Annotated in this window: 86 protein-coding genes (1 of these 86 running past the window's edge); 41 read left to right on the forward strand and 45 right to left on the reverse strand. The window is 37.8% G+C overall.

The features are described 5' to 3' along the window. Positions 1-224: 224 nt before the first annotated feature. Positions 225-4,154: a S8 family serine peptidase gene (locus QM491_RS19745; RefSeq protein WP_283329257.1), complete on the forward strand. Its 3,930-nt coding sequence runs from the start codon at positions 225-227 to the stop codon at positions 4,152-4,154. A gap of 313 nt (positions 4,155-4,467) precedes the next feature. On the opposite strand, the gene QM491_RS19750 is transcribed toward QM491_RS19745, so the two are convergent. Further along, complete coding sequence (locus QM491_RS19750) at positions 4,468-6,222, reverse strand: family 43 glycosylhydrolase (RefSeq protein WP_283329258.1); 1,755 nt, start codon at positions 6,220-6,222, stop codon at positions 4,468-4,470. A 281-nt stretch (positions 6,223-6,503) separates the two neighbouring features. Then, on the reverse strand, positions 6,504-7,661 hold the full coding sequence (locus QM491_RS19755) for an iron-containing alcohol dehydrogenase (RefSeq protein ID WP_283329259.1): 1,158 nt from the start codon (positions 7,659-7,661) through the stop codon (positions 6,504-6,506). A gap of 468 nt (positions 7,662-8,129) precedes the next feature. Between QM491_RS19755 and QM491_RS19760 the strand changes: the two genes are divergently transcribed. Continuing rightward, complete coding sequence (locus QM491_RS19760; protein ID WP_283329260.1) at positions 8,130-10,637, forward strand: glycoside hydrolase family 95 protein; 2,508 nt, start codon at positions 8,130-8,132, stop codon at positions 10,635-10,637. Positions 10,638-10,803: 166 nt separating this feature from the next. On the opposite strand, the gene QM491_RS19765 is transcribed toward QM491_RS19760, so the two are convergent. Beyond that, positions 10,804-12,237, reverse strand: coding sequence for a TolC family protein (locus QM491_RS19765; RefSeq protein WP_283329261.1), 1,434 nt, complete (start codon positions 12,235-12,237; stop codon positions 10,804-10,806). 156 nt (positions 12,238-12,393) lie between these two features. Then, positions 12,394-12,861: a hypothetical protein gene (locus tag QM491_RS19770; RefSeq protein ID WP_283329262.1), complete on the reverse strand. Its 468-nt coding sequence runs from the start codon at positions 12,859-12,861 to the stop codon at positions 12,394-12,396. A 337-nt stretch (positions 12,862-13,198) separates the two neighbouring features. Here QM491_RS19770 and QM491_RS19775 point away from each other — a divergent pair, with 337 nt between their 5' ends. Next, positions 13,199-13,570 carry a hypothetical protein gene (locus tag QM491_RS19775; protein ID WP_283329263.1) on the forward strand — a complete coding sequence of 124 codons (372 nt, stop codon included), beginning with the start codon at positions 13,199-13,201 and terminating at the stop codon, positions 13,568-13,570. 444 nt (positions 13,571-14,014) lie between these two features. Here QM491_RS19775 and ileS read toward each other — a convergent pair whose 3' ends face one another. Continuing rightward, positions 14,015-17,458, reverse strand: coding sequence for an isoleucine--tRNA ligase (gene ileS / locus QM491_RS19780; RefSeq protein ID WP_283329264.1), 3,444 nt, complete (start codon positions 17,456-17,458; stop codon positions 14,015-14,017). A gap of 905 nt (positions 17,459-18,363) precedes the next feature. On the opposite strand from ileS, the gene QM491_RS19785 reads away from it, so the two are divergent. The 4 genes from QM491_RS19785 (at position 18,364) to QM491_RS19800 (ending at position 20,930) form a co-directional block, all read left to right on the forward strand. Further along, positions 18,364-18,507 (forward strand): DUF2256 domain-containing protein, encoded by a 144-nt coding sequence (locus QM491_RS19785; protein WP_374761269.1) that lies wholly within the window; start codon positions 18,364-18,366, stop codon positions 18,505-18,507. Beyond that, positions 18,504-19,091 (forward strand): 5-formyltetrahydrofolate cyclo-ligase, encoded by a 588-nt coding sequence (locus QM491_RS19790; RefSeq protein ID WP_283329266.1) that lies wholly within the window; start codon positions 18,504-18,506, stop codon positions 19,089-19,091. The genes QM491_RS19785 and QM491_RS19790 overlap by 4 nt, the downstream gene beginning before the upstream one ends. A gap of 212 nt (positions 19,092-19,303) precedes the next feature. Then, positions 19,304-19,825: a hypothetical protein gene (locus QM491_RS19795; protein WP_283329267.1), complete on the forward strand. Its 522-nt coding sequence runs from the start codon at positions 19,304-19,306 to the stop codon at positions 19,823-19,825. Between the two features lie 112 nt (positions 19,826-19,937). Next, positions 19,938-20,930, forward strand: a complete 993-nt coding sequence (locus QM491_RS19800; RefSeq protein WP_283329268.1) for an aspartate-semialdehyde dehydrogenase — start codon at positions 19,938-19,940, stop codon at positions 20,928-20,930. Between the two features lie 204 nt (positions 20,931-21,134). Here QM491_RS19800 and QM491_RS19805 read toward each other — a convergent pair whose 3' ends face one another. The 5 genes from QM491_RS19805 to QM491_RS19825 form a co-directional block, all read right to left on the reverse strand. Continuing rightward, positions 21,135-21,818: a hypothetical protein gene (locus QM491_RS19805; RefSeq protein ID WP_283329269.1), complete on the reverse strand. Its 684-nt coding sequence runs from the start codon at positions 21,816-21,818 to the stop codon at positions 21,135-21,137. Between the two features lie 499 nt (positions 21,819-22,317). Continuing rightward, on the reverse strand, positions 22,318-23,379 hold the full coding sequence (locus tag QM491_RS19810; protein ID WP_283329270.1) for an NAD-dependent epimerase/dehydratase family protein: 1,062 nt from the start codon (positions 23,377-23,379) through the stop codon (positions 22,318-22,320). A 77-nt stretch (positions 23,380-23,456) separates the two neighbouring features. Beyond that, on the reverse strand, positions 23,457-25,400 hold the full coding sequence (locus QM491_RS19815; RefSeq protein WP_283329271.1) for a KUP/HAK/KT family potassium transporter: 1,944 nt from the start codon (positions 25,398-25,400) through the stop codon (positions 23,457-23,459). Between the two features lie 279 nt (positions 25,401-25,679). Then, positions 25,680-27,068 carry a monooxygenase gene (locus tag QM491_RS19820; protein WP_283329272.1) on the reverse strand — a complete coding sequence of 463 codons (1,389 nt, stop codon included), beginning with the start codon at positions 27,066-27,068 and terminating at the stop codon, positions 25,680-25,682. Between the two features lie 112 nt (positions 27,069-27,180). Then, entirely contained in the window at positions 27,181-27,876 is a 696-nt protein-coding gene (locus QM491_RS19825) for an AlbA family DNA-binding domain-containing protein (protein WP_283329273.1), read from the reverse strand. Positions 27,877-28,083: 207 nt separating this feature from the next. On the opposite strand from QM491_RS19825, the gene QM491_RS19830 reads away from it, so the two are divergent. The 4 genes from QM491_RS19830 (at position 28,084) to QM491_RS19845 (ending at position 31,731) form a co-directional block, all read left to right on the forward strand. Next, positions 28,084-28,794 carry a phosphoadenylyl-sulfate reductase gene (locus QM491_RS19830; RefSeq protein ID WP_283329274.1) on the forward strand — a complete coding sequence of 237 codons (711 nt, stop codon included), beginning with the start codon at positions 28,084-28,086 and terminating at the stop codon, positions 28,792-28,794. A 211-nt stretch (positions 28,795-29,005) separates the two neighbouring features. After that, positions 29,006-29,956: a sulfate adenylyltransferase subunit CysD gene (gene cysD / locus QM491_RS19835; protein ID WP_283329275.1), complete on the forward strand. Its 951-nt coding sequence runs from the start codon at positions 29,006-29,008 to the stop codon at positions 29,954-29,956. 87 nt (positions 29,957-30,043) lie between these two features. Beyond that, entirely contained in the window at positions 30,044-30,403 is a 360-nt protein-coding gene (locus QM491_RS19840; protein ID WP_283329276.1) for a four helix bundle protein, read from the forward strand. Between the two features lie 77 nt (positions 30,404-30,480). Then, positions 30,481-31,731, forward strand: a complete 1,251-nt coding sequence (locus QM491_RS19845) for a sulfate adenylyltransferase subunit 1 (RefSeq protein ID WP_283329277.1) — start codon at positions 30,481-30,483, stop codon at positions 31,729-31,731. Positions 31,732-31,883: 152 nt separating this feature from the next. Here QM491_RS19845 and QM491_RS19850 read toward each other — a convergent pair whose 3' ends face one another. The 3 genes from QM491_RS19850 to QM491_RS19860 all read right to left on the reverse strand — a co-directional run bounded on the left by QM491_RS19850 (position 31,884) and on the right by QM491_RS19860 (position 33,239). After that, positions 31,884-32,276 carry a VOC family protein gene (locus tag QM491_RS19850; protein WP_283329278.1) on the reverse strand — a complete coding sequence of 131 codons (393 nt, stop codon included), beginning with the start codon at positions 32,274-32,276 and terminating at the stop codon, positions 31,884-31,886. A gap of 34 nt (positions 32,277-32,310) precedes the next feature. Beyond that, positions 32,311-32,766 carry a GyrI-like domain-containing protein gene (locus tag QM491_RS19855; RefSeq protein ID WP_283329279.1) on the reverse strand — a complete coding sequence of 152 codons (456 nt, stop codon included), beginning with the start codon at positions 32,764-32,766 and terminating at the stop codon, positions 32,311-32,313. Positions 32,767-32,903: 137 nt separating this feature from the next. After that, positions 32,904-33,239, reverse strand: a complete 336-nt coding sequence (locus QM491_RS19860; RefSeq protein ID WP_283329280.1) for a winged helix-turn-helix transcriptional regulator — start codon at positions 33,237-33,239, stop codon at positions 32,904-32,906. A gap of 347 nt (positions 33,240-33,586) precedes the next feature. Here QM491_RS19860 and QM491_RS19865 point away from each other — a divergent pair, with 347 nt between their 5' ends. Then, positions 33,587-34,582, forward strand: coding sequence for a YhdH/YhfP family quinone oxidoreductase (locus QM491_RS19865; protein ID WP_283329281.1), 996 nt, complete (start codon positions 33,587-33,589; stop codon positions 34,580-34,582). 80 nt (positions 34,583-34,662) lie between these two features. On the opposite strand, the gene QM491_RS19870 is transcribed toward QM491_RS19865, so the two are convergent. From QM491_RS19870 to QM491_RS19880, 3 genes are all read right to left on the reverse strand, one after another. Further along, positions 34,663-36,483 (reverse strand): FAD-dependent oxidoreductase, encoded by a 1,821-nt coding sequence (locus QM491_RS19870; RefSeq protein ID WP_283329282.1) that lies wholly within the window; start codon positions 36,481-36,483, stop codon positions 34,663-34,665. A 162-nt stretch (positions 36,484-36,645) separates the two neighbouring features. After that, a complete protein-coding gene (gene lpdA, locus QM491_RS19875; RefSeq protein WP_283329283.1) occupies positions 36,646-38,040 on the reverse strand; it encodes a dihydrolipoyl dehydrogenase in 1,395 nt (464 codons plus the stop codon). 323 nt (positions 38,041-38,363) lie between these two features. Next, positions 38,364-39,356: a DUF4382 domain-containing protein gene (locus QM491_RS19880; RefSeq protein WP_283329284.1), complete on the reverse strand. Its 993-nt coding sequence runs from the start codon at positions 39,354-39,356 to the stop codon at positions 38,364-38,366. A 373-nt stretch (positions 39,357-39,729) separates the two neighbouring features. Between QM491_RS19880 and prfB the strand changes: the two genes are divergently transcribed. Together prfB and QM491_RS19890 are read left to right on the forward strand one after the other, a co-directional pair. Next, positions 39,730-40,804 (forward strand): peptide chain release factor 2 gene (prfB, locus tag QM491_RS19885; protein ID WP_283329285.1). Its coding sequence is split into 2 segments (ribosomal slippage): positions 39,730-39,789 and positions 39,791-40,804, totalling 1,074 coding nucleotides; the frame shifts between segments, so codons are not numbered across the junction. Between the two features lie 561 nt (positions 40,805-41,365). After that, a complete protein-coding gene (locus QM491_RS19890) occupies positions 41,366-44,449 on the forward strand; it encodes a serine hydrolase domain-containing protein (protein ID WP_283329286.1) in 3,084 nt (1,027 codons plus the stop codon). A 42-nt stretch (positions 44,450-44,491) separates the two neighbouring features. Here QM491_RS19890 and QM491_RS19895 read toward each other — a convergent pair whose 3' ends face one another. The 5 genes from QM491_RS19895 to QM491_RS19915 form a co-directional block, all read right to left on the reverse strand. Continuing rightward, positions 44,492-45,259 (reverse strand): phosphoglycerol geranylgeranyltransferase, encoded by a 768-nt coding sequence (locus tag QM491_RS19895; RefSeq protein ID WP_283329287.1) that lies wholly within the window; start codon positions 45,257-45,259, stop codon positions 44,492-44,494. Next, positions 45,219-45,647, reverse strand: a complete 429-nt coding sequence (locus QM491_RS19900; RefSeq protein WP_283329288.1) for a hypothetical protein — start codon at positions 45,645-45,647, stop codon at positions 45,219-45,221. Before QM491_RS19900 ends, QM491_RS19895 begins: the two co-directional genes overlap by 41 nt. A 238-nt stretch (positions 45,648-45,885) precedes the next feature. After that, positions 45,886-46,224: a phage holin family protein gene (locus tag QM491_RS19905; RefSeq protein ID WP_166553161.1), complete on the reverse strand. Its 339-nt coding sequence runs from the start codon at positions 46,222-46,224 to the stop codon at positions 45,886-45,888. Between the two features lie 71 nt (positions 46,225-46,295). Then, positions 46,296-48,881, reverse strand: a complete 2,586-nt coding sequence (locus tag QM491_RS19910) for a M14 family metallopeptidase (protein WP_283329289.1) — start codon at positions 48,879-48,881, stop codon at positions 46,296-46,298. Positions 48,882-49,054: 173 nt separating this feature from the next. Further along, positions 49,055-49,453: a TraR/DksA family transcriptional regulator gene (locus QM491_RS19915; RefSeq protein WP_240915740.1), complete on the reverse strand. Its 399-nt coding sequence runs from the start codon at positions 49,451-49,453 to the stop codon at positions 49,055-49,057. 443 nt (positions 49,454-49,896) lie between these two features. On the opposite strand from QM491_RS19915, the gene QM491_RS19920 reads away from it, so the two are divergent. Next, entirely contained in the window at positions 49,897-51,171 is a 1,275-nt protein-coding gene (locus QM491_RS19920) for a Glu/Leu/Phe/Val family dehydrogenase (RefSeq protein ID WP_283329290.1), read from the forward strand. A gap of 247 nt (positions 51,172-51,418) precedes the next feature. Here QM491_RS19920 and QM491_RS19925 read toward each other — a convergent pair whose 3' ends face one another. Beyond that, a complete protein-coding gene (locus QM491_RS19925; RefSeq protein ID WP_283329291.1) occupies positions 51,419-52,750 on the reverse strand; it encodes a DUF58 domain-containing protein in 1,332 nt (443 codons plus the stop codon). Between the two features lie 346 nt (positions 52,751-53,096). Here QM491_RS19925 and QM491_RS19930 point away from each other — a divergent pair, with 346 nt between their 5' ends. Continuing rightward, positions 53,097-54,056: an AAA family ATPase gene (locus QM491_RS19930; RefSeq protein WP_095166371.1), complete on the forward strand. Its 960-nt coding sequence runs from the start codon at positions 53,097-53,099 to the stop codon at positions 54,054-54,056. Positions 54,057-54,331: 275 nt separating this feature from the next. On the opposite strand, the gene QM491_RS19935 is transcribed toward QM491_RS19930, so the two are convergent. From QM491_RS19935 to gldB, 6 genes are all read right to left on the reverse strand, one after another. Beyond that, the gene (locus QM491_RS19935; protein ID WP_283329292.1) at positions 54,332-55,726 is read right to left on the reverse strand and encodes a DUF6056 family protein; all 1,395 of its coding nucleotides are present in this window, start codon (positions 55,724-55,726) and stop codon (positions 54,332-54,334) included. A 190-nt stretch (positions 55,727-55,916) separates the two neighbouring features. Then, positions 55,917-56,804, reverse strand: coding sequence for a DMT family transporter (locus tag QM491_RS19940; protein WP_283329293.1), 888 nt, complete (start codon positions 56,802-56,804; stop codon positions 55,917-55,919). Between the two features lie 253 nt (positions 56,805-57,057). After that, complete coding sequence (locus tag QM491_RS19945) at positions 57,058-58,137, reverse strand: LptF/LptG family permease (RefSeq protein ID WP_283329294.1); 1,080 nt, start codon at positions 58,135-58,137, stop codon at positions 57,058-57,060. Positions 58,138-58,271: 134 nt separating this feature from the next. Further along, complete coding sequence (locus tag QM491_RS19950) at positions 58,272-58,706, reverse strand: Fur family transcriptional regulator (RefSeq protein WP_283329295.1); 435 nt, start codon at positions 58,704-58,706, stop codon at positions 58,272-58,274. Positions 58,707-58,710: 4 nt separating this feature from the next. Beyond that, positions 58,711-60,600, reverse strand: a complete 1,890-nt coding sequence (locus QM491_RS19955; RefSeq protein WP_283329296.1) for an ABC transporter ATP-binding protein — start codon at positions 60,598-60,600, stop codon at positions 58,711-58,713. A 150-nt stretch (positions 60,601-60,750) separates the two neighbouring features. Further along, on the reverse strand, positions 60,751-61,776 hold the full coding sequence (gene gldB / locus QM491_RS19960; protein ID WP_283329297.1) for a gliding motility lipoprotein GldB: 1,026 nt from the start codon (positions 61,774-61,776) through the stop codon (positions 60,751-60,753). 278 nt (positions 61,777-62,054) lie between these two features. Here gldB and QM491_RS19965 point away from each other — a divergent pair, with 278 nt between their 5' ends. Then, entirely contained in the window at positions 62,055-62,831 is a 777-nt protein-coding gene (locus QM491_RS19965) for an outer membrane beta-barrel protein (protein WP_283329298.1), read from the forward strand. Positions 62,832-63,072: 241 nt separating this feature from the next. Here the strand turns inward: QM491_RS19965 and QM491_RS19970 are convergent, their stop codons facing one another. From QM491_RS19970 to QM491_RS19985, 4 genes are all read right to left on the reverse strand, one after another. Next, positions 63,073-64,614 carry a GH3 auxin-responsive promoter family protein gene (locus tag QM491_RS19970; protein ID WP_283329299.1) on the reverse strand — a complete coding sequence of 514 codons (1,542 nt, stop codon included), beginning with the start codon at positions 64,612-64,614 and terminating at the stop codon, positions 63,073-63,075. 418 nt (positions 64,615-65,032) lie between these two features. Further along, positions 65,033-66,856: a glycosyltransferase gene (locus QM491_RS19975; protein ID WP_166577226.1), complete on the reverse strand. Its 1,824-nt coding sequence runs from the start codon at positions 66,854-66,856 to the stop codon at positions 65,033-65,035. A 545-nt stretch (positions 66,857-67,401) separates the two neighbouring features. Then, the gene (locus QM491_RS19980) at positions 67,402-68,361 is read right to left on the reverse strand and encodes a glycosylasparaginase (protein ID WP_166553538.1); all 960 of its coding nucleotides are present in this window, start codon (positions 68,359-68,361) and stop codon (positions 67,402-67,404) included. Between the two features lie 93 nt (positions 68,362-68,454). After that, a complete protein-coding gene (locus QM491_RS19985) occupies positions 68,455-69,192 on the reverse strand; it encodes a copper homeostasis protein CutC (RefSeq protein ID WP_283329300.1) in 738 nt (245 codons plus the stop codon). A gap of 799 nt (positions 69,193-69,991) precedes the next feature. Between QM491_RS19985 and QM491_RS19990 the strand changes: the two genes are divergently transcribed. The 3 genes from QM491_RS19990 (at position 69,992) to QM491_RS20000 (ending at position 73,374) form a co-directional block, all read left to right on the forward strand. Further along, positions 69,992-70,213, forward strand: coding sequence for a DUF2795 domain-containing protein (locus QM491_RS19990; protein ID WP_026997867.1), 222 nt, complete (start codon positions 69,992-69,994; stop codon positions 70,211-70,213). Positions 70,214-70,309: 96 nt separating this feature from the next. Beyond that, positions 70,310-71,770, forward strand: a complete 1,461-nt coding sequence (locus QM491_RS19995) for a leucyl aminopeptidase family protein (protein ID WP_283329301.1) — start codon at positions 70,310-70,312, stop codon at positions 71,768-71,770. Positions 71,771-72,159: 389 nt separating this feature from the next. Continuing rightward, positions 72,160-73,374: an ATP-grasp domain-containing protein gene (locus QM491_RS20000; protein WP_283329302.1), complete on the forward strand. Its 1,215-nt coding sequence runs from the start codon at positions 72,160-72,162 to the stop codon at positions 73,372-73,374. Positions 73,375-73,456: 82 nt separating this feature from the next. On the opposite strand, the gene QM491_RS20005 is transcribed toward QM491_RS20000, so the two are convergent. The 3 genes from QM491_RS20005 to QM491_RS20015 form a co-directional block, all read right to left on the reverse strand. Next, positions 73,457-74,203, reverse strand: a complete 747-nt coding sequence (locus tag QM491_RS20005; protein WP_283329303.1) for a DUF5672 family protein — start codon at positions 74,201-74,203, stop codon at positions 73,457-73,459. A 103-nt stretch (positions 74,204-74,306) separates the two neighbouring features. After that, the gene (locus QM491_RS20010) at positions 74,307-75,287 is read right to left on the reverse strand and encodes a glycosyltransferase family 2 protein (protein WP_283329304.1); all 981 of its coding nucleotides are present in this window, start codon (positions 75,285-75,287) and stop codon (positions 74,307-74,309) included. Between the two features lie 210 nt (positions 75,288-75,497). Further along, positions 75,498-76,052 carry a hypothetical protein gene (locus tag QM491_RS20015; protein WP_283329305.1) on the reverse strand — a complete coding sequence of 185 codons (555 nt, stop codon included), beginning with the start codon at positions 76,050-76,052 and terminating at the stop codon, positions 75,498-75,500. Positions 76,053-76,253: 201 nt separating this feature from the next. Between QM491_RS20015 and QM491_RS20020 the strand changes: the two genes are divergently transcribed. After that, positions 76,254-76,643: a MerC domain-containing protein gene (locus QM491_RS20020; RefSeq protein ID WP_283329306.1), complete on the forward strand. Its 390-nt coding sequence runs from the start codon at positions 76,254-76,256 to the stop codon at positions 76,641-76,643. Beyond that, on the forward strand, positions 76,619-77,824 hold the full coding sequence (locus tag QM491_RS20025) for a GTP-binding protein (protein WP_283329307.1): 1,206 nt from the start codon (positions 76,619-76,621) through the stop codon (positions 77,822-77,824). The genes QM491_RS20020 and QM491_RS20025 overlap by 25 nt, the downstream gene beginning before the upstream one ends. A 205-nt stretch (positions 77,825-78,029) precedes the next feature. Here the strand turns inward: QM491_RS20025 and QM491_RS20030 are convergent, their stop codons facing one another. Then, positions 78,030-79,106: an alpha/beta hydrolase gene (locus tag QM491_RS20030; protein WP_166553528.1), complete on the reverse strand. Its 1,077-nt coding sequence runs from the start codon at positions 79,104-79,106 to the stop codon at positions 78,030-78,032. Positions 79,107-79,685: 579 nt separating this feature from the next. Here QM491_RS20030 and QM491_RS20035 point away from each other — a divergent pair. From QM491_RS20035 to QM491_RS20060, 6 genes are all read left to right on the forward strand, one after another. After that, complete coding sequence (locus tag QM491_RS20035) at positions 79,686-79,982, forward strand: type II toxin-antitoxin system HigB family toxin (protein ID WP_166553549.1); 297 nt, start codon at positions 79,686-79,688, stop codon at positions 79,980-79,982. Positions 79,983-79,985: 3 nt separating this feature from the next. Next, a complete protein-coding gene (locus QM491_RS20040; RefSeq protein WP_166553527.1) occupies positions 79,986-80,390 on the forward strand; it encodes a helix-turn-helix domain-containing protein in 405 nt (134 codons plus the stop codon). Positions 80,391-80,673: 283 nt separating this feature from the next. Continuing rightward, complete coding sequence (locus QM491_RS20045) at positions 80,674-81,315, forward strand: ABC transporter ATP-binding protein (RefSeq protein ID WP_283329332.1); 642 nt, start codon at positions 80,674-80,676, stop codon at positions 81,313-81,315. A gap of 43 nt (positions 81,316-81,358) precedes the next feature. Next, positions 81,359-82,612 (forward strand): ABC transporter permease, encoded by a 1,254-nt coding sequence (locus QM491_RS20050; protein ID WP_283329308.1) that lies wholly within the window; start codon positions 81,359-81,361, stop codon positions 82,610-82,612. Positions 82,613-82,779: 167 nt separating this feature from the next. Continuing rightward, entirely contained in the window at positions 82,780-83,172 is a 393-nt protein-coding gene (locus QM491_RS20055; protein WP_283329333.1) for a DUF3299 domain-containing protein, read from the forward strand. Between the two features lie 344 nt (positions 83,173-83,516). Next, entirely contained in the window at positions 83,517-85,085 is a 1,569-nt protein-coding gene (locus QM491_RS20060) for a glycerol-3-phosphate dehydrogenase/oxidase (RefSeq protein WP_283329309.1), read from the forward strand. Positions 85,086-85,238: 153 nt separating this feature from the next. On the opposite strand, the gene QM491_RS20065 is transcribed toward QM491_RS20060, so the two are convergent. Beyond that, on the reverse strand, positions 85,239-87,566 hold the full coding sequence (locus tag QM491_RS20065; protein ID WP_283329310.1) for a TonB-dependent receptor: 2,328 nt from the start codon (positions 87,564-87,566) through the stop codon (positions 85,239-85,241). Between the two features lie 375 nt (positions 87,567-87,941). On the opposite strand from QM491_RS20065, the gene QM491_RS20070 reads away from it, so the two are divergent. The 3 genes from QM491_RS20070 (at position 87,942) to QM491_RS20080 (ending at position 91,337) form a co-directional block, all read left to right on the forward strand. Then, positions 87,942-88,454, forward strand: a complete 513-nt coding sequence (locus QM491_RS20070; RefSeq protein WP_283329311.1) for an RNA polymerase sigma factor — start codon at positions 87,942-87,944, stop codon at positions 88,452-88,454. A gap of 476 nt (positions 88,455-88,930) precedes the next feature. After that, on the forward strand, positions 88,931-90,400 hold the full coding sequence (gene crtID, locus QM491_RS20075; RefSeq protein WP_283329312.1) for a bifunctional phytoene desaturase/3,4-desaturase: 1,470 nt from the start codon (positions 88,931-88,933) through the stop codon (positions 90,398-90,400). 100 nt (positions 90,401-90,500) lie between these two features. After that, the gene (locus QM491_RS20080; RefSeq protein ID WP_283329313.1) at positions 90,501-91,337 is read left to right on the forward strand and encodes a phytoene/squalene synthase family protein; all 837 of its coding nucleotides are present in this window, start codon (positions 90,501-90,503) and stop codon (positions 91,335-91,337) included. Between the two features lie 266 nt (positions 91,338-91,603). On the opposite strand, the gene QM491_RS20085 is transcribed toward QM491_RS20080, so the two are convergent. Next, complete coding sequence (locus QM491_RS20085) at positions 91,604-92,914, reverse strand: Nramp family divalent metal transporter (RefSeq protein WP_283329314.1); 1,311 nt, start codon at positions 92,912-92,914, stop codon at positions 91,604-91,606. Positions 92,915-93,381: 467 nt separating this feature from the next. On the opposite strand from QM491_RS20085, the gene QM491_RS20090 reads away from it, so the two are divergent. Then, on the forward strand, positions 93,382-94,050 hold the full coding sequence (locus QM491_RS20090; RefSeq protein WP_283329315.1) for a metal-dependent transcriptional regulator: 669 nt from the start codon (positions 93,382-93,384) through the stop codon (positions 94,048-94,050). Between the two features lie 148 nt (positions 94,051-94,198). Here the strand turns inward: QM491_RS20090 and eutC are convergent, their stop codons facing one another. The 4 genes from eutC to QM491_RS20110 form a co-directional block, all read right to left on the reverse strand. Beyond that, positions 94,199-94,954 (reverse strand): ethanolamine ammonia-lyase subunit EutC, encoded by a 756-nt coding sequence (gene eutC, locus QM491_RS20095; RefSeq protein ID WP_283329316.1) that lies wholly within the window; start codon positions 94,952-94,954, stop codon positions 94,199-94,201. A 222-nt stretch (positions 94,955-95,176) separates the two neighbouring features. Beyond that, positions 95,177-96,076, reverse strand: coding sequence for a YitT family protein (locus tag QM491_RS20100; protein WP_283329317.1), 900 nt, complete (start codon positions 96,074-96,076; stop codon positions 95,177-95,179). After that, a complete protein-coding gene (locus QM491_RS20105; protein ID WP_283329318.1) occupies positions 96,039-96,305 on the reverse strand; it encodes a hypothetical protein in 267 nt (88 codons plus the stop codon). Before QM491_RS20105 ends, QM491_RS20100 begins: the two co-directional genes overlap by 38 nt. A 347-nt stretch (positions 96,306-96,652) precedes the next feature. Next, positions 96,653-98,020 (reverse strand): ethanolamine ammonia-lyase subunit EutB, encoded by a 1,368-nt coding sequence (locus QM491_RS20110; protein WP_283329319.1) that lies wholly within the window; start codon positions 98,018-98,020, stop codon positions 96,653-96,655. Positions 98,021-98,275: 255 nt separating this feature from the next. On the opposite strand from QM491_RS20110, the gene QM491_RS20115 reads away from it, so the two are divergent. Beyond that, positions 98,276-98,977, forward strand: a complete 702-nt coding sequence (locus QM491_RS20115) for a molybdopterin-dependent oxidoreductase (RefSeq protein WP_283329320.1) — start codon at positions 98,276-98,278, stop codon at positions 98,975-98,977. 216 nt (positions 98,978-99,193) lie between these two features. Here the strand turns inward: QM491_RS20115 and QM491_RS20120 are convergent, their stop codons facing one another. Together QM491_RS20120 and QM491_RS20125 are read right to left on the reverse strand one after the other, a co-directional pair. Then, positions 99,194-100,108 (reverse strand): PfkB family carbohydrate kinase, encoded by a 915-nt coding sequence (locus tag QM491_RS20120; RefSeq protein ID WP_283329321.1) that lies wholly within the window; start codon positions 100,106-100,108, stop codon positions 99,194-99,196. Between the two features lie 90 nt (positions 100,109-100,198). After that, positions 100,199-101,374: a hypothetical protein gene (locus QM491_RS20125; protein WP_283329322.1), complete on the reverse strand. Its 1,176-nt coding sequence runs from the start codon at positions 101,372-101,374 to the stop codon at positions 100,199-100,201. A 207-nt stretch (positions 101,375-101,581) separates the two neighbouring features. Here QM491_RS20125 and QM491_RS20130 point away from each other — a divergent pair, with 207 nt between their 5' ends. From QM491_RS20130 to typA, 7 genes are all read left to right on the forward strand, one after another. Next, positions 101,582-101,962, forward strand: coding sequence for a HEPN domain-containing protein (locus tag QM491_RS20130; protein WP_283329323.1), 381 nt, complete (start codon positions 101,582-101,584; stop codon positions 101,960-101,962). 165 nt (positions 101,963-102,127) lie between these two features. Beyond that, positions 102,128-103,618 (forward strand): cysteine--tRNA ligase, encoded by a 1,491-nt coding sequence (gene cysS, locus QM491_RS20135; protein WP_283329324.1) that lies wholly within the window; start codon positions 102,128-102,130, stop codon positions 103,616-103,618. Between the two features lie 186 nt (positions 103,619-103,804). Then, the gene (locus tag QM491_RS20140; protein ID WP_283329325.1) at positions 103,805-104,584 is read left to right on the forward strand and encodes a rhomboid family intramembrane serine protease; all 780 of its coding nucleotides are present in this window, start codon (positions 103,805-103,807) and stop codon (positions 104,582-104,584) included. 179 nt (positions 104,585-104,763) lie between these two features. After that, positions 104,764-105,675 (forward strand): rhomboid family intramembrane serine protease, encoded by a 912-nt coding sequence (locus QM491_RS20145; RefSeq protein WP_283329326.1) that lies wholly within the window; start codon positions 104,764-104,766, stop codon positions 105,673-105,675. 256 nt (positions 105,676-105,931) lie between these two features. Beyond that, positions 105,932-107,893, forward strand: coding sequence for a 1-deoxy-D-xylulose-5-phosphate synthase (dxs, locus tag QM491_RS20150; protein ID WP_283329327.1), 1,962 nt, complete (start codon positions 105,932-105,934; stop codon positions 107,891-107,893). Positions 107,894-108,054: 161 nt separating this feature from the next. Further along, a complete protein-coding gene (locus QM491_RS20155) occupies positions 108,055-109,878 on the forward strand; it encodes a sensor histidine kinase (RefSeq protein ID WP_283329328.1) in 1,824 nt (607 codons plus the stop codon). Positions 109,879-110,271: 393 nt separating this feature from the next. Then, positions 110,272-112,086, forward strand: a complete 1,815-nt coding sequence (gene typA / locus QM491_RS20160; protein WP_283329329.1) for a translational GTPase TypA — start codon at positions 110,272-110,274, stop codon at positions 112,084-112,086. Positions 112,087-112,612: 526 nt separating this feature from the next. On the opposite strand, the gene QM491_RS20165 is transcribed toward typA, so the two are convergent. Next, entirely contained in the window at positions 112,613-114,355 is a 1,743-nt protein-coding gene (locus QM491_RS20165) for a hypothetical protein (protein WP_283329330.1), read from the reverse strand. A 372-nt stretch (positions 114,356-114,727) separates the two neighbouring features. Here QM491_RS20165 and panB point away from each other — a divergent pair, with 372 nt between their 5' ends. Next, a protein-coding gene (gene panB, locus QM491_RS20170; protein WP_283329331.1) for a 3-methyl-2-oxobutanoate hydroxymethyltransferase crosses the window boundary here: on the forward strand, positions 114,728-115,343 show its 5' portion. The gene runs 200 nt beyond the window's last position; only the first 616 of its 816 coding nucleotides appear in the window; the start codon lies at positions 114,728-114,730; the stop codon falls past the right edge of the window.

A 115,343-nucleotide genomic window follows, 5' to 3' on the forward strand; every position in this document is an offset into this window, starting at 1 on the left:
CAAAAAGAAATACCATTAATAAAATGGAAGAAAAAAACCTCGAAAGTAAGTCCTTCCGAGGCTAATATTAATCAAATTTTATAATCTAATCCTTGTCAACTTTTTTCAGGACTAGACAAGTTGAAAAGTTAACGCAACGCTTCTTTCAAAAAAACTGTCATGAGTGTATCGCATTATTCTCTAAAATATGTAGTTTTCCCTTTCATTTGTAACCAACCGATTGTATGAAAAAAGTACTTCTATTGTATTTACTCTTTCTCTCACATCTCACCTTTAGTCAAGAGAAGAGTCTGTACTCTACTTCACAACAAAATAAACAACAAGCGATTTCTCTCGAAATCAGCACCCAAGAAGATAATAATTATCAGAAAGCGTTGGCATCGGCTAAAGCCAAAAATTGGCCAATTAGTGGTGTTTATAAGGATGGAAGAGTCTATTCACTAAAAGGATTAGATGCTACAGGTCAACCTCTTTACTTAATCACACATAGTAATGCCAAAGCCGCTGCTGCTACAAGAACTACTTCTATGTACACAGGTGGTAGCCTTGGATTGAGCCTTAATGGTAATAGTAGCTACATGAGTGGGAAGTTAGGTATCTGGGATGGTGGACGTGTATATTCGAGTCACGTAGAACTTACAGGTCGTGTTACCCAACAAGATAATGCTACGACTTTTGACCAACATGCTACCCACACTTCAGGAACTATGATTGCGACGGGGATATCTGCCCAAGCAAAAGGTATGTCTTTTGGTGCGAACCTACGTGCATGGGATTATAACAGTGATAACACTGAAATCAGTAATGCAGCAAGTAGCCTTCTTATTTCAAATCACTCGTATGGATATTTAGCAGGATGGAATTACGATTCTGACGTAAGCAAATGGCGTTGGATGGGTAACGTCAACATCAATGCTTTTGAAGATTATAAGTTTGGTTTCTATGATAGCAATACACAAACTTTAGATAAAATTGCCTATAACGCCCCTTATTATCTTATCGTAAAGTCGGCAGGAAATAATCGTGGCGAAACAGGACCTGATGCTGGTACTGTTTATTATCTAGGAAATACGACAGATACAAGTTCGGTGATAAGAAGTAAAAACGATAGTTATGATATTTTGCCTACAACAAGTACCGCCAAAAATATTTTGACAGTAGGAGCAGTAAATGCCCTTGATGCAGCACCAACAAAACCATCCGATATTAAAATTTCTGACTTTAGTAGTTGGGGACCAACGGATGATGGTCGTATCAAACCTGATATTGTAGGAGTTGGTGTAAATCTATTTTCTACATCTACTGGATCAACTACGAGCTATGCCACATTGAGTGGTACATCAATGTCGAGTCCACAGGTGGCAGGCAGTTTGTTTCTTTTACAAGAATTATATGCTAAGCAGAATGATGGACAATTCATGCGCTCTGCAACCTTGAGGGGACTTGCCATTCATACAGCAGAGGACGCAGGTAATGTTGGTCCTGACTATATTTATGGTTGGGGTTTGCTCAACATGGAAAAAGCAGGGAAAGTAATTTTGAATACTTCTAAATCAAATTTATTACAGGAAAAAAGTCTAGCACAAGGTACAACTTCAACACAAATGGTTGTTGCTTCTGGTCAAGAACCGTTGCGAGTGAGTATTGTGTGGACAGACCCAGAGGGCACTATCACTTCAACATCGGCTTCTAATCTAAATAATCGTACACCAAAACTGGTAAACGATTTGGACATAAGAGTTTCGGACGGTACTTCTAATTATCTACCTTTTACACTAAACCCAGAAAAGCCATCAGAGTTGGCTACAACTGGCGATAATATCAGAGACAACATTGAACAAATCCTGATTAGTAATCCACTTCCTGGGGCTACTTATACCATTACCGTAAGTCATAAAGGAACGTTGACTAATAGCAAACAAGATTTTTCATTGATTGTAAGTGGCGTCGGAACCGTAACCTATTGTAACAATACTGTAAGTTCAGGTAGCGATGTTATTGAGTCTGCAAGTTTAGCTGGTGGAAATAATGTTTCTACCAACCAAGCTGTAACGTTAAATGTTTCTGTAAAAAATACGAGCAATCATATCTTAAAGGCATTTATTGACTGGAATAGCAACGGCAGCTTTGATGATGATGGCGAATTAGTCGGCACTAGTACCGTAAATGGGACGGGCGCTTATGCCCTTAATTTTACAGCACCTCAAACTATCAATTATGGCACAACTTTACGTATGCGTGTGATTTGCTCGCAAGCGGCTAGTGCAAGTGCTGTTACAGCTTGTGGTTCTGTATCTAATGCTGAGGTAATCGATATCCCTTTGACTGTTACAAGAGCATTGAACGATATTGCAGTAACCAATTTGGTGACTCCAGAAACGGGACTATTTTGTAGTAATACTGCTTTAACTCAGATTAAAGTAAGCCTTACAAATAATGGATTAAACAGTCTTTCTAATATTCCTGTGAGTGTAACTGTAAGTAATACCTCTGGCGTTAGTGGAACTTTTACAGGGACATATACTGGTACATTGGCTTCTTTAGGAATGGGCGAAGTGACTTTGACAGGAACGATGAATGTTGTAGCTGGACAGAGCTATAATTTTGTAACACAAGCAACATTAGCAAGTGACCAAGACTCAAGAAACAATCAAGCAACATTTACTCGCATAGTAAGTACAACAGTGGCACCAACGGCCGAAGCGATTGTATGTGACGGTGCTAGTACAGCAATTATCAAATCGGCAAGTTCTGCATCAGTACAATGGTTTGACCAGTCTGCTGGAGGAACACTTATATATACTGGAGGAACGGGTTCATTTACTCTGCCAACAGGAACAAGCAAGTTGTATGTTTCAACAGGTGAAATTTCTGGAAATATTGGTGCTAAAACAAAATATGAATATGGCGATGGCTCTTACTATGAATTTTTTGGTCCAGCTATTATCATGACTACACAAGCGCCAATTTTACTCAAAACAGCCAGAATTTACGTAGGAACACCTGGTAATATTACTTTTAGTGTAGTAAATGCCGCAGATGGGGCACCTGTTTCTTCTGTGACTATTCCTGTACAGGCAACCAGAACAACTGCCAATACAACTAGAAGTAATTCTCAGTTGATTGATGACAAAACAGACCAAGGGGTCGTAGTTAACCTGAACCTCAAATTACCTGCTGCTGGTACTTATTACATTACGCAAGAATGTACAGATGGAGCCTCGATTTATAGAAGTAATAAAAACCTTACTTCTACAGCTACCGACTTAGTGGGGTATCCGTTTTCATTAAATAATACAGTGAGTATTACAGGTGCGTATTACAATGGCAGTACTATCAAAACGGGCTATTATTACCTATATGATATCAATGTGGGAGCGCTCGAATGTCCAAGTGTTCGTGCAGCTGTTTCGATTCAAAGTGTAACAGCCCCTACTGTAAGCGTAACTCCAGCAAGTACTATCAACTTTTGCCCAGATGGTGCAGGTACATTAACAGCAACATTGGGTAATGGTTATACCTATCAATGGTATCGCAATGGCGCTACTTTAAATGGTGCAACCAGCAACACGTTAAATGTAAGTATTGTTGGAAGTTACTCGGTTAAAGTGTCAAATGGCGGAGCTTGTACTATTACAACACCAAGCGTTACAGCTACTACATTTACCCCAATTACACCAACCGTAAATTGGACTAATGGAGTGCTTTCTGTTTTGACAGGCACAAACCCTACATGGACTTTGAATGGACTTGAGTATACTACAGCCAAAGGTTTAGTAAGTTTTACTCCTATTCAATCTGGTTTTTATAATGCTAAAGTTACTGATGCCAACGGCTGTAGTGCTTATTCGGCGGGAATATCGGTGACTATTACTGCAATTGAAGAGGATTTGTTATCAGATGGGCAATCAAAAGTTTATCCTAACCCAACTTCTGGTATAGTAACGGTAAAAGTTCCTGACAATAACTACAAAGCTGTCACAGCTGAAGTGGTTTCTTTGGTTGGCAATACCATGACTCAAAAATCGATGGAGCGTATCGGAAATGATTTCTGGACAAGTCTAGATTTAAGCCAATATACCTCAGGTCAATATTTTATTAGAGTCTATACAGATGCAGGCACAAGAGTCTTGAAAGTAGCTTTACAAAAGTAAGTTCAATGATTCGAGTTTTTGAATCAACAAAACATGAGCCATTCTTAATTTAGTGATTTACAATTGAGTGAATGAGTGATTATTCTAAAATTTGTATTCTAGTTGTAGAGACGTAATGCTTTGTGTCTAAAGCGGTGTCATGTTGAAATATAGTATGAAAAAAGGCGTTCGAAAAATTCATTTCGAACGCCTTTTTTCATAAACAGTACAATCGTTCACTTTGTGAATCCCAATAAGTACAAATAAAAGGTCTCTATTTTAAATTATTCCAAAATTCGGGATGACTCATGTTTGATTTTATGAAAATCAAGAATCATTCTCCAACTACACCGCTAAGCACAGATACACCATTTTCATTAAATGCTTCTATGGCATAGTAATATTTTTGCCCCAAATTCAATGCTCTAATTTGCAAAGTCGTAGGCTGGTCGGCATATACCTGATAGGTTTGGAACAACTTATCTTTTTCTATTCCCCAACGAATATTATAACCTACGGCATTGGGTACTTTTTCCCATGAAATATCTACATTACGTTCGTCTTTTTGACGTTTAGATGCCAATTTTTGTGGCGTAGCAGGAACTTGTCCTAAGCCATTTCCAAACACACGGATTTCTCCAATCGCAAGGTTTTGCGCTTTTACATATACATGTTCATATTTGATAAAACGCCCTTTGTATGGTTTTTCAAGTTCGATATAGGCGCAAGGTCTATCTCGTTTGGGTTCTTTAGTAAGGTCACGCAATAGTTCCCATTTTTTCCCATCTTTTGAACCCCAAATTTTGAATAAAGTATAAACACTCGAATCGGAATCAAAAACATTATTTTTGTAATCTATATAATTTACTTGTAACGCTTTTACTTCTGATTCGTGCCCCAAATCGATGCTTGCCCATTCGCCCGCTTTGTTTTGTTTAGCAACCCAAAAGCTTTGACGTCCCTCATCTGTAAGGTTTTTAGCCAGATGAATCGTATCTTGTTCTGACGAAACGGTTACCGTTTTTTTGTAAGACAATAGCATCCAACCTGTAAACAAAGCGTCACGATTATCCCATTTTCCAGAAGGCAAATAATGAGGCCAATCTCCAAAGCGAGTATTCGAAAACATTTGTCCTTCCTTGTCAAAGCCCGCAGGAAACATCGAGATACGTCGCTCCATTGGCCAGTTTACCGCCAACCACGGAGTGCCTGTGTTCCAATAATTTCCATACACATCTTGAAAGGTATTGCCATGCCCAGCACCAGTCATATAGCCACCTGGGCGATACGAAATCGGATTGTAGGGTGCATAGGTAAAAGGTCCAAGTGGATGGTCGCCTACATAAGTACCATTTCCATACACATTATATTCAGTGCCAGGCCCTGCATATTGAAGATAGTATTTGCCATTGTGTTTGGTCATCCAAGCTCCTTCTATAAAGGGTTTTATCATATCCGAATGGTCAGGGCCAAAGCGTTCCCAACCATGTTGATATTGGTCTAAAAATATCAATGGTTTATAGTCTGTTTTATCTTTATAAGTCAGATTTCTATTCTTATCTAACTCTGCTCCGAAAATAGGATATACATTCGACGAGCCCCAATACATATACCACTTGTCGGTATCGGGGTCATGAAAAAGTGCTGGATCCCAAGGCCCAATATCTTTGGGTAGTTGTGGTAACCAACGATTGAGAAATTTGAGCTTTCCCTTTTCGGGTTCGGTCGAATAAAAAATAGGACGTTGCTGAAAAGTTGATTGAAACAAGTATAAAGTATCACGAACCGATACTGCCGCAGGTGCACACATATCCTCCATCGGCCATTTGTCAGGAACAACATAATTCCAGTTAACTAAATCTTTGGAATGCCACCAACCTCCCGAAATTGTAACAAAAAGATAGTACTCCCCTTTATGAGTAATAATCACAGGGTCGGCTCCTGAACGATAGGAAATCCCTTCGTTCATTTGCTCAAAATTATAACGATAGCCAATGTCGATAGGATTACAATAGGTAGATTGCTTGCTTTGAGCCCATAAGGCTATTGACAGGCATGAAAATAGGAAGCTTAGAAGGAGTTTTTTCATACATTTAACTTGAGTTTATAAAAATTCAAAGCAAATGTAGTACTTTTTAGGCAAAACTATTTTAGGATAATACTTAGGTCAGGATAAGTGCCTCCAGATCTTTCTAGGAGCACAATAGCTTATTACACAGAATTTTGTCGCTGTATTACTCATACATTCATTATTACGATTTTGACAATAAACTGTAGGCATTAGTTAACAGTAAAAATGTTTATTGCGTAATAGTATAAGCTACATTACACTATTACGCAATAAAAAAATCTGTTTAAGCCCAGTACTCACTAATAGCTCATTTCCACAATCTCTTTCACAATGGTAGGAGTAATATCACGGCGTTCGCCTAGCCCTTTCCAGCCTCTTTCGGTAAAACGCTTTTCGATAAACTCGCCAGTATGAGCGTAGTCGCTAGTGTATTCTGACAAACGTGTTTTTACGCCTAGCTCATGCAACCAAGCCACTGTACGTTCGATAGCAGCATGGGCTTTTTCTTCGGTAGTACCTTCGGTAATATTCCACACTCGCTCGCCGTATTGCGCCAACTTTTCTTTTTTGTTGTCAAAACGGTTACGATATAAGTTCGGGAAAATAATAGCCAGTGTCATGGCATGGTCGATATTGTACAAAGCTGTAAGTTCATGACCAATCATGTGCGTAGCCCAGTCGGTTGGCACACCTTTTTGAATCAGACCATTAAGAGCCATTGTACAACTCCACATAAAGTTGGCAGCCGCTTCATAATTGCTAGGATCAGCCAAAATCTTTGGCGCAACTTCAATCAAGGTCTGTAGAATACTTTCAGCAAAACGGTCTTGAAGCCAAGCATTGGCAGGATAAGTCATATATTGCTCCAATACATGTGTGTAAGCATCAACAATACCATTGCGCAATTGGCGTTCAGGAATACTTTTGATTACTTCAGGGTCGAGAACAGAGAATTTTGGGAATAAGCCAGGTCCACCCATACTTAATTTCTCTTGCGTTACTATTCTTGTAACCACAGCTCCTGAGTTCATTTCAGAACCTGTAGCAGGCAACGTCAACACAGTACCAAATGGCATTGCTTTTGTTGTACGGATAGATTTTGCTAAAATATCCCAAGGTTCACCTTCAAAGTCTACAGCTGCAACGATAAACTTAGTTCCATCAATCACCGAACCACCACCTACTGCTAATACATAATCAAGTTTTTGAGCACGAATGATTTCTACCGCTTTCATCAGCGTTTCGTAGGTTGGGTTTGGTTCGATACCACTAAATTCTACGACTTCATGACCTTTCAATGCTTCGATAACTTGTTCGTAAACACCGTTGGTTTTGATACTACCACCACCGTAAGTCATCAAAACACGAGCGTTTGCAGGAATTTCTTTGGCTATAGTAGCTATTTGACCTTTTCCAAAAAGAATTTTGGTAGGATTCTGCAATTCAAAGTTTAACATGTTTGGTTTTGTTTAAAAAATGAAAATATAATCCTTCAGGCTGTAAATAGTTGAAAAGTGTTGACGGCCTAAAGCTTTTTAAGAAAAACACCTTGTACTGTACAAAAGTTTCTGTGGCAGGACAACCTTTGAGTAGTTTTAGGAGGCTTCCCCTTTTGTTATCAATGTTTTAAAGACGATTATTGAAGTAATAAGTGATCATGCAGGATAAGATTTAAGTTATGTGTTGAGGCACAAGGCAGCAGGCACAAGGCAAAGAGTGTTAAAATGTTTTTAATAACCACAGACACGCTTTTTTCCAAAGTCTACCGCCGAAAGCCGTTACCTGAAAGCCTAAAGCACACAACTTAAATCAAATTTGGTGCTTCTACTCAATGTAAAATATTATTTTACATTCACAATTCACAACTCATAATTCAGCACTAATACTTCCTAATGATAATCAAACTATCTAAACTAAATCCTTTCATGAAACAACTTTTTTTATGGGCTTGTGCTTCGCTGATAGGTGTGCAGTCTTTTGCGCAGACCGATAAACTTTGGTACGATTCACCAGCCAAAACGTGGGTCGAGGCGCTTCCTATTGGCAATGGTCATTTGGGTGCTATGGTTTTTGGTCGTACTGGCAAAGAACTCATTCAGCTTAACCATACCGATTTTTGGTCGGGTGCTCCCAAAGATTGGAACAATCACAATGCAGCTCAGTACTTCCCTGAAGTAAAGGCATTGATGAAACAAAAGAAATACGCCGAAGCAGAGGAGCTTTCTAAAAAACTCCAAGGCGCATTTACACAGTCGTATCAGCCTCTTGCTGACCTTACGATGACATTTTCGGATACTACCCAAATTGGAGAGTATTACCGTGATTTGGATTTGAATACTTCTACCACTCATGTTCGCTATAGCACACCTAAGGCTACTTATGAGCGTGAACTACTAGTTAGTTTCCCTGATAAAGCAATGGCTATGCGTTTGACAGCTAAAGGTGGTCGTAGTTTAGGTTTTACGATTGGAGCTTCATCTTTAATGAAAAATAAGGTTTGGGTTGATGGCAATATCTTAAAGATTAGACTTAAAGCACCTAAACATGTAGAACCTAATTATCGTGGAGGTTTTAAGCCAGAAGAAGCCGTTCAATACGACGATTGGAATGGCGAAGGAATGGAAGCGGAGGTTTGGGTACAAATCAAATCTGCAACAGGCAAAGTAAGCGTAAAGGACAATCAGCTAGTTTTAGAAAATGCCTCCGAAGCGGAAGTATATGTAGTAGCTGCAACAAGCTATAACGGACGTTTCAAATCGCCAGGCTTGGATGGCTTAGAGCCTTCAAAACAAGCGGGTCAATGGATGCGCTTGGCATTGGGGCGTTCTTATGAAAGTATCCGTAAGATGCACTACCAAGATTATCACGCCTTGTATGGTCGTGTAGACTTGGCGCTAGAAAGTAAAGGCACAGCCAATATTCCTACCGATAAACGTATTGTTAATTATGCCAAAGATGCTGATCCACAAATGGTAGCTTTGTTGTTTAATTATGGTCGCTATTTGTTGATTTCGTCGTCGCGCCATGGTGGTCAGGCTGCCAATCTTCAGGGTATTTGGAATAATATGGTACGTCCACCATGGAGTTCTAACTATACGACCAATATCAACGTGCAAATGAATTACTGGCCTGCCGAAATGTGTAATCTTTCGCCATTGACAGAGCCTTTGATGAATTTAATTAAAGATTTATCTGTAAATGGTAAAAAAACGGCAGAACTACACTACAATCTCAAAGGCTGGGTAGCGCACCACAATACTGATATTTGGGGCTTGACTTCTCCTGTTGGTGATTTTGGTACAGGCGATCCTGTTTGGGCCAACTGGCAAATGGGGGCAGCTTGGTTGTGTAGTCATGTGTATGAACATTATTTGTACACAGGCAACAAGCAGTTTTTACAGGAGTTTTATCCAGTGATGAAAGGCGCAACAGAATTTGTGATTGGTTTCTTGGATAAAAACGATGCGGGTTATTATGAGTTAGCTTTTGGGGTATCTCCCGAAAATCAATATAAGTATCAAGGAAAAAACTTAGCTATTTCAGCAGGAACAGCTATGGACTTAGCCTTGACTCGTGAGTTATTGAACAACTGTTATCAAGCAGCCAAGGCATTGAATCAAGATCCTGCTTTTGTAAAGCAATTGGAAGAATTATTGCCTAAACTTCAGCCTTTCAGAATCAACGCTAAAGGGAACTTAATGGAATGGTCAGAGGATTTTGAAGAAACAGATGTACATCATCGCCACTCTTCGCATTTGTATGCTTTGCATCCAAGTAATCAAGTAAACCCTTGGACTTCTCCTGAATTGTATAAAGCCGTGAAAAATTCTTTATTACGTCGTGGCGATGAAGGTACAGGTTGGGCAATGGGCTGGAAAGTAAACTTCTGGGCAAGATTATTAGACGGCGACCATGCGATGATTATTCTCAAAAACCTTTTGAGTCCTATTGGTTTTGAAGGATATGACTATCATAAAGGAGGTGTATATCGTAACTTGTTTGATGCTCACCCGCCATTCCAGATTGATGGAAACTTTGGCGCTACCTCTGGTATTGCCGAAATGTTGTTACAATCACACTCTGGTGCAGTACACCTATTACCTGCTTTGCCGAGTACTTGGCAAAAAGGACAAGTAAAAGGATTGGTAGCTCGTGGAGGATTTGAGGTGGATATGACTTGGGAAAATGGCAAACTCAAAAATGCTACTATCTTATCAAAATTGGGAGGTACTTGCCGTATTCGTTCTGAAGTACCTTTGAAAATCAAAGGGGCAAAACTGGCAAAAGGAACTGTCGCAAACCCACTTTTGAAGTGTATTGATGGCGCCAAACCTATTTCAGTAGTTGGGCAACCTTTGGCAACAGAAACAACCAAAAAGTACTACGAATATGATGTAGTAATTAAAAAGGGAGAAAAAATTATCTGTCAATAGCAGACTAAAATATAGTATCAAAAAAGCGGTCCGAAAATATTTCTCGACCGCTTTTTTGATGTTACTATGGTAGATATGAATAACTTAAGGCGAAATCATTGCGTCTCTACTGCTATAGATTTTTAAAATAATCACTCATTCACTCAACCACAAATCACTCAATAACTCACAAATCCTCCATATTACCAGTACTATAATATTGGTAAATTTTCTTTTTCAAAAGCCAATCGTATTTGGCTATTTCTGCATTTTGTTGAATCGTGAAAAAACTATTTTTGACTGATTCAAAATCTTTTATTTTCACTTCGCCTCGTTGTACCTTTTGTAAGGTGGTATTAAAATACACTTGCCAAACTTGCAGCGTTTTTTGTGCTGCTTGATATTGCAAAATAGCCGCTTCCAAATTATTTGTCGAAAATAGTGCTTCTTTATAAATCTCAGCTCGTGCCGAAAGCATCGAAATATGCGCATTTTCGATATTGATGGCTGCTTGTTGTTGTTGGTATTTTCGAAGCCCGCCTGTTACAATAGGCAGATTAATTTGAAAACCCACATACGCACTCGCTAACTGTTTCCATTGTGAAAACAAAGAAGTGGTTTTGTAACTGTATGCGTAGTTGGGTGAAAGCGCCAATCGTAATTGCCCTTGTGAATACACAGGAATGGTATCGGTACGAACCAAATAAGCTTGGTCAACTTCACGAAAAAGACTTGAAAAAGGCAAAGATACTCCTGTCGCCAGCGAGATAGTAGGATAGGCGCTGGCTTTTACAGCATCAAATTGCAAGGCCACCAATTTCTGATTGAGTTGTGTGATTTTGGTTGACGGATGCCAGTACGCCATTTTGTAAAACAAATCATATTCTCCCTTTTTTTGCCCGATAGGTCTATCTATAGTGAATGTTTTGTCTTTTATTTCTGCAATTTCAATACCCAAAGGATCGGGCAATGCCAAAAGTGTACCAAGGTTAATTTGAGCTGTTTTCAACTCGTTCTTATATTTTGTCAAAGTGAATTCATCGTTGGCTACTTGCGCTTGCCATTCCAAAACACTGTAAGCCGTATCTGGATTAGTAGTATTGGCTTTTTGAAAAATAGCTAATTGCTCGCCCGAAATACTGAGCTGACGTTCGGCACTTTTGACGTAAACTTGTTGTAACAATATCTGAAAATAGGCTTGTGTGATTTGTATGGCTATGGCAACAGTATTCTTTTGTTCTTGAAGGCTCGCTATTTCTTGTTCAACGATACTTTGTTGATGGGCGTTTTTTTTACGACCACCTGCCCACAATACTTGGTTCATATTTACTCCCATAATATTGTTGATAAAGCCATTGGTCGCATATTGGTAAGTGGTGGGGTCAAGCGAACGCCCCATAGCCAACGTCGGACTTACCGAAAACTGAACGGTAGGGTAGAGATCGGTTTTGGTATAAATAGTTTTTTCTAATGCTAACTCTTGGTTCAGGCGAGTTTGCTTGATTTGAAGATTATTGTTTTGAGCATGTTGGATACATTGATGAAGATTCCAAACTTTTTGCGCTCGGACAGGCATCAGACTTATCGCTAAACAAGTCATGATGAAGAAAAAAGTTTTCATAGGTCAACCAAAATACTGGCGGTTGTTGATGGTTTAATAAAAAAGCCACCGACTCAGCACGTATGCCTGTCAGTGGCTTCAGCTATCCAATTGATTTTTATGGGTTAAGGAGTTATAATGGCGGGTAAAATATTTACAAACAACTCCTTGAAAAAATTATTTATTAATAATCACACCAACTGATGGTGTAATGCCAACGTTTGCCAAACCTCCTGTTACTGTTGTAGGAGCTGTTGCCGAAATATATTTTGCTCCGCTGGTGTTGTTCAATAAATTAGTTACAACAGTAGTATTGTTAGCTACGTTTGTTCCTAATACTTGGGTATTACTAACGTTAAGATTTGCCACAGTAGGATTGTTAGACAATGTGTTTACTACTGCGTAGGTGTTCAAACGTGCTACGTTACTCGTTGCAGTATTAACTAAACCGCTTGTACCTGAGATAACAGTAAGACCTCCGTTTGATGGATTTGTAAGGTTTACAACATTAGATGTTACTACAGGAGCATTAAGATTGCCAACAACTGGATTCAATACGCCATTAAGAGTTCCTGTAAGGGCTTGTGCATGAGATGCTACAACAGAACCAAATATTAGTGCGGATAAAATAAAGAGCTTTTTCATAATAAAAATGAGTTTTTGTAAATGTGGAATATATGGATTAAGGACAGCTCAACGTAAAATAGAGACAATACAAAGGAACCCATGCCAAGTAGGACATGCTGTTATTTTTTTAATTGTCTCATAAATGTTAAATGTTGATATATGTACGAGAGGGATTAATAAACGGATTTCGTGAATTGGACTTTTTTTTAGAAAAGAAAAAATATCTATTTTTATATTACCTTGATTCTGTGGATTATATCAAAAAAACATACCGATGTTTTGAGTAATCCTGTTAAATTAGGCCCTGAAAATACACTTACTAATTTACTACATATAATCACCTAAAATATTCGCCATGAAAAACCTATTATTACAGATGATAATAGCCAGCGCTATTTTTTTTCAATCGTGCCACTCTGAAGAAATAATTCCCCCTGTAGATCATAGCAATGGGGTAAATACTGCCAAACAGTTAGACAGACTTACCAAAGATTTGTCCATTGCCGATTCCATTATTATTTATAACAACAAAAACTCCCATATCTTGAAATTGGGAATATCCAAACCTGTGTTTTACGAATATTATATGCTAATCAATGGACAAGAAATAGATCTGACTTATGCTCTTGTTGCATCTTTTAGTCCTAAATATGTGGGAAACTTTCGTTACATGGAAGTAATCATTTATATCAAAGAACCTATTCCATATACTCCAATTAGAAGGTAAATAGAAGTGCCAATCATTTTTTATCATTATGAATTAAAGTATTATTTTAAACCAAATCATAACTGTTATGAATACTACACTGAAAAATACCCTGCTTTTCTTTTCGTTATTAGGCACAATCGTCTCGATAGGTGTGTTGCTACTTTTCGCAAAGGACTTTACGCAAATGCAACTTATTGGCTTGTGTATCACAACTCTTGTTTTTATGCTTAATTCTGTAAGCTTTTTAACAAGAAAGAGGCGAGATTGATAATTAAACAGTTTAGAAACTGTCAAAAAAAATAAGTCCAAGACTTAGCCTTGAACTAGCAATAGTCATCAAAAAAGAAAGCGCCGTAGATGTAACAAGCTTGTGCTGTTCTATCTACGGCGATTTTTTTTTGAAAAAGTAATTAAGTGTTTAAAAAATCACTCAACCACTTAATCACTAACTCACTCAATAAACTAGGCTACGACGATTCGCCATTGTAGCACCAATTCTTCCATTTCAACTTCAACAGATTCGCTCAAAGTATCTACTACTTCTAATGAAACCGCTTGAACTTCTTGTGAGATATATTCTTTGAATGCCAAAACACCTGCCGAAACTTCAGCTTGCGTATTCAATAATTCAATTTTAATCTTGTCTGTTACTTCAAATCCAGAATCCTTACGGTAGTTTTGAACACGGTTGACAAACTCACGAGCAATACCTTCTTGACGAAGTTCGTCAGTGATTGTAATATCTAGTGCTACTGTCAACTCGTTGTCTTTGGCTACAAGCCATCCTGAAATATCACTCGTTACGATTTCAACATCTTCAAGGTGAAGATACCCGATAAGAGTTGAAGGTGTCAGATCAGATGATTCGTGATAAATCTCTATTTCTTCTCCTTTTTCAAGTGCTTTAATCACACTATTAACTCGTCCCTCGCTCTCCAATGAATTTATAAACTCAACATAAAACTTAGCATTTTTGCCGTATTTAGGACCTATTTTTTTAAAATTAGGTTTCACACTTTTCTTCAAGAAATGGTCTATATCGTTAGACTTTTCATCTATAAAACGGATTTCCTTAATGTTTACCTCTGAACGGATAATTTCAATTACAGATAATATATTGTTGTTCCACGTATCTACGTTCGTAGGAATTAAGACTTGTTCTAATGGCTGACGAACTTTGATTTTATTAGTTTTACGCAATGAGTGAATCAACGAACAAATACGCTGTGCCAAGTCCATCGAAGTTTCAAGATCTTCATCAATCCATTCTGTCTGAACTGTAGGGAAATCTGTTAAGTGTACAGATTCTTGCGCATTTGATTGGTTAATCGTCACGTTTTTGAACAACCAATCTCCATAGAAAGGAGCGATTGGTGACATCAATTGAGCAACAGTTTTTAAGCAATATGCTAAGGTTTCATACGCTGATTTTTTATCATCAGTCATATCACCTTTCCAGAAACGTCTTCTTCCCAAACGTACGTACCAGTTAGATAAGTGATCACTCACAAACTCTTGGATAGCACGACCTGCTTTGGTTGGCTCGTATGTATTGAAGGACTCATCTACTTCTTTTACTAAAGTTTGAAGTTTTGATAAAATCCAACGGTCAAGTTCTGTAGCAATGCTCTTATCTAATGTGCCTGTTGGCTCATAACCGTCCAAATTAGCATACAAAGCAAAGAAGTTGTACGTGTTAGTCAATGTACCGAAGAACTTGTTACGTACTTCTGTTACACCTGCCAAGTCAAACTTCAAGTTGTCCCAAGGTTGTGCGTTAGTAATCATATACCAACGAGTTGGGTCAGCACCGTATTTCTTCAACGTTTCGAATGGGTCAACAGCATTACCCAAACGTTTAGACATTTTGTTACCGTTTTTATCCAATACCAAACCTGTCGAAACCACGTTTTTGAAGGCTACCGAATCCGAAATCATGGCTGAGATAGCATGAAGGGTAAAGAACCAACCACGAGTTTGGTCAACACCTTCAGAGATAAAATCAGCAGGGTATGATTTTTCGAAAATATCTTTATTCTCAAATGGATAATGCCATTGTGCAAAAGGCATAGCCCCTGAGTCAAACCAAACGTCGATAAGGTCTGTTTCGCGCGTCATTACTTTACCAGAAGCAGATACCAAATATACCTCATCCACAAACGGACGGTGTAAATCCAACGTATCTTGTTCTGAAGCAGTCAAGAATGCTTGGTTTTTCTCTTTTTGTTCTGCACTCAAAGCATCGTCTTTCAACGCATGTTTTACGGCATTGATTAACTCCTGAGTAGAACCGATACAAACTTCTTCGGCATCTTCCGAACGCCAGATAGGAAGTGGAGTACCCCAATAACGAGAACGTGACAAGTTCCAGTCTACCAAGTTTTCAAGCCAGTTACCAAAACGACCAGTTCCTGTAGATTCAGGTTTCCAGTTAATGGTATTATTCAAAGCAATCAACTTATCTTTTACCGCAGTAGTACGGATAAACCAAGAATCAAGTGGATAATACAAGACTGGTTTGTCAGTACGCCAGCAGTGAGGATAAGGGTGATCAAATTTCTGAACGTTGAACGCTTTGTTTTCAGTTTTCAACTTAATCGCAATGCGCTCATCTACAGAAAGGTATTTGTCCCGACCTTGTTTTTCACGCTCAATTTCTTTCTCTTCATCCGAAAGGTAAGCTTCTTTTACAGGCTCGTTAGCAAAGTCTGTAATTTCAGCTACAAAACGACCTTGGCGATTAACGATAGGGACTTCTTTACCACTTTCGTCTTTTACCATAATGGCAGGCACGCCGTTTTGCTGTGCCACTCTAAAGTCGTCTGCACCAAAAGTTGGCGCTGTGTGAACTACACCTGTACCGTCTTCTGTCGTAACAAAGTCACCCAAGATTACACGGAATGCAGGAGCATCTGGCTGAATGTATGGTAACAATTGCTCGTATTCGATACCTTCCAAATGCGCTCCTTTTAACTCCATTACTACCGTCCAAGGAATCACTTTATCGCCGTCTTTGTAAGCTTCAAAGTCAGCGTCTTTTCCTTTTTCGTTGAAATATTTACCTACCAAGTCACGCGCTAATACTACGTTTACAGGCAAGTAAGTATATGGATTATAAGTTTTTACTAAAACGTAGTCAATGTTTTTTCCAACAGTCAACGCCGAGTTGGCAGGAAGCGTCCAAGGCGTAGTTGTCCATGCCAAGATATAGATATTGTTGCTATCGGCAGCGTCGAACAAGTATCCTGATTTTCCTGTAAGTTTTACCTTAAACTGAGCTGTCAGTGAAGTATCTTTTACTTCACGGTAACAACCAGGCTGGTTCAATTCGTGCGAAGACAAACCTGTACCCGCTGCTGGAGAATATGGCTGAATGGTATAACCTTTGTACAACAAACCTTTGTCATACAACTGCTTCAACAAATGCCAAATAGACTCAATGTAATCGTTTTTGTAAGTGATATACGGGTCATCAAGGTCTACCCAGTAGCCCATTTTCTCGGTAAGGTCGTTCCAGAGGTCAGTAAATTTCATTACTGTCTCACGGCATTTTTTGTTGTATTCTTCTACCGAGATTTTTTTACCAATATCATCTTTTGTAATACCTAATTCTTTTTCTACCTGAAGTTCTACAGGAAGACCGTGCGTGTCCCAGCCACCTTTGCGTTTTACCTGCTTGCCTTTGAGGGTTTGGTAGCGACAAAAAATATCCTTAATTGCACGAGCCATCACATGGTGAATACCAGGTGTACCGTTGGCCGATGGAGGGCCTTCATAGAAAGTAAAAGTAGGTTGCCCTTCACGGATTTCGACGGATTTTTCGAAAACCTTTTCGTCCTTCCAAAATTTAAGGATTTCGTCTGCAACCTGAGCGTAATCTAGGTTTTTATATTCTTCGAATTTCATTATAAACTGTTTGCTAAAAAGCACGTTTTGTTACTTGCCAAACTGGAGCGTTGATGAAGTTGTGAAACCCCTTGTATTACTGAAACATAACAACTTGCCCCAAAATTCCTGCAAAAGTACAAAAACCTTTTTAAAAGGGGAGTCGATACCCTGAAAATAAGTAAAGGAGCAGTAAAGGATTACTTGTTGCAATAAACCCATGACCAATTAAGACTGTAACCTATTGTGGATTTGGGATGGGGGGGGCTGATTTCGGACATTTTAAAACTCTACACTCAAAACTCACAACTAATAAAAAGGTGTATCTGATTATATCCTTCTACCTGTGTCAGGTATCACAGCGGACTATTTGCGTATCCGTGGTCAGTGTCTCACTGACCACATGACTATGCCCAATTAAAAAAGGTGTACCTGATTCCAGATACACCTTTTTGCACAACATTAAAAGATTATTGCCCTTCTAACTCTCCTACTTATGAAGTTTCTTTTTACTTATATTGTTTATTTCAAGCCCTTAAATTGAAATAAACTTGGCGGATGCGTATGTCGAATCCTTAACTTTGGTGTGTTGCGACCTTATATTTTTGATTTTAAAGAGCTGCACCAATTTAAAATCTTTTAAAATCACAACGAATTTTTTTAGTGGCTAGGCATCGTTTTCTCTCTAACTTTATTGCCTTATTGTTGATACAAATTTATACCTAAAAATAGGGCTTATGATTTGTATTCGATGAACTGTCATAAATGGAAAGTTTTTGACAATAAATGAAAGGAATTTGGTAATAATAGTTTTTTCAAAAACTTGCAAAAGTCATTTTTCAAAACTTGTTTTTTAACATTTATCTAATTTGAATAGTTTTTAAGTAATAAGAAATTAGATTTATTAAATAAATAAAGCGATGAGAATGCGTAAAAAAGCAGATTTGCCTTCAAAAGTTTGCGAAACTTGCAAGCGCCCTTTTGTATGGCGAAAGAAATGGGAAAAAGTTTGGGACGATGTCAAATATTGCTCCGACAAATGCCGTAAAACAAAATCACATAACCAATGACCAAAAAGGAATTACGAAAACAATATAAAGAAAAACGCAATAGCCTTTCTGAATCTGAATATCAACAGCGCTGTGAATGGATTGTGGAAAAAGTATTGAAAAACTTCGATTTTTCGGCAATACATTATTTGCATCTCTTTTTGCCGATTCGTATTCAGAAAGAAATAGATACCTTTCCGCTGATTGAACAACTTCAGTTAAAATACCCACAATTACAATTGGTAGTGCCGAGGGTCGTTCCTAATTCTTTTGAGATGGAACACTACCTTTATGATGCCAACACTATTGCCTTGAGCGAGTGGGGCATTCCTGAACCCGTACCTAATTCAGCACGATTGATATCTCCACAAGTGATAGATGTTGTTTTATTACCTTTATTGGTTTTTGATGAGAAGGGAAATAGAATAGGCTATGGCAAAGGATTTTATGATAGGTTTCTTGCAGAATGCCGACCGGAAGTACAGAAAATAGGTCTATGTCTTGAAGAAGCAGTACCGTTGATTGAAGAAGTGGGCGAATGGGATATTCCTTTAGATTTTTGTGTAAGTCCACAAAGGTGTTATGAATTTGGAGTAAAAAACTGAAAAAGAACCCTTTGGAAACAGTATAGCATAGATTTTTATTAAAATATTAGGAATATATTATTCAAACTAAAGAAATTTCTTTTCTCTTCGGAGATTATGGAGTAATTTTGCGGACTTTTTGACGAGTCGCAACGTAGTGAAAATCAGAAAATTACTCGCAATTTGTCAAAAACTTGTAGAAAAAGCCCTATTTGACACTTAAAAAGTATGGAATGATGCGTTTATCAAAGTTTGCAAAAATAGGTTGGTGTGTGATATTTTGCCTGAGTGCTTCTCGAGTAGTTTGGGGACAAACAGAACTACCCAAACCAAAGTATATCGCAGTAGAGCGTAATTTTTGGGGAATGAAATATATCTACGAAAGGCAAACTCTCGAAAACCCTTTGGCGCTACAAATTCCATTATTACAATTGCAAGATCCTGAAGTAAGTAGTAGGTTCTTGAAATTTAAGAGTCAACGAAAAGCCATGCAATGGGTCAATATTGCATCCGCTGGAGTTTCGCTCTATACGATTTTTAATCGTGACAAAGTATCAAGTAATTTTTATTGGACTTCGCTAGGTAGTGCCTTGGTGATTACCACATATTTGAATTTTCGTTCGACGATCCATTTGTCAAAATCTATTGCTCGATACAATCAATTGCAGTTGCAAAGAAGTCAGATTGGACTAAATATAAATCAAACATCTGACCAAACACCAGTGATTGGTCTAGGTTGGAAACAGACTTTTTAAGTAAAGAGTTAGAAGTTTCTAATTTATTTTTCGGCTGTTAAGTGCTTACTTTTTGATTAATAAAAGCATACAGCATTTTTTTCACTATAACCAAAAACAAGTACGTAAAACAATGAAAGTAGCAGTAGTCGGAGCCACAGGTTTGGTCGGTGGCGAAATTATGAAAGTTTTAACGGAGCGTAACTTTCCTGTAACAGAACTTATTCCAGTAGCCTCAGAACGTTCAGTAGGTAAACAGATTGAGTTTAAAGGTAAGCAGTACACCGTAGTAGGCTTCGAAGATGCTATCAAGATGAAGCCTGATGTAGCGATTTTCTCGGCAGGTGGTGGTACATCTACGAAGATTGCTCCTCTTTTCGCTGAAGCAGGTATTACAGTTGTAGATAATTCGTCGGCATGGCGTATGGACCCAACTAAAAAGTTGGTAGTGCCAGAAATCAATGCTTACACATTGACGAAAGAAGATAAAATTATTGCAAACCCTAACTGCTCAACTATCCAAATGGTAGTTGTGTTGAATCCATTACACTTGAAATACAAAATCAAACGTGTGGTTGTTTCAACTTACCAATCAGTAACTGGTACTGGTAAAGCAGCGGTTGATCAATTGTTCGCAGAACGTGAAGGTCGTACAGATGTACCTGCGGTATATCCTCACAAAATCGACTTGAACGTATTGCCACACATCGATGTTTTCTTGGACAACGGATACACCAAAGAAGAAATGAAAATGGTGAACGAAACGAAGAAAATTATGATGGATGATGCTATTGCAGTGACAGCAACGACTGTTCGTATTCCTACGATTGGCGGTCACTCAGAAGCAGTAAACATTGAGTTCGAAAACGAATTCGATTTGCAAGAAGTATTTGACATTTTGTCAAACACTGAAGGTGTAATCGTTCAAGACGATCCTAAAAACTTTGTTTACCCTATGCCAATCAACGCACATGGTAAAGACGAAGTATTTGTAGGTCGTATTCGTCGTGACGAAACTCAACCAAAAACGTTGAATATGTGGATTGTGGCTGATAACCTTCGTAAAGGTGCTGCTACAAACGCTGTTCAAATAGCAGAGTATTTGTCTAAAAACAATCTTTTGTAATCAGAAGGCTTGAAAGTAATAGGTATGCTAAATGTCTATTACTTACAGCTTAAAGCCTACAACAAAATATTTTTTATTAGGTTTGAGCATCAAGAGTCAAAAAAAAGGAAGAGGAGCGGTGTATTTGGAGTGGTGTCCAGTTCATCTTTTGGCTTATCTTCGATGATGAATTAAAAAGCCGAGACGAGAGTCTCGGCTTTTTTGTTATCGTTGGTCTGTAGATTCGAAATAAGGAGCTGGTTTTGGTACTGTCAACACAGGAGGACGCCAATAGACTTTTTTCCCAAACTTAAAACTAAAGCCTGCATACACACCATAAAAAGAAGTAAAACCTCCTTGTGAAGAGTTATATTGAATACCTGTGTAACTAAATTTTAGGTAAAGACCCAAGCGGTCGGCTGTTTCTTGCAACTGAAGTCCTACGCTTGGTGAAAAGCCCCAATTGATACTATTTTCAAAGGTTTTACGGGCTGTTAGATATTCATAGTCTTTCTCTATTTGCGTGTCATACTGGCTCATATAGGTACCAGTACTTAGTCCTACAAAAGGCTTTATAAGATTTTTTTTCCATAAAAAATATTCTGCCGAAACACTGATTGGTGCAACTCGCTTCAGAATTCGACCATAAACAATAGGCAGAGCGTCGCTTTGTTTTTGAATCATCAGATTGGTTCGCATATCATATACGCCCCAATTCATTCCTACTCTTAGATTTTCGGTCAAATATTTTTTGGCGCTAATATCTATGCCCGAGCCTGCGTATTGAGCTTTATTGCCCCAACCACCCTCGCCAATATAGCTAAAGCCTGAGCTAATTTGGATTTGTCCCAGACTGTCAACATATAAAGCACATAAAAAAAGAATGGTAGTAAGTAGAGTTTTTTTCATAGTACATAAAGGGCTTAAATAAGTGAGTAAAATCACAAATTGTCATAATTTGATAAAGGCAAAATAAGGAGGTTATGGCTGAGAATATAAGATTGATTTGGGCGGAGTAAATTAGAAGAAATTTATATAAAAATAGAAAAAAAAAGCATTTGTACAAGTTTGATAATCAAATAATTATCAAAAGGAAAATAAAACATGAATCATGTCGAATTGAGGGAGTTAGTGTTTGAGCGAATGAGTGATTATTTTTAATTATAGAAACACAATACTATGCGCCTAAAAATGAGTTGTCCAGTACTTTGGCATTGGGGTTAATCTCCTACTGTCTACCAAAAAAGGCGTTCGAAAAACTCATTTCGAACGCCTTTTTTGGTACTATTATTTCTGAATGACACTTCTTTAGACATAAAGCATTGCGTCTAAAGAAGTGAAAATATATTTTAAGTAATCACTAAATTGGGGTAAGCATCCTAATGCTTGTGCATCCGATTGCCGAAAGCTATTTCAATACATAAGCCAATTGACTTTCATACTCAGTTAACCACGCTGTAATTTCTGTGACGATTTGTTTCATTGAAATGCTTGGTGTCCATCCTGTTAAGGCAGTAACCTTAGAGTTGTCGGTTACGTACAAACGAATATCGGCAGCTCTGTTTTCAGTTACTTTATTGATAGGAATTGTCTTACCAGTTACTTCCTGACAAATCTGCGTTAGTTCTTGTAAAGAAGCACTTACTTCGACACCACCACCCACGTTTAAGATTTCGCCATTTACTTTATCCATATTATGCAATTGGAAATCAATCAAACGATATAGGTCAAGTACGTGAAGCATATCACGAGTTTGCTTTCCTGAACCGCCGTAACCGATATAGGCTAATTGTTGCTCGAAATAGTGTTTTGCTACCCAAAGTACCATTACCCCTTGGTCTACTTTGCCCATTTGCCATGGACCAGTCAATACACCACAACGGTTGATAACAGTTTTTAAACCATAAAACTCATTGTATTCGTGAATCATTAATTCAGAAGCCAACTTCGTAGCGCCATACAACGAACGAGCGCCATCCAATGGAAAATCTTCAGCAATACCTTTCGATGATACACCTCTTACAGGTTGTTCATCAGCTAAAGCAAAACGAGTGTCTGATTCTTCAAAATTGAGTTTTTCAATCGTTTTGATTGGATAAATTCTACTGGTTGAAAGGAAGATAAAGTTAGCATTACTTTTCTTAGCAAAGTTCAAACAGTTGATAGTACCTACCAAATTGGTGTTGATTAAGTAATCAGGCGTACCATCTAAGCCTGCCAAAACAGAAGGTTCGGCCGAAGCTTCGATAAGGGCATCTACCATAGGAAGTGCATCAAAGTCTTCTTTGTTACGAATGTCGCCGTGGACAAATGTAACGCCAGCTTGAGCCAAACGAGGTAAGTTTAATTCTGAACCTTTACGACGTAGGTTGTCAAGGCAAATAACTTCGTATGAGGGATAGTTTGTTTTTAGAGCAATTGCCAGAGCAGAACCAACAAAACCAGCCCCTCCTGTAATCAAAATTTTCATATATGATTGTTTATTAAAAGTAAAATCGTGTCCTATACAAAAAATTGATAGAACACGATTTGAGTATAGATAAATGATTAGTCAATGCGTTTCAAACGGATGTTTTCGGCTGGACGAATGACTAATGGGACTTTTTCAACTTTTACGGCACTGGTATCCAAACCAAACCATTTATCTTCAGATGGAGTAAAATCTTTAATAAAGAAATATGCTTTCATAATTAAAGACTCAAACATAGATAATTGGTTGTCGTAAGACAAGAATTTCTCCAAAACCACAAAACGGAAATCTCCGATTACATTCTGACGGTTGAGTGATTCGTAACGAGAAGTAATATCTACTTCTCCATTTTTTACTAATTCTTCAACTACTTTTCTGAAGTATAAATTGATTTTTTGTTCTACTCTAAAACCAAGACGGAAAGTTACTTTAATTACGTCGTCTGGTTCGATGATATCCACTTTGTATTCCATCGTGTAAGGGTCATCAAGAGTATCTACGTGAACGAACCAATAAATATCAGCACGTTTTGGGCGTTTTTGAAAAATCGAATAAATGATTTTCGATTCGATTTCGCTTGTACGGGCAGCATTCGACATAAATACCAAGTGAGTAGCATATTTGGGAATACTCATATCTTGACTCAAGTCTTTTAATGGCTCTATATAATCTACTAACTTAACATATTCAGTTAAACGCATTTTGATGATAAATGCACGATACCAGATAATCATTAATGAAATAATGGCAGCAGCAATAATCAATGATACATAACCCCCATGTACAAATTTACGAAGGTTGGCTACAAGGAAAGACCCTTCGATAGACACATAGACTACAATAAAACCTACAATCCACCACATATCAAATTTCTTGACATGTAAATAATAAGCCATCAGAGCTGTGGTCATCAACATTGTGAGGGTAATTGCCAAACCGTAGGCCGCTTCCATATTGGCAGATTCTCTAAACCACAATACCACACCCATACAACCCAACCATAAGAAAATATTTACACTTGGTACATATAATTGACCTTTTTGGTCGGAAGGGTAATTCAAACGAACTTTTGGCCAGAAATTCAAACGAATTGCTTCTGATACCAACGTAAATGAACCAGAAATCAAGGCTTGGCTAGCAATAATAGCCGCAGCTGTAGCAATCACAATACCCCAAAGTAAGAACCATTCTGGCATTAATTCAAAAATAGGTTTGCGTCCATTCAAAAGACTTCCATTTTGATGAATTAACCAAGCACCTTGACCAAAATACTGAAGAATTAAACAGATCTTTACAAATATCCAACTCACTCGAATGTTGCCTCTACCACAGTGACCTAAATCAGAATACAAGGCTTCGGCACCAGTTGTACAAAGAAACACAGCACCCAATGCCCAGAAGCCACTTTCTCCATTGTAAGGATTAGTGAGTAATTGAATCGCATAATGTGGAGAAAACGCCCTTAAAATGCTCCAGTCTTTAGCAATCCATACAATACCCAGAAAGCCAAGCATACTAAACCAAATCAACATAATAGGACCAAATGCACGACCAACCATTTTAGTACCCAGTACTTGGAACATGAACAAAACTGTAATAATTGCGAGTACAATTGGTACGGTTTCAATGTCTGGTTTGATCATTCGAAGACCTTCAACAGCGGAGGCGACTGATACGGGAGGGGTAATAATTCCGTCGGCTAGTAGGGTAGCACCACCAATGATTGCAGGCACTGTGAGCCATTTTGCATGACGACGAACTAAGGCAAATAGTGCAAAAATACCACCCTCACCTCGGTTATCTGCTCGCAAAATTAGAATAACATATTTGAGTGTTGTCTGTAAGGTCAATGTCCAAAAAATACAAGATAAACCGCCCAAAACGGTTGTTTCATTGATAGGAGCGGAGCCTATTATAGACTGCATTACGTAGAGTGGGGATGTACCAATATCACCGTAGATAATTCCCATTGCCACTAGCAGACCCGCTGCTGTGGCTTTGTCGGTATGTTTGTGTTCCATAGATGGAATCGCTTGTGTTTTATAATAATGATTAGAATTACTTGTCTGAGTATCTGTAAATTATGACTTATTGTTGGTAAGCATGTTTCTCTAATCTATAAAAAACACAAAAAGTTAGGGGTTTTGTAATAGATATTTGTCTGATAATATTTCAAAGTGCTAAAAGTGAGCAAATATAATATCTCTTCTGATTTATTCATCAAGAAAAAGTTCCCCAATTAATGAAAGATATATTTTATCTATGAACGGATTAAGTCGCTGATGATTTGGAATTTGGCTTTATGGATTAACATAGTAGTATCCAAAGATGATATTCATTTCATCCTCAGAGGTTAAACCAAAGCCTAAGTTTTTGTTAGTTGTATTGTTATAGGTTACTACAGAGGTTAATCCTTCGCCCTTTTTCAGTTGAATAGGAACGCTGAAATTAATCACTTTAGGATGTTCCCAGTCGGTGCTTTCATAAACGGTCTCGCCATCGCGTGTGCCTCCTTTGATTTTGATAACAAATTTTTCGCCATACTTATGATTATGTGAGGTGAGCGAAACGATCGTGACATTGCTATCAAATTTAAAATCTTTGGTAATAGTGGTGCGCTGATTGGCAGGAAGACTAAAGTTGGTATTATTGAAATCAATCATTTGCACTACTTTCTGTACTTTTGAAGCAGGAATAGTGTAGAGATTGACATAGTTTTCACCCAAAAAGGGCTGGTTCGTTTTGTTGAAATAATGTGGATTCACATCAATCGTAGCACCCGCAGGAAGTTTTAAGGCTATGCCCTCAGGAAACACATAATCTTGATTAGGGTCGGTGCCTCCTCCCAAGAAAATATGATTAGACATTTGTAGAACCGTAAGGGCATTCAATGAATTATCAGAATTACGCAAATCTCGCACAATATCAATAGTAGGCATCATTAAAGCATTATCTTTATTTCTAAAGTCATAGAGCACTAAGTGATGACTATTGGAGCGTGACTTGAGCTTGATACGGTTGACATATATATCGCTGGTGTTTCCCAAACTTTTGCGGATGAAAATTTCCCTCTCAAAATTAGCTGCCACATTAAAAGCATCCACGTGTAGCTGAATTCCAGTAACTCCTTCTTCTTGAGGGCTTTTGAGTGCTTCGAAAGGCGTATTGCTAGTAGCATAGCTTGGAGTAGTATCGTCCAATAATTTTTTGTCTACGATGTCGCCTGTGCGTGGAGCTCCAGCTTCTATCCATCTTCTAATAAATTCGATTTGTCCCACATATAAAGGATTGCTTCCAAGAGGCATTGGAAGTCCATACTGCTTGCCACTGTGGTGACTAGCATCCCATTCGAGTTTATGAAAAATAAGACTTTCTAGTGATTTGAATGGCTTAACCCTTTGGAGATTTTCTGCTTTTGCTAAATCATTTTTAGGAGCAATACCTACTAAATTTTGGTAAGCCACAGACTTTTCCAATACCAAGCCATGTTGTGTGTAAGTATTGTCGTTAGTAGAGGCATGACAGCCAGAAGTGGCACAAGAAGGAGTCAAGATCTTTTGCTGAATTAAGTCAAAAGAGGAGGCTGTAGCAGTATCGGTGCTATCAATAGATTTTTGGGAGCAACCTAACGTAAGAGTAAAGGCGCCCCAAAATGCTCCAAATAATAAAATGGAGTAAGTATGTTTCATAATGCAGGTTCGAGAAATAAAAGAAAGATGAATTATAGTATTATTTAGCAATTAGCTAGAATCTTTACATCTAGTGTAAGATGTAAAAAATACGCTTTCAAGAATTATTTTGTTAATAAATCACATAGGTGTCTACTACTTCACTAGGTTGTATTTTTAGCACGTGTCCTAATACCAACAAAACCAAGGTTCTGGATGCTAACCAAAGTGGGATTTTAGCTATTTCAGCAAATTTCTCCAAAGTAATACTTTGATGTTGCACTAGGTATTCCATCAGTACTTTTTCTTTCTCTCCAAAAATAAACCTAATACCTTCTTCATTTTCACGACGTAAAATCTGCTTGACTTCCTTACTAGCTTGTACCGAACGGTCTTGTACTCTGACGTAAGCTTTGGGAGGCTCTGTTGGAGATAATTTGACAAAGTGAGGCTTCTTCGTACTTTGAGGTATGATAAAAATCAAAACCTCTCGTTCGTCGGTGATAGCCATTCGTTCGAGCTGAAAAGTAATAGGAGGATCACAAAACTTTTCAATGGCTCGAACTAAAATAAACTCCTCATCGTCAGCGAATTTTAAACCTGGAATACTTTTGTCATCGCCAACACCCAGCAATAACGTTCCGCCATCAGTATTGGCAAAGGCTACAATTTCACGAATAATTTTTTCGGGATGCTTAGCTTTTAGCTTGAATTCAAGTTGGCTACCTTCTCCTTTCCGCACAAGATTTTTCAAATCCTTTAAGTCCATATCCGATATACGGCTGCGACTGTTTGTTTTTTCAAAATACGAAGCAAGTCCCTGATTCATAGCTTTTTATATTTATGCTCAACACTCTTGGTTGCTACTATTGTTTTTAAAGATAACAGTTTTAGGGTGAGAAAATTTCATGTAAATAAAAAATATTTCACCCAAAAAGACTACTTTATCACTAGACTTTATATATATTTGTAGTAGAATTGAAATGAGGCTAAGCCTCGCTAAATCAGCAAGGTACGATACTTGCTTTATGTGAAAATGGCAGATTTATTCGCGTTAAAACAAACATTAGAATCACTCTCTCTCGGCGAAGCGCTTCAGTATGTAGCCGAAAATTATCAAAATGTAGTGTTTTCTACTTCATTTGGGCAGGAAGATCAGGTAATTACCGACGCAATCTACAAGAACAATCCTACCAATGCTGCTCTCAATATTCGTGTCTTTACGCTTGATACTGGTCGTTTGTTTCAGGAAACGTACGATTTGATGGATGCTACAAGAGCTAAGTACAATCAATCATTTGAAACGTATTTTCCCAATACAGCGAAGGTAGAAGCTTTGGCAAAGGAAAAGGGCTTCAATAGTTTTTATTTCTCTGTTGAGAATCGTAAAGAATGTTGTTTTATTCGTAAAATCGAACCACTAAAACGCGCACTAACAGGTGCTGAGGTATGGATTACAGGTTTGCGTGCCGAACAATCAGATAACCGTTCGGATATGCCAATTGTAGAGTGGGATGAAGCTAATCAAATCGTTAAATTCAATCCATTAATCCATTGGACTTACGAAGAGGTATTGGCCTATATCAAAGCTAATCGTGTTCCTGATAGTCCATTGCACCGCAAAGGCTTTATTTCGATTGGTTGTGCGCCATGTACACGTGCTATCACCGAAGGAGAGCATCCTCGTGCTGGTCGCTGGTGGTGGGAAGCATCTCAAAAAGAATGTGGATTGCATACAGCAAAATAAAATTGAATTAATAGGCTATGGGCTGTAAGCTTTAGGCATTAAGCCAAAACGCTTGATTGAATTGAGAGATACTTTTGCTGAAAGCCGAATGTGTAATTTTTATTTTGCCCACTAACTTAGTGAATTTGTCAATTTGACCATGAATGAGTCAAATCGCTCATTCTCAAATCACTCAATATATAGAAGAATATTGATTAAATAATAATAGAATATGAGTAATGTATCGATAGAAAAAGATGTTGAAGTAGCTTCCGAAGCGCAACCAAAATGGGGCGTATTTCCTCGTGAGTTGGAAGACGAAGCAATTTATATTATTCGCGAAGTAGCGGCGCAGTTTGAGCGTCCTGCTTTGTTATTTTCAGGGGGTAAAGACTCTATTACCCTTGTGCGCTTGGCACAAAAGGCGTTTTATCCAGGGAAAATTCCTTTCCCATTAGTACATATCGATACTGGACATAACTTCCCTGAAACAGTTGAGTTTAGAGACTGGCTAGCCAACGAAGTAGGTGCCGACCTAATCGTTCGTTATGTGCAAGATTCTATCAACCAAGGCAAAGTAAAAGAAGAGACAGGTAAGTATGCTTCAAGAAATGCTTTGCAAACAGTAACCTTGCTAGACACAATCGAAGAATTTAAGTTTGATGCTTGTATCGGTGGCGCTCGTCGTGACGAAGAAAAAGCTCGTGCTAAAGAGCGTATTTTCTCAGTACGTGACGACTTCGGTCAGTGGGATGCTAAGCGTCAACGTCCTGAGTTGTTCGATATGTTGAATGGACGTATTTCTATTGGTGAAAACGTACGTGTTTTCCCTATTTCAAACTGGACAGAATTAGATGTTTGGAATTATATTAAGGAAGAGAAAATGGCGATTCCTTCAATCTATTACTCGCACAAACGTCAGGTAATTGAAAGAGATGGAATGCTTTGGGCTGATTCTGAATACTTAAACAAAGATGCAGAGGAAATTCCATTCGAAGCTACAGTACGTTTCCGTACAGTAGGCGACATGACTTGTACAGCAGCAGTATCTTCAGAAGCAGTAGAGCTAGATGATATTATTGGCGAAATCCTTTCAGCAGAAATTTCAGAACGTGGTGCCCGCATCGACGACAAGCGCTCTGAAGCTGCCATGGAAAAACGCAAGCAACAAGGATATTTCTAAGTGATGAGTTGTGAGTGATGAATGTTGAGTTAACTTTTTGTAAATTACTAAGAAATAAAAATCACCTATTTCTTTATTTTCTACAAAATGAAACACGAAAACCTTAAAGTTCGTACTAAAGCATTTGCACTCCGAATAATCAATCTTGTTGATAAACTACCCAATAATTTATCCTGCCAAGTTATTGGAAAACAATTACTTCGTTGTGGTACTTCTGTAGGAGCTAATTATCGAGCTTCTTGCAGAGCAAGATCTCAATCTGATTTTATCTCAAAAATTGGAATTGTGATAGAAGAAGCAGATGAAGCATTGTTCTGGATGGAATTATTAGTTGAGTCAGGAATTATAAAAGAGGTATTACTGCAAAGTTTGATGAATGAAGCAAATGAGCTAGTAGCCATTTTTATTGCATCTGGTAAAACGGCAAAAGAAAATAATAAGAAATAAATTGAGAGTGAGAAAAGTATCAATATTGATGAAAATTTTAACTCCTCACTCCGCACTCAAAACTCCACACTCAGTAGATGGACATTTTAAGAATAGCAACAGCAGGTTCGGTTGATGACGGAAAAAGTACATTGATTGGACGTTTATTATACGAAACAAAATCTATTACAAAAGACAAAATCGAAGCACTTGAAGCGGCTTCGAAAAGAAAAGGTCTTGATTTTCTTGATTTGTCATTGTTGACTGATGGCCTTATTGCCGAGCGTGAACAAGGTATCACAATCGACGTGGCACATATTTATTTCTCAACACCAAAACGTAAGTATATCATTGCCGATACGCCTGGGCACTTCGAATATACACGTAACATGGTAACTGGTGCTTCAAATACAAAAGTGTCAATGATTTTGATCGATGCTCGTAATGGTGTGTTGGAACAAACTTACCGTCACTTCTTTATCGCTTCTACTTTACGAATCCCAAAAGTTATCGTTTGTGTCAACAAAATGGACTTGGTAGGTTATAGCGAAGAGCGTTTCAACGAAATCAAAGCTAGCGTTGAAGATTTAGCTTCAAAAGTATCTTTCGAAGGTCAAGAGATTACTTTCATTCCTATGTCTTCTTTATATGGACAAAACCTTTCTACCAAATCTGACGAAATGTCTTGGTACAATGGCTTACCATTATTAGAAGAATTAGAGCAATTCCATCCAGAAACAGCAGTTGGTGCTTCGCACTCGGCTCGTTTCCCTGTGCAATTTGTGGTTCGTCCAAAAACAGAAGAATTCCACGACTATAGAGGATACGCAGGTAAAATTGCTAGTGGTGAGTTTACCGTAGGAGATACTGTAACAGTATTACCAACTGGACAAAGTACAAAAATTGCGACGATTGAGAAATTTGGTCAAAAGCTCGAAACGGCTGGTCCAAAAGAATCTGTAGTAATTACCCTCGAAACAGATGTAGATGTATCGCGCGGTAATATGTTGGTAAAATCAGATGACCAACCAGCGCAGTTGAAAGAAATCAATGCAAAAGTATGTTGGTTAGACTCCCAAGCACTTACTTCGGGTCGTAACTACATTTTACAGCATGGCATCAACGATTCAAAAGCTAAAGTTGTAAGCTTGAATAAAAAGTACGATGTCGTAAATCACGATGTTATTGCTGATTTCTCAGAATTGAAATTAAACGAAATTGCAGAGGTAACAATCAAAACTGCCAAACCAATTTTTGCTGATAAATACGAAGATAACCCATCTAACGGAGCTTTTATTTTAGTAGATGAGTTTTCACACTCAACCGTAGGTGTTGGTTTTGTGTTGTAGGTTTGACATAAAAGAATGAAAAAAGGTTGTCGAGGCTATAGAGCTTTGACAACCTTTTTTTGTAAATAATTTTAAGAATTAAAGGATTTGAATAATGTATGCCTAAGAATGAGAATCACTAAATCTCCAATCACTAACTCACTCAATATTCCTCATCCCATCGGCGTACAAAGCTCTATCAAAAAGCCATCAATATCACGCACATAAGCTACTGTTTGCCCCCAAGGCTTTTGTTTGGGAGGTGCTACCAAGATGGCGCCTGCTTCTATGGATTGTTGTACCAAAGCTTCAACATCATCAGTAGTAAAGCCAATTTCAATAGCGAAAGGTTTAGACGAAAGACTACTTTCCTGAAAACCCTCAGGCAAATTACTTGTGGCTAAAGATTTATGAGCGAAAGATAAAGTCGTTTCACCTGTAATCAACTCTGCATACGTGCTGTCAGGGCTGATAAACTTGGTAGTGAATTGAAAAGCCTTTTCATAAAATGCCATAGACTTTTCAACATCTGAGACATACAGAATGGTATAAGCAAATTTAATCATAGCAAATAGGATTTGAGTTTTGACGAAATAAATCTTATTCTATTCCTAATAAAATCTCTGTAACGTTTTCTGCTGAAGTAAGATCAACCCAATGGATATATACTTCACGAACCTGATTGGTGGGTTTTGCGCCACTGCCATATAATTCCTTAAATAAAACTTCATATACAGGCTCGATATTACTGAAATCGCCATGATGCACATGAGCCATAGCCTTGAAGCTTTCGTGTGTTGTTAAGGTATATTTTTCAGGTAACTCAACCTCTGCTTCATTGACAGGCAATGCGATTTCGAGTGTAAAAGGTTTGGTCGGGTCGCCAGAAGCATTCCAATAAATAAACTCTAAGGGCCCTTGTGCTTCTAAACCTAATTGAGATGCTGTTACGTACAGAGGTTCTACTTCTCGCATAGCTATAGTATTGACATGCGGTAAGGTAGTTTCAGTACTGTAGATAAAATACTTCTGAGCAGGGATTTGTTTTGTTGTCATTTTGATTGTGAAGTTTAAAGTATAAGAAGTTTTTGCAATGGGCTAAATATCAATGTTCAACTTTTCGCTTTGCATTGAAGACATGACAAAATAACTACTGCTCAGTGACAAGGGTATGTCAGTAGGATCAAAAAAAATTACATATTTTGTAAAGTTTTTTCCTGATGAATACGTCCCCACTTTCGAATTTCCTTTACAATCGGGTAAAGCGTTTCTCCATATTCGGTCAAAGCGTATTCCACACGTGGCGGAACTTCGGCAAAAACGGTTCTACTCAAAATACCATCTGCTTCGAGTTCATCTAATTGCTTAGCGAGCATACGTTCGCTAATGGTTGGAAGCGCACGTTTCATTTCGCCAAATCGATTGACCCCTTTTTTGATAAGTACCAATAAAGTGGTTTTGCATTTTCCCTTCAAGACTTTCATAAACACATCTGAAGGACAGTTATATTCAACAAGATTTTTTTCCATTATTTCAAAAAATAAAACATTGATAGTCAGCAAAACTGCATTTTTTGTAAGTATCTGTACCCTTTGTAATTGCTTGACTTTCAGGGATATTTTGTAGAAGTTTATGACAGAAAGCAAAATAAATGAATTTTATCTGAAAGCAATCTAATGAGAGTGGTAAAGTTCAGTTGAGATATTGGGTAAGAATAGAAATTTTGAAATAACTCTTTGATTAGAAGTAATAGATAGATATATCATTAGTAATAATGAATTATTACGCTTTATGCAGTAAGCCGTAGGCAAGCACAGTTTTGAGCTTAATGCATAAAGCTTAAAGCGGGCAAAATGCCCATTAACATAACAAAACTATGAACCAATTTAAAGCCCTTGTGGTCTCCGAAACTGCTGAAAAGCAATATGTAAGAACCATCACGCAACGTAATATCGAAGACTTACCCGCAGGTGAGGTATTAATCAAAGTCCATTATTCTACTTTGAATTATAAAGACGCCCTATCCTCGATTGGAAATAAAGGCGTAACCCGTAATTATCCGCATACGCCAGGGATTGATGCTTCGGGTGTCGTGGTTGAAAGTACCGATGCTAATTTTTCGGTTGGACAAGAAGTATTAGTCACCAGTTACGATTTAGGAATGAATACATCGGGTGCTTTGGCCGAATACATTCGTGTACCTGCCAAATGGGTAATTGCGCTGCCAGCAGGATTGAGCCTTGCTGAAGCGATGATATTGGGTACAGCGGGTTTTACGGCAGGTTTATGTATTGATGCTTTGTTGAAATATGGGGTTAGTCCAGAAAAAGGCAAAGTGATTGTCACAGGTTCAACGGGTGGAGTAGGTATTTTGTCGGTAGCTATTTTAGCAAAATTAGGCTTCGAGGTAGTGGCTGTCACAGGAAAACCCGAAGCAGCGGAGTTACTCCAGCGTTTAGGGGCAACCGAGATTGTCAGCCGTGAAAGTTTGAATGATACCTCTGGTCGTCCGATGTTAAAGTCCATTTATGCAGGAGCAGTAGATACCGTAGGAGGGAATATCTTGGCAACTATTTTGAAGTCACTTCACTATGGCGGAGCCGTTGCAGCTTGCGGTCTGGTGGCATCTCCTGATTTACCTACTTCGGTATTTCCATTTATTTTACGAGGTAATGCCCTACTAGGTATAGATTCGGCCGAATGTCCTATGTCTAAACGCCTAGAAATTTGGCAGCATTTAGCCAGTGACTGGAAGTTAGACAACCTAAATTTAATTAGTCATGAGATTGGTTTAGAGGAAGTTCCAGCAAAATTAGACTTGATGTTACAGGGAAAAGCATTGGGGAAAAGCTTGGTTAAAATTATTGGCTAAAATAGGATAATCCCGATAAAACCTTTTTCCGAAATCCATAGATTTATCTTTCTAGAATAGGTAAAAAATAGAAGGTAACTCTATGGATTTTTTTTGTTTTTTTCTTGTGCTAAAAACCCTTGATGGTCGATTTTTTGATAAAAAGGATTTAATACTTTATCCAAAAGATAGGCAAGTTCTCCTCTTTGGATAGTTCCTGTCGGTGGAAGATTTACTTGATATTTTGGTGATATGTGGATAAATATGCTCGCCAATTGTGGATAACTCAGTGGATAACTCAACTCCGACTCTATAAATGTGGGTAACTTGAGCTTAGGATAGTATGGTTTTAATCCTAGTAAGAAATCTTTCAACAAAATGGTGGAGTCTGGGTAGAACCATGTTTCATTCGACCATTTGTTGTTTTTACCTTCTCCCTTCAAGATACCTGTTGCTCCAATTTTTTGAATAGCTCTAAAATAAGGATGCTCAGGAGAGACATCGATATAAGGCATCAGGTACGCTTTCTGGTTGACTAAGGTATTTTGTACTTTTCGAATAGATACCTTTTCTGGAGAAACCTTATTTTGAACCGCAAGACTAGCCAGCACGCCAGCTGCTTGTCCTATTTCCATGACAACAGGCTGAAGGCGTGAAGCTCCGTTGACAAGGTTGGATACGGAGATAGATTTTTCAGCAACGATAAGATTACTGACATTCTCAGGGATAAGGCTCCCCAATGGAATATTGAAAGAAGGTACTGGAACAAAGTACAAATCGGGTGCTTTGGGGTTTTTGCCATGGTGCTGATCTATAGGATAATCTCCCACGGCGATACCTGTACGGTAAAGTGGTTCGGCTTGGGTAAATGGTTTTTCAAGATGATTCATATTGATGCGTGCCAGTCCTTTGATACGTCGACTTTCGCGGTGGTAGGGAATCATAGGAAGAGAATCTTTTGTTTCAAAAATATCAGCTAATCCGAGGGTGTTCCAGCCTAATTCGGTTTGCATGAAGTACACAAAATTTCGGGTATGCTCTTTGGCTTTAATAATGGCTTGTTTGCGTTGTTCGGCATTCATATCAACCATATTAGCATAATAATCATTGCCATGAATTGGCCAATTAATCATGTACAGGTCGTTTTGTAGCTTCCCATACGTTTTCATTTTTTCACAATCCCAAAGTCTAGGCATTTGTTTGTCAGGGCATAATTTTTCACAAGCACAAATAAAATCCACTCTACGATAATCAGCAGAAGGACTCACAGGCTTTTGGACCTGATGGTAGTCTTTTAGTACAGCCACGTATGTCAAGTCTTGAATAATGTCATTGGCTTGCTGAGGGGCTACTCTTTCGTGATAGGTACTTTGGGCATCCATTCCTAAGTCATATTTTACCCCTAAGAGAGCTGCAACATCGCCTAACTCGGTAGCGTCGATAAGGATTTTGGCTTGAATAGTTTCGGAGGTATTTCCTGCCAAAGAGACAAGCCAGTTATTATTCTGAGCAATAATCTGGGTATATCGAGTGCCCAATAAGACATGAAGGTTTGATTCTTTACTACACATCTCGGAAAGAATCTGTTGTCCTACTTGAGGCTCAAACATCACTTGGCTTACCCAACCTGTTTGTAGGGCTGTGGCTGTACCATAATGTTTGACAAGTGCATTTTTGAATTCTGCCCAAAGCCCACTTGGTAAATGATGATTACCATCTATGGCACTGACCCCCGCAGAAGTAAGCATTCCTCCAAGCCAAGCTTCCTCTTCAATAATGGTAACCTTTACACCCAACCGAGCAGCTTGAATACCTGCCATCACGCCACTAGCACCTCCACCAATCACAAGAACATCTGTTTTTAGCTGTGCGAAACTCCAAAGAGGAATAAAGTATATAAAGAGGAGAGCAAATTTTTTCATAAATGATAAAATCTTGAGAAGACTCATAAAATGATAAAAGTAGAAGGGCAATTCAGTTCTTTCAAATCATCTTCTGCCTTTTAATTTTATTCTAAGTTATGTAAAAAACAAAGGCCGTGTAGAGGGTTCTACACGGCCTTTATAGAAGAATATCAACGCTGATTATAAGTCAACAGCACAGCCATAAGCCGCTTCAGTTGCACCTTTGATAGCCTCAGAGATGGTTGGGTGAGGGTGAACAGCTGTCATGATTTCATGAGCAGTAGTTTCAAGGCGACGAGCCACAACTACTTCAGCAATCATTTCAGTTACGTTGTAACCAATCATGTGTGCACCTAAGAATTCACCGTATTTTGCATCGAAAATTACTTTCACAAAACCGTCTCTAGCACCAGCAGCAGTAGCTTTACCAGATGCTACAAATGGGAATTTACCCACTTTGATTTCGTATCCAGCTTCTTTTGCTTTTTTCTCAGTAAGACCTACAGAAGCAATTTCTGGAGAGCAGTAAGTACAGCCTGGAATATTGCTATAGTCTAATGGATGAACTGGGTGGTTAGCGATTTTCTCCACACAGATAATACCTTCAGCAGAAGCTACGTGAGCCAATGCAGGACCTGGCGTAACATCACCAATAGCATAGTAGCCTGGGATGTTAGTTTCGTACCATTGGTTAACCAAGATTTTGCCTTTGTCAGTAATGATACCAACATCTTCCAAACCTACGTTTTCAAGGTTAGAAATAACACCAGCAGCCGAAAGAACGATGTCACAGTCGATAGAGATGTTACCAGAAGGAGTTTTTACCGATACTTTACAACCTTCACCGGCGGTATCTACAGATTCAACAGATGAGTTTGTATGAATATCGATACCTAATTTTTTGTATTGTTTAGCCAATTCTTTAGATACGTCCTCATCTTCAACAGGAACGATGTTTGGCATAAATTCTACAATCGTCACCTTTGTACCCATAGCTGCGTACACGTAAGCAAACTCAACACCGATTGCTCCAGAACCGATCACAACTAATGATTTTGGTTGAGTTTCAAGAGACATCGCTTTACGGTAGTCGATTACTTTTACGCCATCGATAGGGATATTTGGCAAAGCTCTAGCACGTGCGCCAGTAGCAATCATGATATTTTTGGCATCATATACCGTAACAGCACCATCAGCAGCGGTTACTTCTACTTTTTTGCCAGGTTTTACTTTACCGTTACCCATGATTACGTCAATTTTGTTCTTCTTCATCAAGAATTGAACACCTTTGCTCATGGAATCGGCAACGCCACGTGAACGCTTGATAACAGCACCGAAATCTGCGCTAGCTTCAGAAACAGTGATACCGTAATCAGAAGCATGTTTGATGTATTCAAAAACTTGCGCTGATTTCAATAAAGCTTTAGTAGGAATACAGCCCCAGTTCAAGCAGATACCTCCCAACGATTCGCGTTCTACTACGGCACATTTCAAACCCAACTGAGACGCACGAATTGCAGCTACATATCCACCTGGTCCTGAACCAATCACTATTAAATCATAAGTTGTTGCCATTTTGTTCTATTTTAAAGGGAAAAGTACAATTTGGCTACAAATATAGTTATAAGCTGTCAACTGCTAAGTGATTAATTACAAGTTTTTGGCTAAACTTATACAGTTTATACTTCATCTATCAATTTTGATAACTTCAAGGTATTGAGGAAGAAGTATAAATATTCAAAAGCAGTAAACCCTCTTAGTAAAAAACGAAATCCTCCTCCGAAAATTCGAAGGAGGATTGTCAAAACAAATTAAGTTAAGATATAAATTCAAGGTATAAGCACTCGTCAACCAGTGTTTTTCGGATAAAAAATGAGCTGTTTATAATCTATTGCTTTTTATAAGCCTAAAAAACCTTTGATAGATAGTGATAAACGTACCTCTGTGCTACTTTTTACCGAAAGTTTTGTCAAATCAAGATTTCCTGAAAGGTTCAAGAATGAGTTTAGCGCTACAGACGAATTAGCATCGCCCGAGCTTTTGAAGGAAGCAAAATGGATTTCGTAATCTCCTTCTTCCAAGAATGATACCTTAAAATTACCTGCGGCATCTACCTTGGCACTCGATACGGCATTCTTAAACTCTACTGAACTTTCTCCCTGACCCTTTGTTTCAACGTTTTGGTTGAACTCCCCTTTTTTATACACAAAGGCTACTACATTACCCATTGTGGCTGCATTATAACCACTCACTTGTCCAGAAATAGTACCCGTAGCCGTTTTGTTTACCACTCGAATCGAGGATTGTAACTCGCCGTAGGTTACAAAAGAGTATTGTTTTTGTGCATTTTCATTGAATGTTTTAATCGCTTTGCGTAAATCAAAATCTACCATCAAATCGGTTGTGCCATCCTGACTAATGGTAAAAGGTTTTGTATTTAGGTCAAGATAGTTACGGGCATTTCCCGAAATAACTAGTTTACTTTTTGTACCATCAGCCTTAAGAATGTAAGACCCTGGTGCATTTCCCATTGCATCTTTTTCATAATCAAAGAAAAAAGTCAATTTTGAATAAGTACCTGCTTGCAACTGCCCTTCGCCAAGCGTTAGGAAATTTCCGTTGTTAAGTTCTGCAATATTGACCGTTTTAGGACCTTTGAAAGCATCGAAAACTCTACCATCAACACGTACTTCAGTGATTGTAACAAAAGCACCTTTAACTTCGGCATTGTCGATAGGAGCATCCGTCACGCCAATGCGTACTTGACCTTTGGGTGCGTTAGGGTCTTGCTGAACAGGCTCGATGCTATCTTCGTTTTTGCTACAAGACCATTGAATCATACCAGCGCCTATTACAGCTAGGGCCAATGTAAGGAATTTGTTAGTTTTCATAAATAAGGAAAAATTTAAGGGAATAAAGTAAAGGACGTAAAGCCATCGTTTGAAGACTTTTGTACTTAACTAACGATAAGAATTGTGACTCAGATTTAATTATCACCCAATGATGTGGTCAAAAAAAGGCAACGTTTTTCTAAAACACTCATTTTAAACTTTTTCAGAAAAACTACTTTATATGCTGCTTCACATGATTGGGTGACGAAATAGAGATATGAGAATTGGTTTTCGGAATAAAATTTACCAGCCCTATTTCGATAAATTAGTACAAATTCGAAATCAAATATCCTCAATCCGAATACCGAAGTCGCTGTTATTTCTTCCCTAAAAATGCACTATCTTTGCACCTCAATTAAAACAATCAAACAACATGACAAGAGACAGGTTCAATGACCTGAAAGCCAGAGTAGAGGCTTTGAGGAGGTATCTTTGACTACGATAACAAGAAGTACCAAATTTCAGAATTAGAAACCATCACGCTAGATCCTGAATTTTGGAATGACCCCAAAAAAGCAGAAAGCATCATGCGCCAAATGCGTGAACTGAAGTTCTGGACAGCAGGTTTTGATAAAGCTAATGGACATTTAGGCGATTTAGAAACTATGTTTGAGTTTTATGACCTTGGCGAAGCTTCTGAGGCAGAGGTAGATGCCGAAGGCGAAAAACTGGAAAAACAGCTAGGCGAACTCGAATTCCGCAAAATGATGTCTGACGAAGGCGATAATATGTCTGCCGTATTAGAAATCAACGCAGGAGCAGGAGGGACAGAGTCGCAAGACTGGGCAGCTATGCTGATGCGTATGTATATCATGTGGGGCGAAAAAAACAACTTCAAAGTAAGAGAAGTAGACCATAACGATGGCGATGTAGCGGGTGTTAAATCCGTGACACTCGAAATTGATGGCGAATTTGCCTATGGAAATCTTAAGTCCGAAAATGGGGTACACCGCTTAGTTCGTATTTCTCCATTTGACTCCAATGCTCGTCGTCATACTTCTTTTGCGTCGGTATATGTATATCCATTGGCCGATGATACGATTGAAATTGATGTTAATCCAGCCGATATCGAATGGGATACTTTCCGTTCGGGAGGAGCAGGTGGTCAGAACGTAAACAAAGTAGAAACAGCAGTACGTTTGACGCACAAACCTTCGGGTATTATTATTGCTTGTCAGCAAGAGCGTTCACAGCTACAAAACAAGGAGGTTGCCCTACGATTATTGAAGTCTAAACTCTATCAAATCGAAATCGAAAAGCGTAATGCTGCTCGTGCCGAGGTAGAAGCAGGAAAGAAAAAGATTGAGTGGGGTTCACAAATCCGTAGTTATGTCCTCGACGACCGTCGTGTAAAAGACCATAGAACCAATTACCAGACTTCTAATACAGATGCTGTATTAAACGGTGAAATCAACGAATTCATCAAAGCTTATTTGATGGAACAATAGTTTCAGTTGAATTGAGTGAATGAGAGCTTGAGTGATTATTAAAAATACATTGTCATTGGTAGAGACGTAATGCTTTGCGTCTTAAGCCGAGTTAGACATAGCATATTATTACCCCAAAAGCGGTCAGAAATTGTTTTTCTGACCGCTTTTTTTAATGAAATTGATGTCGCGGCAACTCTTGTAGTTGCTATTTTGAAGGCAGCAACTGCAATGGTTGCCACTACATCCAAAAATACTAATCATAAGAACTCTTTTGGGCAAAATGAAATCCTTCATAACAACCCTAATTTATGACTCACAATGCCACATGAATACATAAATAAGTAAAATCACTCAAACCCTCCATCACAATTCACTCAATTGATAATAAGTTTGGTTTCAGGTTTTTAATGCCAAAGTATTTATGGTAAATTTGTTATTTAAAAGAAAATTTGTTTTGTGGAACTAGGCTTGGAGAGAGGTTTTTGTGGAAAATGATTGTCAAAACGGACAATAAAAGATAACCTAACCATCGAATTCGTTTAGTTTAGCAATAGACTGAATAGGAAATTAGAGAAGAAGATGTTGAAAAGATTATTAGCGTTAAGTTGTATTATAACCCTATTGTTAGGTGCCCTAGTTGTGGCAACGGATGTTTCGTCGGCTTCACCGCTTGAACAGCAAAGAGCCCGAAAGCGTCGCCATGTGAGCCGCAAAAGTAGTCGATCACGCAAAAGTCGTGCACGTGTTCGTCGTGTGGCAATAGCGCACCCGATTGCTAATATGGTTTTTACACCACCCAATGCTCCACTTTTCAACACCAGCAGTATTTTACTAGAAAATCAATGGGTTGATAGTGTATTTACAACTTTGACAGATGACCAAAAAATAGGTCAGTTTTTCATGTTGGCTGTACATCCCAATAATGGAGAAGGACATTTCAAAAAAGTCGAAACTCTTGTCAATAATTATGGAGTAGGAGGAGTAATTTTCTTCAAAAGCGAACCTCACCTTCAAGCACAAATCAATAACCGTCTTCAATCACAAGCTCGTGTTCCTTTATTAGTATCCATCGATGGCGAATGGGGTTTGGCTATGCGTATGAATTATACGATGGCTTTTCCGAAACAAATTACCCTTGGTGCGATTCAAGACAACGACTTGATTTATCGTATGGGGCAAGAAATTGCTCGTCAATGTAAGCGTTTGGGTGTGCATCTCAATTTTGCTCCTGTAGTAGATATCAACAGCAACCCTAATAATCCGATTATTGGACACCGTTCTTTCGGTGAGCTACGCGAGAATGTAGCTGCCAAAAGTAGTGCTTATATGCGTGGTATGCAGGCCGAGCAGTTACTTGCTTGTGCCAAACATTTTCCGGGGCATGGCGATACACATGGAGACTCCCATCGTACCTTACCTCAATTGGCTTATAGTGCACAACGCCTCAAGGATATGGAGTTGTATCCTTTCCAACGATTAATTAATGATTCTATCAAGTCTGTTATTGTTGGACACCTCCAAGTACCAGTATATGATTGGAAACCTGCCACGCTTTCTCCAACTATTGTGACAAATTTGTTGAAACAAGAAATGGGTTTTAAAGGATTAGTTATTACTGATGCCTTAAATATGCGTGGAGTTCAAACATCTCCTCATATACCCGGTGGCGTAGATTTGCAAGCGTTTTTGGCAGGAAATGATATTTTGTTATACTCTGAAAATATTCCAGAAGGTATCAAAAAAATCAAAGAAGCCATTACCAATGGCACCATTCCACAAGCGGAGGTAGATTATAGAGTAAAGAAAATTTTACATGCTAAATATTGGGTAGGGTTAAACAAATTCAAATATGTTGAGACTACTAACCTATATCAAGACCTTCATACGCAAGAGGCAGCAGCCATTCGTCAAGAGTTATTCAATGGTGCTGTGACTTTGGTGAAAAATGACCAGACTTTACTTCCAATGAGTGGGGGAGACAAAAAATTGGTTTCAGTCGGTCTTGATATCAGTCCTGATAATAGTTTTGAAAGGGCTTTGGATCAATACGGTAACTTCCAACATTTTACTAGCGGAGGCAAAAATTCTGAGGCATTTTATAATGAAGTCCTTCGCTCAGTAGACTCAACTAGCACGGTGGTTGTTGGGATTCATGATTTGAAAAACACGCCATATACACGCTACGGAGTAAGTACTTCAATGCAGGAGTTTATCAAAAAACTAGAAAAGAAAACCAATGTCATTCTATGTGTTTTTGGAAACCCTTACAGTTTAAAATATTTTAACGAGTCCAAAACCGTAATTTGTGGCTACGAGGATGTGTCTGAAGCGCACAAAGCAGTTGCTAATGTGATTTTTGGTCGACTTTCAGCCAAAGGAAAACTTCCAGTATCTGTAGAAGGATTGTACAAAGCAGGAGATGGTATTATTACCAATCAAACAGGATTGGTACAAGATGGTAATCCTGAAGGTTTGGGTTTTAATACCACAACACTTAACCAAATAGATACGATTGTTCAGAGTGCCATTGAGCAAAAAGCTTTTCCCGGCTGTCAAGTGGTGGTAGCTCGTAAAGGACAAATTGTATATCAGAAAAACTTCGGACGGCTAAGTTATGAGTCGTCCAGCAATCCAGTCAACGACCAAACCATTTATGATTTGGCATCAGTGACCAAAGTATCAGCCACCTTACAAGCCATTATGGCTTTATACGATCAAAAGAAAATAGACCTTGAACAAAAGGTCTCTTTTTATTTAGAGGAGTTACGTGGCACCAACAAAGAACATATTACCATCAAAGATGTGCTTTGGCATCAGGCAGGGTTAGTAGCTTATATCCCTTTTTGGAATCGTACACGCACACCTTTAGGTTGGAAAAATGAATATTACAGCAATATCGAATCGTCAGAATACCCATTGCAAGTAGCCGAAGGAATGTATGCCAAAACTGCCATTCGTGATTCTGTTTGGCATTGGGTAATTCAATCGTCGTTGACTGGTAAAAAAGACAAAGAAGGACATTACGGATTTGTCTACAGTGATTTGGGTTTGATTATGATGCAACATTTAGTAGAAAAAGTATCAGGTCAACCTTTGGATATTTTTGTAAAAAACACGTTTTATCAGCCATTAGGGCTAGCTACTACGGGCTATAATCCTTTACAACGTTTTCCAAAAGTTCAGATGGCACCGACTGAAAACGATAAGGTTTTTAGAGAGAGATTACTACAAGGAACGGTACAAGACCAAACCGCTGCCATGTTGGGAGGGGTATCTGGACATGCAGGTTTGTTTAGTTCAGCCAAAGATTTGGCTATTTTGATGCAAATGAATTTACTCAAAGGCTCGTATGCTGGCAAAAAGTACTTGGAAGAAAGTACTGTCGAATATTTTACCCAAACCAAATCTCCAAGAAGTCATCGCTCATTGGGCTGGGATAGATTGCCATCAGGAGGCTCTAGTAGCTATATATCTTCTTTGGTATCACCCACCTCGTATGGACACTCAGGCTATACAGGCACGCTTGTGTGGGTAGACCCAACCAAGGAAATCGTATTTGTATTTCTATCTAACAGAGTAAATACTTCAGCTGAAAACACCAAAATCAATACATTAGGTATTCGTAGAAAAGTAATGGATGTGGTTTATAAAGCGTTGAAATAGGGTAGAAATATCAGGAATCAAAAATTCCCTAGCTTTCCAAAATCATACAGAAGCTTGATTATATTTTTCAAAAACCTTTGCTACTTCTTCCAAAAACTCTGGTTTGTCCTCAAAGGCATTGCCAATCGTGATAATATCGGCTCCTGCTTCTAGGGCTTGAGCTACCTTTTCAGGCGTATTTAGTCCTCCTCCTACAATCAACGGAATATCAATCATCCCTCTCACTGCCTGAATCAACTTGGCAGGAACAGGTATTTCGGCTCCACTGCCTGCATCCAAATAAATTAATTTCATCCCTAAATATTGTCCAGCCAAGGCAGTACAAGCGGCAATATCTGGTTTGTTGTTTGGAATTGGCGTGGTATTAGACATATACGAAACCGTTGTCGGGCGACCACTCTCAATAAGCAAATAACCTGTCGATAATACCTCTAGCTGGCTTTGTTTGAGCAAAGGAGCAGCAACCACATGTTGACCAATCAAAAACTCAGGATTTCGTCCAGAAAGCAATGACAAAAACAAAATGGCATCGGCTGATGGCTCGATATGCAAGCTATTTCCTGGAAAAAGAATGACAGGCTTAGAAGTCTGCGATTTAATTTGACTAATCACAGACTGGATAGAAGGTGTGGTAATAAGACTACCACCCACCAAAAAGAAATCTATTGGATAGGTATTACAAAGAGCCAACAACTTCGATAAAGATTCTGCATCCACTTTATCAGGGTCGATAAGCACCGCTAGCGCCTTTTTTCGTTGCTCTTTAAAGCTATTCAGTTGTTGGAGTAAGGTTGTTGTTGTCGTCTGCATCAGCATTAATAGATTCTTTCATCAGCGAAATCGCTTCTAAGATTTTGTCTTTAGCAATGGCAATCAAAAAAGACATGATATATCCTTTGATTGAGCTAATAATCCATGACTCTTCTTTGGGTTCTTTAACGGCTACGGGAAGATTGGTATTTTCATCGTAGACGATTTCTTTCACCTTCGTTTTTTTATCGGTAGGCGAAAGCCATCTGAACAGTAAATAAGTGCCCAACAAAACGCCACCAATGACCAAAGTGGCTGTACCAACTTTAGTAGCTTCGGTTTTGAGAGTGATTACTTGCGTGTCGATTTTATTTTTATATTCCTGTGCTTCTTGCTGCAATTGCTCCTTGCGAGCAGCTGTGTTTGGTGAACTCAATGCTGGTAACATAAGGGATAGGGCTTTTATCTCGAAAGATTTGAATGAAAAACGATTGATAAACCTTTTGATTCAAACGAAAAACACATTTCTAAACATTCAAAAATTAGGGTATAAATGTTTAGAAAAATACCAATCAATGCATCAAGCACTTCTACAACCCTTAGGCGTGGAAAGCTCTTTGCGTTCAAAACTAGGAAAAAAAGTATTCTTTTCTGTGAAAATTCTTCAAAAATGAGTTTCCGAGCTACTATTCAACCGTATTGGTTGAGGGAGCTTTGAGCGGTTCGTTTTCCTGTAAAGGTTGTTTGAGAAGAAAAAATACAAGCCCTGTAATGATACCAAGTAGGCTTGTGACAATCACAAATCCTAAAAAGTCACTATGCGTAAGATGATTTAGGTAGAGGGCAAAAGTAATGAAGACAAAGACAAGGAAAATGGCAGAAACTATGCCCAAAACAAGCAGTAACACCAGCTTTTTGATGGCTGCTTCAATGCGTTCTTGAACTTCAATCTGAGTTAGTTCAATTTGAGTTTGTACGTATTTGTACAAATTATCGACCAAGCCGTTGGGTTCTAAAAGTTTCATATTTTTGAATCAGCCCGAACCTTAGTTCGGAGGTTTATGGATGAACTCCGAACTAAGGTTCGGGCTATATATTAATCTTCGTCGCCCCCTCTGATACCAGAAAGGATATTGCTTCCGAAGAAAATAGCATTCAAAAATAACTTATTAGTTCCATACCAAAAAGCTCTGAAGTTAGGATTGTCAGTCATCACGATAACTTTTCCTGCTCCGTAAGCTGTAGCAACTACCGCTGGAGTGTTCTTCATGGTCTTTTTGTTTGGCTCTGTAATGTACCCACTAACTAATGGGTCGTTAGCGTAAATTAATGGAGCATTGTACGGATCTTTGATTTTTTCTAAGAAAATCGTATTGTCCTTAAATACACTCAAAGTAGGCTCTTTGTATCCATAACCAATTGGGTGAGTTGGATCTAATTTTACTTGAAAAATAGCTCCAGCAATTAATTGAGCGCCTTTGTATCGTTCTGCCAAAGCATAAGGTTTTGGACTTGAAGTGGTATCTGCTGGCGTATTTTTGATTTTTACTGGCGAAAGTCCCTTCGACACCGCCCATGGTACAGCATCTGTCACTGCTATCAACGTGCCACCTGCACGTACCCAGTTTTTGATTTTCTCTTCGTTCAAGGCGCTATACTCACCACTCGATAGAATCAAGGTATTGTACTTGTCAAGACTCATGCGGTTTACTTGTGCAATATCAGACATCGTCAATGGCAAGTTTACACGAGTATCCAACAAATGCCAAATTTCTCCCGCATCGTTAGGATTGATACCTGCTCCTGTAATCATCAACGGACGAGGTGTGCGCATTGGGGCAAAATAGCTACTTCCTAAGTCAATACCAGTTGGCGTCAAGCCTGTTGGAGCTGCATAGAAATCAATACCATCTCTTTCTGCCAATTTTTCTAGTAATATTCTTAATCCGTCGAGATTGCTTAGTTGGTTACCGCCTGCGGTGATTTCTACGGTACCATAGTCAAAAGACTTAGTGCCGCCTTCAATCACACCTGTAAATGGCTCTGTGGCAACTTTAAGCTTATAGCCTTTCTTCTGTAATTCATACGCAGCACGTGGTGCAAAATATCCATCCCATTCAAACAAGTAAGCGTAATTGCTTGTACCAACCACGCGACCTTTAGGGAAATCATTTTTAGATAATTTTTCGCCTAAAGCTACAGGCGTTTTAGCTTCGCCATAAGGTACGTTGAAACACAATGGCATTCCCCATGCTGAAATATCATAGAAAAGTGAATCTTCGAATTTGGTACGTTTTTCAAAAATACCCTGAGCCAAACGATACTGTGGTTGTGAAAGTGGCACTACATACGAATTTTCTTTTTTGAATGATTTACCTTCTACTGTTTCATCTTTTGACAAACGATACACCTCAATGTCGTGCTGACGTAGAATACGAATCATTTCATGAGTCTTCACATGATCTGTTGTATTACCAAAAACGTAGGCTTGCGTAGCGCTAGGATTTTTCTCCTGATAAAACGAGCGTTGGTAATCTAACAATTCTTGACGCATTGCTTTTGCGGCACGTAAGGTAGAAAGTGTTGTCGTAAATTGGTTACGAATCGTAAAGGCAAAACTCATCGGACCATTTGGTGTATCTTGTAAGTGTCCACGTGAACTTGCTTGCTCAAACAAGATACCAATACAACCTTGTGCATCTGGGAAGGTCGAACCTTTTCCGTAATAAAAATCATCGTAACCTTCTTTGGTAAAATACAAAGAACCGATTTTGTCCAAAGCAGAAGCATGGAATTTTCCGATTTTTTCGGTTAGTTCAATGTTTTTCTTTGGTGTAATAGGGTGGGTACGTGCTGGAATGCCTGGTTGGAAAAAGAATGACGATCCGCTTCCCATTTCATGGTGGTCAGTCAAAATATTAGGTTTCCATTCGTGGTATTTCACAATACGACCTTTACTTTCAGGGTGCTGAGTGTACAACCAGTCACGGTTAAGGTCAAACCAATAGTGGTTGTAGCGACCACCTGGCCAAGTTTCATTTAACTCACGACTGTTGGGGTCAGCTACTAAGTTCATACTCTTATTGGCATTTACCCAGCTCGAAAAACGCTCGCCACCATCAGGGTTGATGCGTGGGTCAACCAAAATTACCGATTCATTCAAGACCGAATCAATTTCGGCTCCTTGAGCTGCTGCCAAATAATACATTGCCAAAGGAGAGGCATTAGTACCACTGGCTTCGTTGCCATGTACCGAATAGCCCATCCAAACAACGATTGGCATATCTGCCGTTTTGAGACTAGATGACTTATCTGGTTCAACAAGTTTGTGGTGTTCAGCTTTGATTTGGTCGATATTGGCCAAATTTTTTGGAGAAGAAATGGTCAGGAGGAGCAATGGACGGTTTTCGTAAGTTCTGCCGTATTCAACAAGTTTGACACGGTTTGACACTTCAGCAACCTTTTTCATGTATCCAACAAGTTGTTCGTGTTGGATATGCCATTCGCCTACTTGGAAGCCAAAATATTGCTGTGGCGTAGGAATGACTGGGTCATATTTGACATTTTGTGGTAAATAATAGCTGTCTGCCACTTGAGCAAATGACAGATGACTAAGCATTAAAAGCAAAAAAGCGGTTGCCCGCTTTAATATGCTAATGCTAAACGAGTAGCGGTAATTCATAGTGTGAAAAGTTGGTTGATAAAGAAAGACGATAAAAATTTGAGCACCATCTTGTGTGTTGGCGCTTATATAAAGTTTTCAAAAATAAATGCACACGAATTACCAAAAGATTTCCTAATCTGACTTAGATAACCTTCAAGTAAAAACACTAGAAACCCTACTTACAAACGTTACTAACGTTGCTTCATGAGTTTTGCTTCAATCGTTTGTTGCGTATGAGGCACTGCTCTCAGACGTTCTTTTGGAATCAATTTGCCTGTATCAATACATACACCATAAGTGCCATTTTTGATACGGATCAAGGCATTTTCCAACTGAGTCGCAAACTTTTGCAAGCGAGCAGCCAACTGGCTCATACTTTCTTTTTCAGAAGTATCAGCACCATCTTCCATCAACTTTGAGCTTCCCGAAGTCACATCAGTACCTGGGTCGTTACGCTTGTGTAGAGCTTCACGGATGTAATTTAATTCACTACGAGTGTCATCTAATTTTTTAGTGATTAGCTCTTCAAACTCCTTCAATTCCTCTTCAGAGTAGCGTGTTTTTTCTTCTGCCGAACCTGTATTCATCATAATTGTACCAATGATTTTAGTGAGTCAAAATCCCTTCTCATAGGGAACATCCTTAAAATTGCGCAAATATACGTGGTAAATTTGAAGTAATTGAAATATTTCAAGAAATAATAAAAATTTTCCCAAAAATAACAATTTGGTAATTTACCAATTTTGCCAATGGTTATTTGGTAAATGCTTGTATTACCCATAAAGTTAAAAAGCAAAAATGAAAAATTGTGCAAAATTGTGTTTTTGGCTAAAAAATCGGGTATTTCTACTTACAGACCAGACACTTGACATTCTCATTTAAGGGTTGCAATATTGTGAATATTTCATTAACAAATTGATTTTTTAGAAGTTTATTTTGTATTTTATAAAGAACGACTGGGCGATAAATTTATGAGAAAAATCACTCAGTTTTTTATGGATTAAAATAGATTTCAACAAACTGTGATAATGCTATGACATACATAGAACCAGCTCCTATCAAAGATAAGGAGAACCCTTTGGAATCCATGATGCAACGATTTGACAAGGCTGTTGAGTTGTTGGGTATCTCTGAAGAAATGTACTATATCTTGAAAGTGCCTGCACGCCAAGTAACGGTTGGATTACCAATTACGATGGACAATGGACGAATCAAAGTGTTTGAGGGTCACAGAGTTATACACTCAAATATTCTTGGTCCAGCCAAAGGAGGTATTCGTTTTGACCCAGCTGTAAACATCGATGAAGTTCGTGCTTTGGCAGCTTGGATGACTTGGAAATGTGCCGTTGTGGATATTCCTTACGGCGGTGCAAAAGGTGGTATTGCTTGTAACCCTCGCGAAATGTCTGCGGGCGAAATGGAGCGTTTGATGCGTGCCTATACGGTGGCTATGTTAGATGTATTTGGTCCAGACCGAGATATTCCTGCACCAGATATGGGTACTGGTCCTCGTGAAATGGCTTGGTTGATGGACGAATACTCAAAAGCAAAGGGTATGACTGTAAATGCTGTCGTAACTGGTAAACCACTTGTATTGGGTGGCTCATTGGGTCGTACAGAGGCAACAGGTAGAGGTGTGATGGTTTCGGCTATGGCTGGTATGGACAAACTAAAAATTAATCCATACAAGGCTACTGCGGCTATTCAAGGTTTTGGCAATGTTGGTTCGCATGCGGCTATTTTGTTACATGAAAGAGGTGTAAAAGTCGTGGCTATCTCTGATATTTCGGGTGCCTATTACAACGAAAATGGTATCGATATCGAAGGCGCTATTAAATATAGAGACTTGAATCGTGGTACTTTAGAAAACTTCCCAGGTGCAGAAAAAATCACTAACGAACAGCTTTTGACATTGGATGTGGATGTATTAGTACCTGCTGCTAAAGAAGACGTTATTACACATGACAATGCTAGCTTTATTCAAGCAAAAATGATTGTAGAAGGCGCTAATGGTCCAACTTCGGCATCAGCTGATGATATTATCAATGAAAAAGGCATCTTGGTTGTACCAGATATTTTGGCGAATGCTGGTGGTGTAACTGTATCATATTTTGAATGGGTACAAAACCGCATGGGCTACAAATGGAATCTTGACCGTATCAATCGTCGTTCAGACCGTATCATGAAAGATTCTTTTGATAAGGTATTCTTGACTTCTCAACAATTTAATGTTCCAATGCGTATTGCTGCCTATATCGTAGCTATCAAAAAAGTAGCTGATACCTACAAATTTAGAGGTGGATATTAATCGTATTGAGTGATTTTTAAAAAAGGTATAGTAGAGACGCAATGCTTCGCGTCTTAAGCCGTATCAAAAAAGCGGTCGAAAAAATAATTTTTGACCGCTTTTGGGTGAAATATATTTATTCATTTTCCTTTTCTTATTACAAAACAAAAATTTAAAAGCGCTAAGCAATCAATAATTTTACGATTGCTTAGCGCTTTTTATATAAATCGATAGGTGGAAAGCTAAAAGCCGATAGCTAATCGCTTCTTTAAATTGCTCCTTTAGCTTTCAACATCAAGTATTTATTGATAGTATTTATCGATAATTGTTGAGGACTTGTTAATAGTGCTTGAATCCCATATTGCTCTAATTCTTTCACAATCAGCTTTTTTTCATAATAAAACTTTTCTGCAATAGTTTTTTGGTAAATCTCTGCTGTTGTCGAAGCGGGTTGTTCAAGGATATTCTGTAGTCCCGTATTTTCAAAGAATACTACTAAAACTAAGTGTTCTTTAGCAAGCTTTCGAAAATGAGGCAACTGACGTCGCATAGAATTAACTGTTTCGAAATTAGTATATATCACCAATAGGCTTCGTTGCTTAATTTGTTTTTTGACATGGATATATAGTGCTTCATAATCACTTTCTTGAAAAAGTGTTTGCTGATGATATAACATATCCAAAATTCGATGGAGTTGCCCAGATTTGCGGTCAGCTAAAAGCGTCTGATTAATTTTGTTTGCAAAAGTAATAATGCCCGCTTTATCGTGTTTGTGCAAAGCAATATTGGATAGCACCAAGCTCGAATTAATCGCATAATCCAATAGCGTGAGTCCATCAAAAGGACTTTGCATAATTCGACCTTTGTCGATAAGACAATAAATCGATTGCGCTCGCTCGTCCTGATAACTATTAACCATTAGTTCGTTGCGTCGGGCTGTAGCTTGCCAGTTGATCGTTCGAATATCGTCGCCTTGTACGTAGCTTCTGATTTGTTCAAATTCCTGTGTATGTCCAATTCGTCTGATTTTTTTGATACCAACATCCGTTAATCGGTTCGAAATCGCCATTAATTCGTATTCTCGCATTTGCAAAAATGAAGGATATACGGCTACCATTTTATCTTTTTCAAACTGAAATCTCCGTTGTAACAAACCCAAAGGCGAACTCACAAATACATTTAATGCGCCAAATAGATATTCTCCTCGCTCGGTAGGTCGGAGGGTATATTGTAAATTTTGGGTCGTATTACTTGCTAGTTGGGTATCTATTTGAAAATCTCTTTTTTGAAATTGAAAAGGAATCTCATCGACTAAATTTACTTTTATATCAAATCCATAGCGATTTTCTAAGGCAATTTCGATGGTATTCTGATCGCCATTAGACAAACGTTCTGGAATAAACCTTTTGGCAATAATTGCCTTTTGATTACCAAACAGCATGATTAAATCTACCAAAAGCACTCCTCCAAACGCCAAGCTCAATAAGACAGCAATATTGAAAAGCCAAGGCAATACAAATGCCAAGCAGAAAAGACTAATTAGAGCGGTAAATCCCCAATAAACAGGCTTGTTGATATAAATGGATAAGATTTGTTTCACGAGAAAGTGGAATTGTACGAGTAAGACAATAGCATAGAACCAGACTCTTTGCATCTAGTAAATTTGTGTGGTTTTTTCCATAAAATCAAACTCTTTATAGCTACTTTAAAAGTAAAGATTTTTTTAATGTATTATAAAAGATAATAGTTTAACCTACTCAATAGTTTTGGTCTTGGGAAAGTATCATCTCATCACTGAAACCCATGGATAGGATTGGCAGTTTGAGCTTTTTTTCGTAAACTTGTCAAGAAAGCCTAAGGGAATAGTGTTGTTTGAAAAGGCGGGCAAAAATAACTTCTCGCTTGTGCTTAGGCAAATTAGTGCAAAACATACTTCTTATTGACTGATGAATTCTCGCGCAAAAATAAAACAGGTATTTGATGAAATGGGTAAAATCGTGGTAGGGCACGAGCGCCTTACCAACCGATTGTTGATTGGACTCTTTACTGGTGGGCACGTTCTTTTGGAAGGTGTGCCAGGCTTGGCCAAAACTCTTACAATCAATACACTAGCTAAAATCCTCGATTTGAATTTTCACCGTATTCAATTTACACCAGACTTATTGCCTGCCGATTTGATTGGAACGATGATTTATAACCGTAAGCTCGATGATTTTGAGGTACGCAAAGGACCTATTTTTGCCAATATCATTTTGGCCGATGAAATCAACCGTGCTCCTGCCAAAGTGCAGTCGGCATTGTTGGAGGCGATGCAAGAAAAACAGGTAACGATTGGCGACGAAAGTTATATTTTGGATAAGCCTTTTTTGGTATTAGCTACGCAAAACCCTGTAGAGCAAGAAGGTACTTTTCCTTTGCCAGAAGCTCAGGTTGACCGTTTTATGCTAAAAGTATTTATGGGATATTTGAGCAAAGAACAAGAACTAGAGGTAATGCAAAAAATGTCAAATATGGACTTTAATTATAAGCCTAAGGTTATTTTGACAAAAGAAGACATATCTAATATCCGTCAAGAAATTAATAAAATTACGATTTCAGAAACACTCGAAAGATATATCATCGAATTGATTTTTGCGACACGTAAACCTGGAGATTACGGCTTGAGAGATGAGGCTCGTTATGTACAGTTTGGTGCATCACCACGTGCAACGATTAACCTGAACCTTGCCGCAAAAGTATTAGCTTATCTTGATGAAAGAGACTACGTATTGCCAGAAGATATTAAAGAAATAGCGCCCGATGTATTGAATCACCGCATTATGCTAAATTACGAAGCCGAAGCTGATGGCATAACTACAATGCAGGTAATCGATACGATTTTGAGAAGAGTGGCTATTGGTAGATAAGTTGAAAATAGAAACTATTTTGACTTTTGTGATTAAAAATCTGAGCTTTAGCAGTAGAGACGCAATGATTGCGTCTTAATCAGCGTCATATCTAGCACGGTAAAATCAAAAAAGGCGGTCGAAAACTAATTTCGATCGCCTTTTTTGATAATGTATTTCAACATGGTACCTCTTTAGACGCAAAGCATTGCGTCTTTACTAGTAAAATGTAGATTAACAATAATCACTCATCCACTCAATCAAAAAATCACTCAATTAAGGATGTGATAGTAGACTTATTTCTTCATCACAATCACCTTCTTTTTAAAATAAGTCGCATAGCACTTGTTCCAAAGATGGTCTTGATTGTCTTTAATCTCATCGAAGTACAAGGTTTTGGGAGCGTGTTTCAAAGGTGTTACATAAATGGTATCTGCTTTTGACTCCTGAATTAGCTTATATCTAGCCGTCATTTCTTCATCATATCCTTTGGCATTTCCTGAGCGGATATCCGCATACATAATTCGTAGATTGGTACTTTTTGACCAAGCAAATAACGACCATGCTGTTAAGCCCAGTACAAAAACAACGTTGTGCAAAGGTAAAGTAATCAGTTTTGGAAACTGATTTAGGATACTTAATATCAAGTAAAACCAGCCTGCTAAGAAAAACACATAAATGGCATTTTTGACACGATCGGGCACGCCATCAGGGTTACCGTAGTGAATCGCAAAAAACATTAACGTAAGCAAAACCCCAAGGCTTGCAATGGTATATATCAAATTGGTTTTGAATAATGCTATCTTGGTATTGGGTACAAATTTTTGATACCATGCCGCAAACAAAAGAGTCATAGGCAGGAGTGGGCTATAAACTACCCAGTGGAAACTATCTTTAATGGTCGACTTAAGCGCCTTTGTTATAGCCAAGACAATATTACCGCTCAATGCGCCACCTTGCATACGCACTTGGTTACCTGGGGCTTTGATTACCAAGAAATACGCACACAATACTGCTACAATGCCAAGCATGGTAAAAAACTTATCAAAACGCTTTTCGAAAAGAAGAAAATATAGCCAAACCAGTCCTAAAAAAGCAATAATCATCAACATTACCACTTCGTTTGAACCTACAATAAAAAAAACTAATGTGGCGCAAAGCAAAGCAATGGCATTTTGAAGAGATTGATATTGTGGAGAATAATATCGTATGAGCACAGCCACCAAATACATCCAATAGCACACTGATATTGGAAAAATAAAGACTGAGGTGTACCAGAAAAAATTATCAATAATACTAGCAGATTCAGCAATATAAAGGCTCAAAAATGCTCCTGTAAGCACCAATTTATTACTACGACTTGTTGGAATAAACTCTCCAACCATTAGGTAAAATGAATGAAATAACAGAGCCAATATTAAAACAGGCATAATCTTGACGAAGCCAAAATAACCAAATGCCAGCGGTGAGGCATGGAATAGCATGTTAGAAATATATCGCCCCGACCAGCCTTCGTAGTATAAACGCTGACCCTCCCAAAATCCATAATCACGGGTCATGTAGGCAAAGCAATAGTCGTCTGCTACAGATGGATGATTGAAATAACCCAAAATAACAATGGGTACTACACTAAGTAAGAAAATTACCCAGATAATCGAATGCGAAAATGCCTTAGTTTGTATAAGTTTCAAAACCAAATGTAAACTTGAGTGAATGAATAAGAAAGAAGTCTACCTAGACTTGGATATCTATGCTCGACAACGGGAGTTTTGGAATACTTAAACTATTATTGCTGTCAAAGATATCTTCAACAAAATTACCTGATTTCTTAGATTTAATTGTTAGCCAATTAATAAATACTCATGTTGGTCAAGAAAAGAATCATTTGCCAAATCTTTTATTTAGAATAGGATAAATCAAAATGGCGACTAGAATTACACCCGTTCCTGCATAAAAGCCTAAGTTCATTTGTTCTTTTTCTCCAAAAATCAGATACGCAAAGATAATCCCATATACAGGCTCAAGATTGAGGGCAAGATTGAATATAAAAGCGGAGAATTTGATTAATAATTCAACTGTGACAGTGAAAGCATAAACCGTACACACCAAAGATAATATAGCTAACCAAAGCCAATCCCAACCATGTGGAATTACTTGGTCGATGGTTAAGTAGCCACTTTTGAGTGTATAGAGCAATGGAATCAGTGAAGTAATTGCTGCACCTGTCATTTCGTAAAAAGTAATGACCTGAGAGGGATATGATTTGCCAAGCTTGGAGTTAATTACCGAAAATAAGGCACTTAGCATTGCCGCCAAAATCCCTAGAATCAAACCCCAAATGTGCTTTACCTCCGATAAAAAAATCATACAAAGCCCACCAATGACCAATAGACCTAGCAAAACTTCATGTGGACGAACTTTGCGTTTGTAAGTAATAGGCTCAATAATACTTGTCCACAAAGTAGCAGTGGAAAAGCCAGCCAAGCACAGGGCTACATTGGATATTTTGGCAGCAAAGAAAAACAAAAACCAATGCAATGAAATCAGAAAACCTGTTGACAATAATTTGATTGCTCCCGAACGATTTATTTTTAAATCTACCCGACGAAACTTTAACACAAAATATATTCCAATAGCAGCAATGGCAGTTCTGAAAAATACGGTGCTCAAAGAATGTACAGATATAAGCGTCCCTAATATCGCTGTAAAGCCAAGTAATAATACAATGAAGTGTAATTGGATATAGTCTTTTGTAGTTTTGTTTTGCATAAATTCTGTTGTTTAATCAACCAATAAATACTTGTTTTAAGGTAATAGCAATACAAGTAGAGCATAAATAAAAATGAGTTAACTATTTAGTAGCAAACATTAGTCCATAGACACACTGTTTACTAACTGAAAAGTTAACTCATTTAGAGGATTTATAAATTGTGAATTATAAATGATGAGTATAAGGTGCTGACAGCTATAGTTTTAATTCACAACTCACAACTCACAACTCACAACTCATAACTCATTTTTATTATCGTGGAATCGTATAGTACAGTAACACCCCAATACCGCTAAAAATAATATTAGGTAGCCATACTGCTAGGAGAGGAGGCATCGTACCTGACTCGGCCATACCTTTACTCATCATAAAAAACATGATATAAATAAAGGCTAGCATAAAGCCCAGTGCAATCTGAAATCCAACGCCCCCACGCGATTTTCGTGCCGATACAATCAAACCAATCATCGTTAGGATGATAATGGCAAAAGGGTTGGCAAATCGCACGTATTTCTCTACCACAAAAACCTCAACACCATCGGCACCACGAGATTTTAACTTGGCAATATGCGCATTTAACTCTGGCAGCGTAAAGGTTTCATGAAGTTGATAATTACTATCAAAATCTTTTGGTGAAAGATTAATCGTGGAGTCGATTTTGGTACCATAGGTCAACTTTTCTTTACCTTCTCCCTCAAAGGCACGGATACGATAATCATGGATTGTCCATTTATGACGAGTGGTATCCCAAGTAATTCTTTCTGCCATCAACTTACTCATAAGCTGATTATTCTGAATTTTTTCTAGGGTAAATCTATAGCCTGTATTCGAGTTATTGTCGTACGTTTCCATATAGGCATACGTGTCTGGTGCAACTTTGATATGGACATCTCTGCCACTGAAATAGTAGGTATCAATAACATATTTCCGTTCAAACTTGATACGAGTTTTGTTCGCAATCGGAATAATCCAAGCTACCATGAAAAACGTAATCACTGCAACTAATGCCGAACCCATCAAATATGGTCGCATTAATCTCAGAAAACTTACCCCAGTACTCAAAATGGCAATAAGCTCGGTACGAGCGGCTAAGTTTGCTGTAAAAAATACCGTCGAAATAAACACCATTAGGGGACTAATATAATTGGCCCAATATGGTACAAAGTTGAGGTAATAGCTAAAAAGAATTTCCGAAGTAGGCGCTTGTTTTTTGATAAAGTTGTCAACCTTTTCGGTGTAGTCAATCACCAAAATGATAGCAACAATAATCAAAACAGCAAAAACGTATGTCTTGAGGAATTTTTTTAATATATATAAATCTAAAATCTTCATGCCTAAGCAAAGGTTGGTATATAGTCGAAGAACGAGCTATGGATTTTTTTACAAAGCTAAATAAAAAACCTCTCATTTTCAGAGAGGTTTGAGATATGCCTAGTGTTGGGTTGTGTTAAATATATTTAAAAACCCTAAAATACCTGATTACAAGTTTTACAAACGCCTTGTACTAGCAAGTTGGTTTCGACACGTTGATAACCTTCGGGCAAGGTAACTTGCGGAATAGTTACGTGGTCGAGACAAGTGGTAAGACCGCAATTAGTACATTTAAAATGCACATGGTCATGATGATGCTTGTGGTCGTCGGCATGACAATTGTCCTTACAAAGGGCATATTTGATACCACCCTCATCATCTAATACTTTGTGGATAAGTCCTTTGTCTAGAAATGTTTTGAGTGTACGATAAACGGTTACACGGTCAAACTTCTCAGACATTTGGGTTTCCACATCAGCATGAGCCAATGCGTAGGCTTTTGTTAAGAATATATCTAGAATCTCTTCACGACATTCTGTTTGGCGAAGGCTGTAGGCCTTCAAGGTACTTTTAATTGCGCTCGCATTCATAAGTTTACTCGCTTAAAATACTAGACTCATACTGTAGTTTCACAAGGTTGGCATAAATACCTTCTTCTTGTGCAAGCAATACTTCATGACTCCCTGACTCGGCTATTTCTCCATCTCTCAAGACATAAATCGTATCAACATTTCTGATAGTTGCCAAACGGTGAGCAATGATAATCGTTGTACGATTTTGCATTAGTTTATCAAGTGCATCTTGTACCAATTTTTCTGATTCAGAATCCAACGCACTAGTTGCTTCGTCAAGTACCAAAATCGCTGGGTCTTTCAAGATGGCTCGTGCAATAGCAACACGTTGACGTTGTCCACCCGATAATTTTACACCTCTTTCGCCAACAATGGTATCAAATTTTTCAGGGAAAGACTCGATAAAATCTAAAGCATTGGCCTTGCGTGCAGCTTCTATGATTTCAGCTTCAGTAGCGTTTGGTTTACCATAAGCAATGTTTTCGCGAATGGTACCTCCAAATAACATCACTTCTTGTGGTACAACGGCAATGTTTTGACGTAATGCTGTTAGATTATATGATTGTAAATCTTGACCATCTACCAAAATCTTACCACTATTCAATCGATAATAGCGAAGCAATAAACCCACAATTGTCGATTTCCCACCACCAGAATAGCCAACTAAAGCTATTTTTTTACCAGCTTCTACCTTCAGTGAAATATTTTTCAATACTTGCACATCTGGGCGAGATGGGTATGCAAAAGCAACATTATCATACACAATTTCACCTTTGACATGCACAGGTATTACTGGCTCGTTAGTAGATACTTCTCCTTCTTCGTCCAAGATTTCAAGGATACGCTCTGAAGCGCCAATCGTTCTTTGAATTTGAGCATAAATATCTCCTAAACCACCTACAGAACCACCAATAAAGCCAGTATAGATAATAAATGTCAATAATTTATCGAATGTCAATTCATGATTTTGTACCAAATGACCACCGTACCAAACAACCCCTACAATAGCTCCAAACAAAACAAAAATGATAAATGAAATAAAGCTACCTCTAAAAGTGGCAGTACGAAGTGCCCAATTCAACACTTTTTCGAGTGAAGTTGTATAACGATTTACTTCAAAAGCTTCGTTAGTAAACGCTTTTACAACATTCACAGATTGAAGGGTTTCTTCTACAATTACATTGGTTTGTGCTAATTCGTCTTGTACCTTTTTAGAATTTTTACGGATAAATTTTCCAAAAAAGAAAGCTGCTACTACCAAAATCGGGAAAGTAGATAGCATGAATAACGTAAGTTTTCCTGAGAAATAAATAATCAAACAGATCCCTCCAATTAAGGTAAAGATTTGGCGGAAAAACTCAGCTAATGTAACCGAAAGAATATCCTGTAATTGAGTTACATCCGAAGTAATACGGCTCATTAGTTCGCCTACACGGTTTTTTTCGAAGAACGTTACAGGCAAAGAAATCATTTTGCCATAAAGCTCTTTACGAATATCTCGAATCGAGCGCTCTGTTACTCTCGAAAAAGTGTAAACTCTAAAGAACGAAAACAAAGCTTGTGCTGCCAAAATTGCTAAAAACAACAGCGTCATTTGGTCGAGCGTTAGCTTTGGCAAGTTCATGACCGAGCTACTTTGCATTTGCTGCATCATAGGATTGTTGGACATGGCCTGCATTTGTTGGGCATTGTTGGGAGAAAGGATAGAGGCTACCATTTGTCCCATCAACAAAGGCACACTCATCGAGGTGATTTGTGATAAAATCAAAAAGATAAACCCGATCGCAAATGTTCCTTTGTAAGGTGCTGTAAATCTAAAAATCGATAACGCTTTTCTTAGTCCTTCTTTGGTAATTTTCTTTTTATCCTGTGGAGAAGCATCGTCTCCAAATCTATCGCTTCGCTTTGCCATGTTTGAATAACACTGTTCTCGATTCGCTGACAACAGTTGATATTAAATGAATTATTAGTTGGTTTGACCATCGATGTGATAGTCTTAAATTTCTTTAATCAATCTCGAAATCATAACATAAAATAGCGCTAAATGGTTGGCTACTTTGTATTATTCTTCGTCAGGTACTCCTTTGTATTTAGATGCCTCAAAAATACGCTGTGCATCAGGCTCTTTCATCAAATCTTGAATGGTTAGTTTTTCGTCATCATAATAATATTTTGAAACGATTCTGAATCCTATCCATCTACCAATTCCTCCTGGGCAAGCAGGGCCAATTTCAGGTGTTGAAGGGCGTTCGCCAATGTACTTTCCTTTGACAGGGCCTTGGGTCGAATACAAAAGTTTGTTATCGATAAAATATGCCCAAACTACTTCTTGATTAGCATAGGTGGCGTTTAGCTGCTCGTTTGAATAGCCCAAAAATACACTATCAGCTTTAGAAGGCATCATTACTTTTCCAAAAACATAACTTTTTCCGTACCAAATCATTTCGGCCAATAGTGTTCTATCTTGTGAATTAGTGGCATTATATCGGCTCGAAAGTTGCAATATAGCTTGTGGTACAATGACAGTCGGAGACATCTTTTTGATCTGATAATCATAAACATCAGGAAGATATTTGCCTTTTTCACCCATAAAGTAATCTAATCCAACAATAATAGTTGAATCACTTACGCGTAGTTCTGGATTAAGGATTGTTCCTTGTCCGAAAAAGCCTGTAAAAATAGTATAAATTTTAGGTTCTTTAAAGTCTGGATAATAGTACTTGATATGCTGGAAAGCATCTTTGAAGTCATTCTCAAGATTTTGATTACCAAAAAATACTTTTTCTTGGGATTGTTGATAGAAATCTTGTAGGGCTGGACTGCTAATCTGCGGAAACAGTTTGTTGGCCAAAGCAGGAAACGATGCAGGCGTTGTATTGAAATACTGGCTCGCAAAGTCCGTGTATTTTTTTAGAAAAATAAGAACGTCTTCTTCTGTTTTACAAGCAAAAAGCTCTTTGTCTAAATACTGAATCTTGACATCAACTTTAACATTACTTACATCGGGTTCGCCGTCTGTATTATTATTACAAGCCCAAAGGCATACTGAAACTAAAAAGAGAAGTCCTATTTTTGCAAAGAGATTCATGTGTATGGTGGTTGTTGAAAGCAATCAGGGTTCAAATAGTTGATTGGATTTATCTAAATTTCAATTCTTGTTCTCAAATACCTTGATATTTTAAGTTATTCTTTGGGCTTTTTATAAAGCAAAATGAGGTACTGAAATTCTCAAACCAACACCATCGACAAAATAAATTGACCAATTGTCTGTTTTATAGTTTGAAAATCAAAAGTATAACGATACAACACATCCTTGAAAACTTGTTTAATCAATCAAAAATATATCAGGTAAGTACCTGCAAAATTATGAAGAAAAACGTATTAATAGCCCTTTTTATTCTAGCTAGTATTACAAATGTCCTAGCTCAGAATCAATTATGGTCATCTAGCTTGTCGTCAGCCTCTCGTGAGTATTGGGGTGGGCGATTCAATAATATGTCAATTGGCTTTAAATTTTCGCCAGCAATTACTTTTGTTTCTTTCGAAGGTGTCAAAAACTTTAAAGGAATGTCGGATGGTGCTGCCAAAATAAATATGACAGTAGGACCTGTGGCTGATTTTTATTTTTCGCAAAAATATGCTTTTAGTACGGGGTTGTGGTACACAGTAAAAGGCATTTCGTATGATATTTATAATAGCTTTTATGAAACTGATGTCTTTGTACAAAAACCCTTGACTAAAGACGAGATTAGAGCAAACGCGGCAGAATTCAATCTTCAATATCTGCAAATACCTGTTTCACTTAAGATTTTTAGTGATCAAGTTACTCCAGGAATGCCTTTCTACATTCAGTTTGGAGGAACTTTGGATATAAATATTGCCGAAAAGCCTGTCAATTACGCCAAAAATGCTCTAGTGCAATATCGTGATAGAGTATCGCCTAATTCTGGAATTTTTGGCTTTGGTGAAGCCAACTTGTTATTGGGAGCTGGTTTTGAGAAAAAATTAGGTACTGGAACAGATGCTTTTTTCTTTGGATTACAATATCAAAGAGGACTTTCTGAAATCAACAGAGGGAGTTCATTTGCGGATATGATTACCAAAACCAACCAATTAGTGATTGATTTTGGATTGAAATTTTAGGAAAATTGTACTCATTAGGTTAAATAAATATGAGTCATCCCGAATTTTAGAATTAGGCTTATTCTCCAACTATACATCAAAAAAGGCAGTCAAAAATTATTTTTCGACTGCCTTTTTTGATATTAATAAGCTAGATCACTCATTGCTAGACGCAAAGTATTGCGTCTCTACTGTTAGAATATAGATTTTTTTAATAATCACTCATTCAACATTCACTCAATTTGTGATGACTCATATCTAGTTAATTAACATTAGCTGTATTATTCTGATTAACTACTGCTAAAACACTATCTAAATATTCTCGTGAGTTGCATAATCGTGGTACTTTGTGTTGCCCGCCTAGTTTACCTTTACTACGCATCCATGAATAGAAGGTTTCTTTTTGGACTACATTGATTTTAGGAGGAGTCAGTACCATATCTTTATAGCGCTTCGCATCATAATCCGAATTGATAGAGCGCAACGTTTGGTCTAAAACCTGATTGAATACCTCTTGGTTATTAGGTTCTTGGTCAAACTCAATAATCCATTCGTGGCAACCACTTTTGCCACCGTCCATATACACTGGCCCAGCGGTATAATCATTGATAATCGCTCCTGTAGCTTCACATGCTTTGGTGATAGCTATATCTGAATTTTCGACAATGATTTCTTCTCCAAAGGCATTGATAAATTGCTTGGTACGTCCCGAAATCTTGAAGCGATAAGGATATTTAGTTGTAAATCGAATCGTATCGCCGATTTTATAGCGCCATAACCCTGCATTCGTAGAAATGATAATGGCGTAATTTTTTCCTATTTCTACTTCCTCCAACGAAACAGCTTTGGGGTATTCTTTTTCGATTTCTTCCATTGGAATAAATTCATAAAAAATACCATAATCAAGCATCAACATCATTTCGTCTTTGCGTGAAATATCATCTTGTACGCCAAAGAATCCTTCAGAAGCATTATAAATCTCTAAATAATTAACACTTTCAGAAGGGAAAACTTTATTTCGGAACATATCCCGATAAGGATGAAAAGCGACTGCTCCATGAATGAAAAATTCAAAGTTGGGCCACACTTCTAGAATATTGTCTTTACCTGTAATTTCTAAAATTTTGTCAATTAATACCAATGTCCATGTAGGAACTCCCAATATACTTGTGACATTTTCTTGAGAGGTGACTTCCGCCATTTTTTGGATTTTCTCCTCCCAAACATCCATCAAAGCTACATCCAAAGAAGGTGTACGAATAATCTGAGCCCAAATAGGCAAGTTTTTCATCACTACCGCCGATACGTCGCCCATGACACTACGTGAATTCAATTGATTGGACGATAAACTTCCACCAATGGACAAACCTTTGCCACTAAAAACTTCGGTATCTGGTTTGTTTTCTACCAAAAGCGTCATCATATCTTTGCCACCCATAAAATGGCAATCATCGAGACATTCTTTCGATACAGGAATAAACTTACTACGGGCATTGGTAGTACCAGAAGATTTGGCAAAATGCTGGATATTCGAAGGCCAAAGAACATTCTGTTCTCCTTTCATGATTCGTTCAATAAAAGGAAACAAATCTTCATAAGAAGAAATAGGAACACGTTGCTGAAAGTCCCGAATAGAAGAAATACTACGGAAATCGTATTTTTTACCCCACTCTGTATTCTTAGCAGTTTGGATTAATTGCCAAAACATCGTCTCTTGCGTATCCATCGGCCTATCCATAAAAGCCTGAATACGAGGAAGACGCTTTTTCATGAGCCAAACTAGCGTTTCATTTAGAAAATCCATTCGCTAACTAATCTTATAAGTGTTCTAAACAAACTTAACAGAATAAATTGATTGTGTCAATATCAGGAAACTAACTCGTAGGTATTTCTGCACAAATGCAGATTTATTTTTTATTCAGAAAACAATTCAAAGGAAGTGTGCAAAATGTCGTTTGAAGACTGAATGAGGTGGTAAATGTCAGAGTTAGAGGTTGATAAGGATAAATGCACCAAAGACAAGCAAGATAAGTATTAGTGCAAAAATAAGATTTAAGTGATGCGCTTTAGGCACTAGGCAACAGGTTTTTATAATTGTATAAACACACCTTTGTTTTTTAGCTTATAGCGAAATAAGGCTGTGGTTATTTAAAAACTATTTGCCTGATGCCTTTTGCCTAGTAACTTAAATCTTATTCTTTTATTTTGACATAAAAATCGTTTTATTTTCTTCTTTTCAACGCCAAGTCATGAGACGTGTCATAGTACGTTCTTAGATTCGACCAGTCAAAGGTATCCGAAATGCTTTCGACACGGTTACGCTGGGTGATTCGTTCACGTAAACTTTGTTTGACAAACTTCAATAACATTTCCGACAACTGTTCAGCGGCTTTATAGAAGTCTTGTGTTTTACGATTTACAACCATAACTCCCCAATGTTCGTAGTCACGCATGATTTGCATCATATAATCTCCAAAACCTGACAAGTCAGACGTGATAGTCGGTACACCGCGAGCTATACATTCGAGCGGAGTATAACCCCATGGCTCATAATAACTTGGGAAAACGCCTAGATTACAGCCACGTACAAACTGCCCGTAATCAAGACCAAATAGTGGATTAGTCGAAACAATAAAGTCTGGGTGGTAAACAATTTTCACCTTATCCTCAGGATTGTTCATCAAGTTAGATTTTTGAACAAAATCTGTAATACCGTCATTTTGCTTTAGCAAGTGCGTTACGACTTTTGGACGTTTGTTGTTTTTCCAAGTCTGAATCGTCCTTCTCAAGCGCAAACGCCAATACTCATCCACAAAGTTGTTCAAGTCTGGCATTTGTAAATCGCTCGACGATGCAGATGCTTTGAAAAGCTGCTCGCCCACTTGTTTTTCGATAGAATTACAAGTTTCGCGGATTTCGTCCATTACCGCACGTGAATGCAATACTTCTGGGTCTATAGAGTGATAAGGTTGTTTGGTAATAAAGAACATTACGACCGTCTTATCAATCTTAGCTTGCTTCATTTTCCAGTTTAAGCGAGCCAACGCTTCAAGGGTCAAATCATAACCTTTGTTGCTATACTCATAACGCCCTGAGGTAAAGAAGTATAAAGTTTTCTCAAGATTGAATGGTTGACTTTGGAAGAAGTGCCCCATCACAAACTCATTGATACGGTCTTTGTATTTGGTATGTAAGTTTTGATGCTCGTGCATAGCCGAGAATCTTGTGATATTCAAACCATTAGGTAAAATCAAGTCAGGGACTTTTCCTAATAAAAACTCACATTCTTTGGCAGTGACATCACTCACCGTGGTGGTAACATGTGCCTGTAATGCTGCCAAACGTTCTAACGTGGCTTGAGCTTCAATACCATAATGACGAGCCTCTTTGAGCCAGTCGAAAGTATCTATTTTATCGTAAAAATTTGGTACGTTTCCAGCCAGATAACGACCCAACATGGTAGCATGAGTAGTGAAAACTGTTGCTACTTTAATTTGGTCTTTGCGCAAATCAGGGATAGCCGAAGCTGCCATCCATTCGTGGAAATGCGCTACAATGTCAATCTTATTTTGTTGTTCTTTGGCTAATTCGGTCAAAAATACACGAACCATTTCACCAAAAGCAATTACATGACTTACCAATTCCTCAGTATTCAACGTAGATACCTGATGACGCTCCCACAAGCCTGCCTTGAGGGCATTGATATTGTTGTAGATTGACCAAAAATCAAATAAGACAATGCGAGGCTTTCCAGTTACGAGCCAGTAACCATAATGCACGCCATAGCCCATTGAGCGCATCTTCTGAACAGTTTTACCTAAAACTGAATCATCTAAATCATGAATAGGTTCAAATTCGGCAGATGCTGTTTGTGGGAAGTACGGTCCTAGCAAGAAGTAGTCATCGCCCCATTTTTCCACCATTGAAGGGACCTTTGTACGAATTACAGTATAAATACCACCTACTTGGTTGCAGGTTTCCCAGGCAATTTCTATTAATATCTTTTGTTTTTGGGTAGCAGATTGTAAAGGATTTTGTATTTCCATCGGCTCTTAGTTATAAGGTTTGGCTGCTTGTACCAAGCTATTAGGTTGCTAATATATAAGTATATTCAATGAATAGGAAACTTAATGCCATATTTCTATTTTGGCTCAAAATGGGCAATTTGAGGCATTTCTTAATAAAATCTAATTATCAAAAAATATAGATAAAAGCCCTCAAATCCGCTAAATACAAAAGCCTTATCGAAGTACTTTTGTTATAATTAATTAATAGTCAGATTGTTATGTTTTATATATGTCTTGAGGTAAATATAATGACTTTAATATATACTATTTTTACCATTTTATAAGTACGCCTATTTAGTTGTGTAGAATAAGGTATGTACAATTATTTCTTTGAATAGTTCTTTAAGTCGTAGGCGGAAAATCTTTTCCCGAATAATAAGTTATTATTTTTTGGCTCATAAAAAATCCCTTCAAACTACAAATGAAAGCTTGAAGGGATTTGTTGCATCTACAGGAATTAAAGAATAGAATTAATAAAATATCGTCAACGCTATTTTATGTCTTTAAACGCTGTGTTATTCTTTTTACTTCATGTAATAATCTGAATCGTAAACTTTGGTGACACCTTCTTTGGTAAGCGTATAGCTAAAACCTTTTTGAATTGAATATGCACCATATTCGCCTTTTTTATTAACAGCCAAATAACCAATCTGGAATTCTTTGTAGTTATATCTTTTAACAATACGCATAATCGCAGCTTCACAAGCTTGTTGTGGTGTATGTCCATTGCGCATCAGCTCTACAATAAGAAATGAACCTAGGGTTTTCAATACAAACTCTCCTAAGCCTGTGGCACAAGCACCACCTACTTCATCGTCGCAAAATACTGCGGCACCAATTACCGGAGAGTCACCCACACGGCCGTGCATTTTGTAAGCCATACCGCTAGTGGTACAAGCTCCAGATACTTCGCCTTTTTTGCCTAATGCCAAAAGTCCAATGGTATCGTGGCGTTCGATATTAATTTTTGGCTCGTATTTAGATTCTTTTTTCCATTTCAACCAAGCCTTTTTAGAACTTTCGGTTAGTAAGTTTTGCTTTTTGAAACCCTGCGAAAGAGCAAATTGCAAGGCTCCTTCACCCGATAACATTACGTGTGGAGTTTTTTCCATCACAGCACGTGCTACCGAGATAGGGTGCATAATGCCCTCAAGAAAAGTTACCGAGCCAGCATTACCCTTTTCGTCCATAATACAGGCGTCTAGCGTAACGTGTCCATCACGGTCGGGCAAACCGCCATAACCTACCGTAATTTCATTGGGATCCGCTTCAGGAACCCATGCGCCAGCCTCTACAGCATCGAGTGCACGACCTGTTTTTTGAACCATCGCCCAAGCTGCTTCATTAGCTTTGACGTTGTTCCAAGTAGAAATAATAATCGGAAACTCAGCAGGAGCTGAATTTTGAGCTTGAGTTTGATGAGCTGCTAAGGTAGAAAGTCCAGCCAAAGCAGAGGTTTGTTGAATAAAGGTACGACGTTTCATATCTGAAAAATTGGATGTTTGGGGTACGGTGGAGGTATGTTCAGTTATTCAAATAAGTTGTTACTCAATCTATAAAAATAGAATTCAAAAATGCTAAGCAGATTTGAATAGTGCTACCACAGCACGAATTTTTTCGACATTTGAATACATCACACCATATTCGGGTACTTCCGAAAGACCGCCCATAACAATATCTTCTTTTCTATACTCCATTTCGGAATCTCTGGTTGATTTGCCCGTAAAATGTAATGCATTGGGTTTTAATTCTGCTAATTTCAAAGCATTACGAACATTTACCCCACTTCCAATCATCACCTCAATACGTTCATTGGCTTGCTCAATTAACGCTTTAAGATTATCAGCCCCTTCTTCTGCTAGATTTTTTTGTCCTGAAGTTAGGATACGTTTACAACCTGCTTCAATAATATCTTCGAGTGCTTGAAGATAATCAGGAGTCATGTCGATGGCACGGTGAAAAGTAACTGGCAGAGGATGAGCTATTTCGACGAATGCCTTTGTCTGTTCAACATTGACACGACCATTTTTTTCTAAAATACCTAAAACAAAACCATCTGCTCCGAGTTGTTTGGCAGAGAGCATATCTTGTTTCATTTGCTCAATTTCCAATGCTGAGTAGCAAAAATCGCTACCACGTGGACGAATCATGACATGCACCTCGATAGAAGTATGTTGTTTGGCTAGTTGAATAAGGCCTGCTGATGGAGTTGTGCCACCTTCGTAAGGCGAAGCACACAGTTCGATACGATTGGCGCCTCCTTGCTCGGCAGCGATACATGATTCGAGCGAGTAAGCGCAAATTTCAATTTTCATAAAATATTACCAGAAAAAAGGGATTTTTAAAATATATGTAAAGGTATCATTTCAAGTGACTTTTGATGAATCATTTAATAAAAAAATTTAATAAGTACTTAACAAGATTTTATTTAACGGTAAAAAAATACCAAAGTTTCATGTTTGAATAGCTTAGATACGGTAACCTAGGGTAAACATAATGCTGTAGCTTGAGCCGTAGGAGAGAATAATAAGAATAGTGCGTAGTAAAGGAGTTTTTTTAGACTGAAATGTTTCATAGAGTGTGAAGAATTAATGTGGTGTAAAATATGCTGCAAATATAGTCGTGATAGAATATTCTTCAAGACAATATCCAGAATCTTATTTAAGTAAAATCGTTGGGAGAAGATTTTGTTAGGATATAGGTATCTATAGATTCATAATCAATTAGTTATGTGTCTCTTTCGTAAAAACCCAAAAATTAAAGGCACTTTTCAGAAAAAAACAGGGTTTTGAATATACTTTTTTATAGAAAAATTAGTTAATTACGCATGAGAAAATCAAAATAGAGATAGTATTTGGGCTTTTTTTGTAGAAATAGAGAAAAAAGGTAGGCAAATAACCCCATATTTATCATTTTGAAAATTTATTTGAATTATCTAAATAATTACAAACCAGTAATGTTGGTAATTTCAAAAAACTTGTACTTTTGCAGTCCTATTAAATCAATCAAAAAAATAGGGGTAAAATAAGCATTTATAAAAGACATAATTAATTTATAGTCAGTTGTTTGCTCTATTACCTTCGTTTAATCAGTAACCAAATTTAGAGAAAGAATATGTATTGGACACTAGAACTTGCATCATACCTAGAAGATGCTCCTTGGCCAGCAACAAAAGATGAATTAATTGACTATGCGATCCGTACAGGTTCGCCGTTAGAAGTAGTCGAAAACCTACAAGAATTGGAAGATGATGGTCAACCTTACGAGAGTATCGAAGAAATCTGGCCAGATTATCCTACAAAAGACGACTTCTTCTTTAATGAAGACGAATATTAATTAATCCCCATAAAATGCCACCCCCAAGGTGGCATTTTTGGTTGATATACATTGGCAATCAACACTGCTACCCGATTGCCGTAAGCTTTCAAAACTATGTCTGTTATTCTTTCTTCTTCTTTCGATACTCAGGCGCAAAGCCGTTTATATGTCCTAAATCAAAGTGATGATTTATTGACACAATTACAAGTTATAGCCAATCAAGAAGCTTTTGATGCGGAGGTTTTGGCAAAAGAATTTAAGGCAGAGTTAAAGGAAACGTTTTCGTTTTATACCACTCAAGCCCAAAAAGTATTTTTCTTAGGACTAGGAAAAAATGCTGATTCTGCGCAAGTGATCAAGGCTTTACGCTATTTCTTCCACCATCAAAAAACAAGAATAGCTGCCCAAATAGATGTTGTTGTTTCGTCCCTTAATCTTGAACAACTCGAATGGGTTGCCAATGGTATTGTGTTGGGACAATACAACAGCAAACTCTACAAAACAGAAAGTGAAACTGTTTCAGAGGTATTTGGTCAAAATGGTCAGATTAACCTAGTCGCTGGTGAATTATTCGGTGAAAATGCCAAAAATTTAGTTGATAAAGGCATTGCCACAGCCGAAACTCAGATGGAGATTTTTGATTTGATGAATGCTCCAGCCAACAAGAAAACGCCCCAGGTCTTATGTGACTGGGCTGTAGCTTCTGCACAAAAATTTGGTTATTCTGCTCATATCATCGACCGACCTGCCCTAGAGAAAGATGGTTTTGAGGCGTTATTAGCGGTAGGTCAAGGAAGCGAGCATGACCCTGCTATGATTGTGGTCGAATATCGTTTTCCTTTGCCACAAAAAACAATTGGGTTGGTAGGTAAAGGGGTAACTTTTGATACAGGAGGTATTTCTATCAAATCCTCTACCAATATGCACCTTATGAAATCGGATATGGGAGGAGCTGCCGCAGTGTTAGGTACGGTAGAACTAGCAGCCAAACTCAAACTTCCTGTGCATATTATAGGGGTTGTGCCTACTTGTGAAAATGCTGTAGATGCCAAATCTTTTAAACCAAGCGATGTTATTGGTTCTTATTTAGGAAAAACCATCGAAATAATCGACACTGATGCTGAGGGACGCGTGATTTTGGCGGATGGATTGGGGTATATGGTCAAAAATTATAAAACCGATTATCTAATTGATTTGGCTACTTTGACGGGAAGTTGTATCTCGACATTGGGCTATCATGCAGCAGGCTTATTTACCAACAATGACCAATTGGCAACTCGTCTTAGTAACGCTGGTTCACGTACAGGAGAACGTTTGTGGAGGCTGCCTTTGTGGGATTTGTATAAAGAAGATATAGCCTCTGACATTGCCGATGTGAAAAATTATTCGGGAAAACCTATGGCAGGAGCTATCTCTGCGGCTAAATTTTTGGAAGTATTTACCGAAAATCATAATAGCTGGGCACACCTCGATATTGCAGGTACAGCCTTTGGTGATACAGAATTCGTTCCAAGCCGAGCGGGCACTGCCTATGGTATTCGTTTGTTGATTGATTTTATTGAAGGAGTTTTGTAAAAGAAGGCAACAGGCAACGAGGCACAAGGCAAAGAGTGTTTGATTGAATGGCTAGTTCAAGACTTAGTCTTGGACTAGCTTTTTTAATAGTTTTGAAACTGAACCCATCACTCTTTATCTGAAGGTGTCGCAACGCTTGAATCGTTTTTATTCGTTTTGTCTAGTAACAAGATTATTTCTCACTTTATGCCTGTTTCCTAAATATTTTCCCTTCTGTTTTTCTTTCAATCCCCATCTTTTTTGCTATATTTAAGAAAGGTATCAAAGGCTTTAATCAATAAAGTCGTGTTGTTGCATAGCATTGAGACTTTCTGCCCTTTTAGTTCTGGTATCTTCTTTTAGTGTACCTCTAAGACACTCTAACCAAAACAGATATAGCCCTTTACTTTATGACAAAAGAATTAACCTTTTTATGTATCTCAACCTATTTCAAAGGCAATGAGTTTTTGCGTGCTTGTAAGCAAGCAGGAAATAGGGTTTTCTTGTTGACCAATAAAAAACTAGAGCATCGTCCGTGGGCACGTGAAGCCGTCGATGAGTTTTTTTACGTAGAAGAGAAACCCGATGGAAGTATAGATATTCAAGAGATTATTCTTGGGTTAGGTTATGCGATGCGCTCCCGAAAAATAGATCGTATTGTCGCACTCGATGATTTTGATGTAGAAAAAGCAGCTCATCTCCGCGAGCATTTTCGTATTCCTGGCATGGGACAAACTACAGGACGGTTGTTTAGAGATAAATTGGCGATGCGTATGAAGGCAGAGGAGGCAGGAATTAATGTGCCAATGTTTTCATCTTTGTTTAATGATAATGACGTATTTGAGTTTACCCAAAAAGTGCAGTTTCCTTGTGTGGTAAAACCTCGCTCGGAGGCTTCTGCTACGGGTATTCGTAAAGTTCATAACTCAGAACAATTGTGGGAGGTGGTGCATTACTTAGGCGAACGCCGTCCTGAATATCTGGTGGAGCAGTTTCGTCCTGGGGATGTTTACCACGTAGATTCCTTGACGGTGGGTGGTCAGCCGATTTTTACACGCTGTAGTCGCTATTTATCAACTCCAATGGAAGTAGCGCATGGTGGTGGAGTGTTTCGCTCTATGACCGTGGAAGTTGGCTCGGAGGAAGATTTGGCTTTAAAAGAAATGAATGAACAGGTATTGAAAGCCTTCGGAATGAAATTTAGTGCAAGCCATACCGAGTTTATTCGTGACCACGAGACAGGAAAGTTTATCTTTTTAGAAACAGCCTCAAGAGTAGGAGGGGCACATTTGGCCGAAATGGTAGAGGCTGCTACGGGTATTAACCTATGGCGCGAATGGGCAAATATCGAAACAGCTATGGCTCGTAATCTGGAATATACTTTACCCGAAGTGCAAAATACGTATGCTGGTATCTTGATTTCCTTGACTCGTCAGCGATATACCGATCCTATGATTTTTGATGATTCGGAAGTTTGTTGGCGTATGGACGAAGAGTTTCATGTAGGCGTAATTGTAAAGTCTGAATCGCAGGAGCGTGTAAAAGAACTTTTAGACAAATATGCCCAAGTGGTATTTTCGGGCTATCATGCTTCAGCCCCAGTACCCGATAAGCCAACAAATTAAAAAAAGGCAATATGCTGTTAGCCGTAGGCATTAAGCAATTTAAGAATAGCTTAATGCTTATAGCCTACGGCATATTGCCTTTTTACATATATTTTTCCCAAAACTCATAATCATATTTTTCCCAAGCATGGCAACCGAAGGGGAGTTGTTGGTTATTGAGTTCATAGCAGAGTTGAGGATGTTGTTCAAATCCAAATTTTAATGCTTGTTGCCAATTAGGAAGCTTTAGTAATGGTCTATATGGACGAAGCTGAATAAAGTGAAGCGAAAACAAACCATCTTCATTTGAAATCCACTCTTTTTTGAAAAACTTCAAAATCTTCAAGAAACGAATCATGGCATTGACCCTTCTTAACGAAAACCCTCCATTCATAAAAATTCGACGGAATTGGTGATAATTTCCTGGAAGTTTGCTTCCGATATTCCATCGTTCAGGTTCGATATGAGGTGAGCCCACATAATCAAAACCTGCATTACACCACTCTGTAAGTTGATCACTAAAAATAAAAGCATCCAACTGATAAATCAGCATATATTCGTAAGCCGTAAAAGCTTCATAAAAATGCACAGTCGTAAGCAAAGCATTATAGCCTTCTATGCCTTTGAAATATTTATCCTCAAAGCTTTGAAATTGAATAGCAGCGTGCTGTTGCTTCAAATGCGCCAAATCCAAAGATTCGGGTTTGATAATTACGATAGGATAATGCCCCAAAATTTTGATACACTGTTCAAAAGACTTTTGCTCAAACGGTGTCATATCAGATTTATACATCGGTATCACCACTGCAACCTGATTTTTCTTTGGAGTAGCTTTTATATGTTTGGACATTGTGTTTGCTGGTTGAGGTTTTAGGCACTAGGGGATAGGCAAAAAGGGAACAGAGAAAATAGATATTTTTTACTAATCCCTTTTTGCCTGACCCCTCTAAAACTTATTCTATTATATCCCCCAATAAAGTTTTCCACCAATGTTTTTGAGGGTCGTAGTATTTGCCTGTCAAAAACTTAAGTGTAACAGGGAATATTCTTAACAAACGATTTTCAGGTAATTCAAGTCTAAATTTGACAAAATCTAGATGTGATTCCAATTTGGCAAATTGACTAGCAGGTACTTCTGGATAATATTGTTTGAGTAAAGCCAAAGTGGATTCTAAACGATGTAATTCTTCCTGAATGGGAAGAAGTTTTTCGGCCCTAGGTCTCGAAAAACGTTGTTTGAAGCTAACAGCTTCGCCACCACCGCCAAAACCTACTTGCTGAGCACTATGACGACGGTACAAAATGAGTTCTTCATTGATGAAACCAATCTGATTTTTGAGCGCCAATGAAATAGACATCCACGCATCATGAATCAAATCTTTTACCGATGTAGGGAAAGGCAACATTTTGGATAGTGCACTTTTACGTAATGCTACCGTAGCACCAGTCACTACATAACCTTTATACAAAATCTGAGCAGCGCCACCTGCTTGCCAGATTTTTTGCATATTATCATCAAACATGACTTCCTGCCAGATTTTTCCTGCTATGCGCTCTGATTTTTCATCCATCATACCAGCATTGCTAAATACCATTTGTTGCTGAGGATTTTTTTCGAGATAGCCCACTAATTTTTCAACCTTTTCAGGCATCCAAGAATCATCTTGATCACATAAGAAAATAATATCTCCTTGGCACAATTGAAGACATTTTTCAAAGTTTTTGGTTGAGCCTAGTTGTGAGTCATTTCTATAAAAATATATCGGAAAAGGAGCTTTGTCTTGAAAAGCTTTAACAATATCAGCAGTTGCATCGGTAGAGCGGTCGTCGCAAATTACGATTTCATTGACCGAGCGAGTTTGGTTCAGAATACTTTCTAATTGTTCACCTAGATATTTGGCACCATTGTAGGTGCAAAGCGCTACTGAAATCATCGAGATTGGTTGGTATATGAGCTTTTATAACCCTTTTTGTAAATTCTTGAAAAACTTAGTTTTAGGAGTTATAAGCATAAAAAAATCTGCAAAAACACACAAATATAGAGGTTTTTGCAGATTCGATACTAAGAGGTATAGGTACAAAGTGTTGATAAAATGGATGAAATACCAAAAGTGTTTTATCACCACCACATTTTACTAGGCAAATTATTTGATTGTTACATTGAATTGTGCATCAAAGTCTGTACTTCCTTTAGCTGTACCATCTTTGATAGGCACACCATTTTGTGGTGGTTGGTGATACAAAACAACTCTTAATGTTCCTGTTCCTGCATTGGTTGTAACAGCCGAAGCTTTTAGACCAATTTCTAGGTTTCTATTGTCTTTATCAGTACGGGTTATCGTCAACAAATTGCTTGGTGTTGGTGTGTACACGAACAGGTGCTCAAAGCTTTCGGCTTCTATTTCTGATGTAATATCCTCTGCTGGACTTTTGCTTTCGTCCAATACCTGTACCGTTACACTGTAGGTTTTGTTGGCATCTAAACTGATATTATCTACTACAGGAGCATTACCACCGATACCATCAATATCCTTAAATGCAAATGTTTTGGTGACACCTCCCGATGTAAAGTTGAGCTTTAACGTCGTAAGGTTTTCGCTATCCTGTACAGGGTCAGGAGCGTCTTTTTTACAACTACTAACGGTAATGACAGCAATGGCTAAAGCCAAAATTGTGAGGGGTTTACGTAAGTTTTTCATAAATGAGTGTATTAAAAAAGGACTACGAATGTCAGTTGTAGCAAAAGGTAATTTGAGAGTGCCTGACAAAGTGTTTTCGTTGATTTTTGTTTAGTTGAATTAATGCAATGGTGTTGCAAATATAAAAACATATTTTAAATATTCGCAATAATGTTGCAAAAATGAATTTTGATATTCTATATTTGCAACAATGTTGCATTTATGGAAAATTTGAGAAAAAACACTTTTGATTATGTAGGCATAGTTAGTTCGGGGATATGCCTTATACATTGTATGCTGATGCCGATTATGCTATTGTTTAAATGGGAGGTTCAGTTGGAGAGCTTGGGGTTTGCGCATCATCCTACTTGGGATTATTTATTTATAGGCTTGGGCTTAATAGCCGTTTGGATGAGTTCACACAAACATACGCCCAAAGGCATCCGAATAGGACTTTGGGTGGCGTATCTCGTTTTTGTTTGGGCTTTACTCTATGAAGACCAAGTCTGGTTTGCGCAGTATTTGGGGTGGATTGCCTCTTTGGGGTTGATTACGACACATTATTTTAACATAAAATTTTGTAAAAAATGTCAAACAGAAAATTACCAGTAACAGTATTGAGTGGCTTTTTGGGTGCTGGAAAAACCTCTTTACTCAACCATATTTTACATAATAAAGAAGGCTTGAAAGTAGCAGTAATTGTCAACGACATGAGTGAAGTAAATATAGATGCTCAGTTGGTCAAACAAGAAAATGTACTTTCAAGAACAGAAGAAAAGCTGGTCGAAATGTCCAATGGTTGTATCTGCTGTACACTTCGTGAAGATTTGATGGTGGAGGTTGAAAAACTCGCCAAAGATCAGCGTTTTGATTATTTGCTCATAGAGTCCACGGGTATATCGGAGCCTTTACCTGTGGCTCAAACTTTTTCGTATGTTGATGAAAACAGCGGAATTGACCTTTCTCGTTTTGCCCAACTAGACACGATGGTGACTGTGGTTGACTGTTTTAATTTTGCCAAAGACTTTGGCTCTATTGATACTGTCTGGACTCGCGGCCTCAATGACGAAGATCCTAATGACCAACGCACCATCGTAAATCTATTGACAGACCAAATAGAATTTGCTAATGTCATTGTTTTGAACAAAACCGATTTGCTTCCTCGCGAAAGAGTTGCGGAGTTAAAGACCATTATTCAGAAGTTGAACCCTGAGGCTAAAGTTGTAGAATCGACTTTTGGAAAAATTGAAACCTCCCATATTCTCAATACAGGCTTGTTTGATTTCGAAAAATCCTCGCAATCGGCAGGCTGGATTCAAGAATTAGAAAAGGGGAGTCATACGCCCGAAACCGAGGAATATGGTATTAGTTCTTTTGTCTTTAGAGACGTCCGTCCATTCCATCCTACACGTTTTTGGAATTACATTAATCAACATTGGCATGCAGGAATTATTCGTTCTAAAGGCTTATTTTGGTTAGCTTCAAGACCTAAAGATGCCCTAAATTGGGGACAGGCGGGTGGTTCGCTTCGTGCAGATTACGCAGGAAAATGGTGGGCTGGCGTACCCAAGTGGGAGCGTTCTTTTTATCCTGCTTGGAAAGACTCAAAAGACGAAATCATGAAGCGTTGGGATGAACGATTTGGCGACCGTATCAATGAATTAGTGATTATTGGGCAAGATTTAGATAAAGCATTACTCATTCAAGAGTTACAATCTTGTTTATGCACCGAGGAGGAAATCAAACAAATGGAAGCCAAGAAAAAGTTTGAAGATCCATTTCCTGAGTTTTAAATAATTGTGAATGAGTGATTTGTGAATTAGTGAATATGCGCTTGTATTGTTATCTAGTGAGCGACTTGGTCTAGGACTAGTAATTTTTGAAATACAAAAATTTTATATAAAGGTAGTGTGATGCAAAAAGCCATCTTCCCGTGGAAGATGGCTTTTTTATGTGATAAAAAATCACTAAATCACTCATTCACAAATCACTCAATGATTAAAAGAATAACCATTCGATGGCTTTAGGGAATTCTTTGCCCCATTGTGATTCGTTATGTTTTCCTTCAGGGTCGAGAGAAAGATTGATTTCAATCTTCTTGTTACCTTGACGAGTAAGTGTTTGTTTGAGCTTTTCAACATTGGGAATCATAGAATGACCTTCGCCACCACCCGCATAAGCATAAATCTTAGCAGGTAAATGACTCAAAAAGTCAATCGCATCGAAATAAATATTTGGAGAAATCCATAAAGATGGCGAAAACAGCATTAATCTTCCAAATACCTCTGGATACATCAATCCTGCATAAATACTCACCAAACCACCCAACGAGCTACCACCAATACCTGTGTGCTCACGATCGGTGAGGGTACGGAAGTTGGCATCGATATAAGGCTTCAAAGTACGGCTAATAAATTGTACATACTTGCGACCTTCACCTTTACCCAATTTAGGGTTATTGTATGGAGAATACTCTTTGTAACGATTTTCGCCACCGTGTGCAATAGCCACAATAATCACATCGCCATGACCACGAGATGCTAATACCGCCAACTGCTTGTCGATACCCCAGTTGCCAAATTCAGAACCTTCTTGGAAAAGGTTTTGAGCATCTTGCAAATACATAACAGGGTATTTTTTGTCGGTTTTGTCATAATCATGAGGCAACAAGATATATACCGCACGTTTGGTATCAAACTGAGGCATATCGAATGAATCAGAAATCAATCGGATTTCAGGCATTAAGTCTTGTTGCAAGTTGGAACCGTCTAAGCGCCAGTGTGGCACAAAGTCGTGCATGACACCTAGTTTTTTGGTAACTACTCTATTATAAGTAGCGTTACCAAATTCATCCAACTCAACTTGATTCCAGCCACCTTTGGTGTACTTGTATTCAAGTTTTTCAGGAAGTGGTACAGAGTGTGGAAACTTCAACACATATCGTCCTTCCTCTGTTTTCTTCAAGCGGAAATCTTCCTTGTCGGGGAGCCACCCGTTAAAATTGCCAGATATATAAATTGGGCGGTCGTCTTCAACTGGGGTGGTTAGTTCAAAATATAATACGTTGTTACTCATAGCTTTCTACTCAAAAATTGCTGTTCCTCAAAAGTGGACGCAAATTTAGCAAATTAGCTGTTCTATGCTATTCTAAATTTGAAAACTTCTATAATAAATTAGCAAAAACATGCTAAATTTTACCAAAATGGGACTTTGAGAAACGCATAATTAACAAATGATAACTATACATTGGGTGTTTATGATAGAATGATAAAGCCAATGTTAAGGACTTTCTACTCTAAAGTAAAAAACTTAGAAACGAGACAAAAGCCAAGGTTTAAAGTATCTAACTAATTATTAGATAATCTCTTATAATGGCATTATAGGCGATGAATATACAAGGATGTAAGCGAATTAGGAGAAAGCAACTCAAAACTATATATTTGATTAAAATAATTGAAAATGGCTACATCATGAAATTCTACCAACCTACCATTCGCATCTTCGTTGATTCATCCTTAGAATCATCAAAATATCTTATTTGTTTTCAAATCCATTTCTGAGAAAATTGACAGTATAAACTATTAAAGTTTCAAAATATGCTGACAATCAGTTTAAGCTTAAATTCCCATTTTGGGAATTTTTATTATATTTGCTATGAGAATATTTACGAAAGGAACCATTAGAGATTTTTGGAATAAATATCCCGACTCTGAATCTTCATTAAAAACTTGGTATGAAGTGAATGAAGAGTATGATTTCAATAGCCCAAATGAAGTCATCACATTGTTTAAGGATGCGGATACCGTTGGGAATGGGAGAATTGTATTTAATATATGCCATAATAAATACAGATTAGTGGCTAAGTACGAGTATTCTCGTAAACTTGTTTTTGTTAGATTTCTTGGTACTCACAAAGAATACGATAAAATCGAAGATATAAAAAACCTTTGAAGGATGACAAATCAGCAAATATCAGCCCTTGATTCCATTGTAATCAAGCCCATTCGAACAGAAGAAGAATATCATAATGCTAGCCAGATCATTGAAAATCTAGTTGATGCAGATTTGATTGAAGATGAATCCATTAGAAATAAAGCTTTGGATATTCTAGAGGCAGTTACTGTTTTGGCAATTGAATATGAAAAAAAACATTACCCTGTCGAAAAATTAGATGCTATAGACGCCATCAAACAGCGCTTGGAAATGCTTAATTTATCACAAAAAGAGGTAGCCAAATATTTTGGTGGTGAAAATCGTGTTTCCGAAATACTTAATAGAAAAAGACCGCTTACGCTAAAGGTCATTAAAAATCTCTATCATCATTTAGGAATCCCTGCCGAGATATTGCTAGCCATGTAAAACCCTATCTTTAAAATATCTTTAAATCCTCTGAATAACCCACAGTTCGGTACGTTTTGATGAGCTTAGTGTTTATATTTGTAATAAAAACTGACTCATTTACAGACAGAAAATATTGTATTGTGCGAAATGAATGAAGGTATTAGCTTTTGGAACTGAAAATTATACCAATCCCTAAAAACCGATTCTTATCAAGCAGATATTTTGCTTGATCATAGCATTTGATGAATTACAAAGGCTTACTCGCTCAATTATCTATCAACCCAAAACATATTCATCAACTGTGATAGCTACTCAACAATTAACTTTTGCGTATCCGACTCAATCTAATGTTCCGACCAAACAATTTACGTTTCCCGATTTCAGTTGTGCTGATGGTGAAACTATGTTGATTTTGGGGAAATCTGGTCGTGGTAAAACTACTTTTTTGCACCTAATGGCGCTTTTATTGAAGCCAACGGGTGGTTCTATTCAAATTCACAATCAAGAAATAAGTCATTTTGAGAGTGCTCAAGCAGCAGCGTTTCGTGCTGCCAATGTGGGGATTATTTATCAAAAACCTCATTTTGTACATTCGCTAAGCGTATTAGACAATTTGCTGTTGGCTAACTATTTGGCAAACAAATCTTTAGCTAAAGAAAAGGCTCAACACTTAGCCGAAAGTCTAGGCTTTGCAGACCATCTTGCTAAAAAAACAACACAATTGTCACAAGGTGAACAACAACGTGTGAGTATTGCCAGAGCGTTGATGAATAATGCTTCTGTAATTTTGGCAGATGAGCCTACGTCCAATCTCGATGACGATAACTGTTTGCGCGTAATAGATTTATTAAAAACTCAAACTTCTGAAATAGGAGCAAGTCTAGTGGTGGTAACCCATGATCAGCGTCTCAAAGATGTTTTCGAGAAGCACTTGTACTTATAGAGTTTTGAATAAATCTTGTGACAAATTACTAAATCGACTAAAAATGAACTTATTACATATTTCTTGGAAAAACCTAAAAGATAAACCCCTAACCAGTTTCCTGAGTATCTTACTGATGTCCTTAGGGATAGCCATTATCTCTTTGTTGTTATTGGTTGGCAAACAATTAGAAGAAAAATTTACCCGAAATATTCAAGGAATAGATATGGTATTGGGCGCCAAAGGAAGTCCTCTGCAATTGATTTTGGCAGCAGTATATCAGATAGACTCGCCAACGGGCAATATCAATATGGCAGATGCTATGCGTTTTACACGTAATCCAATGGTACAATCAGCTATTCCGCTTTCGATGGGGGATAGTTATCAAGGCTATCGTATTATTGGCACAACTCCCAAATATATTGAACATTTTCAGGGCGAATTTGAACAAGGTAAATCCTTTGAAAATGCCCTAGAAATGGTAGTAGGTGCCAAAGTTGCTCGTAACCTAGGTCTCAAAGTAGGTGATTCTTTTGCAAGTCAGCATGGTTACGATGGCGAGGGTGACCATCACGAAGAAAGCAAATTCAAAGTAGTAGGGATTCTTAAGCAAAGCAACTCCGTTCTGGATCAAGTATTGATTACCCCACTCGAAAGTGTTTGGGCTGTACACGAGCATCATGAAGTAGAAGAGGCTGGAAAAGGTGCCAATGCCTTGAAATTGCTTACCGAAGACGAACACAGCGAACAAGCCGAAGAGCATCATGAGGATGAAAAGGAAATCACAGCGATGCTCGTAAAATTTAGAAACCCAGCCATGGGGATGATGATTTCGAGAAGTATTAACGAAAACTCTACGATGCAGACTGCTACGCCAGCCATTGAAATGAATCGTTTGTTTGCCTTGATGGGTGTTGGGATTGATACACTGAAGCTAATCGCCTTAGTCATTATTATTGTTTCGGGTATTAGTGTATTTGTTTCCTTATATAATTCGTTAAAAGAGCGAAAATATGAAATGGCTTTAATGCTATCGATGGGAGCGAGCCGTACAAAATTATTTTTACTTTTGTTGTCAGAAGGTTTGATTATCAGTATTATAGGCTATGTGACAGGTGTATTGCTAAGTCGTTTAGGCTTAGGGATTATGGCGCAGAATGTCGAACAAAACTTTCATTATGACTTTGGCGTTTTATCTTTGTTGACCGAAGAGTTGTGGTTATTGGCAGGAGCATTGGTAATCGGTTTATTAGCGGCAGCGATTCCTTCTTTAGGTATTTACAAAATAGATATATCAAGAACTCTGGCCGATGATTAAGTAGGAGTAATGAGTTAAGAGTGAAAATCCTACAGGCAAACTTGAATTTACGATTTCAACACTAAAAACTAAATTTTGTATCAATGAAAAAGAGCTTTCTATCTTTTGTATTTGCTAGCTTATTAATCAGCACGAGCGTCTTGGCTCATGAACATCCTGCATTGCGCATGGTAGCACCAGGCGAAAAACTGACATGGGAAATTTTGAAGGATGTAGTATTCAAAAAGAAATGGTACCCACAAGAATCTATTTATATGTTGTATCCAACCTTTGGACCTTCTATCAAAAAGCTAGAACATAAAGAGGTTACCATCAAAGGATATGTGATTCCTGTAGATGCCGCTACCAACGTGTATGTCTTGTCGGCATTCCCTTATAGCCAATGTTTCTTTTGTGGTGGTGCTGGCCCTGAATCTGTAATGTCTTTGAAACCTAAAAAAGGAGGTTCTAAGAAATATAAAACAGACGAGATGCACACTTTTACAGGTAAATTGAAACTGAATGCAGATGATATTTACGAAATGAATTATATTCTCGAAGACGCTGACTTAGTAGAATAAGAGTAGTACAAAATCTATATAAAAAAGTCTCGCTAGTTTAGCGGGACTTTTTTTTTGCCACTATACTGTTTTATACAATACTGTCTAAAGAATAAATACCATACAGAATTGTAACAAATGTTTGGGAAAAAAAGCTAGTTTTTGACTTCTTCGTGAACTTATCAAGATTTATAACTATTTTTTAAGTAGCTTGTTTATTTATAGTACTTTATACTCAAAACAATCTCAATGACTTTTTCTTTTGAAAGGCATGTAAGAGATTGTCAAATTCAGACGATTTTCTAATAATAATTTTCCCATATTGAAGTACTCTGCTTCTTTATATCCCTAATCAAATTTATAAAATGAATAGAAATTCTCAACTCCAAAAACTACGTCAAACCGAGCAATTTGATCTATGTATCATAGGAGCAGGTGCTACAGGGGCAGGTATTGCCCTCGATGCAGTATTGAGAGGTTTGAAAGTGGTAATTATCGATAAAAATGATTTTGCTTCGCAAACTTCTTCCAAATCAACCAAACTTATTCATGGAGGTGTTCGATATTTGGAGCAAGCAGTGAAAAAACTGGATTGGGAACAATATAAGATGGTAAAAAAGGCATTGAAAGAGCGTGAGATTTTGTTGAAAAATGCCCCACATCTTTCTCGTCCTTTAGCTTTGCTAACACCGTGTTTTAGTTTTATCGAAAGTATCTATTATACCATCGGACTCAAAATGTATGAGTGGATTGCTGGTTCGCAAAATATCTCATCGAGCGAGAGACTTTCGAAAAAAGAGGCTTTGGAATTAATACCTGAGCTAAAGAAAAAGCGTTTGAACTCGGCGGTGTTATATTATGATGGACAGCTCGATGATGCTCGTTACTGTTTAGCCCTGATGCAAACAGCGGTAGAAAAGGGTGCTTTGGCATTCAATTATGTACAGGCAAATAAGTTTGTCAAAAATGAAGATACTGGACGCATCAAAACGCTTCTTGCAAAAGATTTGCTATCAGGTGACGAAATTCAAATCCATGCGAAAGCATTTATCAATGCCACTGGTCCATTTGCCGATCATATTCGTAAAATGGCCAATAGCAAAATGAAACCACGTATCAAAGTAAGCCGTGGAGCACATATTGTTTTGCCTAAAAAGTATCTTCAAGGTGATGCGGCTATCCTAGTTCCTAAAACCGATGATGGTCGTGTCATCTTTATGATTCCTTGGCAAGACCACCTTTTGGTAGGTACAACAGACGAAGAAGACCAATTGAGCGAAAATCCTAAACTAGAGGATTACGAACGTACGTATCTGATTGATTATGTAAATCGATATCTGGAAACGCCTGTGACAGAAAAAGATGTTACTTCGGGTTTTGCGGGACAACGTCCTTTGTTGGAGGCCAAGCTTCATACAGCACTGGATTCTGAAACTAAATCGCTTGTGCGTGACCATGAGGTAGAAATAGATAAGCGTTCGAAATTGGTTAGTATCATGGGTGGAAAGTGGACAACCTACCGCTTGATGGCGAAAGATACAGTGGATATGGTACAAGAAAATGTACTTAAACAGCCTGTTGTGGAATGCTCTACCGATAAGCAAATATTATTTGGAGGTGAGGGTTATCAGTTTGATGATTGGAAAGTGCTAGTAAATAAATACCAAGTTTCGACTGAAGTTGCACAGCATTTAATGAAAAAATATGGTAACAATGCAGGAAAAGTCCTTGAGTTATCTAATGAAGATACCGATCTCAAAAGCCTATTAGTAGTAGGTCATCCGTTTATCAAAGCTGAAGTAGTGTATGCAGTACGTCACGAAATGGCTTGTACAAAAGAAGATGTCCTTTTCAGAAGACTAGGACTTGCACTCAGAGATGCCGACGCCGCAGCCAAAGCAGAGTGGTATGTGGAGGAGGTATTAAAAGGTTAAGGGTTCTTTAGAGTGAACAGGCACAGAGGCACAAAGTGTTTTTAGGGTATAGGGGTGAGGGTATAGGGTTTAGTTTTTTCGAAAAAAGTTGAAAAAGTGAGCAGATAGGATGTGGAAGCGTTTTGCCCTAACCCCTAACCCCTAACCCCTATTTTAAAATCTATACTGCACTCTCAACGAAATATTTCTTCCCATTTCGTCGGTAAAATATCTGAAGCGATTCATATAGTCACGATAAGATTTGTTGAGCAGATTACTTACACCCAGACCAAAGGTGAAATTTTTGTAAGGATACGACGCATTCATACTCCACAAACTATAGCCAGCAGGAGGTGCCAAGAAATCGCTATTGGCTTCTACACGAGTTTGACGAGCTACTAATAAATTGGTTAGACTCACGTAAGCCTGATTTTTCCCAAAAGTATAACGCAGACTACTCTCCAAACGGTCGGCAGGAATATTGACCATATAAACATCGTTGCGAGTATCTTTAGCTCTCACCATTGAGTATTTTTCAGTAATGGTAAAATGTTTTGAAATCAAATATTTGACAGATGCATCTATACCTGCAAAACGAGCGTCCACCTGCGTGTAATCAAAAGCTGGAAAAGCACCTCTTACCGACAATACCGTTTGAATCTCGCCATTTTCTACACGAGGTTTTAGGTAAATAAAGTCGTTGATTAAGTTCAAATACGGACTAATCTCCCATGCCCACTTGCTTCCAGAGTATTCGGCAGAAACCGAAAAGTTATGAGCTACTTCAGGCTGTAGATTGATATTGCCTTTTTCGTAAGCTGCTGCACCATGGTGTACTCCATTAGAGAACAGTTCATTCATATTGGGTGCACGCCAAGCAATAGCAGCATTTCCTTTAATCGATAATGACTCCGAACTATTCCATGCAAAGCCAATTGTTGAGGAGGCATTATTAAAAGTAAAAGAATAATTGAAAAGTTTGCTAGAGGCATCTAATCCATAAGCATCAGAAGAACGAATATCATAACGCAAACCACCTTCGAGTTCCCAGCGATTTTTAACCCAACGTTCAATCAAAAAGATTCCTCCACTTTTAGTCTGATAGTTTGGAATTAATACGGTATTGATAAGCGGTTTGGTGAGTTCGTATGAAGAAGAAAGGTTTTCCTGATACATACCACTTGCGCCAACTGTACCACTTAGTGTGTTCCAAAGTGGTTTGTGGTCGAGCAATAGCTCTGCTTGGTAAGTCGTGAGTTTAAAATTGAGGGTATTCAATGTACGATTTCCTCTTGGTACATCATATTCCAAACGCCAGTCATATTGACGAGAGAGAGTCAGTTGCCACTTTCCAAGATTTTCACTTACTAAAAAGGATTTTACCTTAAAGAGATTATGTGCTAAATCCTGATTAGGACGATTGATAGTATAACTCGCCGAAGTAGGCGTGTAGTCACTATTGGGCCGCGAACTATTAATGGCAGAGAGTAAGTCTGTAATATTGCCGATATGCGAACCAGAAAAAATTCCTAATTGAGTATCAAAGTAGCTAAAATAGGCTTCTGTACCCCAGTGAGAGGTATTATAACCAACAGTAGCCGAAAAATTTCGTTCTTGAATACCCGTATTGGCTAAATAATAATCGGCAGTTTTGATGTCGGCACCTCTTTTGTAAGTGCCTTGCAAACGCCAAGCCCATCCTTTTTTCTTCGGCAAACCTCCTTCAATAATTCCAGAGGCAATCCCTTGTTGACCATTCGAAAAGCCTACCAAATTGGCTTCTCCATGAATCGCTGCCGAATCGGGTAGAGGATTAGGTTCTACCATAATAACGCCAGCAATGGCATCAGAACCATAGCGAACACCCGCAGCCCCTTTGATAACGGTGAGTTTTTGTGCCATAAATGGGTCAATTTCTGGGGCATGCTCGCTACCCCACTGTTGTCCTTCCTGACGAATTCCGTTATTAAGAATCAATACGCGATTTGAGTGCATCCCATGAATCACAGGTTTGGCAATACTACTGCCTGTTTGTAAGGTAGTTACTCCTGTTGCGGCTTTGAGGGCTTCGCCAAGACTTTGTCCACGAGTTTCGGCGAGGTCGCTACCTTCGATGACTGATTTGGCTTTGGTCTGGTTTTCAGTTTTTTTTCCTGAAACTACTACCTCTTGCAAGTGCTCATCGTCATTGGCAAGGGTGAGTTCTTTCGAATGCTCTTGAGTTAAGTTAATAGGAACTTCTATCTTTTGAAAACCTACCGCTTGGCAAACCAAGATATAAGCGCCTTGGCAAAGTTTAGGAAATTGATACTCACCTTTGGCATCGGTGAATGCCGCATATTTTGTGCCTTTCAGATACACTACTGCCCCAGGAATAGGGTTATGTGCATTAGCTTCGTGTACTACGCCTTTGAGTGTACAATTGCAGTTGGTTGAGTTTTGTGCAATAGTGTTCAACCCAAACTTGAGTAATACCGTAAGTATAAAAAAAAGTTTTTTCACGTTTGTCGATAATTGTTGGTAAACAAAGGTAATAATTGAAGTCTAATAATTGCAACAAAGTTGCAATTAAAGAGGTTCTGAAATTTGGATATTTTCAAGGAGAGGAGGGGATTTTGTTTAACTTTTTGAGGGTATAAACTTAAACAAAGTGATTTGTTTAACAAAATTGACACATTGTTAAACTTTTTTATAAATATTTGAACTTTTTTAAACAAATATGAAACTTATATTTTTTTGATAAATACTTGATTTAAGCCCTATTGGCTATTAATTCTAATTTAATTTTAATGTAAAATTTATTCTAAAAAGTTTTGAAGTTTGTTTAATGTTGTCATATATTTGTTAAACAAATCAACAAATAAACTCAACACGATTATGACTGCTATTGAATTTTCATTCCACATAGGTAGAGTTTCAAAGTCATTGAAACCGTTTGCTATGAAGTTGACTAGAGATTACGAAGATGCAAATGATTTGTTACAGGACACTTTGTTGAAGGCATTCACCAACAGAGATAAATATACAGAAGGTACCAACTTGAAGGCGTGGTTATACACCATTATGAAAAATACTTTTATTACGAATTATCAAAAAATGGTTCGTAAAAATACCTTCATTGATACTTCTGATAACTTGCATTATATCAACTCTTTAGAATCAAGTACCGACAACAGTGCAGCAAGCTCTTTTGCTCTTAACGACATAGAAAATGCCGTTAAATCGCTAGATGAAGCCTATCGTATGCCTTTTATCATGTATTTCAGAGGTTTTAAATATCATGAAATCGCCGACAAATTGAATATTCCAATCGGTACCGTTAAGAACCGTATTCATATAGCCAGAAAGGAATTAAAAGATAAGCTTCACATGTATGCTTATTGGAATTAAGGCTTAAACGTTGTAACTTGGTGCCTAAAATTAATTAGGACAAGTCGTTCTAGCTGGAGTTACACTTCATCAACACCAAAAGTATTGACTCCAAAAACGACAATTGTGAAATAATTGATTAGTTTTTTGGTTAACAGAAGAAAGTTGCAAAGGGTCGAGCACTTGCTCGACTTTTTTGTTTTTGTTTAATTTTTAAAAACTAAACCTTTTACAAAACAATCTTTAGGCTTCTCGGTTTATTACAGTATAAAGTTTCTATTCATAAGATTTCTCAATACCATTTTACAAGAATTGCACAGTGTAACAAAATTCCTACGTAGATTTAGACGTAAAAGGTAAAATAGCATCGTATTGCATTAGTTTGCTTAGACACTTTCTTTCTCAATCACTCTTAAGAACTTTAACTACCTAAAAGTATCTATCTCAAAACCACAAACAGAATAATTGCTGATTTGGATACTTAAACAAAACTATACATGAAAAAAGTAATTGTAATTGGAGCGGGATTTTCGGGTTTAGCTGCCGCAACTGGCTTGGCCGATAAAGGTTATGACGTTACGATTCTAGAAAAAAATGGCATGGCGGGTGGTCGTGCAAGAGTTTTTGAGGCAGAGGGTTTTACATTTGATATGGGTCCAAGTTGGTATTGGATGCCCGATATTTTTGACAACTATTTTGCGAAATTCAATAAAAAAACTTCTGATTATTATGATTTAGTGCGTCTTGATCCTTCGTATGCTGTGATTTTGGAGGGAAATGAGACTATAGCATTACCTGCTGGAGTCGATAAACTTGAAGCACTTTTTGAAGAAATGGAGTCTGGTAGTGGTGCAAAGTTTAGAGAGTTTTTGCGACAAGCCGAATATAAATATGAAGTAGGTATCAATCAATTTGTGTGGAAACCCTCACGTAGTATTTCAGAATTTGTAAGTGTAAAATTATTATACGATGTAGTTCGATTAGACGTGTTTCAGTCTTTTGCCAAACATATTCGTAAGTTTTTTACGGATGACAAAATCTTGAAACTGATGGAGTTCCCTATTTTGTTTTTAGGAGCAACACCCGAAAATACTCCAGCCATGTATAGCTTGATGAACTACGCCGAAATGCAATTAGGCACATGGTACCCGATGGGAGGTATGCACAAAATTGTACAAGGAATGGTGGCATTGGCAGAAGAGAAAGGCGTAAAAATACTTTATAATCAAGAAGTTGAAAAAGTAGTGATAAACAATGGCATAGCCAAACAAGTTATTACTAATCAAGGTACTTTTGATACCGATGCAGTGGTGGCGAGTGCCGACTATCATCATGTTGAAGATAAGATTTTAGGACAAAATTATCGAAACTACGATGAAGAGTATTGGGATAAACGAGTGATGGCTCCATCGTCTTTATTGTTTTATTTGGGGGTCAATAAGCGTATTCCAAAGTTGTTACACCATAATTTATTTTTTGACGAAGATTTCACTCTTCATGCTCACGAAATTTATACTGAACCCAAATGGCCTTCAAAGCCCTTATTTTATGCTTCGGCACCATCAGTAACAGATAGTAGCGTAGCGCCAGAGGGTTGTGAAAATATTTTCTTGTTGATTCCTGTAGCACCAGATTTGGAAGATACAGAGGAAATGAGAGAAAAATATTACAATATTTTGATGGAGCGTCTTGAAAAATATTGCGGTACCTCGATTCGAGATGCCGTGGTGTATAAAAGAAGTTATGCGCATCATGATTTCAAACAAGATTATCATGCTTTCAAAGGTAACGCGTATGGTTTGGCAAATACCCTAATGCAAACGGCTTTGTTGAAGCCAACTTTGAAAAGTAAGAAAATACAGAACTTTTATTATACAGGTCAGTTGACAGTTCCAGGTCCTGGAGTTCCTCCTTCGCTGATTTCGGGCTTATTAGTAGCGAACGAATTGGATAAGGAGATGAGATAGAAAAATCACCCAACCACATACTTACTAAACATTACTAAATCACTTTTAAACCTTTAACGGCAAAAAGGCTTTGGCTTTGATGCAATGATGCTTTAAGGACATGATGGATTTGTATAACACCACGACTTTCGAATGTAGTAAACTCATCACTGAGTATTACAGTACATCGTTTACGCTGGGTATCAAAACGCTCGATAAGCGTTTTCATTTCCCTATTTATGCGGTTTATGGCTTTGTGCGCTATGCCGATGAGATTGTGGATACGTTCCATGGTTTTGATAAGAAAACATTGCTCAATACTTTTAGAACAGATACTTTCAAAGCTATTGAAGATAAGATTAGCTTGAATCCTGTCATACATTCGTTTCAAATGGTGGTAAATGAATATCAAATCGAACATGATTTGATTAAGGCATTTTTGCACTCCATGGAAATGGATTTGTATCAGTCAGAATACAACCAAGTAGGCTATGAAGAGTATATCTACGGCTCGGCAGAGGTAGTAGGTTTGATGTGTTTAAGAGTATTTTGTGAAGGTAACGATGAAATGTATCAAGCTTTGAAAGATGATGCTAGAAGACTAGGTTCGGCTTTTCAAAAGGTAAATTTCTTGCGTGATATTAAATCGGATTTTCAAGAAAGAGGTAGAACCTATTTCCCTAATGTGGACTTTACCAATTTTACCCTAACCGATAAACAACAGATAGAAGAAGATATTCAGGCCGATTTTGATGCAGCCTACAGAGGTATTATGAATTTGCCCAAAGGTGCCAAAGCAGGAGTGTATTTAGCCTATAAATATTACCTTCGCTTATTTGATAAAATAAAAGGCTGTCCAGCCTCAAAAATTCAAAACGAAAGAATTAGAGTGCCTGATTTTCAGAAGGTTGCTTTGCTTGCAAAAACTTATTTTCAGTTTAGGTTAAATGTGCTTTAATGATTTGGGTATAAAGTATTTCTAATTGAGTGGTTGAGTGATTATTACCATTCTAGATGCTATGTCTTGCATTTCAAACTAATTTTAGCAATAGAATGATTCCCAATCCGTTCATGAAAAAAGGCGGTCGAAAATTGTTTTTCGACCGCCTTTTTTCATACTAAAATTGAAGATGATATATCTTCAGACGCAAAGCATTACGTCTCGACTACGGAATACACATTTTACATTAATCGCACAACCACTCATTCACTCAATAACCTTCATTACATCAATGTATCCCAAAGCAAGTACATGTTGAATACAATAATAATAATCGATACGACCCATGAGGTGATTTGTACCAATTTCGAGTTAGCAAATTCTCCCATTTTCTTCTTAGAACTTGTAAACATCACAAGGGGAACTACCGCAAAACTCAACTGAAGCGATAGTATTACCTGACTCAACACCAATAACTCTCCCGTTCCTTTTTCTCCGTAAATCAAGGTTACAATCAATGCTGGAATGACTGCTAGTAAACGAGTAATTAAACGACGTAACCAAGGTTTTAAGTGCAGATTCAAAAATCCTTCCATCACAATTTGTCCAGCTAAGGTACCTGTCAGAGTAGAATTTTGTCCTGATGCTAATAAGGCTACGGCAAAACAAATACCTGCCATTTTTACGCCTAATACAGGATCGAGCAAGTGATAGGCATCATGTATATCTGCAACTTGTTGGTTACCTGAAGTATGAAAAGCTGCTGCCGATACAATCAGAATGGCGGCATTGATAAAAAAAGCAAATCCTAATGAAATGGTAGAATCAATCGTAGCAAATGTGATAGCGGAACGTTTTCCTTCAGACGATTTTTCAAAATCACGTGTTTGCACAATACTTGAATGCAAGTACAAATTGTGTGGCATGACCGTAGCACCCAAAATCCCAATGGCCACATATAGCATATCAGGATTTAAAATGATTTCTTTTTTCGGAACAAGATTGCCTACAATTTGAGAAAATGAAGGATGTGAAACGGCTATTTCGTAAGAAAAGCAAAGGAAAATCATGAATATCAAAGCTGCTACAACACATTCCAACATTCTGAACCCTTTGTTTTGGAAATATAGCAATACCAATACATCTAATACCGTCACCACAACTCCAACGCTCAGAGGCATTCCGAATAGCAAATTTAAAGCAATGGCTGAGCCAATTACCTCGGCTAAGTCGCAAGCGGCAATAGCAATTTCGCAAAGCAACCAAAGGGCAATCACAACGGGTCTTGAATAGGCATCACGACATGCTTGGGCAAGGTCTTTGCCTGTAGCAATTCCTAACTTGAGCGATAAATGTTGTAAAAGCATCGCAAACAAGTTAGAAATGAGAATCACAGAAAGAAGGGTATATCCAAATTTAGAGCCACCAGCTATGTCAGTAGCCCAGTTACCTGGGTCCATATAGCCAACGGCAACCATTAAGCCTGGTCCTGTAAAAGCCCAAAGTTTTCGCCAGAATGAACCCGTTTTGGGTACATCTATCGAGGCATATACTTCAGGTAGAGAAGGTGTTATTTGTTCATTTTTCCAACTCATAGTTTTGGTAATATTAGGTTTTAATCTTTGAGAGTGCATTTGGATTGAGAGAGTTGCTAATTTTTAGTTTTAAATCACCAAAAGCTAGTCACTAAATTTGCTCAATCAATTTATTCTTTTGTGCTTCAATAAAGCTGATTCTTGTTTTAAACATTCTGCTAAGAGCTCATTCTAGACTTTGAGCTACAAGCTTTTACTAAATGCTTAACAAACTTAAAATGTATTTTCTATAATTCAAAACAAATTTTTAGATTAGTCTAAAATTTACTTTTGTTCAAGTAAAAAATTACCTTTGTATAAATTAAAAGCATAGCTAAAGGCTTAGTTTACTGAAAGAAGTATTTGTATTTCGTAAATCAACTAATCGCATCTGTGTTCTAGATTCTAAAATATTGTTATTTGATAACTACTCACTTCTTTTGGAAACGCATCAACGAACCCCCAAAAAGAAGTCTAACTATAAAATCATGCAAATCACTTCGTTCACAGAAGAAAACTACCTGAAAATTATTTATAAACTTTCTGCCGAAACCGATGCAGATATTAGTACTAATGCCGTAGCTGAACTCACACAGACTAAAGCGGCATCGGTATCAGATATGCTTCGTAAATTGTCAGAAAAGCATTTGGTTAATTATCAAAAATATCAAGGGGTACGTTTGACCGAAGCTGGCGAGCAGGTAGCGCTCAAGGTGATTCGCAAGCATCGTTTGTGGGAAGTGTTTTTGGTAGAAAAATTAGGGTTCAATTGGGACGAGGTGCATGATATTGCCGAGCAGTTAGAACATATAGATTCAGAAGAATTAGTTGAAAAATTAGACGAGTTTTTAGAGCATCCTAAGTTTGACCCACATGGTGACCCTATTCCAGACCCAAATGGTAGAATGCCGAAACTGACTTATCAAAATCTATCAGAAGTCAAGCAAGGAGAGCGAGTGTTGATGATGGGGGTTTCGGAGCACTCTTCTGCATTTTTGCAATATGTCGCTAAATTAGGAATAAGTCTAGGTTCGGAATTGTACATTTTAGAAATCAATGATTTTGATAAGTCTTTATCTGTACAAATAGCCCAAGCAAATCCACAATTTATGAGTCATGAAGTAGCTAAAAATCTTTTGGTGAAGGTGGTAAAATAAAAATATGAGATATTCAGAATTGAGTGATTTAGTGGTTGAGTGATTATTTTTATTAGAATTTTACTGGTAGAGACTCAATATTTTGCGTCTTTACTGATAGAATATAATTTTTTAACATAATCGCTCATTCACTCAACCACTGAATCACTCAATATAAAAGCTTCCCTTGCATCTCGTCTTTTAAATTTACTCCGCTGATTTGTTGAGTCTTCATTTCGGTTAGTAAATAGAGGATTTTTTCGATAGCAGCAGGATAGTTCAATCCTTCAGGACGAATATTAGACACACAGTTTCTTCTTTCGTCAGTAATTCCCACACTCGGCTGATAAGTCAAATAGGCTCCCATACTATCTGGTGAGCTCAGTCCGGGGCGCTCGCCAATTAAAATAAGCACTATTTCTGCCTTGAATGCGCTGGCAATTTCATCAGCTACAGCAACTCTACCCTGTTCTACCAAAGCAATAGGAGCAATACGCCAATTATGTTGAATCAACACATTCAACAAACCATTCACAACAGGAATTGCGTGGGTATTTACAGCATTGGCTGATAATCCATCAGCCACGACAATAGCAATATCTTGAGGTGTATCAACCATATCTTTTAGGGCTTGTTTGGAAGACTCAGACAACTGTCGTCCCCAATCTGGGCGTTGTAAATATTGAGCACGGGAACTAGCTTTGCTTTGTAATACAACCGTCTCGTGTAAAATCCTGTCTTGTATATTTTGAATATCTAAAGAAGAATGTACAGCATCACGAGCTTGAGCATGGTCAGCCTGAAACTGGAGGAGTTCTTTGGTGGGTAAGCTATGCCCAGCACGTCCGCGAGCGATACGAGCAGAGGTATAGCTTTGCAAAAAATCCCAAATATCAGTCTGAACCAGTTGTTTTTCTGTTGTCATAATTCATTTAGTGATTTGTGAATGAGAGAATCAGTGAATAAAGCTTCAATAAATTTAGGTTATTTATATTTGAGGATTGAATTTCACAAGTAGCACTTACTTTTTTAGTTAGATTTTGTGAAAAATAAAGGTATCTTTCTATGTTTCCGAAACCAGAAATTTCAAATCTTCAATAGTTTGAAAAGTTCCTGCCACTCAATCACAAATCACTAACTCACTCAATTAATGCAATGGTAATTTCTTAATCATACCGCCTTTTACGTCGTTGAGACTTTGCTGTACTACAAAAGCCGTAGGGTCAATATTTTCGATTTCGTTGGTAAGTTTCTGGATTTCCAAACGAGTCAATACCGTATAGACAACATCCAAGTCTTCATCTTTACGACCTCTTTTACCAAAACCTCTTTTTGCTTTAAAAATCGTAACACCTCTGCCTAATTGTTCAATAATCATTACTCGAATTTCTTCGCTTTTTTCAGAAATAATAGTCACGCCTGTGTATTCCTCAATACCATGAATCAAAAAGTCAATCGTTTTTGAAGCCGACAAATAAGTAAGCATGGCATACAAAGCTGTTTCGATGTTGATTAAAAAGGCTGCAACTGAGAAAATCAATACGTTGATAATAATAATGACGTCACCTACTGATAAAACTGTTTTACGGCTAATGTACAAAGCTAATACCTCAGTTCCATCCAATACACCACCACCTCGGATAGACATACCAATGCCTGCGCCCAAAAAGAAACCGCCAAATATGGCAATCAAGAGTTTGTCGGAAGTAACTAGTGGGATTTCGATAAAAGCAATACAAACTGCCAATCCGACAATTCCCATGAGAGTTTTGATGGCAAAAAACTTGGATACTTGGCTATATGCCAAAAATATAAATGGAAGGTTTACGATAATAATCAAGTAAGGAAGAGGAATATCAGTTGTGATATTAATCAACAAAGACATACCCATTACGCCCCCATCCAAAAAACTATTGGGGAGTAAAAATCCTTTGAGACCAATTCCTGCGAGTAATACACCTAAGGCAATCAGAGAAACGTTCTTGACGCTTTGTGCAGGGTTATATTCATTAATGCCTAGGGTTTTGAGGAGAATCTTTTGTACCATTGTAGATGTGAATAGGGTTTTTACAGTTTCCTTTATGCGTTAAGCTCGCATATCCGTGTGTATGTTCGAGTCTAAGATATTCGCATCCATCAATCACTACTATGGTGTATTCGGGAACGGACTCTTTTATTTTTTTGACATTCTCTAAAGATTTCTCTTGAATTTTATCACAACTCAAAATAGCGATACTAAACAGCACAAGAAGACTTTTTGAAATGACAGTTTTCATACAATTAACGGGTTTGTAGGTTGCCTAACGTATATTGACAACACTGATTTGGAAAGAATGACTCCGTAATTAGACCTATTCTAATAGTATTCTAATATAAGAAAAAGCTAAAAGTTACTAGCGTAACCGTTATTGGAAAGTGTTTATAATCAGAATAATATTATCAACATAAATGAACATACTACATGAAATTGCATTAATACGCTTTAAGCGGTAAGCCGTAGGCATTAGGTAAAAAAGCTTCACTTATTTCCTGAGAAATACCTTTTAACTTTTAGCCTAGGGCATAAAGCCTAGAGCTTAAAGCGGGTAAAATTCTTTTAATTTTGCCCACTAACTTAAGATATTTATTGCTGTAAAAGACGGTGTTCGCTAGTAACATCTTTTAGTCTAAAACGCTCGTCTACGATATTCATTTTGAGTAGCCATTCTTCAAACTCAGGAGCTGGTTTTAGTCCTAATAAATGACGAATATAGAGAGCATCGTGAAATGATGTACTTTGGTAATGTAACATTACATCGTCTGCGCCAGGTACACCCATAATAAAATTACAGCCTGCTGTACCAAGCAATGTTAGTAATGTATCCATATCGTCTTGGTCGGCTTCAGCGTGGTTGGTATAACATACGTCCACACCCATTGGTAAGCCCAATAATTTGGCACAAAAATGATCTTCCAAGCCCGCTCGAATGATTTGTTTTCCATCAAATAAATACTCAGGACCAATAAACCCCACTACTGTATTTACTAACAAAGGATTGAAATGGCGCGCTACTGCATAAGCTCGTGTTTCACAAGTTTGTTGGTCGAGCCCCCAATGAGCATTGGCCGATAAGGCTGAGCCTTGCCCTGTTTCAAAATACATAAGGTTGTTGCCAATTGTACCACGGTTGAGAGATAAGCCTGCTTCATACCCCTCTCTTAGTATGTCTAGATTCACACCAAAAGAAGTGTTAGTTGCTTCGGTACCTCCAATAGATTGAAATACCAAATCAATAGGAGCGCCTCTTTCTATGGCTTTTATGGTAGTGGTGATATGACTCAAAATACAGGTTTGAATAGGAATCTCAAATTTTTGACGGACACTATCCAACATCGTTACCAATTGAATTACCGTTGGAACGCTATCTGTGGCTGGGTTAATGCCTATCACAGCGTCGCCATTTCCATAAAATAAGCCATCAATCATGCTAGCGGCTATGCCACGATAATCGTCGGTAGGGTGATTGGGTTGTAAACGAGTCGAAAAACGCCCTTTTAAGCCAATGGTATTTCTAAACTTAGTAATCACACTACATTTGGATGCCACATTAATTAAATCTTGTACACGCATCAACTTAGATACCGCTGCCGCCATTTCTGGTGTGATACCTTTACTTATTTGTTGTAAAACTTCTGTTGTAGTATTTTCAGATAAAAGAAAGTTTCGAAAATCGCCCACCGTCAAATGACTGATAGGAGAGAAGGCCGCCAAATCGTGTGTATCGATAATCAGACGAGTAACTTCATCTTTTTCGTAAGGAACAAGTGCTTCGTTGAGAAAAACCTTCAAAGGAACTTCTGCCAATGCCATTTGTGCTGCCACTCTTTCTTCGGCACTATTGGCAGCTACACCAGCTAGTTCATCGCCCGACCTTTTGGGGGTAGCTTTTGCCATAAGCGTTTTGAGGTCGGCAAATTGATAGGTTTTGTATTTAATCGTTTGTTGAAACATATCGTAAGACTATCGTGACTTAAAGGAAGAGATTATTAAAAAGGAAGTTAAGGACATATTGCTTTTCTTTTTGACTTAATTTAAAAACTTTTTGAGTTTGATTCTGTTTTTCAATTGAATAAATTTATCCTCGAAGAGCTGATTAGGAATCTAATCATAAATTTTTCTGTATTGTAAAGACATTATGGCATTTTTAGCTTACAGCCTACAGCAGGTATTTACTCAACTACTTCTTACTTATAGCCAACAAAGCGTATGACAGGCGAACAAAATCCTGAAAAATTAGATAAAATCATTGAAGCGAGAATGAAGCTTAAAGCTCGTTTTGAAGAAAAAATGAAGGAAACTCCATCCATGGCTGATCCTAATCCAATGGGACGCGGACCAATCAATCGCCATGGAATGCCTCAAACTCCCATAGGACAAACTATCACGCAAAAGTGGCCTGTGCTTGACTTGGGTTATCATCCACAGATTCCGATGGATAAGTGGCGATTAATTATTGATGGTGAAGTAGAAAACCCTGTGGTGTTGAAATGGGAAGACTTTTTGGCACTTCCCCAAACTGACGATATTTCTGATTTTCATTGTGTAACCACTTGGTCAAAACTAGATATGTCTTGGAGTGGTGTGCGTTTGATGGACTTGGCAGCGTTGGTGCAACCAAAAGAAACTGCCACACATTTGATGTGTTATGGTTATGATACCTATACCACCAACGTATCCTTGGAGGAGGCACTCAAACCCGATGTGATGCTTGTGCATACTGTCGAAGGCGAGCCTTTACCTCTCGAACATGGAGGTCCCTTGCGTATGATTACACCACAATTGTATGCGTGGAAGGGCTCAAAATGGATTAAAAGAATCGAATTTCTATCTGCTAATAAACTAGGTTTTTGGGAAGAAAGAGGATATTCAAATACAGCTTATCCTTGGCGAAATGATAGATATAGTTAAGAGAGATAAATGATAATGAGTCGTTATTATAACTTGAGTCATCCCGAACTTTAGGATTGGGATTATTCTTCAAGTTTTTATCAAAAAAGCGGTCGGAAAATATTTTCCGACCGCTTTTTTGAGACTCCCATACTAGATTATGACTCGGTTTAATCAAATTCATATTAAAAATAATCACTCAATTAGGGATGACTCATGTTGATAGTATGATAGTTTCTACACTTCAAAACCAGCCAACTCTTTGAACTCTTGTACGCGTGACAAAAGTTCTTCATACGTTAAGTCGATTAAGCGTTCTGTACCGAATTTCTCTACACAGAATGACGCCATAGCTGAGCCATAAACGATTGCACGCTTCATATTTTCGAAACTAATATCATCCGTCTTAGCAAGATAACCAATAAATCCTCCTACAAAAGTATCGCCTGCACCAGTTGGATCAAATACCTCTTCTAATGGAAGTGCAGGACAGAAGAATAGTTTATCTCCTTGGAAAAGCAATGCGCCATGTTCACCTTTCTTGATAATCAAGGTTTTTGGTCCCATGCCTAAAATTTTCTTAGCAGCAACACGTAGAGAATATTCACCAGACAACTGACGAGCTTCTTCGTCATTGATACACAATACATCAATCATCTGAAGAACAGCTTTCAAATCATCCATAGCAATGTCCATCCAGAAGTTCATGGTATCCATGACAATCAGTTTCGGACGATTAGCCAAGCGCTCGATTACTGTTTTTTGTACCGCAGGCGTCAAGTTACCCAACATCAAATACTCACAGTCTTGGTATTCTGCTGGAACAATTGGGTCAAAATTAGCCAACACGTTCAACTCCGTTACCAAGGTATCTCTAGAGTTCATATTGTTATGATAACGACCCGCCCAGAAGAAAGACTTTTCTCCTTGTTTGATTTGAAGACCAGTAGTATCAATTCCTTTGTTTTGTAGTAATTCGATATATTCTTGAGGAAAATCCTCACCTACTACAGCTACAAGGTTTACGGGTGTCTTGAAATATGAAGATGACAAAGAAATGAATGTTCCTGCGCCACCAATAATTTTATCTGTCTTTCCAAAAGGCGTCTCGATAGCATCAAACGCTACCGAACCAATAGCTAATAAACTCATTTAGTTTTTGTTATAGTTGAATAATTGGCAAAGATACAAAATACTCTGCAAACCAGAGAGTTCTCAAAACAGGAAACCTCTATTTTGAGATTAACCCACACGCGGACAGCGCTTGAATGGTTTTTCTCGATCAAACAAGTAACGATAAGTAATATATTGTTTGTCGAGTGTTGTACCCAACTGAGACACAAAGCGATTCATTTTGGGATTGAAATCGCCAACCCAGTTCATATCAATAGTTTCATACTGGAAAAAAGGGTCTTTTATTCCTTCCAAACGAAGTTTCATCGCAATAGCAGACTCCACACCTTTTCCTTGATAATCAGGTACTACGCCAAAAATCAAACCACAAGTACGGGTCACAACACCTTTCCAAAGTAAAAGCATAAACTTGATTTTTTCCCAAATCCCAAATTTTCCATTCAAGTGTTTGATAATTTGATTTAAATCTGGGATAACGATAAAAAAGGCAATAGGTCTGTCACCATCATAAGCAAACCATATCAATTGTTCGTCGATAATAGGCTTCATCTGAACAACTAAGCTTTGAGCCTGCTCCTCGGTCATAGCTTTTACTCCTGGGAATTTTGCCCATGCTTCGTTATAAATGGCACGAAAATCTTCTCCAAACTGGGGCAATTCACGTTTCTTGATATGCTTAAAAGTAATATCAGGATTGGCAAAAACACGATAGGCTTTGTCCATGACGCTTTGGGTAGTCTTTGAGGTCAAAATACCCGCCGAATATACATATTGTTGAAAATAGTCTTTGAAACCATAATCCTCAAAATACTGGATATAATATTGCTTAGTCCAAGGCATTTTGTAGGTTGGTTCATAATTCCAACCTTTTATCATTAAGCCCCAAAAAGAGTCACGTTCCCCAAAGTTGATGGGTCCATCCATAGCTTCCATCCCACGGCTGGCAAGCCATTGTTTACAGGTATCAAATAACAAAAAAGCAGCTTCTTGGTTTTCGATACATTCAAAAAATCCCATTCCACCCGTAGGCTGCTCTTCGCTTTTAGCGGTTTCGTGATTAATAAAAGCAGCTACACGTCCTATGGTTTCTCCTTTATCACTTTGTAAAATCCAACGAGTACACTCTCCGTGTTTAAAATGCTTATTTTTAGCAGGATTAAAGGTATTTTCTATATCTTGGTCAAGAGGACGAATCCAGTTAGTATCTTGGGCATATAATCTTACTGGAAACTCCAAAAACTCTTTTTGAAGTTTTTTATCATTAGCAACTTCTAAAATCCTCATCTGTTTGGTTGTTGATTAAAAGTTTTGGGCGAAAAAATCCTTCAAAGATAGTCTTTTTTACGTTATTTGATTGGACAGATTCGGTACATGCTCAAGCTAGCATTATAGATTGCTATATTTTTATGAGGCCTTCTATTGAAATACATCATACCGAAAGCCAATAAGTTTTATTAGTTTTGTGTCATAAATATTATCGGAAAGCTCAAGATGAAAAATTATATACTCAGAGCAGAAGACGAAATTGAAAGTGCCAAATTTCTGTATCAGAATGACTTTTATCGAGGTACTCTCAATCACTGCTACTATGCTTGTACATGGCTTATGCGTGGACTTTTGGCAGAAAGAGGTATCATAATCAAAATATTAGATTCTGCGTTCTCGTTTTTCGAAGAATATATCATCAAAAGCGAGCCTGTACCCAATAGCATACAGCAGTTTATCAAAATGCTCGTTCAAGAATATCAAGTACTTCAAAAGGATATTGCTGGGGATTTTATGGCAGATGAAATTTTGTCATATATCGAAAAAACGGAAGACTTTTTGTACTTCGTAAAAGACCAAGCCGATTTAGCCGAGCGAAGTAATTAGTTTGTGTATCAATTTCAATGTGTTATACTCTTATGAACTTTAACCTTACCGAACTTAGTGCTTATTTTCGATGTTGCCTCTGATACATTGCTTTTCCAGAAACAACCTTTAATTTCAATATGATGCCATCATCAAGATGGCACAATAGGATAATCAACCAATCAGATGCAATCATTAAAAATATATAATACCCTCACTAGAGAAAAAGAACTCTTCCAGCCTATCAATGCACCCCATGTGGGAATGTACGTTTGTGGACCCACAGTTTACAATTATGTACACCTTGGTAATGTTAGAACCTTTACGACTTTTGATACCCTTTATCGTTATTTGACACATATTGGCTATAAAGTTCGTTATGTTCGCAATATTACCGACGTTGGTCACTTAGTAGGAGATGGCGATGAGGGCGAAGACAAAATTGGGAAAATGGCGAAGTTAGAAAAACTAGAGCCAATGGAAATTGTACAACGTTATACCAACGATTTTCATAATGTATTGACCCAATTCAATCTATTACCCCCAAGTATTGAGCCATCTGCAACAGGGCATATTGTTGAGCAAATCGAAACAACGAAGACCTTAATCGAAAAAGAGTTGGCTTACGAGTCAAATGGTTCTGTGTATTTTGACATTGCTAAATATAACCAACAAGGTGGTGAATATGGCAAATTGTCAGGTCGTGTGATTGAAGACCTTTTGGTTGAAACTCGTGATTTGGATGGTGTGGGCGAAAAACACAATCCTTTAGACTTTGCTTTATGGAAAAAAGCCGCACCTGAACATATTATGCGCTGGCCTTCGCCTTGGGGTGATGGATTCCCAGGCTGGCACTTGGAGTGTACTTGCATGAGTACCAAATATTTGGGTGACACCTTCGATATTCATGGGGGTGGTATGGATTTAAAATTCCCACACCACGAATGCGAAATAGCACAAGCCAAAGGAAGTACTGGTGTAGACCCCGTAAGGTATTGGATGCACTCGAATATGCTAACGGTCAATGGTCAAAAAATGTCTAAATCTTTGGGGAACTCATTTTTGCCAGCCGAATTATTTGCAGGCTCACACCCATTGCTCGACCAAGCGTATTCGCCAATGACAGTTCGCTTCTTTATGTTGCAATCGCAATATAGAAGTACTCTAGATTTTTCTAACGATGCACTCAAGGCCGCTCAAAAAGGCTATAAGCGCTTGATGAATGGGCTAAGAATTATCAAAACGCTTAGCTATCAAGCAGACGAAAATGTTGCCTTAGACGAAAAACAAATTACTGAAGTCAAGAAAGGTATTCAAGGCTGTTATGATGGTCTCAATGATGACCTTAATACAGCAGTAGCGATTGCAGGTTTGTTTAACTTGTTGAAAAAAATCAATCAATTGTATATGGGACAAGTATTACCTGCACAATTGGGTGAAGAAGTTTTCAATGAATTTAAAGAAAAATTTGTAGCATTGACCGAAGACGTATTAGGCCTGAAAGAAGAGTCAAATGCGAACATAGATGCTTTTGCCAAAGGTATGCTGGCACTTTACGCAGAATATAAAGAGGCAAAGCAATACGATAAAGTAGACCAAATCAGAACTTATTTCAAGGCAAACGGACTTGTTATTAAGGATATGAAAACCAAAATTGATTGGGCTTACGAAGAGTAGAATCTTCAAGAAAGCGTTAGTTTATCAAAAATCTATTTAGATGATAAACTAACGCTTCTTGTTTTGGGTTATTGAATTATGCCTTCGAAGTATGAAATTTTACATATTTTGCCGTCTTTAAACGAACCTTAAAATTTTGCTAATTTATTAGCTACATAACTCTTATTTGGCACTATGAGAACCCCAATGCTAACTCCTATTGTCAGAACACTTATCGTTATTAACGTTATAGTGTTTATGGTACAAAGCTTTAATTCACATTACGACGATCAAATAACTTCATTATTTGGTTTGCACTATTTTACCTCCGAGCGGTTTAATCCTATTCAGTTTGTATCTTACATGTTTGTACATGGTGGCTTTATGCACTTGTTTAGTAACATGTTAGGTCTATTTTTTATGGGGCCGTTACTCGAAAGATATTGGGGCGAAAAGCGCTTTTTGGCTTTTTATTTCATTACTGGTATCGGAGCTGGACTTTTGTATATGGGAGTAAAATATTATGATTACTCTGTACTAGAAGAAGCAACAAGAGCATATATCTTGCATCCAGACTTGAGTATGTTTAATAAGTTTTTGGAGCAATTTTATCCAAGCGGTATTCCTAGCGAAGCCTACAGTTATGTACCAAGCTCAGGGCGAATTACTTTGCAGGACTCCATTATCATTGCTGAAGAAAGCTTGCGCGCAGTACTTAATACTCCCACAGTTGGAGCTTCTGGTGCCACCTTTGGTGTAATGGCAGGTTTTGCTATGTTATTCCCTAATACCGAGTTGATTGTTTTTCCAATACCAATTCCTATCAAAGCTAAATATTTAGTAGCTTTATATGCTTTATATGAATTTTATGGCGGAATACACAAAACGCCAGGAGATAATGTTGCCCATTTTGCGCATATTGGCGGAATGATTTTTGCCTTTATCCTAATAAAACTCTGGAGTAAAAATCGTAATAACTTTTATTAGTAAGACGAATAATAAATCATCGAGCAACAATTAGAAATTTTGGCTCGTTATTGATAAATTACAACATAATAAGCAGTGCAAGCTTGAAGATTGGTTTTAGCAAGTAAACATCAAGTTTTATAACAAATGCTTAGAATTAAATTGACCCGTATTAAATAGGTTTTGAAAAGATTATCACAATGAGTGGGATTTTGGATGATTTTAAAGATGCTTTCTCCAAGCGTAACAATGGATTAGTTCAGCTAATATGGCTGAATGTAGCTATCTATATCTTTACATTACTTTTATTTGTAACCTTTACCTTATTTTTTAAAGGCAGTAACCTATATTACACGCTACTTTCTTATGTAAGCCTTTCGCCAGAACCAACAATCTTGTTGTTTAGACCCTGGACGCTTCTTACATATTCCTTTTTGCATCACATCAATCCTATTGTGCATATATTTCCTAATATGCTCATGTTATATTGGTTTGGATCAATTCTTCAAGAGTATATCGGTAGTCGTAGGCTTATAGGTTTATATATTGTTGGTGCTATATTTGGTGCAGTTTTGGCGGTTTTGGCATTCAATTTTATTCCTTATTATCATCAAAATATAGTAAGAACTTCTATCATTGGTGCTTCTGGTAGTGTAATGGCAGTAGTATTTGCTGCTGCAACGTTAGCACCAGATTATTCCTTCTTTTTATTTTTGATAGGCTCTGTTCGAATCAAATACATTGCTTTTTTATTATTGATTATATCCTTGGCAGGGTCTATTGGGGCCAATGCAGGAGGAGAAATCGTACATTTGGGAGGAGCAATTTTTGGCTATATTTATATCAAGCAACTCAGAGCAGGAAGAGACTTTAGTGCTCCTATTGAGGCAGTCCTTGATTTTTTCGAAAAATTATTCAAACGGAAATCTGAACCCAAAATTCGTGTGGCTTATCGCCAAAAGGAGGCAAGCTATAGTAGCACAGCAAGCAGTCATTCGGGTTTTCCTGACGAAGAAGAAGTTGATGAAATACTAGATAAAATCTCACGTTCAGGCTACGAAAGTCTTACCAAAGAAGAAAAACAGAAGTTATTTAAAGCTTCTCAAAAATAAAAAAAATCTATCGCAAATTAGCGACGAAAAGGGGTTGTGCTTGAATACACACATCCCCTTTTTTATTTGCCCAAAATAATTGCGTAAATTGCACCATATTTGGACATTGTAACAATCTATCTTTCCGTTAGATTTTTTAAACAATTTAAAACCCTCACAGTTTATACTTCAGGCAATTGAATTGTTTAATAATCAGTTGACACATACCAAGCAACAAACAAGTAGAGTTAAAGCTACTTTTAGACCAATCGAAATCATGCAAATTACACCAGGCAAAATATTAGCTCAAATCAACTCCCCAGAGGATTTGAGAAAACGTGACCGCTCGGAATTGTTGCAAATTTGCGACGAACTACGTCAGTATATCATCGATAATGTATCGGTGTATGGTGGCCACTTTGGCGCATCACTTGGTGTTGTTGAATTATCAGTTGCACTTCATTACGTATTTAATACGCCCGACGACCAATTGATTTGGGACGTAGGTCATCAAGCGTATGGACATAAAATATTGACAGGCCGTAAAGATTCTTTCCACTCAAATCGTTTGTATGGAGGAATTTCGGGTTTTCCAAAACGCAAAGAGAGCCCTTATGATGCTTTTGGTGTAGGTCACTCATCTACTTCAATTTCGGCAGCATTGGGTATGGCTGTTGCGTCAAAATATAAAGGCGAAAATCACCGACAACATATTGCTGTAATCGGTGATGGCTCTATGACAGCAGGGATGGCTTTTGAGGCAATGAACCACGCTGGCGATATTCCAAACAATATGTTGATTGTTTTGAACGACAATTGCATGGCTATCGACCCCAATGTTGGAGCCTTGAAGGAATATTTAACTGATATTACTACTTCGCATACTTATAATAGAGTAAAAGACGAAGTTTGGAATTTGCTTGGCAAAATGTCCAACTTTGGAAAATCAGCGCAAGAAATTGTTTCTAAAATCGAAAATGGACTGAAAGCTACTTTGCTCAAACAAAGTAACCTTTTCGAGTCGCTGAACCTTCGTTATTTTGGACCAATAGATGGACATGATGTTGAATATCTAGCAACGGTTTTGAATGACCTAAAAGATATTCCTGGTCCAAAAATCCTTCACTGTATTACAACCAAAGGCAAAGGTTATGCTTTGGCAGAAAAAGATCAAACTTTGTGGCATGCGCCAGGGAAGTTTGATAAAATTACAGGAGAAATTAAGAAGAAAGTTTACGCTACTCCTCAGCCTCCCAAATACCAAGATGTTTTTGGGCATACCATTGTTGAGCTTGCAGAGCAAAATCCTAAAATTATGGGAGTTACGCCAGCCATGCCTTCAGGTAGCTCGCTCAACATCATGATGAAAGCAATGCCACATCGTGCATTCGACGTAGGTATAGCCGAACAACATGCAGTTACTTTCTCGGCGGGTATGGCGACACAAGGATTGACGGTGTTCTGTAATATCTATTCTACATTTATGCAGCGTGCTTTTGACCAAGTGGTGCATGATGTAGCGATTCAAGAATTACCTGTAATTTTCTGTCTTGACAGAGCAGGTTTTGCAGGAGCCGATGGCCCAACCCATCATGGTGCTTATGATATTGCCTATATGCGTTGTATTCCGAATATGATTGTTTTTTCACCAATGAATGAACAAGAGCTTCGCAATATCATGTATACTACATCTTTAGATGACTTTAAAGAATTGAAGCAAACAATTTCTATTCGTTACCCACGTGGCGAAGGTGTTATGCCAAACTGGAAAACACCATTCGAAAAAATGGAAATTGGGAAAGGGCGTAAAATTAAAGATGGAGAAAAGGTGGCAATTCTCACTTTGGGACATATAGGGAACTACGCAGTAAAAGCTTGTGAAGAGCTTGCTAACGAAGGTATAAATCCAGCTCACTATGATATGCGTTTTGTGAAACCTTTGGACGAAGCTATGCTCCATGAAATTTTCCAAAACTATGACAAGGTTATTACCGTAGAAGATGGTTGTCTTCAAGGAGGATTTGGTTCGGCTGTGGCAGAGTTTATGCTTGACCATGATTATTCAGCACAAATCAAACGCCTTGGTATTCCAGATAGAATTGTAGAGCATGGCGAGCAAATCGAATTACATAAAGAATGCGGTTTTGACCCAGAAGGCATTGCACAAGCTGTAAGAGATATACTTGGAAGAGAAAAGGTTGTACATTCAAGCAATGTTGTTAATCTTACCATGAACTAAAAAGTCTTATCTATTTTTAAAGGCGAGAATCTCTCGCCTTTTTTATTATACATACTTTGATAAATGAAGGTAACTTCGTAGGTTTGATTTCTTATAAATGCTCTATTCCTTTACTTCAACTATGCTAAACAATCGACTAGGCTATTAATTTCTCTTTTAATATGATTCGTTGGGTATTTCTAACTTTGATTATTCTTTCTTCGCAGTTCGCATTTTCTCAAAAAGAAATCGTGATTGAAAATCCCAATCAGGCACTCTCTATTGGAAATAATATTGAAATACTTGAAGACAAAAAAGGAGTTTATTCATTATATGATGTATTGAAACGCCCTGATGTCGATGCTCATTTTATCAAAAGTCTTCAAGCAAGTCCAAATTTTGGTATTACAAAATCTGTTATCTGGTCGCGCTTTACACTTGTCAACAAATCTGGTCAACGCTTATATCTCGAAATAGGAGAACCTGTCTTAGATAGTATTAGTATTTACCGAGTAGATCACGGAAGTATCACTCACAAAAGACTAGGAGTATATCAGCATAAAAGTAAAAGAGATATACAAACCAATTTGTATTTGGTAGATTTGGAGCTTAATTCAGACCAAAAATGTACCTACTATATTCGAATTCAGAATAATTTACCCCTTTTATTTCCTTTAAGAGTAGCTCCTCTCAAGATTTTCTTTGAAGACAATCACCCCAAAGACCTTATGCAAGGTATTTATTTGGGTATCATGCTTGTAATGGCAATCTTCAACTTCTTTATTTTTTGGACAGTGCGAAGTAAGGAATACCTATATTATGTCTTGTATGTATTGGCATTTGCAGGTTTTTTCTCATTCAATAAAGGTATTGCCCATGAGTATCTTTGGCCCAATGCTATCTGGTTCAATCATTTTACTTCCGTATTTATTTCGGCTGCTATTGGATTTGGATTACTATTTGCCGAAAGCTTTTTGGATGCCAATAAGTACCTTCCTGCTTCCTATAAAACGGTTCGTATTCTTTTGTCTGCCATTGCATTCTTTTTGGTAGCTAATTGGTTAGGAGCAGGAGCCCTGAGCACCCAAATTTTGCATAGTATTGCCTTTTTGGCTGTAATGTATATTCTATTTTTAGCTATTTATATTTGGATTCAAGGTTCGCAAGCGGCATTATTTTTCTTGGTTGCGTGGGCAGTCATGTTAGTTAGCGCATTGATATTTATTTTGCAGCTTTCTAATGTTTTACAAAGCGACAACTTTACTCGCAATGCTCTTCAAGTGGGTTCTGCATTAGAGGTGGTATTACTATCATTTGCCTTAGCGTATCGAATCAACTATTATCGATTAGAAAAAGAAAAATACCAAGCTGAGGTTATTCAGCAGTTACGAGAAAATGAGCAAATCAGAAGTCGTATAGCTAGAGATTTACATGATGATATTGGTAGTACCTTGAGTAGTATTGGTATATTGAGTCAAGTAGTTGAATATCAGATTGATAAAAATCCATTGTCCGTTAAAGAATTAGTTCAGAGAATCAACGAAAGTTCGCAAAAGGTTCAACGATCTTTAAGTGATATAGTTTGGACAACTCGACAAACTAGCAATAGTTTTGGTGAAGTGCTAGTCAAAATGAAGGAGTTTGCTGCTGAAGTCTTTGAACCTAAAAATATTAATTATCATTTTCAAACTGAAAATTTACCTGAAATACAACTTTCAGCTAACAAACAGTATAATCTCTATCTGATATTTAAGGAGGCAATCAATAATATTGTCAAGTATGCAGATGCCACAGGAGTAAGCATTGAAATTAGCTTCGAGAGCGGTGAATTGCGTTTATTTGTTAAGGATAATGGGGTAGGTTTTGATGAAACTCTCATTAAAGCAGGAAATGGCTTAGGAAATATGCGTAAACGAGCAGAAAGCCTTGGTGGTAGTATTATTATACTTTCTAGGGTTGGAAATGGTAGCTCTATCGAGCTGAAAGTACAAATTAAGCAGCCTTAAATTTAGGACTTAACAATAGAAAGAAACCTAAGTATAAACACTTATAAATATTTGGACTTTACTAAGGGAAAAGACCACTTCTATAAAGTTTCGGTAGTTGATTCTCAAAATCAAGATAGCATTCTTATCGACAAAGTTGGAATAAGTTGGCAGTAGCCAGTAGGGGGTTATAGTAATTATGAAGAAAAAATAATTATAAACAATTGAATAATAATACATTAAAAATCATTTAGATAAAAAAAATACCATTTTTATTTGAAGGTTAATAGCACTTTTCTAAGAAAAACTCCGTACCTTTGCACCCTCATTCAAGAGCTACGTTAATAGTTATTCGTGTTACAAAAGCAAAATGGCGATTAACGATTAGTAAATAACAGATAACATTCATCGAAGATGCAAAGCATTCGTAACATTGCAATTATAGCGCACGTTGACCACGGTAAAACGACCCTTGTTGACAAAATCATCCACGCATCGAAATTATTTCGTGATAACCAAGAATTTGGAGATTTGATTCTTGATAACAATGACTTGGAACGTGAACGTGGTATCACAATTGTATCTAAAAACGTATCAGTTCGCTACAAAGGCGTAAAAATTAATATTATTGATACTCCTGGTCACTCCGACTTTGGAGGTGAAGTAGAACGTGTATTGAAATTGGCTGATGGTGTTTGCCTTTTGGTGGATGCTTTCGAAGGTCCAATGCCTCAAACTCGTTTCGTTTTAGGAAAAGCGATTGACTTAGGTCTTAAGCCAATCGTAATTATCAACAAAGTTGATAAAGAAAACTGTCGCCCTGACGAAGTACACGAGCAAGTATTTGACTTGATGTTCAACTTAGGTGCAACAGAAGATCAATTAGACTTCCAAACACTTTACGGTTCGTCTAAACAAGGATGGATGAGTACTGACTGGAAACGCAAAACTGAAGATATTACTGAATTATTAGATGTAATCATCGATAATATCCCTGCTGCTCCAATCAATGAAGGTCCTGCTCAAATGCAAATCACTTCATTGGATTACTCTTCATTTGTGGGTCGTATTGCTATTGGTCGTGTTCACCGTGGTACATTCAAAGAAGGACAACAAGTTGCTTTGATGAAATCTGACGGTACAGTGAAGAAAATGAAAATCAAAGAACTTCAAACATTTGAAGGTCTTGGAAGAGCAAAAGCTGATGAAGTTTCTTCTGGCGAAATTTGTGCAATGATGGGTATTGATGACTTCGAAATTGGTGATACTATTTCGGATGTTGAAGTTCAAGAGGCATTGCCACGTATTTCGATTGATGAGCCAACAATGAACATGTTGTTTACAATCAACAACTCTCCATTCTTTGGTAAAGAAGGTAAATTTGTAACATCTCGTCACTTACGTGATCGTTTGTTCAAAGAAACTGAGAAGAACTTGGCATTACGTGTTGTTACTACAGATTCTGAAGATAAATTCTTAGTATTTGGTCGTGGTATCCTTCACTTGTCTGTATTAATCGAAACGATGCGTCGTGAAGGTTATGAATTACAAGTAGGACAACCTCAAGTAATTTTCAAAGAAGGCGAAAATGGTGAGCGTTTAGAACCAATCGAAACATTGGTAGTAGACGTTCCAGATGAATCTGCTGGTAAAGTAATTGAATTAGCTACACAAGGTAAAGGTGAGTTATTGATTATGGAGCCAAAAGGTGACTTACAACACTTAGAATTCAACATTCCTTCACGTGGTTTGATTGGTATGCGTTCTAAAGTATTGACTGCTACTTTTGGTGAGGCTATCATGGCACACCGTTTCAAAGCGTATGAGCCTTACAAAGGTCCAATCCCTGGTCGTATCAACGGTTCATTGATTTCGATGAACTCAGGTTCGGTTACCGCTTATGCAGTAGATAAATTACAAGACAGAGGGGTATTCTTTATCGATCCAGGTGAGGAGGTTTATGCAGGTATGGTAGTTGGAGAGCATAACCGTCAAAATGACATTGAAGTAAACCTTCAAAACGCCAAACAATTAACGAACATGCGTGCTTCTGGTACGGATACTAACGTTAAGATTGCTCCGAAAATCCAATTCTCATTAGAAGAGTCAATGGAATATATCCAAAAAGATGAGTACTTAGAAGTAACTCCTCAATCGATTCGTATGCGTAAAATCTATTTAGATCCAAGTGTACGTAAACGTATGGAACAAAAAATGGAAATGGCTTAGGCTTAAAAAACAAAACCCCTCTGATTCAAGTCGGAGGGGTTGTCCTTTTACCACTAATTGCTTTATAATTTCTATACATATAGACAGTAATTTCTGTAAAAGGGTTGTATGGGTAATTAACTTTTTTTGATTTTATTTTAAAAGAATCTATTTCTTCCTGATAATCAAGGCAATAAAAAAACTCCCAGAAAAATTCCGAGAGCTTTCTAAATTCTCCATAAGCTTTGATAATTCCTTTATTACTTTCTTGAGTCTTTCCCAATTAATTATTAGGATACCAGTAACCTAATAATGACCAAGTATTTTCTTTTCTCATACCTCTCTACTTGTATTGGCTAATCATATATCTGAAAGATTCTTCTCTAAAGCAAAAGTTATTTATTGCTGAGTAAGTTCATTTACAAATCTGCAATAACATTCCCTATTTCCTATTAAAGATATTATTAACCGTAAAAAGGTTGTAACATATAGAAAATAAAAAGCCCCTGATTTTTCAATCAGAGGCCTTAATAATAATCCTTAGAAACTATTTTCTTTTTGGAGAATCAGGAATGATTCTGATATCATTTGGTTTCTTAGGATCAATATAGAATTTGTATTTTGCTACTTGTCCAGTTGGCTTACAATCACCAGCACTCAAACGTTGAACTTCGTATTCATAAACCGCTGGCGATTTAGGAAGAGGAAGGTCTTCTGGCCATTTGATATTTGGATTTGTAGCCACGTTTTCGTAGTTAACAACTGTACTGTATTTTTTCACACCTGTTACTGTACCAGCACTAGCTTTCTTACGTCTTGGGATAAGCTTTTTAGCAGGAGCTGCTGTTACTGTAGCTGGAGTTGTCGCTTTAGCAATCTTGCGAGGCTTACGCACTGGCTTACCTGTTCCGAAGTATTTAGTTGCAGTTGAACCACCGAAGATTTTAAAGATATATTGATCATCAGTTTTTACAACTGGAGCTATTGGAGCTGGTTTTGCTTTGTAGCCAAAACTAGCAGCATTTGCTTCAGACAAACATTTACCTTGTACACTTGATTGAATAGTATAGTAATAGAAGCTACATTCATCACCATTTACAAGAGAAACATTATTAGGTAAGTTTAACGTTGTAGACTTGGTAGTTTGCTGATATACTGGAATACCCGAACCATCAGCTTTATATAACTTGAAAATATACTCTTCGTTTTCTGGAGTACCAGAAGTACTTTTCCAGCGGAAAGTAGGTTTTTCAGTCGAGCCATAGTCATACATTCTTCCACTTTCCGATTCAAGTGTTGGCACTGCACAAACTACTGGAGCTGGAGGCGGAGGTAACAATTCATAAACTGTTTGAGCATTACATGCACCAAATGTGTGAGCTAACGCCAAACCAAAATTACAACCACCATGTGTTCTTGTATCCTCTTTAGTCAACAAGATATTAGAGCCTGGTGTTACATCCTGGCCTACCGTTGTAAATGGAGTCTTTGTAACAAAGCCTACAGCATTCAAACCTAGTGACCAAGTCTTAGACAAGTTGTATAATAAGTCTACACTAAGAACACCACCTAGTTGGTTTTTAGAAGCTGATGGATTTAAGCGAAATATCACTTGATCTGCGCCTAAGTTACCAGGAATTGTAGCCCCAAAACGAGGTGCTGAGGTATTCATCAAACCACCTTTAGCATCGATATCCAAAGAGAATTTCGTTCCTAGTGGTAAAGACACAGCAGGTCCAATCATCAATAAAAAATCCTCATAGCTACCAACTTTGTCATAAGTCAATGCACTAGTAGGAATACCTTTTGTAGCTGCATTACGAGCAATCAAACCTTGTGGCCCTTTGTAGTCATCACTAACACCAAAATTTTGATAACCACCTAGGATACCCAAACCAATCTTACCCCAAAAGTGATTAACTGTTAAATAGTTATATGCACCAGGTTTAAGAAACATTGTAATATCTTCACCTTCTTTGCAGAACGGAGTTGCAACACCAATACGATCAGTAATTTTCCAATACTGCTTTGCTTTAGTTGACATTACTACATTACTATTCTTATAAAAAGCAGTATCAAGATGATAACCATCTGCCACTGTTTTTACAATTTTACCGTTAGAATAAGTAGTAGTAGTAATTCCACTTTCTGTCACTGAACTAACAATTGACGGCTTGCTTTCGGTCTGTGCAGTTGCTACTTGACTAGCTAAAAGGCATGAAATAACCCCCATTGATAGTCGCTTAGAAACATTGACAGCGAAACTGGATTTTGAAAAATTTTGTTTCATAACTGCTTCTTTTATAATTATTAATATAGGATTTACTGGTAATGCTTTAGTTTAGACAAAAATATAGCCAAAAAGTCACTAACAGAAACAATATAAAGTAAAAAAGTCATATTGTCAAATGGCGAAACCTTGGATTATCAAACCCTCTGCTAGAGTTTTTTGATAAGAATCCCGTAAATTTGCACAAATACAATTTTACAAGCAAAGATACATCTCATTATTTAATATTGAATACCGCTTAATAAACGGTTTTTAAGAAGAATTTCTTGTTCGTATAATTAATCATTTGTTTTACAATGATTTAAAATTTGCTATTTCATCAATTGTTATTATTTATTTTGAAATAAGTCCCATTCGTTAGATAGAACTACCATGTCTGTACATAGTGAAATTAAGAGAATTACCACCCACATTTTGCAAGAAATGAAAAATCGTGGTGAAAAAATTAGTTGTTTAACGGCATACGATTATTCGATGGCTCGTATTGTCGATGCAGCAGGTGTTGACCTTATTTTGGTTGGGGACTCTGCCTCCAATGTAATGGCTGGGCACGAAACTACACTCCCAATTACTCTCGACCAAATGATTTACCATGCTTCGTCGGTAGTAAAAGGCGTAAAAAGAGCCCTAGTTGTGGTCGATATTCCATTTGGTTCTTACCAAGGTAACTCTTCTGAGGCACTTCGTTCTGCTATCCGAATAATGAAAGAATCGGGCGCACATGCTGTTAAAATGGAAGGGGGAGCCGAAATAAAAGAATCGATTATTCGTGTTTTAAGTGCGGGTATTCCAGTGATGGGACACCTAGGACTCACACCACAATCTATCTACAAATTTGGTACTTACTCTGTACGTGCTAAAGAAGATGATGAGGCTACCAAACTTATCGAAGATGCTAAAATGCTTGAGCAATGTGGGGCTTTTAGTGTTGTGCTTGAAAAAATTCCTGCGGTACTTACCAAAAAAGTGTCCGAACAACTAACCATTC

It is taken from the genome of Flectobacillus longus (assembly GCF_030056705.1).
Taxonomy (GTDB): domain Bacteria; phylum Bacteroidota; class Bacteroidia; order Cytophagales; family Spirosomataceae; genus Flectobacillus; species Flectobacillus longus.

What these genes read in the sequence shown, in the direction of transcription:
- QM491_RS19745 (WP_283329257.1), top strand. Translation starts at nt 225, where the DNA reads ATGAAAAAAGTACTTCTATTGTATTTACTCTTTCTCTCACATCTCACC.
- QM491_RS19750 (WP_283329258.1), bottom strand. Translation starts at nt 6,222, where the DNA reads ATGAAAAAACTCCTTCTAAGCTTCCTATTTTCATGCCTGTCAATAGCC.
- QM491_RS19755 (WP_283329259.1), bottom strand. Translation starts at nt 7,661, where the DNA reads ATGTTAAACTTTGAATTGCAGAATCCTACCAAAATTCTTTTTGGAAAA.
- QM491_RS19760 (WP_283329260.1), top strand. Translation starts at nt 8,130, where the DNA reads ATGAAACAACTTTTTTTATGGGCTTGTGCTTCGCTGATAGGTGTGCAG.
- QM491_RS19765 (WP_283329261.1), bottom strand. Translation starts at nt 12,237, where the DNA reads ATGAAAACTTTTTTCTTCATCATGACTTGTTTAGCGATAAGTCTGATG.
- QM491_RS19770 (WP_283329262.1), bottom strand. Translation starts at nt 12,861, where the DNA reads ATGAAAAAGCTCTTTATTTTATCCGCACTAATATTTGGTTCTGTTGTA.
- QM491_RS19775 (WP_283329263.1), top strand. Translation starts at nt 13,199, where the DNA reads ATGAAAAACCTATTATTACAGATGATAATAGCCAGCGCTATTTTTTTT.
- ileS (WP_283329264.1), bottom strand. Translation starts at nt 17,458, where the DNA reads ATGAAATTCGAAGAATATAAAAACCTAGATTACGCTCAGGTTGCAGAC.
- QM491_RS19785 (WP_374761269.1), top strand. Translation starts at nt 18,364, where the DNA reads ATGCGTAAAAAAGCAGATTTGCCTTCAAAAGTTTGCGAAACTTGCAAG.
- QM491_RS19790 (WP_283329266.1), top strand. Translation starts at nt 18,504, where the DNA reads ATGACCAAAAAGGAATTACGAAAACAATATAAAGAAAAACGCAATAGC.
- QM491_RS19795 (WP_283329267.1), top strand. Translation starts at nt 19,304, where the DNA reads ATGATGCGTTTATCAAAGTTTGCAAAAATAGGTTGGTGTGTGATATTT.
- QM491_RS19800 (WP_283329268.1), top strand. Translation starts at nt 19,938, where the DNA reads ATGAAAGTAGCAGTAGTCGGAGCCACAGGTTTGGTCGGTGGCGAAATT.
- QM491_RS19805 (WP_283329269.1), bottom strand. Translation starts at nt 21,818, where the DNA reads ATGAAAAAAACTCTACTTACTACCATTCTTTTTTTATGTGCTTTATAT.
- QM491_RS19810 (WP_283329270.1), bottom strand. Translation starts at nt 23,379, where the DNA reads ATGAAAATTTTGATTACAGGAGGGGCTGGTTTTGTTGGTTCTGCTCTG.
- QM491_RS19815 (WP_283329271.1), bottom strand. Translation starts at nt 25,400, where the DNA reads ATGGAACACAAACATACCGACAAAGCCACAGCAGCGGGTCTGCTAGTG.
- QM491_RS19820 (WP_283329272.1), bottom strand. Translation starts at nt 27,068, where the DNA reads ATGAAACATACTTACTCCATTTTATTATTTGGAGCATTTTGGGGCGCC.
- QM491_RS19825 (WP_283329273.1), bottom strand. Translation starts at nt 27,876, where the DNA reads ATGAATCAGGGACTTGCTTCGTATTTTGAAAAAACAAACAGTCGCAGC.
- QM491_RS19830 (WP_283329274.1), top strand. Translation starts at nt 28,084, where the DNA reads ATGGCAGATTTATTCGCGTTAAAACAAACATTAGAATCACTCTCTCTC.
- cysD (WP_283329275.1), top strand. Translation starts at nt 29,006, where the DNA reads ATGAGTAATGTATCGATAGAAAAAGATGTTGAAGTAGCTTCCGAAGCG.
- QM491_RS19840 (WP_283329276.1), top strand. Translation starts at nt 30,044, where the DNA reads ATGAAACACGAAAACCTTAAAGTTCGTACTAAAGCATTTGCACTCCGA.
- QM491_RS19845 (WP_283329277.1), top strand. Translation starts at nt 30,481, where the DNA reads ATGGACATTTTAAGAATAGCAACAGCAGGTTCGGTTGATGACGGAAAA.
- QM491_RS19850 (WP_283329278.1), bottom strand. Translation starts at nt 32,276, where the DNA reads ATGATTAAATTTGCTTATACCATTCTGTATGTCTCAGATGTTGAAAAG.
- QM491_RS19855 (WP_283329279.1), bottom strand. Translation starts at nt 32,766, where the DNA reads ATGACAACAAAACAAATCCCTGCTCAGAAGTATTTTATCTACAGTACT.
- QM491_RS19860 (WP_283329280.1), bottom strand. Translation starts at nt 33,239, where the DNA reads ATGGAAAAAAATCTTGTTGAATATAACTGTCCTTCAGATGTGTTTATG.
- QM491_RS19865 (WP_283329281.1), top strand. Translation starts at nt 33,587, where the DNA reads ATGAACCAATTTAAAGCCCTTGTGGTCTCCGAAACTGCTGAAAAGCAA.
- QM491_RS19870 (WP_283329282.1), bottom strand. Translation starts at nt 36,483, where the DNA reads ATGAAAAAATTTGCTCTCCTCTTTATATACTTTATTCCTCTTTGGAGT.
- lpdA (WP_283329283.1), bottom strand. Translation starts at nt 38,040, where the DNA reads ATGGCAACAACTTATGATTTAATAGTGATTGGTTCAGGACCAGGTGGA.
- QM491_RS19880 (WP_283329284.1), bottom strand. Translation starts at nt 39,356, where the DNA reads ATGAAAACTAACAAATTCCTTACATTGGCCCTAGCTGTAATAGGCGCT.
- QM491_RS19890 (WP_283329286.1), top strand. Translation starts at nt 41,366, where the DNA reads ATGTTGAAAAGATTATTAGCGTTAAGTTGTATTATAACCCTATTGTTA.
- QM491_RS19895 (WP_283329287.1), bottom strand. Translation starts at nt 45,259, where the DNA reads ATGCAGACGACAACAACAACCTTACTCCAACAACTGAATAGCTTTAAA.
- QM491_RS19900 (WP_283329288.1), bottom strand. Translation starts at nt 45,647, where the DNA reads ATGTTACCAGCATTGAGTTCACCAAACACAGCTGCTCGCAAGGAGCAA.
- QM491_RS19905 (WP_166553161.1), bottom strand. Translation starts at nt 46,224, where the DNA reads ATGAAACTTTTAGAACCCAACGGCTTGGTCGATAATTTGTACAAATAC.
- QM491_RS19910 (WP_283329289.1), bottom strand. Translation starts at nt 48,881, where the DNA reads ATGAATTACCGCTACTCGTTTAGCATTAGCATATTAAAGCGGGCAACC.
- QM491_RS19915 (WP_240915740.1), bottom strand. Translation starts at nt 49,453, where the DNA reads ATGATGAATACAGGTTCGGCAGAAGAAAAAACACGCTACTCTGAAGAG.
- QM491_RS19920 (WP_283329290.1), top strand. Translation starts at nt 49,897, where the DNA reads ATGACATACATAGAACCAGCTCCTATCAAAGATAAGGAGAACCCTTTG.
- QM491_RS19930 (WP_095166371.1), top strand. Translation starts at nt 53,097, where the DNA reads ATGAATTCTCGCGCAAAAATAAAACAGGTATTTGATGAAATGGGTAAA.
- QM491_RS19940 (WP_283329293.1), bottom strand. Translation starts at nt 56,804, where the DNA reads ATGCAAAACAAAACTACAAAAGACTATATCCAATTACACTTCATTGTA.
- QM491_RS19945 (WP_283329294.1), bottom strand. Translation starts at nt 58,137, where the DNA reads ATGAAGATTTTAGATTTATATATATTAAAAAAATTCCTCAAGACATAC.
- QM491_RS19950 (WP_283329295.1), bottom strand. Translation starts at nt 58,706, where the DNA reads ATGAATGCGAGCGCAATTAAAAGTACCTTGAAGGCCTACAGCCTTCGC.
- QM491_RS19955 (WP_283329296.1), bottom strand. Translation starts at nt 60,600, where the DNA reads ATGGCAAAGCGAAGCGATAGATTTGGAGACGATGCTTCTCCACAGGAT.
- gldB (WP_283329297.1), bottom strand. Translation starts at nt 61,776, where the DNA reads ATGAATCTCTTTGCAAAAATAGGACTTCTCTTTTTAGTTTCAGTATGC.
- QM491_RS19965 (WP_283329298.1), top strand. Translation starts at nt 62,055, where the DNA reads ATGAAGAAAAACGTATTAATAGCCCTTTTTATTCTAGCTAGTATTACA.
- QM491_RS19970 (WP_283329299.1), bottom strand. Translation starts at nt 64,614, where the DNA reads ATGGATTTTCTAAATGAAACGCTAGTTTGGCTCATGAAAAAGCGTCTT.
- QM491_RS19975 (WP_166577226.1), bottom strand. Translation starts at nt 66,856, where the DNA reads ATGGAAATACAAAATCCTTTACAATCTGCTACCCAAAAACAAAAGATA.
- QM491_RS19980 (WP_166553538.1), bottom strand. Translation starts at nt 68,361, where the DNA reads ATGAAACGTCGTACCTTTATTCAACAAACCTCTGCTTTGGCTGGACTT.
- QM491_RS19985 (WP_283329300.1), bottom strand. Translation starts at nt 69,192, where the DNA reads ATGAAAATTGAAATTTGCGCTTACTCGCTCGAATCATGTATCGCTGCC.
- QM491_RS19990 (WP_026997867.1), top strand. Translation starts at nt 69,992, where the DNA reads ATGTATTGGACACTAGAACTTGCATCATACCTAGAAGATGCTCCTTGG.
- QM491_RS19995 (WP_283329301.1), top strand. Translation starts at nt 70,310, where the DNA reads ATGTCTGTTATTCTTTCTTCTTCTTTCGATACTCAGGCGCAAAGCCGT.
- QM491_RS20000 (WP_283329302.1), top strand. Translation starts at nt 72,160, where the DNA reads ATGACAAAAGAATTAACCTTTTTATGTATCTCAACCTATTTCAAAGGC.
- QM491_RS20005 (WP_283329303.1), bottom strand. Translation starts at nt 74,203, where the DNA reads ATGTCCAAACATATAAAAGCTACTCCAAAGAAAAATCAGGTTGCAGTG.
- QM491_RS20010 (WP_283329304.1), bottom strand. Translation starts at nt 75,287, where the DNA reads ATGATTTCAGTAGCGCTTTGCACCTACAATGGTGCCAAATATCTAGGT.
- QM491_RS20015 (WP_283329305.1), bottom strand. Translation starts at nt 76,052, where the DNA reads ATGAAAAACTTACGTAAACCCCTCACAATTTTGGCTTTAGCCATTGCT.
- QM491_RS20020 (WP_283329306.1), top strand. Translation starts at nt 76,254, where the DNA reads ATGGAAAATTTGAGAAAAAACACTTTTGATTATGTAGGCATAGTTAGT.
- QM491_RS20025 (WP_283329307.1), top strand. Translation starts at nt 76,619, where the DNA reads ATGTCAAACAGAAAATTACCAGTAACAGTATTGAGTGGCTTTTTGGGT.
- QM491_RS20030 (WP_166553528.1), bottom strand. Translation starts at nt 79,106, where the DNA reads ATGAGTAACAACGTATTATATTTTGAACTAACCACCCCAGTTGAAGAC.
- QM491_RS20035 (WP_166553549.1), top strand. Translation starts at nt 79,686, where the DNA reads ATGAGAATATTTACGAAAGGAACCATTAGAGATTTTTGGAATAAATAT.
- QM491_RS20040 (WP_166553527.1), top strand. Translation starts at nt 79,986, where the DNA reads ATGACAAATCAGCAAATATCAGCCCTTGATTCCATTGTAATCAAGCCC.
- QM491_RS20050 (WP_283329308.1), top strand. Translation starts at nt 81,359, where the DNA reads ATGAACTTATTACATATTTCTTGGAAAAACCTAAAAGATAAACCCCTA.
- QM491_RS20055 (WP_283329333.1), top strand. Translation starts at nt 82,780, where the DNA reads ATGGTAGCACCAGGCGAAAAACTGACATGGGAAATTTTGAAGGATGTA.
- QM491_RS20060 (WP_283329309.1), top strand. Translation starts at nt 83,517, where the DNA reads ATGAATAGAAATTCTCAACTCCAAAAACTACGTCAAACCGAGCAATTT.
- QM491_RS20070 (WP_283329311.1), top strand. Translation starts at nt 87,942, where the DNA reads ATGACTGCTATTGAATTTTCATTCCACATAGGTAGAGTTTCAAAGTCA.
- crtID (WP_283329312.1), top strand. Translation starts at nt 88,931, where the DNA reads ATGAAAAAAGTAATTGTAATTGGAGCGGGATTTTCGGGTTTAGCTGCC.
- QM491_RS20080 (WP_283329313.1), top strand. Translation starts at nt 90,501, where the DNA reads ATGATGGATTTGTATAACACCACGACTTTCGAATGTAGTAAACTCATC.
- QM491_RS20085 (WP_283329314.1), bottom strand. Translation starts at nt 92,914, where the DNA reads ATGAGTTGGAAAAATGAACAAATAACACCTTCTCTACCTGAAGTATAT.
- QM491_RS20090 (WP_283329315.1), top strand. Translation starts at nt 93,382, where the DNA reads ATGCAAATCACTTCGTTCACAGAAGAAAACTACCTGAAAATTATTTAT.
- eutC (WP_283329316.1), bottom strand. Translation starts at nt 94,954, where the DNA reads ATGACAACAGAAAAACAACTGGTTCAGACTGATATTTGGGATTTTTTG.
- QM491_RS20100 (WP_283329317.1), bottom strand. Translation starts at nt 96,076, where the DNA reads ATGGTACAAAAGATTCTCCTCAAAACCCTAGGCATTAATGAATATAAC.
- QM491_RS20105 (WP_283329318.1), bottom strand. Translation starts at nt 96,305, where the DNA reads ATGAAAACTGTCATTTCAAAAAGTCTTCTTGTGCTGTTTAGTATCGCT.
- QM491_RS20110 (WP_283329319.1), bottom strand. Translation starts at nt 98,020, where the DNA reads ATGTTTCAACAAACGATTAAATACAAAACCTATCAATTTGCCGACCTC.
- QM491_RS20115 (WP_283329320.1), top strand. Translation starts at nt 98,276, where the DNA reads ATGACAGGCGAACAAAATCCTGAAAAATTAGATAAAATCATTGAAGCG.
- QM491_RS20120 (WP_283329321.1), bottom strand. Translation starts at nt 100,108, where the DNA reads ATGAGTTTATTAGCTATTGGTTCGGTAGCGTTTGATGCTATCGAGACG.
- QM491_RS20125 (WP_283329322.1), bottom strand. Translation starts at nt 101,374, where the DNA reads ATGAGGATTTTAGAAGTTGCTAATGATAAAAAACTTCAAAAAGAGTTT.
- QM491_RS20130 (WP_283329323.1), top strand. Translation starts at nt 101,582, where the DNA reads ATGAAAAATTATATACTCAGAGCAGAAGACGAAATTGAAAGTGCCAAA.
- cysS (WP_283329324.1), top strand. Translation starts at nt 102,128, where the DNA reads ATGCAATCATTAAAAATATATAATACCCTCACTAGAGAAAAAGAACTC.
- QM491_RS20140 (WP_283329325.1), top strand. Translation starts at nt 103,805, where the DNA reads ATGCTAACTCCTATTGTCAGAACACTTATCGTTATTAACGTTATAGTG.
- QM491_RS20145 (WP_283329326.1), top strand. Translation starts at nt 104,764, where the DNA reads ATGAGTGGGATTTTGGATGATTTTAAAGATGCTTTCTCCAAGCGTAAC.
- dxs (WP_283329327.1), top strand. Translation starts at nt 105,932, where the DNA reads ATGCAAATTACACCAGGCAAAATATTAGCTCAAATCAACTCCCCAGAG.
- QM491_RS20155 (WP_283329328.1), top strand. Translation starts at nt 108,055, where the DNA reads ATGATTCGTTGGGTATTTCTAACTTTGATTATTCTTTCTTCGCAGTTC.
- typA (WP_283329329.1), top strand. Translation starts at nt 110,272, where the DNA reads ATGCAAAGCATTCGTAACATTGCAATTATAGCGCACGTTGACCACGGT.
- QM491_RS20165 (WP_283329330.1), bottom strand. Translation starts at nt 114,355, where the DNA reads ATGAAACAAAATTTTTCAAAATCCAGTTTCGCTGTCAATGTTTCTAAG.